The 111,991-nt window shown below is 53.8% G+C and carries 119 protein-coding genes and 3 pseudogenes (1 of these 122 cut by a window edge); 65 read left to right on the forward strand and 57 right to left on the reverse strand.

The window, feature by feature from the left end; all coding sequences use genetic code 11:
* The 4 genes from AC2FC2_RS19335 to paaA form a co-directional block, all read right to left on the reverse strand.
* Positions 1–283: iron-sulfur cluster assembly protein (locus AC2FC2_RS19335; protein WP_490659736.1), on the reverse strand; the 283-nt coding region annotated here is incomplete at its 3' end.
* A gap of 9 nt (positions 284–292) precedes the next feature.
* The gene (paaC, locus tag AC2FC2_RS19340; protein ID WP_404759329.1) at positions 293–1,051 is read right to left on the reverse strand and encodes a 1,2-phenylacetyl-CoA epoxidase subunit PaaC; all 759 of its coding nucleotides are present in this window, start codon (positions 1,049–1,051) and stop codon (positions 293–295) included.
* Between the two features lie 8 nt (positions 1,052–1,059).
* Positions 1,060–1,347: a 1,2-phenylacetyl-CoA epoxidase subunit PaaB gene (gene paaB, locus AC2FC2_RS19345; RefSeq protein ID WP_017893307.1), complete on the reverse strand. Its 288-nt coding sequence runs from the start codon at positions 1,345–1,347 to the stop codon at positions 1,060–1,062.
* 12 nt (positions 1,348–1,359) lie between these two features.
* Entirely contained in the window at positions 1,360–2,298 is a 939-nt protein-coding gene (paaA, locus tag AC2FC2_RS19350) for a 1,2-phenylacetyl-CoA epoxidase subunit PaaA (protein WP_490659737.1), read from the reverse strand.
* Positions 2,299–2,616: 318 nt separating this feature from the next.
* Between paaA and paaZ the strand changes: the two genes are divergently transcribed.
* The gene (gene paaZ / locus AC2FC2_RS19355; protein WP_490659738.1) at positions 2,617–4,689 is read left to right on the forward strand and encodes a phenylacetic acid degradation bifunctional protein PaaZ; all 2,073 of its coding nucleotides are present in this window, start codon (positions 2,617–2,619) and stop codon (positions 4,687–4,689) included.
* A gap of 194 nt (positions 4,690–4,883) precedes the next feature.
* Here the strand turns inward: paaZ and kdoO are convergent, their stop codons facing one another.
* Positions 4,884–5,786, reverse strand: a complete 903-nt coding sequence (gene kdoO / locus AC2FC2_RS19360) for a Kdo hydroxylase KdoO (protein WP_490659739.1) — start codon at positions 5,784–5,786, stop codon at positions 4,884–4,886.
* A 342-nt stretch (positions 5,787–6,128) separates the two neighbouring features.
* Entirely contained in the window at positions 6,129–7,679 is a 1,551-nt protein-coding gene (locus AC2FC2_RS19365) for a sensor domain-containing diguanylate cyclase (RefSeq protein WP_404759333.1), read from the reverse strand.
* 257 nt (positions 7,680–7,936) lie between these two features.
* On the opposite strand from AC2FC2_RS19365, the gene AC2FC2_RS19370 reads away from it, so the two are divergent.
* Entirely contained in the window at positions 7,937–8,131 is a 195-nt protein-coding gene (locus AC2FC2_RS19370; RefSeq protein ID WP_209635700.1) for a hypothetical protein, read from the forward strand.
* Between the two features lie 55 nt (positions 8,132–8,186).
* Here AC2FC2_RS19370 and AC2FC2_RS19375 read toward each other — a convergent pair whose 3' ends face one another.
* Positions 8,187–8,603 (reverse strand): VOC family protein, encoded by a 417-nt coding sequence (locus AC2FC2_RS19375; RefSeq protein WP_490659740.1) that lies wholly within the window; start codon positions 8,601–8,603, stop codon positions 8,187–8,189.
* 268 nt (positions 8,604–8,871) lie between these two features.
* On the opposite strand from AC2FC2_RS19375, the gene AC2FC2_RS19380 reads away from it, so the two are divergent.
* From AC2FC2_RS19380 to AC2FC2_RS19395, 4 genes are all read left to right on the forward strand, one after another.
* Positions 8,872–9,645, forward strand: coding sequence for an SDR family oxidoreductase (locus tag AC2FC2_RS19380; protein ID WP_490659741.1), 774 nt, complete (start codon positions 8,872–8,874; stop codon positions 9,643–9,645).
* Positions 9,646–9,698: 53 nt separating this feature from the next.
* Entirely contained in the window at positions 9,699–10,601 is a 903-nt protein-coding gene (locus tag AC2FC2_RS19385; protein WP_209635694.1) for a LysR substrate-binding domain-containing protein, read from the forward strand.
* A 518-nt stretch (positions 10,602–11,119) separates the two neighbouring features.
* A complete protein-coding gene (locus tag AC2FC2_RS19390; protein WP_135317107.1) occupies positions 11,120–11,368 on the forward strand; it encodes a GlsB/YeaQ/YmgE family stress response membrane protein in 249 nt (82 codons plus the stop codon).
* Between the two features lie 92 nt (positions 11,369–11,460).
* Positions 11,461–11,847, forward strand: coding sequence for a YidB family protein (locus AC2FC2_RS19395; RefSeq protein WP_265553989.1), 387 nt, complete (start codon positions 11,461–11,463; stop codon positions 11,845–11,847).
* Between the two features lie 3 nt (positions 11,848–11,850).
* Here the strand turns inward: AC2FC2_RS19395 and AC2FC2_RS19400 are convergent, their stop codons facing one another.
* Positions 11,851–12,783 (reverse strand): LysR family transcriptional regulator, encoded by a 933-nt coding sequence (locus AC2FC2_RS19400; RefSeq protein ID WP_490659742.1) that lies wholly within the window; start codon positions 12,781–12,783, stop codon positions 11,851–11,853.
* Between the two features lie 112 nt (positions 12,784–12,895).
* On the opposite strand from AC2FC2_RS19400, the gene AC2FC2_RS19405 reads away from it, so the two are divergent.
* Entirely contained in the window at positions 12,896–13,948 is a 1,053-nt protein-coding gene (locus AC2FC2_RS19405) for an SDR family oxidoreductase (protein ID WP_490659743.1), read from the forward strand.
* Between the two features lie 108 nt (positions 13,949–14,056).
* On the forward strand, positions 14,057–15,136 hold the full coding sequence (locus AC2FC2_RS19410) for an endonuclease/exonuclease/phosphatase family protein (RefSeq protein ID WP_490659744.1): 1,080 nt from the start codon (positions 14,057–14,059) through the stop codon (positions 15,134–15,136).
* A 44-nt stretch (positions 15,137–15,180) separates the two neighbouring features.
* Here AC2FC2_RS19410 and AC2FC2_RS19415 read toward each other — a convergent pair whose 3' ends face one another.
* The 4 genes from AC2FC2_RS19415 to AC2FC2_RS19430 all read right to left on the reverse strand — a co-directional run bounded on the left by AC2FC2_RS19415 (position 15,181) and on the right by AC2FC2_RS19430 (position 17,436).
* Complete coding sequence (locus AC2FC2_RS19415; protein ID WP_265553980.1) at positions 15,181–16,188, reverse strand: NAD(P)H-quinone oxidoreductase; 1,008 nt, start codon at positions 16,186–16,188, stop codon at positions 15,181–15,183.
* Between the two features lie 159 nt (positions 16,189–16,347).
* Positions 16,348–16,557, reverse strand: a complete 210-nt coding sequence (locus AC2FC2_RS19420; protein WP_061806577.1) for a hypothetical protein — start codon at positions 16,555–16,557, stop codon at positions 16,348–16,350.
* 145 nt (positions 16,558–16,702) lie between these two features.
* Entirely contained in the window at positions 16,703–16,819 is a 117-nt protein-coding gene (locus AC2FC2_RS19425) for a FeoB-associated Cys-rich membrane protein (RefSeq protein ID WP_209635680.1), read from the reverse strand.
* 248 nt (positions 16,820–17,067) lie between these two features.
* Positions 17,068–17,436: a hypothetical protein gene (locus AC2FC2_RS19430; RefSeq protein WP_265553976.1), complete on the reverse strand. Its 369-nt coding sequence runs from the start codon at positions 17,434–17,436 to the stop codon at positions 17,068–17,070.
* A gap of 151 nt (positions 17,437–17,587) precedes the next feature.
* Between AC2FC2_RS19430 and AC2FC2_RS19435 the strand changes: the two genes are divergently transcribed.
* From AC2FC2_RS19435 to dsrB, 3 genes are all read left to right on the forward strand, one after another.
* The gene (locus AC2FC2_RS19435; RefSeq protein ID WP_209635676.1) at positions 17,588–18,454 is read left to right on the forward strand and encodes an ion transporter; all 867 of its coding nucleotides are present in this window, start codon (positions 17,588–17,590) and stop codon (positions 18,452–18,454) included.
* 284 nt (positions 18,455–18,738) lie between these two features.
* Positions 18,739–18,951: a transcription antiterminator/RNA stability regulator CspE gene (gene cspE / locus AC2FC2_RS19440; RefSeq protein ID WP_004946278.1), complete on the forward strand. Its 213-nt coding sequence runs from the start codon at positions 18,739–18,741 to the stop codon at positions 18,949–18,951.
* 345 nt (positions 18,952–19,296) lie between these two features.
* The gene (gene dsrB, locus AC2FC2_RS19445; RefSeq protein ID WP_209635674.1) at positions 19,297–19,497 is read left to right on the forward strand and encodes a protein DsrB; all 201 of its coding nucleotides are present in this window, start codon (positions 19,297–19,299) and stop codon (positions 19,495–19,497) included.
* A 234-nt stretch (positions 19,498–19,731) separates the two neighbouring features.
* Here dsrB and rcsA read toward each other — a convergent pair whose 3' ends face one another.
* Positions 19,732–20,361, reverse strand: a complete 630-nt coding sequence (gene rcsA, locus AC2FC2_RS19450; RefSeq protein ID WP_209635671.1) for a transcriptional regulator RcsA — start codon at positions 20,359–20,361, stop codon at positions 19,732–19,734.
* A 735-nt stretch (positions 20,362–21,096) separates the two neighbouring features.
* Positions 21,097–22,512, reverse strand: coding sequence for a pyridoxal phosphate-dependent decarboxylase family protein (locus tag AC2FC2_RS19455; protein ID WP_490309031.1), 1,416 nt, complete (start codon positions 22,510–22,512; stop codon positions 21,097–21,099).
* A 101-nt stretch (positions 22,513–22,613) separates the two neighbouring features.
* On the opposite strand from AC2FC2_RS19455, the gene AC2FC2_RS19460 reads away from it, so the two are divergent.
* Complete coding sequence (locus AC2FC2_RS19460; RefSeq protein WP_490659745.1) at positions 22,614–23,492, forward strand: LysR substrate-binding domain-containing protein; 879 nt, start codon at positions 22,614–22,616, stop codon at positions 23,490–23,492.
* On the opposite strand, the gene AC2FC2_RS19465 is transcribed toward AC2FC2_RS19460, so the two are convergent.
* The gene (locus AC2FC2_RS19465) at positions 23,489–24,874 is read right to left on the reverse strand and encodes a CoA transferase (protein WP_490659746.1); all 1,386 of its coding nucleotides are present in this window, start codon (positions 24,872–24,874) and stop codon (positions 23,489–23,491) included. The genes AC2FC2_RS19460 and AC2FC2_RS19465 overlap by 4 nt on opposite strands.
* 105 nt (positions 24,875–24,979) lie before the next feature.
* Positions 24,980–27,163 (reverse strand): glycoside hydrolase, encoded by a 2,184-nt coding sequence (locus AC2FC2_RS19470; RefSeq protein WP_490659747.1) that lies wholly within the window; start codon positions 27,161–27,163, stop codon positions 24,980–24,982.
* 515 nt (positions 27,164–27,678) lie between these two features.
* Between AC2FC2_RS19470 and AC2FC2_RS19475 the strand changes: the two genes are divergently transcribed.
* Positions 27,679–28,377, forward strand: a complete 699-nt coding sequence (locus AC2FC2_RS19475) for an MgtC family protein (protein WP_037417310.1) — start codon at positions 27,679–27,681, stop codon at positions 28,375–28,377.
* A 198-nt stretch (positions 28,378–28,575) separates the two neighbouring features.
* Complete coding sequence (gene mgtA / locus AC2FC2_RS19480; protein WP_490659748.1) at positions 28,576–31,275, forward strand: magnesium-translocating P-type ATPase; 2,700 nt, start codon at positions 28,576–28,578, stop codon at positions 31,273–31,275.
* Between the two features lie 70 nt (positions 31,276–31,345).
* Here mgtA and AC2FC2_RS19485 read toward each other — a convergent pair whose 3' ends face one another.
* The 4 genes from AC2FC2_RS19485 to AC2FC2_RS19500 form a co-directional block, all read right to left on the reverse strand.
* The gene (locus tag AC2FC2_RS19485; RefSeq protein ID WP_209635658.1) at positions 31,346–32,119 is read right to left on the reverse strand and encodes a DUF3307 domain-containing protein; all 774 of its coding nucleotides are present in this window, start codon (positions 32,117–32,119) and stop codon (positions 31,346–31,348) included.
* A gap of 2 nt (positions 32,120–32,121) precedes the next feature.
* Entirely contained in the window at positions 32,122–32,718 is a 597-nt protein-coding gene (locus AC2FC2_RS19490) for a SatD family protein (RefSeq protein ID WP_209635656.1), read from the reverse strand.
* Between the two features lie 100 nt (positions 32,719–32,818).
* Positions 32,819–33,295 carry a DMT family transporter gene (locus AC2FC2_RS19495; RefSeq protein WP_265553945.1) on the reverse strand — a complete coding sequence of 159 codons (477 nt, stop codon included), beginning with the start codon at positions 33,293–33,295 and terminating at the stop codon, positions 32,819–32,821.
* 5 nt (positions 33,296–33,300) lie between these two features.
* Positions 33,301–33,765, reverse strand: coding sequence for a DMT family transporter (locus AC2FC2_RS19500; protein ID WP_265553943.1), 465 nt, complete (start codon positions 33,763–33,765; stop codon positions 33,301–33,303).
* A 103-nt stretch (positions 33,766–33,868) separates the two neighbouring features.
* Between AC2FC2_RS19500 and AC2FC2_RS19505 the strand changes: the two genes are divergently transcribed.
* Positions 33,869–34,786 carry a LysR family transcriptional regulator gene (locus tag AC2FC2_RS19505; protein ID WP_404759344.1) on the forward strand — a complete coding sequence of 306 codons (918 nt, stop codon included), beginning with the start codon at positions 33,869–33,871 and terminating at the stop codon, positions 34,784–34,786.
* Between the two features lie 87 nt (positions 34,787–34,873).
* Here AC2FC2_RS19505 and AC2FC2_RS19510 read toward each other — a convergent pair whose 3' ends face one another.
* From AC2FC2_RS19510 to AC2FC2_RS19520, 3 genes are all read right to left on the reverse strand, one after another.
* Positions 34,874–35,053: a hypothetical protein gene (locus AC2FC2_RS19510; protein WP_209635647.1), complete on the reverse strand. Its 180-nt coding sequence runs from the start codon at positions 35,051–35,053 to the stop codon at positions 34,874–34,876.
* Positions 35,054–35,255: 202 nt separating this feature from the next.
* Positions 35,256–36,224, reverse strand: a complete 969-nt coding sequence (locus AC2FC2_RS19515) for a Dyp-type peroxidase (protein WP_490659749.1) — start codon at positions 36,222–36,224, stop codon at positions 35,256–35,258.
* 205 nt (positions 36,225–36,429) lie between these two features.
* The gene (locus AC2FC2_RS19520) at positions 36,430–37,656 is read right to left on the reverse strand and encodes a M24 family metallopeptidase (RefSeq protein WP_209635636.1); all 1,227 of its coding nucleotides are present in this window, start codon (positions 37,654–37,656) and stop codon (positions 36,430–36,432) included.
* Between the two features lie 737 nt (positions 37,657–38,393).
* Here AC2FC2_RS19520 and AC2FC2_RS19525 point away from each other — a divergent pair.
* The 10 genes from AC2FC2_RS19525 (at position 38,394) to sbmC (ending at position 47,370) form a co-directional block, all read left to right on the forward strand.
* Positions 38,394–39,482 carry an MFS transporter gene (locus AC2FC2_RS19525; protein ID WP_490659750.1) on the forward strand — a complete coding sequence of 363 codons (1,089 nt, stop codon included), beginning with the start codon at positions 38,394–38,396 and terminating at the stop codon, positions 39,480–39,482.
* A 42-nt stretch (positions 39,483–39,524) separates the two neighbouring features.
* Positions 39,525–40,382: a cupin-like domain-containing protein gene (locus AC2FC2_RS19530; RefSeq protein WP_265553928.1), complete on the forward strand. Its 858-nt coding sequence runs from the start codon at positions 39,525–39,527 to the stop codon at positions 40,380–40,382.
* Positions 40,379–41,602, forward strand: a complete 1,224-nt coding sequence (locus tag AC2FC2_RS19535) for an 8-amino-7-oxononanoate synthase family protein (protein WP_209635631.1) — start codon at positions 40,379–40,381, stop codon at positions 41,600–41,602. The genes AC2FC2_RS19530 and AC2FC2_RS19535 overlap by 4 nt, the downstream gene beginning before the upstream one ends.
* Positions 41,599–42,462: an HpcH/HpaI aldolase/citrate lyase family protein gene (locus tag AC2FC2_RS19540; protein ID WP_209635629.1), complete on the forward strand. Its 864-nt coding sequence runs from the start codon at positions 41,599–41,601 to the stop codon at positions 42,460–42,462. Before AC2FC2_RS19535 ends, AC2FC2_RS19540 begins: the two co-directional genes overlap by 4 nt.
* Positions 42,459–43,346: an acetylating acetaldehyde dehydrogenase gene (locus tag AC2FC2_RS19545; RefSeq protein ID WP_490659751.1), complete on the forward strand. Its 888-nt coding sequence runs from the start codon at positions 42,459–42,461 to the stop codon at positions 43,344–43,346. The genes AC2FC2_RS19540 and AC2FC2_RS19545 overlap by 4 nt, the downstream gene beginning before the upstream one ends.
* The gene (dmpG, locus tag AC2FC2_RS19550) at positions 43,330–44,331 is read left to right on the forward strand and encodes a 4-hydroxy-2-oxovalerate aldolase (protein WP_490659752.1); all 1,002 of its coding nucleotides are present in this window, start codon (positions 43,330–43,332) and stop codon (positions 44,329–44,331) included. The genes AC2FC2_RS19545 and dmpG overlap by 17 nt, the downstream gene beginning before the upstream one ends.
* A 2-nt stretch (positions 44,332–44,333) precedes the next feature.
* Positions 44,334–45,284, forward strand: coding sequence for an ornithine cyclodeaminase family protein (locus tag AC2FC2_RS19555; RefSeq protein ID WP_404760267.1), 951 nt, complete (start codon positions 44,334–44,336; stop codon positions 45,282–45,284).
* Positions 45,278–45,787: a MaoC family dehydratase gene (locus tag AC2FC2_RS19560; RefSeq protein WP_209635621.1), complete on the forward strand. Its 510-nt coding sequence runs from the start codon at positions 45,278–45,280 to the stop codon at positions 45,785–45,787. Before AC2FC2_RS19555 ends, AC2FC2_RS19560 begins: the two co-directional genes overlap by 7 nt.
* Before the next feature lie 238 nt (positions 45,788–46,025).
* Positions 46,026–46,868: a tryptophan 2,3-dioxygenase gene (kynA, locus tag AC2FC2_RS19565; RefSeq protein WP_209635619.1), complete on the forward strand. Its 843-nt coding sequence runs from the start codon at positions 46,026–46,028 to the stop codon at positions 46,866–46,868.
* Positions 46,869–46,899: 31 nt separating this feature from the next.
* Positions 46,900–47,370, forward strand: coding sequence for a DNA gyrase inhibitor SbmC (gene sbmC, locus AC2FC2_RS19570; protein ID WP_209635617.1), 471 nt, complete (start codon positions 46,900–46,902; stop codon positions 47,368–47,370).
* Positions 47,371–47,393: 23 nt separating this feature from the next.
* Here sbmC and AC2FC2_RS19575 read toward each other — a convergent pair whose 3' ends face one another.
* Complete coding sequence (locus AC2FC2_RS19575; protein ID WP_209635615.1) at positions 47,394–48,326, reverse strand: LysR family transcriptional regulator; 933 nt, start codon at positions 48,324–48,326, stop codon at positions 47,394–47,396.
* Positions 48,327–48,424: 98 nt separating this feature from the next.
* Between AC2FC2_RS19575 and pcp the strand changes: the two genes are divergently transcribed.
* Positions 48,425–49,072, forward strand: a complete 648-nt coding sequence (gene pcp, locus AC2FC2_RS19580) for a pyroglutamyl-peptidase I (RefSeq protein ID WP_209635613.1) — start codon at positions 48,425–48,427, stop codon at positions 49,070–49,072.
* A 42-nt stretch (positions 49,073–49,114) separates the two neighbouring features.
* Here the strand turns inward: pcp and AC2FC2_RS19585 are convergent, their stop codons facing one another.
* The 3 genes from AC2FC2_RS19585 to ydgT all read right to left on the reverse strand — a co-directional run bounded on the left by AC2FC2_RS19585 (position 49,115) and on the right by ydgT (position 51,012).
* Complete coding sequence (locus AC2FC2_RS19585; RefSeq protein WP_209635611.1) at positions 49,115–50,149, reverse strand: NADPH-dependent curcumin/dihydrocurcumin reductase; 1,035 nt, start codon at positions 50,147–50,149, stop codon at positions 49,115–49,117.
* Between the two features lie 77 nt (positions 50,150–50,226).
* Entirely contained in the window at positions 50,227–50,646 is a 420-nt protein-coding gene (gene uspC, locus AC2FC2_RS19590; RefSeq protein WP_209635609.1) for a universal stress protein UspC, read from the reverse strand.
* A gap of 150 nt (positions 50,647–50,796) precedes the next feature.
* Complete coding sequence (ydgT, locus tag AC2FC2_RS19595) at positions 50,797–51,012, reverse strand: transcription modulator YdgT (protein WP_012145712.1); 216 nt, start codon at positions 51,010–51,012, stop codon at positions 50,797–50,799.
* 1,462 nt (positions 51,013–52,474) lie between these two features.
* Between ydgT and flhD the strand changes: the two genes are divergently transcribed.
* The 15 genes from flhD to AC2FC2_RS19670 all read left to right on the forward strand — a co-directional run bounded on the left by flhD (position 52,475) and on the right by AC2FC2_RS19670 (position 68,472).
* A complete protein-coding gene (flhD, locus tag AC2FC2_RS19600) occupies positions 52,475–52,825 on the forward strand; it encodes a flagellar transcriptional regulator FlhD (protein ID WP_209635607.1) in 351 nt (116 codons plus the stop codon).
* Positions 52,825–53,409 carry a flagellar transcriptional regulator FlhC gene (gene flhC, locus AC2FC2_RS19605; protein ID WP_209635605.1) on the forward strand — a complete coding sequence of 195 codons (585 nt, stop codon included), beginning with the start codon at positions 52,825–52,827 and terminating at the stop codon, positions 53,407–53,409. Before flhD ends, flhC begins: the two co-directional genes overlap by 1 nt.
* 216 nt (positions 53,410–53,625) lie before the next feature.
* Entirely contained in the window at positions 53,626–54,516 is an 891-nt protein-coding gene (gene motA, locus AC2FC2_RS19610) for a flagellar motor stator protein MotA (protein WP_037418923.1), read from the forward strand.
* Positions 54,513–55,478 carry a flagellar motor protein MotB gene (gene motB / locus AC2FC2_RS19615; protein ID WP_209635603.1) on the forward strand — a complete coding sequence of 322 codons (966 nt, stop codon included), beginning with the start codon at positions 54,513–54,515 and terminating at the stop codon, positions 55,476–55,478. Before motA ends, motB begins: the two co-directional genes overlap by 4 nt.
* A 4-nt stretch (positions 55,479–55,482) precedes the next feature.
* Entirely contained in the window at positions 55,483–57,465 is a 1,983-nt protein-coding gene (gene cheA / locus AC2FC2_RS19620; protein ID WP_490308134.1) for a chemotaxis protein CheA, read from the forward strand.
* Between the two features lie 31 nt (positions 57,466–57,496).
* Positions 57,497–57,997: a chemotaxis protein CheW gene (gene cheW, locus AC2FC2_RS19625; protein WP_012145706.1), complete on the forward strand. Its 501-nt coding sequence runs from the start codon at positions 57,497–57,499 to the stop codon at positions 57,995–57,997.
* A gap of 211 nt (positions 57,998–58,208) precedes the next feature.
* Positions 58,209–59,879 carry a methyl-accepting chemotaxis protein gene (locus AC2FC2_RS19630; RefSeq protein ID WP_209635599.1) on the forward strand — a complete coding sequence of 557 codons (1,671 nt, stop codon included), beginning with the start codon at positions 58,209–58,211 and terminating at the stop codon, positions 59,877–59,879.
* Positions 59,880–59,964: 85 nt separating this feature from the next.
* On the forward strand, positions 59,965–61,590 hold the full coding sequence (locus AC2FC2_RS19635; protein ID WP_209635597.1) for a methyl-accepting chemotaxis protein: 1,626 nt from the start codon (positions 59,965–59,967) through the stop codon (positions 61,588–61,590).
* 28 nt (positions 61,591–61,618) lie between these two features.
* Positions 61,619–62,491, forward strand: coding sequence for a protein-glutamate O-methyltransferase CheR (gene cheR, locus AC2FC2_RS19640; RefSeq protein WP_037418939.1), 873 nt, complete (start codon positions 61,619–61,621; stop codon positions 62,489–62,491).
* Positions 62,491–63,540, forward strand: coding sequence for a protein-glutamate methylesterase/protein-glutamine glutaminase (locus AC2FC2_RS19645; RefSeq protein WP_209635595.1), 1,050 nt, complete (start codon positions 62,491–62,493; stop codon positions 63,538–63,540). Before cheR ends, AC2FC2_RS19645 begins: the two co-directional genes overlap by 1 nt.
* A gap of 86 nt (positions 63,541–63,626) precedes the next feature.
* Positions 63,627–64,016: a chemotaxis response regulator CheY gene (cheY, locus tag AC2FC2_RS19650; RefSeq protein ID WP_012145701.1), complete on the forward strand. Its 390-nt coding sequence runs from the start codon at positions 63,627–63,629 to the stop codon at positions 64,014–64,016.
* 10 nt (positions 64,017–64,026) lie between these two features.
* Positions 64,027–64,671, forward strand: a complete 645-nt coding sequence (gene cheZ / locus AC2FC2_RS19655) for a protein phosphatase CheZ (protein WP_037418947.1) — start codon at positions 64,027–64,029, stop codon at positions 64,669–64,671.
* A gap of 174 nt (positions 64,672–64,845) precedes the next feature.
* Positions 64,846–65,997: a flagellar biosynthesis protein FlhB gene (gene flhB, locus AC2FC2_RS19660; RefSeq protein ID WP_209635593.1), complete on the forward strand. Its 1,152-nt coding sequence runs from the start codon at positions 64,846–64,848 to the stop codon at positions 65,995–65,997.
* On the forward strand, positions 65,990–68,068 hold the full coding sequence (gene flhA, locus AC2FC2_RS19665; RefSeq protein WP_265553892.1) for a flagellar biosynthesis protein FlhA: 2,079 nt from the start codon (positions 65,990–65,992) through the stop codon (positions 68,066–68,068). Before flhB ends, flhA begins: the two co-directional genes overlap by 8 nt.
* Entirely contained in the window at positions 68,068–68,472 is a 405-nt protein-coding gene (locus tag AC2FC2_RS19670; protein WP_209635589.1) for a flagellar protein FlhE, read from the forward strand. The genes flhA and AC2FC2_RS19670 overlap by 1 nt, the downstream gene beginning before the upstream one ends.
* A gap of 4 nt (positions 68,473–68,476) precedes the next feature.
* Here the strand turns inward: AC2FC2_RS19670 and AC2FC2_RS19675 are convergent, their stop codons facing one another.
* The 5 genes from AC2FC2_RS19675 to flgA all read right to left on the reverse strand — a co-directional run bounded on the left by AC2FC2_RS19675 (position 68,477) and on the right by flgA (position 71,035).
* Complete coding sequence (locus AC2FC2_RS19675; RefSeq protein ID WP_209635587.1) at positions 68,477–68,779, reverse strand: helix-turn-helix domain-containing protein; 303 nt, start codon at positions 68,777–68,779, stop codon at positions 68,477–68,479.
* Positions 68,760–69,254, reverse strand: a complete 495-nt coding sequence (locus tag AC2FC2_RS19680) for a type II toxin-antitoxin system RelE/ParE family toxin (protein ID WP_490659753.1) — start codon at positions 69,252–69,254, stop codon at positions 68,760–68,762. Before AC2FC2_RS19680 ends, AC2FC2_RS19675 begins: the two co-directional genes overlap by 20 nt.
* 119 nt (positions 69,255–69,373) lie before the next feature.
* A complete protein-coding gene (locus AC2FC2_RS19685; RefSeq protein ID WP_490659754.1) occupies positions 69,374–69,808 on the reverse strand; it encodes a flagella synthesis protein FlgN in 435 nt (144 codons plus the stop codon).
* Between the two features lie 56 nt (positions 69,809–69,864).
* A complete protein-coding gene (gene flgM / locus AC2FC2_RS19690; protein ID WP_209635583.1) occupies positions 69,865–70,191 on the reverse strand; it encodes a flagellar biosynthesis anti-sigma factor FlgM in 327 nt (108 codons plus the stop codon).
* 190 nt (positions 70,192–70,381) lie between these two features.
* Entirely contained in the window at positions 70,382–71,035 is a 654-nt protein-coding gene (flgA, locus tag AC2FC2_RS19695; protein WP_490659755.1) for a flagellar basal body P-ring formation chaperone FlgA, read from the reverse strand.
* Positions 71,036–71,195: 160 nt separating this feature from the next.
* Between flgA and flgB the strand changes: the two genes are divergently transcribed.
* The 11 genes from flgB (at position 71,196) to flgL (ending at position 81,593) form a co-directional block, all read left to right on the forward strand.
* The gene (gene flgB, locus AC2FC2_RS19700) at positions 71,196–71,603 is read left to right on the forward strand and encodes a flagellar basal body rod protein FlgB (protein ID WP_209635578.1); all 408 of its coding nucleotides are present in this window, start codon (positions 71,196–71,198) and stop codon (positions 71,601–71,603) included.
* An 11-nt stretch (positions 71,604–71,614) separates the two neighbouring features.
* Positions 71,615–72,019 (forward strand): flagellar basal body rod protein FlgC, encoded by a 405-nt coding sequence (flgC, locus tag AC2FC2_RS19705; RefSeq protein WP_037418983.1) that lies wholly within the window; start codon positions 71,615–71,617, stop codon positions 72,017–72,019.
* A 12-nt stretch (positions 72,020–72,031) separates the two neighbouring features.
* The gene (gene flgD / locus AC2FC2_RS19710; protein WP_490659756.1) at positions 72,032–72,709 is read left to right on the forward strand and encodes a flagellar hook assembly protein FlgD; all 678 of its coding nucleotides are present in this window, start codon (positions 72,032–72,034) and stop codon (positions 72,707–72,709) included.
* Between the two features lie 176 nt (positions 72,710–72,885).
* Positions 72,886–74,109: a flagellar hook protein FlgE gene (flgE, locus tag AC2FC2_RS19715; protein ID WP_209635574.1), complete on the forward strand. Its 1,224-nt coding sequence runs from the start codon at positions 72,886–72,888 to the stop codon at positions 74,107–74,109.
* Between the two features lie 12 nt (positions 74,110–74,121).
* Positions 74,122–74,877: a flagellar basal body rod protein FlgF gene (locus AC2FC2_RS19720; RefSeq protein ID WP_490659757.1), complete on the forward strand. Its 756-nt coding sequence runs from the start codon at positions 74,122–74,124 to the stop codon at positions 74,875–74,877.
* 18 nt (positions 74,878–74,895) lie between these two features.
* On the forward strand, positions 74,896–75,678 hold the full coding sequence (gene flgG, locus AC2FC2_RS19725) for a flagellar basal-body rod protein FlgG (protein ID WP_020827517.1): 783 nt from the start codon (positions 74,896–74,898) through the stop codon (positions 75,676–75,678).
* 72 nt (positions 75,679–75,750) lie between these two features.
* A complete protein-coding gene (gene flgH, locus AC2FC2_RS19730; protein WP_209636127.1) occupies positions 75,751–76,449 on the forward strand; it encodes a flagellar basal body L-ring protein FlgH in 699 nt (232 codons plus the stop codon).
* A gap of 145 nt (positions 76,450–76,594) precedes the next feature.
* Positions 76,595–77,695, forward strand: coding sequence for a flagellar basal body P-ring protein FlgI (locus AC2FC2_RS19735; RefSeq protein WP_209635570.1), 1,101 nt, complete (start codon positions 76,595–76,597; stop codon positions 77,693–77,695).
* Positions 77,695–78,636: a flagellar assembly peptidoglycan hydrolase FlgJ gene (flgJ, locus tag AC2FC2_RS19740; protein ID WP_490659758.1), complete on the forward strand. Its 942-nt coding sequence runs from the start codon at positions 77,695–77,697 to the stop codon at positions 78,634–78,636. Before AC2FC2_RS19735 ends, flgJ begins: the two co-directional genes overlap by 1 nt.
* 294 nt (positions 78,637–78,930) lie before the next feature.
* Positions 78,931–80,577: a flagellar hook-associated protein FlgK gene (flgK, locus tag AC2FC2_RS19745; protein ID WP_209635566.1), complete on the forward strand. Its 1,647-nt coding sequence runs from the start codon at positions 78,931–78,933 to the stop codon at positions 80,575–80,577.
* 56 nt (positions 80,578–80,633) lie between these two features.
* Positions 80,634–81,593 (forward strand): flagellar hook-associated protein FlgL, encoded by a 960-nt coding sequence (flgL, locus tag AC2FC2_RS19750; protein WP_209635564.1) that lies wholly within the window; start codon positions 80,634–80,636, stop codon positions 81,591–81,593.
* 431 nt (positions 81,594–82,024) lie between these two features.
* Here the strand turns inward: flgL and sra are convergent, their stop codons facing one another.
* The 14 genes from sra to fliF all read right to left on the reverse strand — a co-directional run bounded on the left by sra (position 82,025) and on the right by fliF (position 93,423).
* Positions 82,025–82,156 carry a stationary-phase-induced ribosome-associated protein gene (sra, locus tag AC2FC2_RS19755; RefSeq protein ID WP_490659759.1) on the reverse strand — a complete coding sequence of 44 codons (132 nt, stop codon included), beginning with the start codon at positions 82,154–82,156 and terminating at the stop codon, positions 82,025–82,027.
* 380 nt (positions 82,157–82,536) lie between these two features.
* Positions 82,537–83,319, reverse strand: a complete 783-nt coding sequence (gene fliR, locus AC2FC2_RS19760; RefSeq protein ID WP_209635560.1) for a flagellar biosynthetic protein FliR — start codon at positions 83,317–83,319, stop codon at positions 82,537–82,539.
* Positions 83,320–83,321: 2 nt separating this feature from the next.
* Positions 83,322–83,591 carry a flagellar biosynthesis protein FliQ gene (fliQ, locus tag AC2FC2_RS19765; protein WP_037419012.1) on the reverse strand — a complete coding sequence of 90 codons (270 nt, stop codon included), beginning with the start codon at positions 83,589–83,591 and terminating at the stop codon, positions 83,322–83,324.
* 33 nt (positions 83,592–83,624) lie between these two features.
* On the reverse strand, positions 83,625–84,401 hold the full coding sequence (gene fliP / locus AC2FC2_RS19770) for a flagellar type III secretion system pore protein FliP (RefSeq protein ID WP_245209862.1): 777 nt from the start codon (positions 84,399–84,401) through the stop codon (positions 83,625–83,627).
* Positions 84,398–84,802: a flagellar biosynthetic protein FliO gene (fliO, locus tag AC2FC2_RS19775; RefSeq protein ID WP_490308141.1), complete on the reverse strand. Its 405-nt coding sequence runs from the start codon at positions 84,800–84,802 to the stop codon at positions 84,398–84,400. Before fliO ends, fliP begins: the two co-directional genes overlap by 4 nt.
* Positions 84,802–85,215, reverse strand: a complete 414-nt coding sequence (fliN, locus tag AC2FC2_RS19780) for a flagellar motor switch protein FliN (protein WP_037419017.1) — start codon at positions 85,213–85,215, stop codon at positions 84,802–84,804. Before fliN ends, fliO begins: the two co-directional genes overlap by 1 nt.
* Positions 85,212–86,213 carry a flagellar motor switch protein FliM gene (gene fliM, locus AC2FC2_RS19785; RefSeq protein WP_037419020.1) on the reverse strand — a complete coding sequence of 334 codons (1,002 nt, stop codon included), beginning with the start codon at positions 86,211–86,213 and terminating at the stop codon, positions 85,212–85,214. Before fliM ends, fliN begins: the two co-directional genes overlap by 4 nt.
* A 5-nt stretch (positions 86,214–86,218) precedes the next feature.
* Positions 86,219–86,701: a flagellar basal body-associated protein FliL gene (fliL, locus tag AC2FC2_RS19790; protein WP_209635555.1), complete on the reverse strand. Its 483-nt coding sequence runs from the start codon at positions 86,699–86,701 to the stop codon at positions 86,219–86,221.
* A 306-nt stretch (positions 86,702–87,007) separates the two neighbouring features.
* Positions 87,008–88,225, reverse strand: coding sequence for a flagellar hook-length control protein FliK (locus tag AC2FC2_RS19795; RefSeq protein WP_490659760.1), 1,218 nt, complete (start codon positions 88,223–88,225; stop codon positions 87,008–87,010).
* The gene (gene fliJ, locus AC2FC2_RS19800) at positions 88,222–88,668 is read right to left on the reverse strand and encodes a flagellar export protein FliJ (RefSeq protein ID WP_209635552.1); all 447 of its coding nucleotides are present in this window, start codon (positions 88,666–88,668) and stop codon (positions 88,222–88,224) included. The genes AC2FC2_RS19795 and fliJ overlap by 4 nt, the downstream gene beginning before the upstream one ends.
* Before the next feature lie 22 nt (positions 88,669–88,690).
* The gene (fliI, locus tag AC2FC2_RS19805; RefSeq protein ID WP_209635550.1) at positions 88,691–90,052 is read right to left on the reverse strand and encodes a flagellar protein export ATPase FliI; all 1,362 of its coding nucleotides are present in this window, start codon (positions 90,050–90,052) and stop codon (positions 88,691–88,693) included.
* Positions 90,052–90,750 (reverse strand): flagellar assembly protein FliH, encoded by a 699-nt coding sequence (gene fliH / locus AC2FC2_RS19810; RefSeq protein WP_490659761.1) that lies wholly within the window; start codon positions 90,748–90,750, stop codon positions 90,052–90,054. The genes fliI and fliH overlap by 1 nt, the downstream gene beginning before the upstream one ends.
* A complete protein-coding gene (gene fliG, locus AC2FC2_RS19815; protein ID WP_037419039.1) occupies positions 90,743–91,735 on the reverse strand; it encodes a flagellar motor switch protein FliG in 993 nt (330 codons plus the stop codon). Before fliG ends, fliH begins: the two co-directional genes overlap by 8 nt.
* Positions 91,732–93,423 carry a flagellar basal-body MS-ring/collar protein FliF gene (gene fliF, locus AC2FC2_RS19820; protein ID WP_490659762.1) on the reverse strand — a complete coding sequence of 564 codons (1,692 nt, stop codon included), beginning with the start codon at positions 93,421–93,423 and terminating at the stop codon, positions 91,732–91,734. The genes fliG and fliF overlap by 4 nt, the downstream gene beginning before the upstream one ends.
* Positions 93,424–93,906: 483 nt before the next feature.
* Here fliF and fliE point away from each other — a divergent pair, with 483 nt between their 5' ends.
* The gene (fliE, locus tag AC2FC2_RS19825) at positions 93,907–94,221 is read left to right on the forward strand and encodes a flagellar hook-basal body complex protein FliE (protein ID WP_209635544.1); all 315 of its coding nucleotides are present in this window, start codon (positions 93,907–93,909) and stop codon (positions 94,219–94,221) included.
* 32 nt (positions 94,222–94,253) lie between these two features.
* Here fliE and AC2FC2_RS19830 read toward each other — a convergent pair.
* The 5 genes and pseudogenes from AC2FC2_RS19830 to AC2FC2_RS19850 form a co-directional block, all read right to left on the reverse strand.
* A pseudogene (locus tag AC2FC2_RS19830) lies at positions 94,254–94,664 on the reverse strand (tyrosine-type recombinase/integrase); the annotation flags it as partial.
* A gap of 6 nt (positions 94,665–94,670) precedes the next feature.
* A pseudogene (locus AC2FC2_RS19835) lies at positions 94,671–94,796 on the reverse strand (ANR family transcriptional regulator); the annotation flags it as partial.
* Between the two features lie 149 nt (positions 94,797–94,945).
* On the reverse strand, positions 94,946–95,200 hold the full coding sequence (locus AC2FC2_RS19840) for a bacteriocin immunity protein (RefSeq protein WP_490659763.1): 255 nt from the start codon (positions 95,198–95,200) through the stop codon (positions 94,946–94,948).
* Between the two features lies 1 nt (position 95,201).
* Positions 95,202–97,322 (reverse strand): S-type pyocin domain-containing protein, encoded by a 2,121-nt coding sequence (locus AC2FC2_RS19845; RefSeq protein WP_490659764.1) that lies wholly within the window; start codon positions 97,320–97,322, stop codon positions 95,202–95,204.
* Between the two features lie 235 nt (positions 97,323–97,557).
* The gene (locus AC2FC2_RS19850) at positions 97,558–97,896 is read right to left on the reverse strand and encodes a DNA cytosine methyltransferase (RefSeq protein WP_490659765.1); all 339 of its coding nucleotides are present in this window, start codon (positions 97,894–97,896) and stop codon (positions 97,558–97,560) included.
* 206 nt (positions 97,897–98,102) lie between these two features.
* Between AC2FC2_RS19850 and AC2FC2_RS19855 the strand changes: the two genes are divergently transcribed.
* The 4 genes and pseudogenes from AC2FC2_RS19855 (at position 98,103) to AC2FC2_RS19870 (ending at position 99,200) form a co-directional block, all read left to right on the forward strand.
* On the forward strand, positions 98,103–98,285 hold the full coding sequence (locus AC2FC2_RS19855) for a DUF4222 domain-containing protein (protein ID WP_490659766.1): 183 nt from the start codon (positions 98,103–98,105) through the stop codon (positions 98,283–98,285).
* Positions 98,282–98,368: pseudogene (locus tag AC2FC2_RS19860) on the forward strand (helix-turn-helix domain-containing protein); the annotation flags it as partial. The gene AC2FC2_RS19855 and the pseudogene AC2FC2_RS19860, both read left to right, overlap by 4 nt.
* A 158-nt stretch (positions 98,369–98,526) precedes the next feature.
* Complete coding sequence (locus AC2FC2_RS19865) at positions 98,527–98,799, forward strand: hypothetical protein (protein ID WP_490659767.1); 273 nt, start codon at positions 98,527–98,529, stop codon at positions 98,797–98,799.
* A 104-nt stretch (positions 98,800–98,903) separates the two neighbouring features.
* On the forward strand, positions 98,904–99,200 hold the full coding sequence (locus AC2FC2_RS19870) for a hypothetical protein (protein ID WP_490659768.1): 297 nt from the start codon (positions 98,904–98,906) through the stop codon (positions 99,198–99,200).
* A gap of 116 nt (positions 99,201–99,316) precedes the next feature.
* Here AC2FC2_RS19870 and AC2FC2_RS19875 read toward each other — a convergent pair whose 3' ends face one another.
* A complete protein-coding gene (locus AC2FC2_RS19875; RefSeq protein ID WP_490659769.1) occupies positions 99,317–99,769 on the reverse strand; it encodes a transposase in 453 nt (150 codons plus the stop codon).
* A gap of 318 nt (positions 99,770–100,087) precedes the next feature.
* Positions 100,088–100,687, reverse strand: coding sequence for an NAD(P)H-dependent oxidoreductase (locus tag AC2FC2_RS19880; protein WP_490659770.1), 600 nt, complete (start codon positions 100,685–100,687; stop codon positions 100,088–100,090).
* 145 nt (positions 100,688–100,832) lie between these two features.
* Here AC2FC2_RS19880 and AC2FC2_RS19885 point away from each other — a divergent pair, with 145 nt between their 5' ends.
* On the forward strand, positions 100,833–101,747 hold the full coding sequence (locus tag AC2FC2_RS19885) for a LysR family transcriptional regulator (protein ID WP_490659771.1): 915 nt from the start codon (positions 100,833–100,835) through the stop codon (positions 101,745–101,747).
* 551 nt (positions 101,748–102,298) lie between these two features.
* On the opposite strand, the gene AC2FC2_RS19890 is transcribed toward AC2FC2_RS19885, so the two are convergent.
* From AC2FC2_RS19890 to fliD, 4 genes are all read right to left on the reverse strand, one after another.
* Positions 102,299–103,165 carry a helix-turn-helix transcriptional regulator gene (locus AC2FC2_RS19890; RefSeq protein ID WP_490659772.1) on the reverse strand — a complete coding sequence of 289 codons (867 nt, stop codon included), beginning with the start codon at positions 103,163–103,165 and terminating at the stop codon, positions 102,299–102,301.
* Positions 103,166–103,476: 311 nt separating this feature from the next.
* A complete protein-coding gene (fliT, locus tag AC2FC2_RS19895) occupies positions 103,477–103,845 on the reverse strand; it encodes a flagella biosynthesis regulatory protein FliT (protein ID WP_209635536.1) in 369 nt (122 codons plus the stop codon).
* A complete protein-coding gene (gene fliS, locus AC2FC2_RS19900) occupies positions 103,845–104,255 on the reverse strand; it encodes a flagellar export chaperone FliS (RefSeq protein WP_490659773.1) in 411 nt (136 codons plus the stop codon). The genes fliT and fliS overlap by 1 nt, the downstream gene beginning before the upstream one ends.
* 27 nt (positions 104,256–104,282) lie before the next feature.
* Entirely contained in the window at positions 104,283–105,680 is a 1,398-nt protein-coding gene (fliD, locus tag AC2FC2_RS19905) for a flagellar filament capping protein FliD (protein WP_490659774.1), read from the reverse strand.
* A gap of 280 nt (positions 105,681–105,960) precedes the next feature.
* Between fliD and AC2FC2_RS19910 the strand changes: the two genes are divergently transcribed.
* From AC2FC2_RS19910 to tcyN, 7 genes are all read left to right on the forward strand, one after another.
* Positions 105,961–107,235, forward strand: a complete 1,275-nt coding sequence (locus AC2FC2_RS19910) for a FliC/FljB family flagellin (RefSeq protein WP_490659775.1) — start codon at positions 105,961–105,963, stop codon at positions 107,233–107,235.
* Positions 107,236–107,418: 183 nt separating this feature from the next.
* Positions 107,419–108,141 carry an RNA polymerase sigma factor FliA gene (locus AC2FC2_RS19915; RefSeq protein WP_209635520.1) on the forward strand — a complete coding sequence of 241 codons (723 nt, stop codon included), beginning with the start codon at positions 107,419–107,421 and terminating at the stop codon, positions 108,139–108,141.
* A 58-nt stretch (positions 108,142–108,199) separates the two neighbouring features.
* On the forward strand, positions 108,200–108,709 hold the full coding sequence (gene fliZ, locus AC2FC2_RS19920) for a flagella biosynthesis regulatory protein FliZ (protein ID WP_037419066.1): 510 nt from the start codon (positions 108,200–108,202) through the stop codon (positions 108,707–108,709).
* 127 nt (positions 108,710–108,836) lie between these two features.
* Positions 108,837–109,829: a D-cysteine desulfhydrase gene (locus AC2FC2_RS19925; RefSeq protein ID WP_265553841.1), complete on the forward strand. Its 993-nt coding sequence runs from the start codon at positions 108,837–108,839 to the stop codon at positions 109,827–109,829.
* Positions 109,830–109,943: 114 nt separating this feature from the next.
* Positions 109,944–110,744, forward strand: coding sequence for a cystine ABC transporter substrate-binding protein (tcyJ, locus tag AC2FC2_RS19930; RefSeq protein WP_209635516.1), 801 nt, complete (start codon positions 109,944–109,946; stop codon positions 110,742–110,744).
* Positions 110,744–111,406 (forward strand): cystine ABC transporter permease, encoded by a 663-nt coding sequence (tcyL, locus tag AC2FC2_RS19935; RefSeq protein ID WP_209635513.1) that lies wholly within the window; start codon positions 110,744–110,746, stop codon positions 111,404–111,406. The genes tcyJ and tcyL overlap by 1 nt, the downstream gene beginning before the upstream one ends.
* Before the next feature lie 3 nt (positions 111,407–111,409).
* A protein-coding gene (gene tcyN, locus AC2FC2_RS19940) for an L-cystine ABC transporter ATP-binding protein TcyN (RefSeq protein WP_265553832.1) crosses the window boundary here: on the forward strand, positions 111,410–111,991 show its 5' portion. It continues 171 nt past the right edge of the window; the window shows 582 of its 753 coding nt (coding positions 1–582); its start codon is at positions 111,410–111,412; its stop codon lies beyond the right edge, outside the window.

The raw sequence follows: 111,991 nt of genomic DNA on the forward strand, positions 1-111,991 counted from the left end.
TCCAGTCGGTGGTCCAGGCTGGGCTGAGTTGGATCGTCACTTTCACTGGGCTGAATCCTGCCTCTGCAAGGCGCTGTTCTATTGCCTCAAGCAGGAACTCGGTGGCGGGGCAACCGGAGTAGGTCGGCGTAAAGGTAATGCGCCAGCCGGTACCTTCAGCCTCAACGTCGCGCACCATGCCCAGATCGGTAATCGACAGCACCGGCAATTCCGGATCGCTGATCTGTTGCAGGCAGTGCCAAATTTGCGGGATCTCAGGGGCCTGTAGCCGGGTTATGTTCATAACGGCCTCCTACCAGTTCGCGTTCGGATAGGCGCGTTGCAGAAATTGCATCTCTGCCAGCAGTGGACCGAGGTGCTCGCTATGCTGCCCTTGTTTGCCGCCATGGCGGAACGCCTGCTCTGCGGGCAACGTCAGGGTGGCTTCTTGTAACGTGTCATTGACTAGCGCGAGCCACGGTGCTTCAAGCTGACGTGGATCGGCGGCGATACCCTGTTCTGCTAATTGCTGCTCCAGGTCATCGGCGTGGAACAGTTCGGCGGTAAATCGCCACAGGTTGTCCAGCGACTGCTGGATTTTTTGATGGCTGAGTGGGCTACCGTCACCCAAGCGGATCATCCAGCCGCGGCTGAAACGTAGGTGGTAATGCGCTTCTTTTAGCGACTTGGCGGCGATAGCGGCTATTTGAGCATCGCGGCTGTTGCTCAGGGCCTGATGCAGTTGTACGTGATAGGCATCGATCAGGAACTGGCGTACCAGAGTGTCGTTGAAACCGCCGTTGGGTTGCTCTGCCAGCAGCAGGTTGTGAAACTCGCGTTCGTCACGACCGAAAGCCAAACGGTCTTCGCTGTATTGCGGCCCCGCCAGCTCGGCGGCATAGCCGAGAAAGTTGCGCGCCTGGCCAAGCAGGTCCAGGCCAATGTTCGCCAGCGCCAGGTCGATTTCCAGCTCCGGTGCGTGTCCACACCAGGCGCACAACCGTTGGGCGAGGATCAGTGGCGTGTCGCCCTGACGCAGGATATAAGTGATTCGCGGATCGTTAAGGGTCATAACCGCCTCTACATGTTCTTGATGCCGTCGGGAATGGTATAGAACGTCGGATGACGGTAAATTTTGTCATCGGACGGATCGAAGAAAGCTTCGCGATCCTCAGGCTGTGAGGCGATCAGGTGACTGGACTGCACCACCCAGATTGAGCAGCCTTCATTACGGCGGGTATAGGCATCGCGTGCATTTTCCAGCGCCATTTGATCATCAGCGGCATGCAGGCTGCCGACATGGCGGTGTGCCAACCCTTGTTTGCTGCGGATAAACACTTCATACAGCGGCCATTCAACGTGTGTCATCATCGATTCCTTTTATGCAGCGGTTGAGGTGTTTTTCGACGTGTGGGTCAGGGCGCCTTCACGCACCCAGGCACCGTCTTCCCAGGCGCGACGTTTGGCCTGCAGTCGTTCGTGATTGCATTGCCCACGCCCTTTGATCACCTCGTGCAGTTCACGCCAGTCAATGTTGCCGAAACGGTAGTGGCCGGCAGCGGCGTCCCACGCCAGGTCAGCGTCCGGTGCGCTCATCCCCAGTGCTTCCAATTGCGGCACGGTGTTGTCGACAAATTTCTGCCGCAGTTCATCGTTGCTGTGGCGTTTGATCTTCCAGGCCATGCTTTGTGCGCTGTGGGGCGAGTCGGTATCACTGGGACCGAACATCATCAGTACGGGCCACCAGAAACGATTAATCGCGTCTTGCAGCATCGCTTTCTGCTGTTCGTTACCGTTAGCCATTGCCATTACTGCTTCGTACCCCTGACGCTGGTGGAAGCTTTCTTCTTTGCAGATTTTCACCATTGCGCGTGCGTAAGGACCGTAAGACGCGCGGCACAGGGCTACCTGATTGACGATAGCTGCGCCGTCCACCAGCCAGCCAATCACCCCGATGTCCGCCCAGTTAAGCGTCGGGTAATTGAAGATGGAGGAGTATTTCATTTTGCCGTCGAGCATCTTTTGGTAGATGTCCTGGCGCGAGCAACCCAGGGTTTCGGCTGCGCTGTAGAGGTACAGGCCGTGACCGGCTTCGTCCTGGACTTTTGCCAGCAATACCGCTTTGCGACGCAGGGTAGGCGCCCGGGTTAACCAGTTGGCTTCAGGCAGCATGCCGACCACTTCGGAATGGGCATGCTGGCCAATCTGGCGGATCAGGTTTTGGCGGTAGGCATCCGGCATCCAATCTTTGGCTTCAATGGCGGTATCCGCCGCAATTTTGTCGTCGAAGTGCTGCTGTTGTTGCGCGTCAGTTGTCATGCTTGCCTCTTGGTGATTCGTATTTTTCACATTAAATATAAAAATGTGAATCACGTTAACTAACCATAAGGCTACAAACTGATAACAAAAAGATCAAATGAGATTTGTGTGGTTTTGCGATGGTACTCACAAGTGCTTTAATTATCTTATTGTTATTTTTACTTATTTAAAATCACCTCAGTGCTGAAAACCGTCTTTTTTGCGATACTGACAGGCTTGGTGTTTTAATTTTGTTAAATTTTACCTTGGTGTGAACTGGACAATATGTGATACGTCATTAATCCTTGTTGTGTAAAATTATGAATTCTGGAGGATCAAATGCAGCAGTTACACAGTTACCTTTCTGGCGGCTGGGTGTTCGGTCAGGGCGCCGCCCGCGAAATCCATCATGCCGTCACCGGCGAACCCTTGTATCAGGTTTGTTCCGACGGGTTGCCACTGGCTGCCAGCCTGGAGTACGCACGCAATAAAGGTGGCAAGGCGCTGGCACAAATGACCTTCCAGCAGCGTGCACAAATGATGAAAGCGGTGGCGAAACACCTGTTGGCGCATAAAGAGGCGCTGTATGAAATTTCATACCAGACCGGCGCGACGCGCAGTGACGGTTGGGTGGATATCGAGGGGGGAATTGCCACGTTGTTCGCCTATGCCGGGTTGGCGGGGCGTGAACTGCCGGACGATACCCTGTGGCCGGAGGATGAACTGATTCCACTGTCCAAACAGTCGCAGTTTGCCGCTCGCCACGTACTGACATCGCGGCCAGGTGTCGCGCTGCATATTAATGCCTTTAACTTCCCTTGTTGGGGGATGCTGGAAAAACTGGCACCCACCTGGCTGGCTGGCATGCCGGCTGTCATTAAGCCGGCAACGGCGACGGCCCAATTAACGCAGGCGATGGTCAGGCTGATTATCGACAGTGGCTTGGTACCTGAAGGCGCATTGCAATTGGTCTGTGGCGGCGTAGGTGACATGTTTGAACATCTGGATTACCAGGACGCGGTGACCTTCACGGGGTCGGCGCAGACCGGCCAGCAACTGCGTGCTCATCCGCGCCTGCTGGAGAAATCTATCGCCTTCACCATGGAAGCGGATTCACTCAACTGCTGCGTGTTGGGGGAAGACGTCACGCCACAGATGCCCGAGTTTGCGCTGTTTATCAAAGAGGTGTGCCGTGAGATGACCGCCAAAGCCGGGCAAAAATGTACGGCTATTCGGCGGATTATCGTACCGGCGAAGCGGGTGGCGGACGTGCAGCAGGCACTGTTACAGCGGTTAGCGGGCGTGACAATCGGCGATCCAAAATTGGAGCAGGTGCGCATGGGCGCGTTGGTCAGCCATGAGCAGCGCGATGATGTGCAGCAGAAGGTCGACTACTTGCTGCACAATGGGTGCGAGCCGTTGTGCGGTGCGGTGGCAGATAAACTGGACATCATGGGGGACGGCGCGAAAAACGGGGCATTTTACCCGGTCACCCTACTTTATTGCGCCGATCCCTTTGCTCATCAGGCCGTGCACGGCACTGAGGCATTTGGCCCAGTGGCAACGCTGATGCCCTATCAACACACCGAACAGGCGATAGAACTGGCCTTGATGGGCCAAGGGAGCCTGGCAGGATCGTTGGTCACTGCCGATGAAGCGTTGGCGACACAGTTTATTCGCGCCACTGCCTGCGCGCATGGCCGCATGCTGATCCTGGATCGGCATGCGGCGACGGAATCCACCGGCCACGGTTCGCCACTGCCGATGCTGGTACACGGTGGGCCAGGGCGCGCCGGCGGCGGCGAAGAGTTGGGCGGATTGCGGGCGGTGAAACACTATATGCAACGCACCGCGATCCAAGGTAGCCCGGCGATGCTGGCGGCAATCGGCCGTGAGTGGGTGCGCGGGGCCACGGTGATTGAGGATCAGGTTCATCCATTCCGTAAATACTTTGAACAACTGCGACTGGGCGAAAGCCTGCTGACGGCACGCCGTACCCTAACCGAGGCCGATATTGTTAATTTTGCCTGTCTGAGCGGTGACCATTTCTATGCGCATATGGACAAGATCGGCGCTGCCGAGTCCCTGTTTGGCGAGCGAGTCGCACACGGCTATTTTGTGGTTTCCGCCGCGGCCGGGCTGTTTGTTGACCCTGGCGTAGGGCCGGTGATTGCCAACTATGGCATGGAAAACTTGCGCTTTATCGAACCGGTGAAGATTGGCGATACCATTCAGGTGCGACTGACCTGCAAGAAAAAAATCCGTAAGCCGCAGAAAACGGCAGAAGATCGCCCGCATGGCGTGGTGGTGTGGGATGTCCAGGTACTCAATCAGCACCAGCAAGCGGTGGCGCTATACAGTATTCTCACGCTGGTAGCGCGTCAGGAAGGGGATATTGCGCCGGCAAGCTGATGGCGGCGGGGGTAGGGCGCCTGGGCTAAGAAGCGCCTTACTCTGGTCAACATGGTTGGGTCTACGCAATGGCCTGCATTTGCAATTGCTGCCGGCATTGGCGCCCCCCCGGTGGCTGAAGCCAGTCGCTACAGCCAGGCCTGGAGCACCAGCCACTGATGCCACGGCAGGGAAGCCCTGCTGATGGAACCGGGCTAAAGCAATGGCTGGTGCAGCAGTGTTTCCAATACTTTTAGCGGCGATTGTTGCGGGTTTTTCATGGCGTTGACCGGCAGCAGGAAGGTCTGTTCCAACATAAATTGGCCTGCCATTGCTGCGTGCGGCGTCTGATCGGAAAAACAGATCCAACTGCTACCCGCTGGCAAATCCAGCGCCAGTTGCGGGCCCTGCTGCTGATAGTGTTGGTCGGCTTTCATGGCGTCATGCAGTTGCAGCATCAGGTGGTCGTAATGGCTACGTCGGCGCTTGGTAATACCGACTTTATGCTGCAACCAACTGCTCAACGGTGAATAGCGGGACAGGCGCGGGATAAAACGTTGCGCTAATTCGGGAAAAGGCTCACCAATACGCCATTGGCGATGCTCTCCGTTCGGGTTGATGTTGGTAAAGATTCGCAGGATGCGTTCCCCGTGATTTGGACGAGAAGGGAAGGCATCAACGTGCAGCCGGCTGTCGTCTTTACGCCATGAACTGGTTGCACGCCAGGCCGAAACCGGATGCAGACGCAAGCTGTTGGTGGGCGAATGCAGCGTTTGCTGGTAGTGCGGCAATAACCCGGAGATCAACTGACGGCAGGACTGATAATAGCGTGCCAACAGTGCCTGGACTTGTGGCTGTTGTCCCGCGACCGCCACGCCGGATAATTTATCCCTTTCTGGCCAATAACTGATGTTTTTACGTTTGGCATCGACCAGTGTAGGGTCAAGTAACGTTATTTCCTCTGGCGATAATGAAAAAGCCAGCTCCGGTAAAAAGAGGATCTTACCTTGCTCCAGTGCCTCTACGGCGGAGAAGGAAAGGGATGAGGGAGCCATATCCCACTGCCGTTGTGGCAAGTTCATCACTGCCTGTTCAGGCGTAAGGCTATCCGCACGCATAATATCTCCTTGCGAAGGGTTGATGCTTTAATTGTTTTTACTTTGAAAGGAATTTATAACCAAGGGGGATTATTTCATTGGGTTTTATTAATTATTATTAATAGGAACGCGTTTTTAAGCGTAGCACTATTAAAATGCGGTAAATAGTAAACAGACATTAAACGAACATGCCAAGCGCACGAATAGGTAAAAAAAGAGTGGCTGAGCGTTAATTCTTCCCATATAAAAACAAATCAAAAGGTTAATTATATTTTTTGTTTTTAATCAGTGGATTGTGTTTTTTTGGTGTGTTGGGCGGTTATTTTATCGCTGGGCCACCTCCTGCGGAAGCGGCCCAGAATGTTAAGCGGAATAAATGCAGTTTTTACCCTGTTCTTTGGCTTGGTACAGCGCACTGTCTGCCTGGTTGATAAAACCAATAGGTGTGTCGTTATACATATGCGGAACCTTGGCATAGATACCAATACTGATGGTGACGATGCCATGCGGGTTGCCCCGATGCGGTATTTTCAAATCACGCATTGCTTCGATAACGCGTTCAGCGAAGATAAACGCGCCTTGAGCATCGGTATCCGGCAGAATGATGCCCATTTCTTCACCACCGTAACGGGCCATAATGTCGTTACTGCGGCTGGCTAACCCTTTAAGCATTTGCCCGATCTGCTGCAGGCACTGATCGCCGGCGACGTGGCCGTAGATGTCGTTATACTGCTTGAAATAGTCGATATCCAGCATCAACAACGCCACGCTGCGATAATTGCGTGAAGCGCGCATCAGCTCATTTTTTAACGCGATATCAAACTGACGGCGGTTGGCCAGGCCAGTCAGGCCATCCAGCAGTGCCAGCTCTTCCAGCGTGCGGTTGATGCTGGTGAGCTGATCTCGGGTGCGCATGAGTTCAGCTTCGGTTCGTACACTGTGATTGATTTGGCGCATCAGCACGAGGCCCAACGCCAGCAGAATAGCCAGTAGGGTGACCCCCCCCAGGGCAAATACGCCAGAGTCATTGCGCCAATCGGCCAGTGCATCTTCTTTCGACAAGCCCGCCGCAATCACCAATGGGTAACGGTTCACTCGCGAATAACCATAAATCCGTTCCACCTTGTCGTAGCGCGAGATAATGGTGGCATTACCGAATTCGGAGTGCGGCAGAATTTCGCGAAACAGTACGCCATCAGAGATGTTCTTGCCGATGGAGGCAACGGAATAAGGGCGACGGTAGAGAATGGTGCCGTCCGCCAATAACAGGTTGAGTGATGCATCGCTGTTTAACGCAAAGGTATCGTAAAACTGGCGGAAATAATCGACGTACAGTGTGGCCAGGATTACCCCGGCAAAACTGCCGTCCGGGTTATTAAAACGGCGCGATACCGGGATGATTAAATCGCCGGTAGAACGGCTACGCACGACTTTACCGATATAGATCGTGTTGCTGTTGTGATCGAGGTGATATTTAAAATACTCGCGATCGGCATTGTTGGCGTTTTGTACGAATCTTCCCGATGAAGTGACGATCCAATTTCCTTTAGCATCGTAGACAAACAGACCGTGCAGTTGAGGTAGGTTACCGACCTGGGATTGCATGACTCTTTGCAGCCGCAATTGTTGCAGTTGGCCTAACCCATCGTGTTGAATCCGTTCGGTAAGATCAGCCAGCGTGCTGTCTGTCTGCATAAAGGTATCATCAGCATGCTGCGCCAAAGAGCGTGCCAGATTAGCAGATTCATGGTTGGCGCTTTGCAGGTCACGCTGGTGCGCATTCCAAATCTGCCAGGCGTTAAACAGGATCAACGTGGCGGCAACGATGACGACAAATACGCCGGCCTGGAATAATAACGGGGAATTTTTACCGTTGTGCGGCTGCTCGGCATTCTGAGGTTGCTGCTGTGTCATGTCACCCTTGCTATACAATCTTCAAATCGTGTTAAGAACAATCCTACATCTTATTCGTTAATCCGGCAGACCACTACTCCCTTACGCAAAATGAGCAAACTGCCATGCGAACATATTCGTTCCCGATTGCGTAGGTGTCGTATGCGAGTCCCATTCAAACATGGCGATGAGCGGGGTGTTCCTCTAGAGACAAGGTGAAATTCATCGGTATACAATTCGCCATAAAACCGGATTAGAGAATAATAAGGGATCCCGGCATGTCTGATTACATCATTATTAGTTTATTGACGTTGGTTGTTTATTATCCAGTAACCTTGGGGGTGCTGGCGTTATTGATTGGGTTTGCCTGGCGGCGGCGTAAATCGCCTTACTGGCGTTTAGGGCTGGTGCTGTTGGCTGCCATGTTTGTGTTGTTCGCCATGGCGGCGTACGACTGGTATCACTACAACTGAGCGTTGGCGGTACGATGGCCGCTATCGGCGGCGGACACCGCACCGAGATGACGCGTTATTCAACGTTAACCATCCAACTAACACCAAACCTGTCGGTTAGCATGCCGAAACCCTTGGCCCAGAAGGTGGGCTGGAAAGGCATGGTCACTTGACCGCCCTGTGAAAGCTTTTCAAACAGCTCACGCCCTTGTTCGACGTTGCTCGGATTGAGTGACAGCGCAAATCCTTTGTGCGATGCGTCGGCGCCATCTTGTGGGCAGCCGTCGGAGGCCATCAACGCGGTTTCACCAATCAATAACCGCGCATGCATGATGGCCTCTGGATCGACATCTTGCGGGTTTCCTTGCTTGGCCTCTTCCGGCATCTCTTTGTAACGCATCATCATTTCAAGTTTAGCGCCCAACTGCGCCACGTAGAAGTTAACCGCCTGCTCACAGTTACCGCTAAAAAATAAATAGGGTTGAATCAACATGACATTGACCTCTGTTATGGCCCGTCAGAACCTTTGAGTGCCCACGGGCGGGAAGCAATAGTTTCTGTTTGCGACTATTGCCGTTGGCAACTTACAAGTGTAGTGCGATTAGCGCTGAATGCCTTGTGGGCGATCACGCTGTAAGAATTTCTTGCATTGCGGGGGCTATTGGCCAAAAAACCGGGACAGTTCATCCCAGTTTGGACAGATTATCTGAGCGGTCACAGTTTCTATACTCGTTACACCCTTCACTAACGGAGTGACTGTAATGAGCAAGCAATCTTTAAATGGAAAAGTCGTTTTGATCGCGGGCGGCGCGAAGAACTTGGGTGGCCTGGTAGCACGCGATCTGGCTGCTAACGGTGCGGCGGCCGTGGTGGTGCATTACAACAGTGATGCGACTCGAACGGCAGCGGAAGACACGCTGAAGGCAGTGAAAGCAGCAGGTGCACAGGCGATAGCGGTACAGGGCGATCTGACGCAGCCTGGTAACGTGGCACGGCTGTTCGAAGAGGCGGTCACGGCGTTCGGCAAAGTGGATATTGCGATCAATACAGCGGGTCTGGTGATCAAAAAACCGATTGCCGACGTCACCGAAGCAGATTACGACAGCAGTTTTGACATCAACGCCAAGGCGGCGTTTTTCTTTATCCAACTGGCGGGTAAACATCTGGCCGACAACGGGCGCATTGTGACGATTGTCAGTTCATTGCTGGCTGCCTACACGCCATTTTATGCGGTCTATCCTGGCAGCAAGGCGCCGGTAGAGCACTTCACCCGCGCTGCATCCAAAGAATTTGGCGAACGCGGGATCAGCGTGAATGCAATCGGCCCAGGGCCAATGGATACCCCGTTCTTCTACGGCCAGGAAAGCAAGGAAGCGGTGGACTATCACAGCAGTGCTGCTGCACTGAGCAAGTTTTCGAAAACGGGTCTGACCGACATCGAAGACATCGCGCCAATCGTTAAATTTTTGGTCACTGACGGCTGGTGGATCACCGGTCAGACGCTGTTTGCCAACGGTGGCTATACTACTCGTTAATCTCAATTCTGCTGCGGCCTGTGCCGCAGCCTGTTTATCAGGATGCACAATCGGTGGATAAAATAGGGAGATTACGGGTTTTTATCCAGGTTGCCGAGGTAGGCAGTTTCATCCGAGCCTCGCAAATCTTGATGATGCCGAAAACCACGGTGTCGGCGGCAATACAGCAACTGGAACATGAAATGGGCGCTCGTCTGTTTCATCGCACCACCCGGCGGGTACAACTGACCAGCGACGGTGAACTGTTACTTGAGAAAGCACGCAACCTGCTGGGTGACGTGGAAGAATTGGAAAACCTTTTTCACCGCCAAAACGGCCCCATTGATGGTCGTCTGACCGTTGATGTCCCCAGCCGCATAGCCCGGCGGATGCTGGTACCCGCATTGCCCGATTTCTTTTCTCAGTACCCCGATATTCAGTTATTTCTCAGTGCCAGCGACCGCTCAATCGATTTGATTCAGGAAGGGGTCGACTGCGTGGTACGCGTGGGTAGCCTCAGCGACAGCAGCCTGGTCAGCCAGCCACTGGGCCGACTCAGCATGATTAACTGCGCCAGCCCGGACTACCTGCAGCGTTACGGTATCCCGCATACGCCTGCTCAATTGGACGATCATTGGGTGGTGGGCTATGCGCAACCTACGCTGGCAGGGGCCGATACCTGGTCGTGGCAACAGGGGGAGCACTATGGTGAAAAAACGCTACGCAGCCGGGTGACGGTTAACAATGCAGAAAGCTATATCGGGTGTTGTTTGGCAGGGCTGGGGTTGATGCAGATACCTCGGTTTGATGTTCAACATCATCTGGATAACGGCAGTCTGTGTGAAATCTTGCCACAGGCTCGTCCGCCAGCGATGGGCATTGCGTTGCTTTACCCGCACCGCCGCCAGCGTTCGGCACGTTTCATCGCGTTTGCCGAGTGGTTTAGCCACTTAATCAAGCCGTTTTGTGAACCCTAAAGCCTGATGGCCTATGGGATTTTTATCTAAACGCGGCGGAATTTATTATTGGTTTTCAGCCAATTAAATTTGCTGAAAAAACAAGACACAATTAAAGCCAACAATAAAGTGACAAAGGATGTGTAACATTACATAAGCAGGAGGGTGGCAGAGCCATCCCAGACGGCAGCCAGGGCGTATAACGCGGCCAGTATCAGTAAAAAGGGTGTGTTGGTCATGGTCTGTCTCCCGCAGGGAAATTCCTCCTTGTTATAGCGCGCAGAAATGACAGTTAGATGAAGGTGGTCGTTTTATGTACAGACAAATTCAGACAGACGGAAATGTGTAAACTGCTGATATTTGTCTATAGTAACAGTGTGAAGATGCGTGTTTAGCGCGATTCACCCTGTATCGCGCTGCCGGTCACGGCAAGCACAGGGAAATACCAGTGCGAAAATATCGATCAGGGTTGGAGCAGGCGCCGTCGTGGGTCTGGTGATAGAGTTTCTTTTAGGCAAAAGGTAATAGGGAGAGTAAAAATGGGCATCATTTCCTGGATCATTTTTGGTTTAATCGCCGGTATCTTGGCTAAATGGATCATGCCGGGCAAGGACGGTGGCGGATTTATCATGACCGTCATCCTGGGGGTCATCGGTGCTGTTGTCGGCGGCTATATCAGTACCTTCTTCGGTATGGGCCGTGTTGACGGCTTCAACCTGGGCAGTTTTGTTGTCGCGGTAATTGGTGCTCTGGTAGTACTTTTTGTCTACAGAAAGATCAGAAACTGATTCGGTGCTGATCAATAGGGTCGCTACGGCGGCCCTTTTTCGTTAAGTCACAGGGGCGTGCGGCTTATGCCGACGGCCTGAAGGAGATTACCATGGGTTTGTTTGATAGCGTATTGGGCAACATTCTGGGCGGCAGTAACGGTAAAGGCCTGGATTACGTTGCTATCATGCAATGGGTTGAGCAACAGGGTGGTCTGCAGGCGATTCTGGACAAGTTCCGTCAGGGGCAATTCGGCGATGTGGTCGGCTCATGGCTGGGCAACGGTGAAAACCAGCAGATTAGCGGCGATCACGTGCAGCAGGCGCTGGGTAGCGATGCGATTAACCAGTTGGCAGAAAAGCTGGGGATCGACCCGGCTCAGGCATCAGCGACGATTGCGCAGTTCCTGCCAACGGTCGCTGACGCGGCGTCACCCAATGGGGAAGTGCAGCAAGACAGCAACGAACTGGGCGACATGGTCGGTAAACTGTTCAAATAATACTTATGCCCTCGGCGCATTGCCGGGGGCATGATTCACGCTTATTCCCTCAATGTCTCCCAACGCTTCCTGCAGATAATCCACCCAGGCCCGTACTTTGCGAGGAATGAACCGCGCGCCGGGATAAACCGCATGCAATGCCATTGCTGGGTAGTGCCAGTCAGGCAAAACCGGCACGAGCGCACCGGTAGACAGTTGCCGACCAATCAGCGGCCGCTGCGCACCACCAATCCCCAGCCCTGCCTCGATAGCGGCCAGCAGTGAAAAGGTATTGTTCGCGCGAAAAACCGGACGCAAATTTACCATCTCGGCACCCTGAGGGCCGATTAACGTCAACGAGTCACCGTCGGTGAGACCGCTGTAGCGTACATGCGAATGTGCTGCCAGCTCTGCCAGCGTTTGCGGTGTGCCATGTCGTGCCAGGTAAGCCGGTGACGCAACCAGCATCCGTTGCAATCCCCCCAATCGTCTCGAGACGATACCTGGGGCATTGAGTTCACCAAAGCGAATCGCTACGTCAACGCCTTCCCCTATCACGTCGGCGCGGCGGTCATCCAACAGCAGCTCGACATTCAGTGCCGGGTGGTGTTGCTGAAAGGCAATGACCAGCGGTGTCAGGTGCTGCTGGCCGAAACCCGTTGGCGCGTGAATACGCAACGGGCCATACAGTTTCTGGTTCAATCCCTGCAACGCTTCTTCAGCGTCGTTCACCGCCGCAAGAATCGGTTTGATGTGTTGGTAATAACCGGCACCGGCGTCGGTCAAGGTTACGGCTCGGGTACTGCGAAACAGCAACTGCGCCCCCAACTGCTGTTCCAAACCGGCGATTTGCTGGCTGACAGCCGGCTGAGTCAGGCCGAGGTCGCGGGCAGCGGCAGAAAGATTGCCGAGTTCGGCCACGCGGACGAAGGTTTTCATTGCGCTCAGTTTGTCCATTGCTGTTCCACCTATAGAATTTACTTATAAGTGTTAGTAAGAAAGGCCTTCTACCGCAAGCGTTGCTTATCACTCACAGTGAATACATCAATTCATACTGAGTGGGGCATATATGCAAAACGATAAAGTGGCATTGGTGGTAGGCGCTAACGGCGTTATTGGCAGCAAGCTGATTGATGAGCTGGAGCAACAAGGCTGGCAGGTGATTGGCCTGTCCAGGCGCGGGGGCGTCGATCGGCCGCGAGTGCGTTATCTGGCCGTCGATCTGTTGGATGCGCAGGCAACGGATAACGCTTTGCGTTCGTTGACCCGGGTCAGCCACATTTTCTACGCGGCTTATCAGGATGCGTCGGACTGGGCGGGGTTGGTTGCGCCGAATGTGGCGATGCTAACGCATGTTGTGGAGGCATTGGAGCAGTTTGCACCGGGACTGGAACACATCAGCCTGATGCAGGGCTATAAAGTCTACGGTGCCCATCTGGGACCTTTTAAAACGCCAGCGCGGGAGAGTGATGCCGGACACATGCCGCCGGAGTTTAATCTTGCGCAACAGCGTTATCTGGAAGGGCGTCAGCAAGGGAAGAGTTGGCACTGGAGTGCAATCCGTCCAAGCGTTGTTGGCGGTTTCTCACTGGGCAATCCGATGAACCTGGCACTGACCATCGCCGTTTATGCCTCTATCAGCAAGGCATTGGGGATACCGTTGCGTTTTCCCGGTAAACCGGGTGCTTATCACAGCCTGTTGGAAATGACCGATGCCGGGCTACTGGCGCGCGCTACGCTTTGGGCGGCGACAGAACCGGCGGCGGCCAATCAGGCGTTTAACGTCAATAATGGTGATTTGTTCCGCTGGAGCGAGATGTGGCCAAAAATTGCCGCCTATTTTGACATGGAGATAGCACCGCCGTTACCCCTGGTGCTGGACTCGGTGATGGCGGATAAAAGCGAGTTGTGGCAACGCCTTGTGCAACAGCATGACTTGGTCGAGACTGACTATGGCGCGGTGGCGAGCTGGCGCTTTGCCGACTTTGTTTTTTCGTGGAATTACGACATGTTCGCGGATGGCAGTAAGGCACGCCGCTTTGGCTTCCACGCATTTATCGAGACGGAAGCGATGCTGTTTGCGCTGTTTGATGAGTTCCGCCGTCGTAAGATTATTCCTTAAGCTGGCTGGCGGGGCAGGCGTTTTTTATGGCAATCTTTGGCTGCCGCTTGATGTGGCAGTCAGAAGGCCGTCATTTCGACAGGCCACGCCGATGATGAGGAATTAAACGTGACAGGGATTACCGCCATACTGACGCTTTTGCTGGCGCTGGTGACCATTGCGCCACTGTCGAAGCAGGCAGCCTGGTGGATTCGGGTGTGGGATTTCCCCCGCCTGCAAATACTGGTGCTTTCCCTATTGGTGTCGTTGCTTAATTTGCTGTTTGTGCCCTTGTCACCTTGGGTGTGGGGCATGATGACGGTAAACCTGGCCTGTGCCCTGTATCAGGCCGCATGGATTTACCCTTATACCCCGTTGAGCAAACCCCAGGTGCTGGACTTTACCGGTTATCAGAAGAAGCCACGTATCCGTATTTTGGTATCAAATGTGTTAACCCCTAATCGCCAGGCGGAAAAACTGTTGGCGTTGGTGGCTACCGAGCGACCGGATGTGCTGGTCGCTGTAGAAACCGACAACTGGTGGGAGCAACAACTGTCGGTGCTGGAACAAGACTACCCGTACACGCTGAAATGCCCGCTGGATAATCTGTACGGTATGCATGTCTATTCACGGCTGAAACTTAGCGACGCCCAAATTCAGTACCTGGTGGATGAGCAGATCCCGTCGATGCACATGATGGTGCATTTGCCGCAGGGGCCGCAGGTACGCTTGCACTGTGTGCATCCGATGCCACCAAGCCCGACAGAAAATGAAGAGTCAGAAGATCGCGATGCCGAGTTGGTGATGGTGGGCAAAAGTGTGGACAAATCGACGTATCCGGTCATTGTGACCGGCGATCTCAATGATGTGGCGTGGTCGACTACCACTCGGCTGTTCCTCAAAGTCAGCGGTTTGTTGGACCCGCGCCGTGGCCGAGGTATGTTCAGCACCTTCCATGCAGGCTATCCGTTCCTGCGTTGGCCGTTGGATCACGTGTTCCACAGTGATGATTTTGTGCTGGGTGCGCTGCGTCGTTTACCCCATGTAGGATCGGATCATTTCCCGATTTTGGTAGAACTGGTGTATTCGCCAAAACAGGGGGAGCAGCAGGAAAGCCTGGAGAAAGACAGCGAAGATGAAGCGTTGGCACAAGAGAAGTTGGCCAATACCGGCTCTACGCCTGACGATGTGCATACGCCCGGCGCTTGACGTTTCAGGTTTACCCCGCAGCGCGAACTGCGGGGCGTTGTACTCTAGAGCGTCAGCATAATTTTCCCAATATGCTGGCTGGATTCCATCAGCGCATGGGCTTGTGCCGCTTGTTCCAATGGGAAGGTTTTAAATATCTGCGGTTTCAACGCACCGCGCTCCAGCAGTGGCCAAACTTTTTGCTGTAAATCGGCGGCAATCTGCGCTTTGTCCTCTACGCTACGTGCGCGCAGGGTCGAGCCCGTGTGGGTCAGACGCTTAATCAGCAACGGCATCAGGTTCAGTTCCTTAACCACGCCATTCTGGGTGCCGATTTGCACAATGCGGCCATCCATCGCTGCCGCCTGGTAGTTTTTCGCCACATAGTCCCCGGCGATCAGATCGACAATGACGTCTGCACCCTTGCCGTCTGTGGCGAGTCTTGTTTGTTCAACAAAATCTTCGCTGCGGTAGTTGATCGACACATCTGCGCCCAATGCCAGACTCGCCTGGCGTTTTTCTTCCGAGCCGACGGTGGTGATCACTCGGGCGCAGAAAGCTTTCGCCAGCAAGGTGGCGACAGTGCCAATGCCCGACGTACCGCCATGAATCAAGACGGTCTCACCGGCCTTCAGGTGACCACGTTGGAACACATTGACCCAAACGGTAAAGAACGTTTCTGGGATGGCTGCGGCCTCTATCAAACTGAAGCCCTGCGGTACCGGCAGCGCGTTGGTTTCATGTACCTTGCAATATTCTGCATACCCACCGCCGGCAATCAGGGCACAAACGTTATCGCCAATGGCGTAATTTTGTACTCCAACGCCGGTGGCGACCACAGTACCTGCGATCTCCAGACCAGGAATATCGGAGGCGCCAGGCGGTGGCGCGTATTGGCCGCGGCGTTGCAGGACGTCAGGACGGTTAACCCCGGCGGCGGCGACCTTCACCAGGATCTCCCCCTGTTGCAGGACCGGGAGTGGCCGTTGGACGACAGCTAAAACCTCGGGTTCACCTGGCTGGCTGATTTCGATGGCTTTCATGGTGCTGGGCAGCTGTGGGTTGGCTGACATGGTGGTTCTCCTCAGTTGGCGTTCAGGTGCAGTAACTAGTGTAGGTAACCGCCTGCTGTAATTCATGTTTATCTTACAGAAATGCCGAAGAGGGGATGTAGCGCATTGAGCGGTTTAACACGGGGGAAAAGGGGCGCCGCCGCAGGGGCGGCAGGGGGATTAATCGTTCGGAGGGATACGGAAACCTTTCAACGACACGATAAAATGCTCTTTCCCTTTGGAGATTTTTGCGCCTCTATCGCACCACAGGCTGGCGAGCTGGAAAAAATCATCACTGTCGATGTCATAAGCCAGTTCAATTTTTTTGGCTGTGCCGTAACGGATCAGCTTTTCTGCTTCCTGGTGGTTTGTTGCTTTGATGGTGGTCATAACGAAATCCTTGGTGTTAAGCCAGTGCGGATAATCGCAACCATCATATGGCCATATTGTGACAATTTTGTGATAAAAAAATGACAGGGTGCAATTCTGTGGCCTGAGGCAGGGTAGGGAGACCCTGCCTTCAGGAGCGCGTCCGTCAACGATCGTGCGGACGCAGCAGGGTGTTTTTCTTCTGTGATTTAAAGTGCTTATACAGTGCGAACCCTGCGATGCCGGCTAACACCGCCAGCAAAGATAGATATTCAGTCGCCATCTGGCCAACCTCCAATATAGCGTGGCTAAGGAGCGGCTATTTGTGACAGTAATCACGTTATGGCGCAATGAGACCATTCTGTAAGGCTACAGGTGACTGATATATAGGCATAAAAAAAGCGCCTATAGGGAGGCGCATAAAAAATTGCAACACAGCTTGTTGTGCTCAGCACCAGGAGAAGTGGTGAACACAAGCGCATTGTATGAACCCTGTGCTGCCGCAGATATAGGGTAACTCTTAAAGCGCAGTTACCACTGATAACCCATGTTCACGCTGTAATCGGGATCCTGATTGGTGGAGTAGGGATCTGACTGACGGCGGCGATCGGTTTTTTTCACCGGCCCGTTAATGCCTGAATACACCTTGGGGCGTTGGCGACTGCAGCCAGGGTGGTCACACTCCATATCAAGGCGAAAACCGGTTTTGTCTTCTGACTCTGACCAGACCACAGGCGGTTTACCTGTTTTTTTTGCCGGGCCAAGTGCAGTTTGCGGAGCAGGTGCCGGTGTGATGCTAGGCTCCGGAGCGGTATAAGACAGGTCCAGCGCCAGGGCTGGGGCGCTCAGTATCAACAGAGCGGTGCAGCAAGAGGCTGCAAGCGTAGGCCATCTCAGCATGGTCGATCTCCCTTTATAGTTACGCAGCGCAACTATAAAACAGCGAGACGAGAATTACTATCATTTGTAACACCTGTTGGCGTTGGGGATTTGGCTGTGCTCAGGTTCGGGTCTAGTATATGAGCAACTTCTCTTTATAAGACATTGGGCTATGACCATTGACACCCCGGCGCTCGGCTGGCGCCAACGCAGCTATCGGCTGCTTTTCGACAATCATTTCCGTTCTGGCCGAAGAATGGAAACGTTTTGGGTCTGCACCGCATTACTCAGCGTTGTTCTGTTGTTTCTTGAACCGGGTGGCAGTGCCTTGTATTTTCCTGGCCAGGAAGCCATTTATCTTTTCTTCTGGGCTGAGGTGGTTTTTACCTTCATTTTTACGCTCGAGTATCTGTTACGGCTGTGGTGCACACCGCGCGAGCAACACTATGCCTTCAGCTTTTTTGGCGCAGTTGACTTACTGACGGTACTGCCGTTGTACATCATTTGGCTGTTCCCACATATGACGGTCGAGTTTGTGATGCTGTTGCGCGTTATGCGTATACTGCGTGTGCTGCGGGTCCTGAAGCTTCTGCGTTACATGAGCGAGATGGGGATGATTTGGCGCAGCATTAAGCTGGCGCGTCATAAGTTAGCGATGTTTTTTGGTTTTGTCGCCGTGGTGCTGTGTGTGTTTGGTGGCCTCATGTATGCCGTTGAGGGCGGCACCGGTGGTTTTACCAGCCTGGCGGCCGCCGTGTATTGGGCTGTCGTCACGCTGACCACGGTAGGGTACGGTGATATCGTCCCCCATACGCCGGTGGGGCGCTTATTGACCTCGGTGCTTATCCTGTTGGGGTATTCGATTATCGCGGTACCGACAGGCATTCTGACGGCCTACATGTCACAGGAGCTGCAACGCAACCGTGAAAGGCGGAATTGTGAACAATGTCAACGGGGTGGCCATGAGAAAGAGGCCTCATTTTGCAAGTTTTGCGGCTTTGCATTGCCGCCGTTATTCGGAAAACACCGTCAGAAATGACGATAAATTAAGCAAAATGGACTGAATCCTGTGCGTTTAGCCCCGTTTCCACAAAGGGGCTAACAAAAAGAGTTGCTATTAAAGTCCCATCATGAGTTAATGCTTCTCGGCCTGTGGTACAGACCTATTTATGCACGACATTTTGAGTAAAGTAGTTCAAATTTAAAGCGTTATCCTAGATAGCTCTTCTCTGACGAATTTCCTTTCTAGTGCCTCCATAAGTAACTGATGACCGGCTATATCTTGCCCATGGTGGCGTAAATTTAATATTGAAGGAATTAGACATGTCTAACATGATCAAAGGTCAAGTGAAGTGGTTCAACGAGTCTAAAGGTTTTGGTTTCATCACTCCAGCAGACGGCAGCAAAGACGTGTTCGTACACTTCTCTGCTATCCAGGATCAAGGCTTCAAGACCCTGGCTGAAGGCCAGAACGTACAGTTCTCTATCGAGAACGGTGCTAAAGGTCCGTCAGCGGCTAACGTTACCGCTATCTAATCGGCCTCTTGCTGATTAATAAAAACCCGCCAAGGCGGGTTTTTTTGTGTCTGTAATTTGTCGCAGGCAAAAAAATGCCCGCAAGTCTGCGGGCAAAAGTTCCTTGTTACTTCTTCATTTGCTGGTACTTCTCTGGGGGGAAGCACCGAGGAACAGACTACCGGTTGCGGGCTTAAGATTCTGCGGGCAAAACGTTAAGAAAGTGAAAAGCCGCTCGCACGCTCGCCTGCTACGCTTTAGGAAGACACTACGCAGATGAACAGCAGATTAACTGACGGTGTACGGGTATTCTTCCCACCTCATTCTGTAATACACTGACATCAATGATAAATGATGGGGTAAGGCATGAAAGTTAACGATCTGGTCTCGGTAAAGACTGACGGTAAACAGCGGCGTGAAGGCGTGATCCTGGCGGTAGAAGAGTTTAATGAAGGTGTCATGTATCTGGTCTCTTTGGAGGATTACCCCGCGGGTGTGTGGTTCTTTAACGAGATTGATAGCCGAGATGGCACCTTCGTTGAATTGCGTCAGGCCGAATCCAATTGATTGTTTCGCAAAACGCGATACTTCTTAGTGAATTAATTTAATTTGTAAGGTTTTCGGAGGGTGATGATTCCGGGGAGGCATTAATAAACGGATTTTTACTGCGGGAATACCCGTCGCGGCCGAGCATGTCGTCGCGAGCAGGTATTTAGGTTATTTAAATGCGAGATTTTCAGTACAATTGCCTGAACAACATTTAAAACCAACGTTTGGCAGAGTATACGACAAGCTTTATACCTAGCGGCTATTGACAAATATTCCGCTGGTCAGTGTGTCGGTCAAACGAACAACATGGTAGATAATCTGCTTGTTGTGCGTTTTAATTTTTCTCTTGATATTTCCCTTGTGGGAAGAGACGGTCTTGGCTTTAATTTGCATCTGGTCGGATATCTGGATAGTTCCCTGACCTGACATCCACATGCGTAACATATTTGACTCAGTCTGGCTCAGCGTCACGGGTGTTTGGTCGAATGAGCTTTTTTCCGAGCGAGGGGCTTTTCTCTCCAGATAGTGACTAAGTAGTTGATTCATAGTCTCTGGTTTGATTGATTTTGACGAGATGATGACATTTTTACGAACATATAAATAATCGTCAAAATGTACGTTGGTGATAGCCATGAAGATGAAGAATAAAGTATCAGGGTGCAGTGAAATCACCCCTTTTATACGTTCGGTAGCATTGGCTTCATGTATGAAGCAGTCTTCGTTAATAAAGACCAGACTGGGTTTCAACTTGCTGCATTTTTCATGCAGGTCGTCAATATTGCTAATCGCATTAATTTGGCGTTTTTTTACTCCGTGTGTTGTCAGGTAGTCTGTTAAACCTAATCTGGTATAGCTGCATGAATCCATAATGATCGTTGGCATATCGCACCCCCACTTAAATCCGTTTTACCGCGGTAACAAAAAGAAAAAGCCTGAAGCCTAAATGGCAAAAAAAAAGGAACAAAAAAATCACGTATATGCAGTGTTCTATCAATAAATTCGACGGTACTCAACGATATTTTCTTTCTAAACTAATTAACACTGTGAACCTATAAGTTTAGCTTAAGTCAGAATAATCTGCTGGTATCGGCGCGACGAGGGTGTGACGTCAATTGGTGCTTGAGCCGCGTGCCTGCTGGTATCTTTATCATTGAATCTGCCCATCATGTCACGAAACGAAATTTTAGATTGCTAGGAAAATTCTTAAAAAAAATTCATGTGTTGTTTTTTTAACATTTTCTCGCTTACTTCCTGGGCGAATTACATTTCGTCGACTACGTGTGTTTTTATTTTTAATAATATTATCATAATGTTATCATTTATTCTTTTGTTTTTGATAATGATAATTCTTTCATTTCTTATCACTTGCGATATCCAATAATCACATTGAGTTAACATTAATCCGTTTTTTTGTTACAGAAACTGACGATATAACAAAGGGTTGATGTGACTATTCGTGCTATTTCGGCAAATGTGAAAAATGTCAGTGAGTGATTAATTTGTTTTGCTGAACTATTTTCGTGTTACCGACTGGGAGCCGCTTATCAAGGGCAGGAAAGGGCAGATTCTGGCGGTAATAATAGCGCGGTGCACATCGGCACACCGCGAGTTTCAATTTCAGACCAATGCTTGCCGACAGTGTTCCATGGACTCCAGTGCAAGATGAATATCGGCCTCTTGCGTCATCCAATTGACCAGTGCTGCGCGGATCCCCGGTTGACCGTTATAGTGGGTGGGGGTACAGCGTACGATACCGTGGCGGTCGAGTAGGGCGATAAAACGATCGCGTGCGGCAGTCGCATCCCCCTCCACGTTCTTGAGTGCAAAACACACGACGTTCAGATTAACCGGTGCCAGCAGCTGGAAGCCCATGCTGGCGTCCAGCTCTGCACCCAATCGCTGCGCCAGTTGCACATTACGCTCAACCATATCTTGCATACCACTGCGGCCATAGGCTTTTAGCGCCATCCACAGCGGCAATGCGCGGAAACGTCGCGAGTTTTCTGGCGTCAGGTGCAGATAGTTGTCCGGCCGCAGCGTCGGTGCTTCCAGGTAGGCAGAATGGTTTTGAAAGACCTGCATCTGTAACGCTAAATGACGGCTGAATTGAATCGCACTGTCGTAGGGGACATTTAACCATTTATGTGCATCGACGGTGATGGAGTCTGCTTGTTCCCAGCCTGCAAGCCGAGGAGCATATTGCGGTGAGCAGGCCGCGACACCGCCAAATGCAGCATCAACATGCAGCCAGAATGGATAGCGTTCACGCAGTGCCAACAAGCGGGGTAGATCGTCGAAGGTCACGGTATTGACGGTTCCGGCGCTGGCCAGCACGATGGTTGGCACACCACGGTTGGCAACCAGATGGCGCTCCAACGCTTCTGGGTCGATGGCCTCAGAATGGGGCTGGCTGCCGATAATATTAAGCGCGTCGCGACCGATACCGAGCATGCTGAGTGCCTTCACGCTGCTTGAGTGCGCATTTGCCGATAACACCTGAATGGACCCTAATGCTGCCAGCCCTTGTTCGGCGACATCAATCCCACGTTGTTGTCCCAACCACTGGCGGCCGATGGCCATTCCGACAAAGTTCGCCATGGTCGCGCCGCTAACAAAACTGCCGTTAAATGCCTCGGGCAGGCCAAGCAACGTTTTGAGCTGCACAATGGTTGCCAACTCAATCGCTGCAGCCACGGTGTCGTGGCTCAATTGGCTATTCTGGTCGATAGCGCTAACCAGCCAATCCGCGGCCAATGCGGCCGGGGTCGCGCCACCGGTGACAAAGCCAAAGTAACGTGGCCCGGCACTGCCCGAAAGCCCATCTGCGTAACGTAGCCAGAAGTCGTTCAACGCCGCCAGCGCGCCGTCGCCACTTTCTGCCAGCCGATCGTCCCCTTGCTGCAATTGTTGTGCAGCCAACGGAGGGCAAACCGGGCGTTGTTTAATCCCCGCCAGGAAGCTGTCAGCCAACTGGCGGGTGTGCTCGAGTATTTGTGGAAACTGGTCAAGATCTTGCTGTAAACGTGGGTGCATGGGGAGATCCGGATATAAAGAGGTTAAAAAGCTACCCTAGACCATTTGCGTTGTGGCGAAAATCGATGAAAAATAGCCTTTTTGGATAGCAGGGCTAACCAATGTTGAGTGAACGTATTCCGCTGCATCTCCTGCCAACCTTTGTGATTGCCGCCCGGTTAGAAAATCTGCGCGCAACGGCCCAGCAGGTGCATCTTACCCATGGCGCCATTAGCCAGCAGATTCAACAGCTTGAGCAAGCGATCGGCTGCCCGTTGTTTGAACGCCAAGGCAGGGGGCTGCGTTTGAATGCTGCCGGCCGTGAATTGCTGGCGGTCGCCGAACCGGCGTTGCTGGCATTGCAACAGGGGATAGGGCGGGTCAGACGCCTTGCGCAAAGCCAGTCACTTCGTATCAGCGTGCTGCCTTCTTTTGCGCATTACTGGTTAATGCCGCGTCTACCGTCTTTTCATGCGGCTTATGCCGATATTGCATTGGATATCGATGCATCCTTGGCAGTGCAGGATCTGTCGCGAAAAGGGTTCGATGCGGCGATTCGGCTGGGTAATGGCCAATGGGCAGATATGCAAGCGCAGCGCATTGCCTCGGGCGAAGTGATACCGGTTGGCACTCCCGCTCTGGCGCATCAGTGGCAGATAGCTTTCGACAGTGGAGCGCAAGGTATGCCGCTGCTGGAGCATGACGTCACTCCGTGGCGCAGTTGGTTTGTCGCGCATCAGCAAATGGCAAGTGAGCGCCCGTTGGCGCTGTTCAATGATGCGGGGTTATTGATCCGTGCAGCTGAACAAGGCTTTGGTATCGCACTGGTAAAAAAACGGCTGGTGAGTGATGCGCTGGCAGAAGGCCGATTAGTGGCTCTGGCACCTGCGCAGCGTCTGGATCAGACGGACTTCTATTTGGTGTGGCCGCAGACCGCTGGCTTGACGCCAGCGGTTGAGGCCTTGTTGCACTGGTTGCAGCATCAGCTAGCCGGGCATTAGCGCCGTAGCCATTCCGGCTGTGAACTGCCCAAGGTGGTGGCGGGCAGTGCCCAGCGCAGCGCTGTGCCGTTCAGCCGCAGCGGAGCGATGAGGCGTTGCGCTGGGCCCCAGTGAGTGAGTTCAGTTTCAGGGTTTTCATCCGAGGTATCGACGGGCGCCAAAGGTTCCAGCGGGTGTGGCTGTGGGTAAGGATAATCGAGCAGCAGTTGCGCTGTCCGCGCCAGAGACAGCCGAGCACTATAGCCGGTGCCCTGTTGTAGACGTTGACGCATGCCGTGCAGTACCGCTGCGGCCATCAGGTAACCCGTTGCGTGATCCAGCGCCTGCACCGGCAGCGGGACAGGCGTGGCGGCAGGCTTCCAGATCATGCCTGATTCCGCCAGGCCACAACTCATTTGTACCAAGCTGTCGAACCCGCGTCTTCCACGCCATGGGCCCGTCCAGCCATAGGCGTTCAGACACACGTCAATCAACCCAGGCGACAGAGCACGCCGTTGTTCAGCGCCATAACCCAGTTTTTCCAGCGCCCCGGCGCGGTAGCCGTGTACGATGACGTCAGCGTTTTTCAGTAGATGCTCGAAGGTGTGGCGATCGTGGGCATTGGTCAGGTTCAGCCTCGCACAGCGCTTGCCGAGGATCACGTCATGTTCCACGCCGGGTTCATCCCACCCGTAAGGATCGATACGCAATACGTCTGCACCCAACCCGGCGAGAAAGCGGGTGGCAACGGGCCCGGCGATAATCCGTGTCAGGTCCAAAACCCGTACGCCGTGCAGTGGCCTGGCAGTAGGGAGGCCCCAGTTCGGCGGCGGGGCCTCCGCTTGTTGTGCTTGATGGATCAGTGGCTCCAGCGCAACGCTCTTGCCCTGTACGTGTTGCCGCCAGGCCTTAGCCGAACGCATTTCTGCCGCGCAGCCGCCTGCTTCGATGACGGCCTGTTCCAGGTCACCTTTTTTCCACGTAAGCACCTTTTGCGCCAGTGCATTTTTATCCTGATGTGGACCGAGCACGTGCTCTACCGCGCGGCGGTGATGCGGTGCATTGGTATGCAGACGGATCCAACCGTCGCAGGTGGCATAGTCACCGGCCAGAGCATCCCAGGCTGCGGGCAATGCCCACCCCAGCGGCCGTAATGTCCAGCCGAACCATAATGACGCCAACCGACGATCGACAAAGACGTGTGGTGTATCGGCCTGATTGTGTTGCCGCAGTTCAGCACAGGCTAACCCCGCGGCACTCCAGCAGGCAGTTGCCAGTTCGCTGACGGGGAATGCGCTGTTCAGTGCGCCTTTACCACTGACTGTCAACGGGCTCGCCGGGGGAGTGTGTCCCCCCAGATGTTGTCTGATCTCAGAGAGCAGCGTTTGCGTAAAGGTATCCATCATCAACTCCAGGTTGCTGGCCGGGACTGCGTCACACGTCGAACACCCCGTTCAATGTGAGAACGGGACAGTTCGTCATGTCTCGCGAGTGCCCCTGGCATTCAATTACGGGGTATAGTCCAGGATACGGCCGTCCGCCAGTTTGGCTCGCAGGCTTTGGGCGGCGATGCCGTTGAACGGCTGCTTGCCAAAGTTGGCGGTCAGCGTTGAGCCATCGCTGAAAGTGGTTTGCTGCACCCAACCCGCTTTATCCAACCAGCGGAAGTCGGTCAATGCCTTATCCCACAACGCTTGGTGCAGCGGACGGAAAGCGGCATCGGCTTGTTTGATTTGCGGCAAGCGCGTCTGCAGCGTCGCGCGGCTGAGATGGAACATCGGGGCCGTGTTGTACAGCTGGCTAAGCAGGCTACGCGTGGTTTTAACATCGCTGAATTTCAGATTGTCATAATTCCAGTGGTGGCTGCTGACCACCGCGTCGTGAAAAACGGCCTGGTACATTGGCAGGCGATAACGTGGATCGAACTCCACGGTGCGGTAGGGTTCTTTCACCTTGGCCGGGCTGAAGAAGAAGGCCGGTTGGGCATTGGGCCACCACGCACCGAGATAATAAGGAGAGGATTTGTCCTGGTTCATTTGCTTATCGCCCCAGCCAAAGCCCCAGGTTTCCATGCCGTGGGCAAACATAATGTGGCGTGCGGTTACCGCATTACCGTCTTCGGAACCGAGCGGCAACCGAAGGGTATTGCTGAACCAGGCAAGCCGCGCATTGCGGGCCTGCGCCATTTGTTCTGCGCCCGTGGGATGATTGGGCTGATAGTCGTCGGACACCATTCCGGTGCCGTCAACGTCCAGAAACAGGCTGTTCAGACCAGCCAGTTGCACCAGGTCACGCATGCGCTGTTGTGAGTAGGGCAGCACACAGCCTGGATTCAGGTAATAGCCCTGTTTGCCGAAACCGGGTTTTTTGCTTCCGTCAGCGCGCACGATGGCGCACTCTTCACGCAGTGCTGCCGGCAGCTGAGCTGTCAGCCAACTGTCGTTGACTCCGCGGGGAATGGCGGTGTCGTAAGAGTCATAACTGGCAATCAGGTACCCCGATTTTTTTGCGCTTTCGACCGCCTGCGGATGCAGGAATTCAGCAGTCCAGTTATCCGTCCCCAGCCACAGTCGAGGAAGGCCGGCCTGGTGCAGTGTGTCGATCAGCGGTTTCGCCAGCCCCTGGCCCCAACTGTCCGCCGGTGCGAGATAGGCCCCGAGCTGACGTTGCGCCAACGCCCTGACGTCAGCGGCTTGTTGGTATTGTGCTTGCAGGAACCCCGTTTCGTCTGGCGTAGCGTTTAGCGGTTTCAGCGCCAGCAGCGCTTGGTTTAGAGCATCAACCAAGGTTTGCTGTTGCCAGCCTTCCGGTGTTTTTCCTGCCAGTTCTCGCACGGTTTTCTGGCTATCGGCATCGATTTTTTTCCACAGCGTTTCCCCTGCTGGAGAGACCAGCCAGGACAAAATGCCCGGCCAGTTTTTCACGTCAGCCGGCGCCAACAGTTTGTCGCCCCATAAATAAATGTGTGTCGCGCCAATCAACTTTTCGCCTTCCGGCGCGGTGCGAATTTTATCGCGCAAGGTGCTGAACTGATCGCTTTGCTGCAAATACTCGCGGTAGCGATGCGCACCTGATAACAGGGTGTCTCCCACGTGCAGTAATACGTCAAAAGCTTGTTGTTGATTAAACCGATTGAACTGATGACTGGCGTGCATAGTGAGGGTGTCTTTCGTACTGGCGAAGGTGACCTGATTGCTGAAGGGGGTAAGCAATAGCCAACTATAAACCTTACCCTGCTGCTGTTGGCTCCACAGTGGCAGCTTAAGATCCCAGTTGGTATCCAGCGGTGTCATCTCTTTGACCAGATAATGTTGCCAAACGGGATTGTCCAACGGTATGCGGCTGCCTTCGCCAATGGGCAACAGCAAGGTGCTCGCCTGCGGTGGCAGGGTGAACCACGTCATTGTCTGTGCTCGGTTGCTGCTGAAGCTCAGCCGCAGATCGCTGCCGTCCAACCGGGCGCTGATGCTTATCGCGCTGTTTGGCCACTGCCAGCTTGCCTGTGTGGCGGTGCTTTGCAGATCAGCCACGGTTTGCACGGCCTGAGCCTGGTTGACCAGGGTTTTGTCTGCTGTGATCTTTAACGTGGCCGGATCGATATCGAACCGGACTGCCCCCTGCTCCAAAAGGAGTGCCTTAACGGGAAAAGCGGTAAGCAGGGCGAGGCTAATGGAAAGTCGAAGTATGCTCATCGAGCGGGATGTCCTTAGGGTTGATTGTCCTGTTAGGGGATGAGTTTATCGGTAATCACCGGCTTGCCCAATGCGAATCCGTTATAATTGTGTGACGCATCAAATATGCAGAATTATTGAGTTTAATTTTCGTTTAATAAATTCGTCTTTACATCATCACTCCGCGTCACTATACTCAGCCAAAATTTCAATGAGGAAACACAATTGGACAGTTTTAGTTGCAGTGATATAAACAAGGCAAGCTGACCAATCCTCTTTTGATTTGTTGCTTGCCGAAAACGGCGGGCAGCACCCCTCTCACGTTATTCCGAGCTGTGCAAACCCGAATCTTATAGTTGTTCCTGCTGCCTATTGGCATCGGGCGAATTGATTTGGACGTTATTATGGCAACTTTCAGCCACAGCCTTTTCCCTCCAGGCACTGATACGCTCAATCGCTGATTTAATATCGGCGCAATTTTGCGTGTGCTAAAAAGCACATGATTTTATCTCCTGCAGTTATTTAAGGGGAAAGTCATGGCTATGACTCCTTTTGTTTTAAATTTATTACTGGCGATGAGCCTGGGCGCGATTATTGGCGCTGAACGGCAATGGCGCCAGCGTATGGCTGGCCTGCGTACCAATGCGTTGGTCGCGACCGGTGCCGCCGTATTTATTCTTAGCTCCATGTCCACCGATCCGTCCAGTGCCGGGCGGGTTGCTGCACAGATTGTCTCGGGTATCGGTTTCCTGGGTGCGGGCGTGATCATGCGTGAAGGGCTGAATATCCGCGGCTTGAATACTGCTGCGACGCTGTGGTGTTCAGCGGCGATTGGTGTGCTGTGCGGCCTGGGGCAATATTGGAATGCCGTGTTGGCGACACTGGTGATCCTGTGCGCGAACATCTTATTACGTGAGGCAGCCCAGCGCATTAATCTGCAGCCTCAGCAGCAGGCGACCGATCTCGAGGTGTGCTACCGCATTCAGGTTACCTGCGGCGAGCAAGATGAAATATTGGTGCGCACCTTGATATTGCAGGCGCTGAATGGCGTGGCATTAAGGCTGCAATCATTGCGCAGTGCCGATATTTCCATTCCTGGCCAACTCGAGGTGTGTGCAGAAATAACGGCAAATCCTTCCGTGCAAAAAGAAATTGAAGGCATTGTCTGTCGAGTCAGTCTCGAGAAAAGTGTTAGCGCCGTGCGCTGGCGTATCGCGTCTGAATTACCTGTCTAATTATTGATAAATATTCACTGCATACAGTGATAAGGAGGCGTCATGGACGGTGACCCCGAAACGTTAATTGCTCAGCGTTTATGGCGCGGTAATAAACCGCGTTAATTACGCTAACTAAATAAATTCCACTCTGCGTTTATTCACCTGTTAATCGGGCGGGGTATTCCTGTGCGCAGAGTAAAATAAGAGAATAGCGTTATGACCTATATTAATGAAACAGCTCGCCGTCGCGATAAAATAAAGGCGCCTTACGCCATCGCACACGAGGCGAAAAACAGCGTTGAGCAGACGCTGGCTAATTTAAAATGCAACCGCAACGGCTTAACCCAGGATGATGCGGTTGAACGTCTCGAGCAGTTCGGTGTTAACCAGGTTGCTCACGAGAAAGCGCCGCACGCGTTGGTACAGCTCATCGCTGCGTTCAATAACCCATTTATCTTTGTACTGATGGTGCTGGCTGCGATCAGTTTCTTTACCGACTACTGGCTGCCTGCCCGGCGCGGTGAAGAAACCGATCTCACTGGCGTGATCATCATATTGGTGATGGTTTCACTTAGCGGACTGCTACGTTTTTGGCAGGAATATCGCACCAACAAGGCGGCGGAAACGTTGAAGTCGATGGTGCGTACCACCGCAACGGTATTGCGCCGCAGCAGTTACAGCGCGCAGCCATTGACGCTAGAACTCCCCATCCGTGAACTGGTACCGGGCGATATTATTACGCTTTCCGCCGGGGATATGATACCGGCTGATGTGCGCCTGTTGGCCTCGCGCGATCTGTTTATCAGCCAGGCGATCCTGACCGGGGAGGCAATCCCGATCGAGAAATACGATGCGATGGGCAACGTCAGCCAAAAATCGAGTGAGAATGACGTTTCCAGTGAGCATGCCTTGTTGGAACTGTCGAATATCTGCTTGATGGGCACTAACGTCGCCAGCGGCACGGCCACGGCGGTTGTGGTGGCGACGGGCGGCCGCACCTATTTTGGCTCACTGGCTAAATCGATTGTCGGTTCCCGTTCGCAAACGGCGTTTGACCGTGGTGTGAACAGCGTCAGTTGGTTGCTGATCCGCTTTATGCTGGTGATGGTACCGATTGTGCTGTTGATCAATGGTTTCACCAAAGGCGACTGGAGCGAAGCGGCGCTGTTTGCCCTGGCGGTGGCCGTTGGGCTGACGCCTGAGATGCTGCCGATGATCGTCAGTTCAAACCTGGCGAAAGGTGCCATTGCGATGTCACGGCGCAAAGTGGTGGTCAAACGCCTGAACGCCATTCAGAACTTTGGCGCGATGGATGTACTCTGCACCGACAAAACCGGCACGTTGACTCAGGACCGCATCATCCTCGAACATCATCTGGATGTGAGCGGGGCCAGAGACAATGAGGTGTTGCATCTGGCGTGGCTGAACAGCTTTCACCAGAGTGGAATGAAAAACCTGATGGATCAAGCGGTGATCCGTTTTGGCCGCGGCAAGCCGGGCATTGAGGCTCTGGGGCGTTTTAGCAAGGTTGACGAGCTGCCGTTTGACTTCGTGCGTCGCCGTTTGTCGATTGTAGTCGAGGATGAAAACCACCAACAGCGCCTGATTTGCAAAGGGGCAGTGGAAGAGATGCTCGAAATCGCTACCCATGTGCGTGAAGGGCAGCAGATTTTACCCTTGGATCAGGCACGACGTGACGCATTGCAGGCGCTTGCCGCTCAATATAACGAGGATGGGTTCCGCGTGCTGGTCTTGGCAACGCGGGAACTGGGTGAGCAGAAAAACGCCTTGCCGCTGAGCGTGGCCGATGAACGCGATATGGTTATCCAGGGGCTGTTAACCTTCCTCGATCCGCCAAAAGAAAGTGCGCAGGAAGCGATAGCTGCACTACAGGAAAACGGCGTGGCCGTGAAGGTACTGACCGGCGATAACCCGGTGATCACCTGCAAAATCTGTCGCGATGTCGGGCTGGAACCGGGTGAGCCGCTTTCCGGTCCGCAAATTGCCGAAATGGATGACGCGACCTTAGCGCGAGAGGTCGAGCAGCGTACTGTCTTTACCAGACTGACGCCGCTGCAGAAGTCGCGGGTGCTGAAGATGCTGCAGGCGAATGGCCACACCGTCGGCTTTCTTGGTGACGGCATTAATGATGCACCAGCATTGCGTGATGCCGACGTGGGCATTTCGGTAGATACCGGTACTGATATTGCCAAAGAGTCGGCGGACATCATTTTGCTGGAAAAAAACCTGATGGTGTTGGAAGAGGGGGTGATCAAGGGGCGTGAAACCTTCGGGAATATCATCAAGTACTTGAACATGACCGCCAGCTCCAACTTCGGCAACGTGTTTTCCGTGTTGGTGGCCAGCGCATTTATCCCGTTCCTGCCGATGCTGGCGATCCATCTGTTAATCCAGAACCTGATGTACGATATTTCTCAATTGTCTCTGCCGTGGGACAAGATGGACAAAGAGTTCCTGCGTAAACCACGCAAGTGGGATGCTAAAAACATTGGCCGCTTTATGCTGTGGATTGGACCAACGTCGTCAATATTTGACATCACCACTTATGCATTGATGTGGTTTGTCTTCGCTGCCAACAGTGTTGAACACCAGGCGCTGTTCCAGTCCGGCTGGTTTATTGAAGGGTTGTTATCACAAACGCTGGTGGTGCATATGCTGCGTACCCAGAAGATACCCTTTATTCAAAGCACCGCAGCATTGCCCGTTCTGTTGACCACGATTTTGGTGATGGCGCTGGGTATCTATCTGCCATTCTCACCACTGGGTGCATTGGTCGGGTTGCAGCCACTCCCTTGGGAATACTTCCCGTGGTTGGCGGGGACCTTGATCAGCTACTGTGTGGTGGCGCAGATGATGAAGCGTTTCTATATTCGCCGCTTTGGTGAGTGGTTGTAATTCCTCAGGGGCGTTTCTGTCGCGGCGATGTTTTTCGCCGCGATGCATTCGGGCGCAAAACATTGCGCCCCTACAACAACTTTTTCACCAGCAGGCCAAGCATAATGGTCAGCGTAAAGGAAAACAGCGTACCGAGTAGCACATACTCAGTGCGCATTTTGTCATCACTCTGCCGCAAATCGCCAAAGCGAAAAATGGATTTGGCCGCTAACAAAAAGCCGATTGCCGGAATCTGCCCAATCAAAACAAAAGTCAGGATCAGCGTTCTTTCCAGATAACCGATTTGTTTGCCCGCACGTAACAGGGAGTCATTATCGGCTTTGGCAGAAGGCGGCATTTGTGGTGTCCAGTGCGCCAGCAATTGGCCAATCAAAATACCCAGTGGCATATAAATTAAGAGATACGCCAATACAACCAGGCCAGACTGCCAACTGATGAGGGTCGCGCCGAGCGCGGTGAACAAACTGGAGGCGTTGGGGGTCAAGAACAGCCACAGCAAAACAATCACTGCCAGATGCAGACATTGGTCGAGGAGAAACCCACCTGCCTGGCTGAGAGGCGTCAACAGCGTGACTTTTAGCAAATCAATGAGCCAGTGACTGATGGCGATAACCAATAACGTGGTGAGGATCTGGAGGGAGGACAGCCCACCGTGCAGCAGCGCAAACCCGGCCACGACCCAAGCGGCAAGGACACCGTGCAGTAAGGCGTGTAGCAGCAGGAATCGGGAACGCCCGCGATGAACAATTTTATCCTCAACCCAACTTCGTGGTTGCAGCGAAAAGTCTGCAAGCACGTGGGCGATCAGCAACCAGGTCAGCAAAGGTACGTAACTCAAATCCATATTCAGGTGATCCTGTTAATCGCGTGAATAAACCGCATGATTTCCTCGTAGGCCGCGCGTTTAAGCGTTGCGGAGACCGTCGAGGCGGCCTTTTGCAGCTTTTCTGCCACTTCCTGATTGGTTGTAGCCAATATACGCGCCCGGACTATCCGCGCTTCGGTCTGGGAAAGGCGGCTAACCACATGATCTAGCATTGGTAACAGATCGCTGACAATGGCATTTGTTTGGTCATTATCATTTTTCAGAGCTAACCGGCAATTTTTCGTCAGGCCATCCAGCGCCTGGCCCGAATTCACAAAAGCGCTGCCATAGCCGGCGTTTTTTGCCTCCCCCGCGCCCAGACCCACGGCGATGCGAGCGTCCCAGTGTCGGGTATCCATTGCTTTGAGTGCGATGCGGATATAAACCGCCAGCAGTAAACCGGATTGCGGTTCCGCCACGGCTTGAAATGCATCCCCGCGGAAAACCTCAAACGTTTGAATAAGCTTAGCCTGTTGCAGCTGGGTCAGCAGGGCATGTAACTCGGTTATGTAGTGAGTGGTATCTAACTGCCGGGAGTTGACCAGATCGCCAGTGATCACGCTGATTTGTGCGGGCATGTTATTGGCTCGTAAGCGGTAGGGTGTCACTAAACTTCGCACCTAAATACGAATATGTCAATAATTCGTACTTAGATGCGAATTTTTAGGGTATTCGCATCTAGATGCGAAATTTACTGGATAACGACATACGTTCATAGAGCCACGTAGTCAGGGGTTTTTTCATTCGTGCCAGATAAATACCCAGTATGATCAGGCTAATGGCAAGGAGTTGTACACTGGCTGAACCCTCGTTGTCGCGCAGACGATCTATTACCACCCCCGTCAGCATTTGACCGCTGATAATCAGTAATGCAGCGCGAAGGGTCCCCAGACGGGGTAGCACGTAGCTGTTCAATGCGACAAACAACGCCCCAATGACCCCGCCCAGATAAGCTCCCCAAGGCGCCTGACCGAAGGGGCTGGCAGTGAATCCGCCGATGACTGCCAGCAGCAGGCTGAGGAACACAAAGCCGACAATGTGATTGCAGAGTGAGGCGTGGAAAGCTCCACGACTTAGCGACAGACGGCCATTAATTGCACGGCTGATGCTGATGCAAATGCCGTTAAAGAGCGCGAGGAGTACCAAGGTTAGCATGACAATTATCTCAGGAAGATGAGGAGGGCGCAGCCGGAAAGGATCAGCAGCGTGGCAATAACGTCGTTGACGCTGAGACGGCGTTTAATTACGCCAAACCAGCCGCAGCTGTCGGACACCATGCCAAATAAAACCTGGCCGGTAAGCATGAGCGCAAGGCTGCCGGAAAGTGCCAGAGGGCTATTGACGGTAATGGCAGCTAACACCACTGTCAGGGCACCGGGAATCCCCCCCAGATAGGCCCAATGGGGAACACTGGCAGGCGGCAATGAGGATGCCGACCTCGGGGTACGCCAGCGCAACAGGAGCAAGAGCAACCAGGCCGTGATCGCCCCAACGCCGTGCGCGACCCATGAAGCAAATAGTGGGGAGTTAAAGCTGGCCAACAGGCTATTGATGCCTATCATCAGCGCCAATAATGCGCCAGCGGCTAGCGCTAGCAGAGGGTTGGAGAAACGCTCGCGTATCATCGTGTCAGATCCTATTTTGGGCTGACAGATAGGCTATATTGTTTTTGTTTTCGGCATAATCCATTAAAATGGAAACTCATTGTTGAGTAAAAGTTGACGAAGAATGCAAGATAACTTTGCGGCGATCCCGGTATTTGTGGCAGTAGTAGAATGCGAGAGTTTTTCAGCGGCTGCCCGGAGGCTGGGTATCACCAAATCAGCGGTAAGCAAGCGAATCGCCCAGTTGGAAAACTCGCTTGGCGTACAATTGCTACAACGCACTACGCGTAGCCTGAGCCTTACTGAAGCGGGAGAGCAGTATTTTGGCTATGCCCGTAATGCCTGTGCCGTGGCACGCGAGGGAGAGGATGCGGTCACCCGGTTACAAGGGCAACCGCAGGGTTGCTTGCGGATCAGTGTGCCTATGGTTTTTGGCCGTTTGCATGTTGCGCCGCTGATCCCCCGTTTTCTGGCGGCTTGCCCGGACGTGGAGATCACTATGATGATGGATGATCAGGTGGTTGATCTGGTCGATGGGGGTTTTGATCTGGCTATTCGCATTGGCCAACTGGCTGATTCGAGCTTGATTGCCCGGCGTATTGCTCCTTGTCACAGCCTATTATGTGCCGCCCCTGCTTATCTGGCCTGCTACGGCACACCGACAGATCTGGAGCAGCTGTCACGGCATAATTGCCTGTTTTACAGCTATTTCCGGGGTGGCAGCGAATGGCAATTTGAGGGGCCAACGGGAAGGGTGCGCTTTCAACCACGCGGTAATTACCAGGTAAATAACAGTGAAGCTTTGCGCGAGGCGTTACTCGCCGGCATGGGGATTTGTCAGATGCCGACCTTTATCGTCGGGGATGATATTGCTCAGGGGCGGCTGATTGAGCTAATGCCTGCTTATCGGCTACCAGCACATGCCATCTATGCCGTATATCCACAGCGTAAATACCTGCCAGCCAAAGTATCTGCTTTTGTCGACTTCTTACTTGCACAACTGGGCGGAGATCAGCCCTATTGGGATGTTCCACGGCAGTGATAACCCATTCACTGCTCAGCCGGGAATACGCGGGCCTGATGGCTCGCCACCGGCGTGGAGCGGGTTGTTAGGGTTACGGCCTGGCATTCAGAAGCTTTTTACCAGCACTTCACGCGGCTGCTCACTGCCGTGCTTCAGCAGATAATCAAATGATTTTTCGCTGGTCTTCAGTTGCTGCAGGAATTCCTGCGGCGATAAGTCGTGTTTTTTGCCGCTCATATACGCCAGCGCCAGTTCTTTTGCCTGATAACGAGAGAAGTTGTACATCGTGCCTCCGTTGAGAATGAAGTGTTTTCGTTACAGGCTGATTGTAGGGGAATAGCACATAATGAACAGTCGCTTTGGCGTATAGAATCGATAGCCAAAACTTAACCTGGCTTTGTAGACGGTGGGATTCTTTGGCCTGGAACCGCAAGGTGTGGCGGTCAGCGTGGTGACCGCCATTGGTCGCACATTAATACTATGGCATTTACTGGGCCGCGTTTTCGGTGGTGTTGCGGTCGGCCAAATCTTCTAACAAGGTCGCCGAGGGGACAAAGAACAGGCTGCCGGTAACCGCGTGGCTGAAATCGAGCAGGCGATCATAGTTGCCAGCCGGGCGGCCAACGAACATGTTTTCCAACATTTGTTCGATGGGCTGAGGGGAACGTGTGTAACCAATAAAGTAAGTGCCAAACTCGCCCATGCCGGGTTTACCGAAGGGCATATTGTCACGCAATATTTTGACTTCATCGCCATTTTCATCCACCAGCGTCGTCAACGAACTGTGCGATGACGAGGGTTTGACGTCCTCGTCCAGTTCTATATTGGATTGCTTGTGACGACCAATAATGTTCTCTTGCGTTTCAACGGTCAGTGAATTCCAGCCTTTCATATCATGCAGATACTTTTGCACCAACACGTAACTGCCGCCGCAAAACGCGGCGTCTTCATTGCCAATCACCGTGTAGTCGAAAGCGTCATGACCCTCAGGGTTTTCGGTGCCATCGACAAAGCCAATCATCGCCCGTTGATCGAAGTAGCGGAATCCGTGTACTTCTTCAATGACTGTCACGGCACCACCGAGTTTGTTCATCAGCTGTGTTGCGAGCTCAAAGCACAGATCCATCTCATCGGCACGGATATGCAACAGAATATCGCCGGGTGTGGAGACGGCAATACGGTCACCGGAGCCTATTGCGCGAAAAGGATGAAGTTGTGACGGACGAGGCTGACCGAATAGCCTGTCCCAGGCCGTGGAACCAAAACCGCAGACGCAGGTTAAGTTTCCTGCCGGAGATCTTTTGCCGACGGAACGGATCACGCCGCTGATATCGGCGCACCAGCCACGCACTGTCGCGAGGTGTGCAGGTTCGGTCGACAGCGTGGCGACCAGGAAGATCGCATGGCGTGTAACAGGGCTGAAAACAGCCTGAGGTTGTTGCGTATGGGTAGTCATAGCATCCGGTGCATAAAAAAGTCGGAACTTAAAACTAATCTATTTTCGCGCCAACGCCAACCGATTAACCGCAGTTTGTCAGTGGGCATCTGTGGTGGCGCAATGAGGCCATTGGTGCAAGAGGGGCTTCTGAACCACGTCCGGTGTTTACCGGTTATTTGCCGCGATGTGTAAATCCGAGCGGTATAACCGCCCGGGTGGGGTTTCAACGTGCGATATCGAAAGGATCGTCAATGGATTTTGCCGGCGTTGTAAACCAGCGCGCCCCGTCCTCAGTGACGTAAAAATGGTCCTCAAGGCGAATTCCGAACTCGCCTGGCAGGCATAACATGGGTTCGATACTGGCGCACATGCCGACATCGAGCGGCTGCGTCTGTTTACGGATCAGATAGGGGGCCTCATGAATGTCCAGCCCAATACCGTGCCCGGTACGGTGTGGCAAGCCCGGCAACTGATAATCTGGCCCGAAGCCATGAGAGACCAGCACGTCGCGCGCGGCATCGTCCACTTTATGGCAGGGCACGCCCGGTGCAATAACCGCAAATGCCGCGGCCTGGGCTTCATGTTCGGCCTGCCAGGCGAAACGTTGTCGTGCGCTGGCGTCACCGTACACATAGGTGCGTGTAATGTCAGACAGATAATCCTTGTAGCGGCAACCGGTATCCAGCAGTACGACATCGTTGTGTTGTAATGGCTTTGGCTCTTTCACACCGTGCGGGAATGCACTGTCCGAGCCAAATAGCGCAATACAAAAGTAAGACCCTGATGTGCCCATTTTGCGATGGGCTTTGTCCACGAAATCGACCAGCTCTCTGGCGGTGATACCCGGACGCAATATACTTGCCGCGGCCTGCTGGACACGCAACGTAATGTTATTGGCCGTCTGCATCAGTGCGATTTCCGTTGCTGATTTACGGCTACGGCAGTGCCCGGTGACAGGCTGTGCGCTGATCAACGTCATGTCGCCCGCATGCTGCTGCAAACCGAGGAACAACGTCACTGGCGCCGTTTCGCAAATGGCTATTTTGTGCCCGCGCCCGGTACCCGCCAACCCACGAGAGGCCAGAAGGGTGAAGAACAGCCGATAGGGATCTTCCTCTTCATGCCAGCTGAATATCTCGGCCTCAATAACCTGCGCGTCTTTGAACGTGCCTATTTCAAACCAGGGCACAATATAGGCGATATCCCCTTCGGCCGGGATCACTGCGCCGACCATGCGTTCACTGGGCGACCAATGGGTACCGGTAAAATAGAGCAAATTGCTGCCAGCATTGATGTAGCAGGCGTCGATACCGTTTTGACGCATCAGGTGCTGTGCTTGCTGAATGCGCTGTCGATACTCACTGGCGGCAATGTCAGGCGGATTATCCGTTAACGGTTGCAGCTGTTCCAGGGCGTCTTGAGGCGTGCAACCGCCAATGCCTGTAGCCATGCGTTTCTCCTTGCGAAATGTGAAATATCTGGGGGCAATGTTCCGGCGCTAAACCTTCATCATAAGTAAAGCGCAGCGCGAATACTTGGTTCAAATAGATAAGAAAACTGTCGAATACAGCACAGTTTTCCCCGGGAGGCCGATATGCCTCAACGTTGTCCAACAGATTTTGTTGTAAACGGCGTTATAAGCTAACCAGAAATTATATTTCCGCATGAATGTTGAGTTAACTCATTGTATTTTAAATTGAATGCATAATTGCATTCATATGATGCAAAAACGCTCTTGATAATATTGATTAGCGTTGCTAATTCTTAATGCCCATCCTATTAAATGTTCTTCTTTGATTGTTATAATTTTACACGATGGTGTGTTAGTAATTACTAATCACAACGATGTTGATATTAAAAATACTACGTTGCCTGTGCTGTAGGCAATGTGGGGGTGTTTTGGGTTTTATTATACGCCAGCGGCTATGTGAAAACGTATCAATTAAAGACTGGCCGCATTGTGCACATCTTCTTATAAGCGGATGGATATATCTCAATAGATATATTTATTTGCCTGGGTATGCGTGATTTTATTAACGAGAGTCCTTTATGGAAACAAATGACATTGAGTCTAAATTCAGTTTTGCTTCCTATACCCGATTACTGTCCGGGCCTGGGCATGCTACGCTTTCATTATTTGGGCTACTCGTTCGCTTTCCTGTGGCGATGCGGTCTATTAGCTGCATCATGTTAATATCTGCAACCACTAACTCACTGTGGATGGCGGGTACCGTTGCTGGGGCGTTAATGATTACACAGGCCTTGGCCAGTCCTGTGCTGGGTCGATTTGCTGACCGAATGAGTCAGCGAAAGGTACTTATTACCACCAGCTGCTGTCATGTCATGGCAATAACGCTGCTTATCGTCTTGGTGTTATTTAATGCACATTTATGGGCGATTATGGCTGCGGCTATTGCTATTGGTTGTTCATCGGTACCGGTTGACGGTTTTATTCGGACGCGCTGGGCGTCAATGGTTACCGATGAGGCACTGCGAACGGCGTATGCATTAGAGACGGTTCTCGATGAGATTATTTTCTTATTGGGGCCGTTAATCGCCATTGTTTTAGCCACTGTATTGCACCCTGCCGCAGGTTTGGTGTTGTGCGCCATGCTCACGTTCAGTGGTTCTATGGCTCTGGTGCTGCATCGACGTTCGGAGCCCGTGATTGTGCAGCGGGCCGATAAAGATACCCGCAAAGCCATTAGCATGGCATGGGTTCGTCGGCTGATGATCTCCTATGCCGCAGTGGGCATCTTTCTCGGTGCTATCGACGTCATGATGATCGCCTTTGCAAAAGAGGCGGGCAATCCGACTCTGGCTGGCGTGCTATTGTCGCTTTGTGCGGCGGGCAGCCTGGTTGGCGGTATCTGTTATGGTGCGATGAACTGGTCTGTACCGCAGCCACGGTTGCTGCTGATCACGTCCGCAACGCTGTGTGCGGGGACGCTGCCTCTGGTGTTCACCAATGCCCCCATCATTATGGGGATCTCTGCATTTGTTGCAGGTATATCGGTGGCTCCCTTATTAATCACCTGCAGTAACCTATTGGAATCCTTAACCCCGAAAGGCTGCCTGTCCGAGGGGTTTTCCTGGTTGTCCAGCGCCGGATGGTTGGGGTTTTCCTTAGGGGTATCGCTAGGCGGGCAGCTTTCCGATCAGGCAGGCGCCGCTCACGTTGCCTGGATCGCCGTTGCTGCCGGTGTACTCGCCTTGTTAGCCAGTCTGTTCAGCCAGTCATTACTCAGTGAGAAGTCAACGCCAAGCCCAGTTTAACGGGCTATCTCAATATTATTACGAGACAGGAAAACGGCAATCGTGAACCAGTTAACAACGGGTATTCCCGTTCCCCGTATTACCTTTAATGAATTCGTTGCTATGGGTGTTGAGGCTATATTTAGAGCCGATGTTCCGGTGATTATCACGGATTTACCGCTGGATGTCAGCCATAGCGCAAATGACCTTATTGCACAGCGGTTAGGTGATGATAATGTCACCTTATTCCGGGAGGCCAGCAATAAGGAAAATACCGAGCGTTGGAAAACCATGAAAATACAGCTGCGTGGTTTTTTGGGGAATGAGGAATATCAGAAAGACCATAATACGTGGTATCGCGTGGTTTCCAATATTATGCACCGACCGGAAGATATTAATGCCATCCTCGGATTCGACGCATTTTCGTTGTTGGCTTCTCGGCGCGGTTTGAATGCGGCTAATTTGTGGATCAGTTATCATGGCGTTTTCACACAGAGCCACTTTGATGAGCTGGAGAATTTCAATATTTCTCTACAGGGAAGAAAAAGATTCGTTCTTTTTCCGCCTGGTCGCCGCGATTATTACCCGCGCTCAATTCTCAAGGGGTTTGGCGATAAGTCCCAGGTTTTTGACTTCAATAATATTGACCCTCAACGTTTTCCCCGTTTGGCGGCGAAAAGCTCACAAAAGCGTGATTTCATTTTAGAACCCGGCGAGATGCTTTATTTGCCGCTGGGATGGTGGCACCAGGCCGAATCGTTAGACGATCTAAACATCAACGTGAATTTTTGGCTGTGGGATCTAAAAATCCTGCGCCGGCCCTATGTCTTGTATTCCGCACTCTACACCGCCGCCTATCGCAAGTTCAAAGGCATCTACAACTATCAACCCGAACCTACCAAGAAGGAAGGTACTCGATGACCAGCCGTAAGAGAATTGTCCCAACTAACCAGTTTCGCAACAATGACAAAGCTATCGGTATTGGTAACCCTTTCTGGGATATGTCAGAGAACAATGGGCTCGCGGGGATCATCGCCGGGCTCGACAATGACCTTCTGTCGACCCAAAGTGGCCATCAGTTTATTAACTTTAGCTGTTGTTCTTACCTGAATCTGGACTCCCACCCGAAGGTCATCGAGGGGGCTATCGATGCTATTCGTCGTTATGGCGTGCTGGATCACTGTATCGCGCGTAGCCGAGTCCAGCTTCCTGTCTTGAAGGCGTTGGAAGAATCCCTGGGTGAGTTGTTCAAAGCCGATGTTCTCAGCGGTGTTTCAGCGAGCAGCATCAGCGGTGGTTTACTCCCTTTGATTGCGTCAGGGCATTTGGGTAACGGTGTGCGGCCTTTAATGATCTTCGATAAGCATGCTCATGTGTCGTTAGCGGCGGCTAAACCTGCCTGTGCCGATGAAACCGAGGTTGTCACCTGCAATTACCATGATCTCGACTTTATCAAAGACTGCTGCAAGAAATACGAACGGGTCTGCTACGTGGTTGACGGCAGCGATAGCCTGGGGGGATATGCGCCGGTCAAAGCGCTGGCCGAGCTGCAAGATAAATATGGCCTGATGGTGTTTTACGATGATTCCCACTCTATCTCGGCCTATGGTGAGCGCGGGATTGGCTATGTTCGTTCGCACAGCCCGGCGCTGAATGAGAACACCATTATGGTGGTCACGCTCAACAAAGCTTTTGGCACCAGCGGTGCGGCCATACTGCTCAACGGTTATTCCCAGAAGATGCTACGCCTGGTTGAACGTTTTGGCGGTGGGCTCAACTATTCACAAAATCTCAATACGGCAGCGATCGGTGCCAGCCTGGCCTCGGCAGACATTCACCGAACGGCTGAATTACCGATGTTGCAGAAGAAACTGTACGACAACATTGCGCTTTTCGACTCACTGATACCGACAGAGCAAAGCGGTAATACTTACCCGATCCGTTTGGTGCCGATGAGTGATGAGACGGTGATCAGCGAAGGGCGTCGCGTAATAGAGGCCGGTTTTTACGTCTCCCCGGTATTTTTCCCTATTGTCGCTAAAGGCACCGCGGGTTTGCGGGTCATGATGCGTGCCGGGCAAACAGAAGATCAAATTCGCCGTTTGTGCAAGATTCTGGCTGATGTGAGGGCACCTCAATGACGGATACCGCACGCGCTATTCCCCGCAGCATTCTGTACACGCCGGCCTTATCACTTAACCGTGTCGTTAAGGCGCTGTCTTATGATGCCGATGTTCATTTGATCGATTTGGAGGATTCCGTTCCCGGCCCAGCCAAAGCCGAAGGACGGGTGATCTGCCGTACCGCCCTCGATAATGCCCCCGCATCTGCAAATATTGCCGTGCGCATCAACGCACTGGGTACGATTGATGCGTTGCATGACATGGTCATGCTTTGCAGCGGCAGCACGACACCGGGTTTTATCGTCATGTCCATGGTCAGGTCGCCTGCCGAAGTCATTTTTCTACGTGAGACGTTCGCTTCCGCGGGCAAGTACCCAGAAATTTATCTGACCATAGAGACCGTAGAAGCCATTACCGATCTTGATAACGTGGCCTCGGTGGCTGACGGATTGATTTTTGGTTCAGCAGATTTGGCCGCCACCCTTGGCGTTCAGATTACCTGGTCCGGGATGTTGGCGGCTCGCCAGGCGATGGTGTTGGCGAGCGCCAGACATGGCATTGGTTGTATTGATACCGCCAATTATCGTCTTTCTGAACCCCAGGTATTGGCTCAGGAAATTCAAAGCGCCAAAGATCTGGGTTTCCACGGCAAAGCCACCGTGCATCCCAGCGAACTTGAGTTGATCAATACTGCGCTGCGGCCTAATGAAGAAGCGTTATTGATCGCACGTCGTATCACCGATGCCGTCCAGGCAGCCGAAGGGGGAATTGCCCTGCTGGATGGACACATGGTGGGGCCACCTTTTGCCCGTATGGCCCGGACAACGCTGGGATTAGGCAAGGCGTGGGCTGCGCGTTTCGACAGGAGCAACCCATGACGCTTTCCGTTGCCGTTATCGGGACCGGCGCCATCGGCATGGATCTGGTCAATAAGATTCACCGTTCACCCTTGCTTACTTGCCAACTGCTCGCAGGGCGTAACAAGGATTCAGCCGGTCTTGACATTGCGGCCCGCTTGGGCTGCCCGACCAGCGCTGGCGGCATTGACGCCATTTTGGCAGCGCCAAAACCCTTCGATGTGGTGTTCGACGCGACTAACGCGATGTCACATGTAAAACATTGGGAACTGTTACGCCCGCTAGGCACGTTATTGATCGACTTAACACCCAGCCATGTAGGGAAAATGATCGTACCGACAGTGACGGGAACTGACGCACTGACCGATCGCAATGTCAGCTTAATCAGCTGTGGTGGGCAGGCATCGATACCTATCTTGCATGCGCTGAGCCAGCACTTCGTCATGAACGATATTGAAGTGGTTGCGACGGTTGCCAGTGACATTCTCGGGCGAGCAACCCGAATCAACATCGATGAATATGTGGAAACAACGCAGATTGCACTCAGCGCCTTCACCGGCGTGGCAAACACCAAGGCAATCCTCAACATCAGCCCAGCGGCACCGCCTGCCATGTTCAGAGTCACGATTTTTGCCGATATCCCGGGCGCGACAACGGAACAGATCACGCCTGTCGTCACCGCTGCGGCTGCGGCGGTGCGTGAATTCTCCGTGGGCTATACGTTGACAGCGTGTAAGGTCACCGAAGGGCGCGTGTCGATTTCTCTGGAGGTGGTCGCCAGTAGCTGTGTGATGCCCGAATACGCAGGGAATCTGGATCTGATCAATTCAGCCGCCATTTTGGTTGCAGAACAGTACGCCGCTTATCGAAACAAAACGGAGGGTGCAAATGACTATCCTAATTAACGATTCAACCCTGCGCGATGGACAACATGCGGTCAAGCACCAACTCACGGCGGATCAGCTGCGAGACTACGCGACCGCGGTCAATAAAACGGGTGTTTCGATTGTCGAGGTTGGCCACGGTAATGGGCTTGGCGCTTCTTCCTATCAGGTGGGGCGTGCCGCATTGAGTGATGATGCGATGCTGGCTATCGTGCGTGAGTCATTGACGAACACCAGGATGGGGGTGTTTATGCTGCCCGGTTGGGGAACCATCGCTGACTTGTCAAAAGCCCTTACCCTTGGCACAGACGTGGTCCGCATCGGCACCCATTGTACGGAAGCGACTCTTGCCGAACGCCATGTGGGATGGTTGCGTGAGCAAGGGGCGGAGGCACACGCAGTGTTGATGATGAGTCACATGGCAACGCCTGAGGAACTGGCTGCGCAGGCCGAGCAGTTAGTGAGGTACGGCGCTCAGGCTGTCGGCATCATGGATTCGGCTGGCAGTCTTTTGCCACAGGATGTGACTGCGCGCATCACGGCGATGCGAATGCAGGTCGATGTGCCGCTGATTTTCCACGGGCACAACAATTTGGGGATGGCGGTGGCTAACTCGGTGGCTGCTGCACAAGCTGGCGCCACCCTTATTGATGGTTGCGCACGGGGATTCGGCGCTGGAGCGGGGAATACCCAACTTGAAGTTTTGGTGCCGGTGTTAGAGCGTCTGGCGTTTAAAACAGGCATAGATCTTTATCGCTTCCTTGATGCTGCCGAACTGGCTGCCCGCGAGTTAATGGTGACCCCGCCGATGATCGACTCCCTGGGCATCGTCAGCGGCCTGGCGGGCGTGTTCTCGGGGTTCAAAAACCCGGTCATCAACCATGCAGGTAGCGCAGGGGTCGATCCGCGAGATGTTTTCTTCGAACTGGGGAAACGCCAAGCCGTTGCCGGACAAGAAGACCTTATCGTTGAGGTGGTGGCCGAATTGAAGCGGGTGGCCATGTGACGATGCAAATCATCAACGAAGACGACATGTCTGGAAATACCCCACTTCGGCATGTGATGGCCAACCTGAGCGAGGTCTTCCAGGATTTACGCGGCGGGAAAGCGCAATCGCCGTCGCGAACGTTATTGAACCATGGCCCCTCCGAAATGTTAATCAGCCCCGCGGGCTGGATTAAACGCGGTGTTGCCAGTGTCAAGATAACCACGCTGACGCCCGGCAATTCCATGCAGGGGCTTCCGCTCATTCACGGCGTGGTGGTGCTGACGGACATCAATACCGGTCAGATGCTGGCGTTACTCGACGGCGCCGCCTTAACCGCCGTGAGAACCAGCGCGGTTGCAGGTTTGGCAACCCAGTTGTGTGCGCCTGCGCGGGCCGCTGATCTGGCCATTTTGGGGGCAGGTGTGCAGGCTCGGGCAACCCTGCTGGCGATGCTTGCCGTGCGTCCGATTACCCGAGTGCGGATTTATTCCCGCACAAAGGCCAGAACCGAGGCGTTCGCACAGTGGGCCAGAACGGTAACGACGGCGGAGGTTGTCATCTGTCAGACCTTGTTCGACACAGTGCAGGGCGCCGAGATTATCTGCACGACCACGTCCACGTCTTCTTGCGAGCCGTTGATTGCCGCCGATTGGGTCGCGCCAGGCGCTCATCTGAATATTATCGGTGGTACCCACGAAGAGGCGATGGAAGTGGATCCCGCGTTGCTGAAAACGGCGTTGGTGGTGGTGGAAACCGCCTCTGCCGCGCAGGAGGACGCGGGGGAAGTGCGCACAGCGCTCACGCAAAGGTATATCCAACCGGAGCAGCTTCATGAACTTGGCGCGCTGATTCTTGGCGAGGTTGCGGCTAATAAAGGGCAGACCACGCTATTTCGCAGTGTGGGGCTGGCTATTGAAGACACGGCGGCGGCGATCGCGCTTTACGAATCCAGGGAGAAAACGGCATGTTAAAACGAATTGGCGACAATGAATATGTGGAAGAACAGGGTGGCGATTACGAGGATTTCGATCCTGGCATGACGATCAAACATTGGCCTGGCCGTACTCTCAGCGAGGCTGATAACACCTGGTTGACCCTACTGACGATGAACCAGCACCCCTTGCATTTCGATCAGGTTTACAGCGCCCAGGCCGAATATGGCCGCGTTCTGGTGAACAGCAGCATTACGTTGGCTCTGGTCAGCGGTATGACGGTACAGGCATTGTCTGCCCGGGCAGTCGCCAACCTCGGGTGGGATAAAGTACGGTTAAAAGATCCGCTTTTTGTCGGCGACACACTCTATGCAACCAGCAAAATCCTGGCGAAACGTCCCTCAAAGTCTCAGCCCAATAACGGCATCATCACGGTGGAAACGCGGGGGATCAAATCCACAGGTGAAACGGTGATCACCTTCGAAAGGTCTTTCATGGTACGGCGTCGGGAGGCTATTCAACCGTCACCGGGACGGGACTAAAAAAGGATTTTCATGTGCATGATTCACTGATGAAACCCCGCCGATAAGCCGTGCGGGGGCAATTTGCTCAGCGGATAAACAGAAAGCCCTCGCAGGGATGAAAGCCGTCTCCCCAAGGTTAAAAACTGCGAGGCAACTCTCGTTTATAGTCATTCGGAGCGAGGGGGGATGTACTATTGTTTTCTGGTTGCAGCACGCTACACACCGCTTCCGGTCGTGGGCGCAGCGGAGAGAACAGATGAACAAACGGGAATTAGAAAGCGCGATTGTCACCGACTTTTCCAAACGCATGAGTTACGGCGACTACCTGTGCCTGGACCAACTGCTGGACTGTCAGCACCCGCTGTCCAACCCGCAGCATCATGATGAGATGCTCTTTGTGGTGCAGCACCAGACCTCTGAACTGTGGATGAAATTGATGCTGCACGAGCTGCAAGCGGCACGAACTTTGGTGCAACAGGACAAGCTCAGCCATTGCTTCAAGATCCTGGCGCGGGTTAAGCAGATCCAGCGTCTGTTGTTTGAGCAGTGGGCGGTGTTGGAAACCCTGACGCCGTCGGAATACGTTGAGTTCCGCGATGTGCTGGGCAACTCTTCCGGTTTCCAGTCTCACCAATACCGGTCCATCGAGTTTTTACTGGGCAATAAGAATGCGGCAATGCTGGCAGTGTTCAGTAACGACGCGGAAAAACACGCTGCGCTGAAGGCGATCCTCGAGGCGCCAAGCCTGTACGATGAATATTTGCTCTATCTGTCACGTCATGGCCTGCCTATTCCGCAAGCGTGTATCGAACGTGACTGGACACAACCTTATCAACGCAATCCAAATCTGCTGCCTGCGTTTAAAGAGATCTATGACAATCCGCAAAAGTATTGGGAAGCCTATGAAATGGCGGAGAAGCTGGTAGATATAGAAGAAAGCTTCCACCTGTGGCGTTTCCGACATATGAAGACGGTGGAACGTATCATCGGTTTCAAAATGGGCACCGGCGGCTCAAGCGGCGTCAGCTTCCTGAAAAAGGCGTTGGAATTGACTTTCTTCCCTGAGTTACTGGATGTGCGCACCGAAATTGGCGCGTAGGTTGAGCTCAACAGGGTGTCAGGAGCGGGTAATGACGTTAAGAATTGAAGATAAACGGGCAGAAAAAGTGGCTGGTGTGCGGGTCGTTGGGCCTTACCCGGAAACTGTTCCCCAGGGCGTCAAACAGCTGGTGGCCTGGCAACGGCAACATGGGGTCCCGATAGGCAAATGGCTGGTGTTGTATTGGGACGATCCGTCGGTGGTCGCGCCTGAACAACTGCGGGCCGACGTGGTGTTTACCGTGCCGGATGACTTTGTGCTACCAACGCCGATTCATGACGGATTCGCACTGCAAACGCTGCCTGCCGGGTTATACGGGATCTATCACGTGCAGATCACCGATGGCGATTTTGGCAAAGCCTGGGCAGATTTCTATCAGCGAGAACTGCCGGCCAGTGGCTACAAGCCCACCGCAGGCGTGTGTTACGAGCATTACCTCAACGACTGTGAGGCCGATGGCTATTTTGACCTTGATATTTATCAGACGGTGCAGAAAATGTAGGGCCTAACCCCGGTGTACTGGGGTTAAATCAGGATGTCACCCACGTTTAACTGGGCGATGGTATTACAGAGCCAGGCCAGCGCAGGATCTCGCTTGGCCTGTCGGCCCGCGATCAAATCGATAGAAAATTCAGCCACTGCCAGTTCCGAGGGCAGTGGCAAGAAACAGACCTTTTCAGGATCGGAAAAGCGTCTGGCGACGCTGCACGCAAGGGTGGCGATCAGATCGCTGCCGGCGACGACCGCAGGCAACGCAATAATGTGAGAGAACGTCGCTGCAACCCGCCGCTCCAACCCCATGTCAGCCAACCGCCGGTCTATGATCCCACGTGCAGATCCGTCATCCGACGGCGCGTAAAGTGCGTGGGGTAAGGTGAGGTACTCTCGCAAGCCCCAGTGTCCGGCGGCCAACTGCGGGTGCTGTTGGTTGGCAATACAGACGAAGCTCTCGTTAAACAACGGTTGCACCAGCATGCCTTCCTCCGCGTTGAGATGCCCACCCAGGGCTACGTCTATTTCTCCGCGCTCAAGTTGCTGCACTATCGTGCGGCGATCCAGCCGCGAAACGCGAATATCAATGCCGGGGGCGTCCTGGCGCAGTCGGCTTATGATGAGCGGCAACAGCGTGATATCGGCATAGTCGCCGGCGGCTAACCTAAAGCGGCGCTGGTTTGCCGTGGCGGGATCGAAGTGGGTCGGCGGCGTCAACGCATGACGGATTTGTTCCAGTACGGGGCGTATTTGCGGCATCAACTGGTGGGCACGTGCGGTTGGCATCATGCTGCCGCCACTGCGGACGAATAGCGGGTCGCCAAACAGGGTCCGCAGCCGGGTCAGGGCATTGCTGACGGAAGGCTGGGCGCGGTTCAGCGTGCGGCCTGCCGCGGTGACATTACGCGTTTGGTACAACGCTTCAAACACCACCAGAAGATTGAGATCGACGCTTGATAAATTCATTTTATGAATACTCTATATACCAATAATCCATTTCCAGAATCATACCGCGTTGTTTAGGCTGAGAGCACGCTGATTCAATAACAACATAAGGTGTGATGATGGAGAGGGTATTGGTGACCGGCATTGAGCCGTTTGATGGGGATCTGATTAATCCGTCATGGCAGGTTGCACAGGCTTTGGCGGGGGAACGGATCGCCGGTGCTGAGGTGGTCGTCTGCCAATTGGCGTGCGTGTTGGGGCTGTCCAATCAGCAGTTGATGTCGGCTATCGACAGGGTGCGCCCAAAGGCGGTGATCTGTCTTGGGCTGGCCGGCGGACGAGCCGAAATATCCGTTGAACGGGTAGCCGTCAACCTGATCGACGCCCGTATTCCTGATAATGCCGGCAACCAACCCATAGATATACCCATAGTGGACGGCGGGCCGGTGGGCTATTTCTCCACGTTGCCGGTAAAAGCGATCGTGCATCATCTGCGCCAACGGGGGATTCCGGCTGGGGTGTCACAGACAGCGGGTACCTATAACTGTAATCAGCTCTTTTATGGTTTGAGTCACCACATCGCTCAGCAGAATCTGGCAATAAAAGGAGGGTTTATCCACATCCCTTATAGCCATGAGCTGGCGGTGAATCACCCCGGCAAACCGAGTATGGCATTAGCGACCATGATCGAGGCGGTGCGCAGTATTGTGCATACCACATTGACTGTCGGAGAGGACTTATCGATGACTGGCGGTGCAGTGCATTAAGGCAATATGAGGGCGCAGCCTAAGACTGCGCCCTGTCTGAGGTTAGTCCTCGCCTACGCGGATCACTAACTTGCCGAAGTTCTTGCCTTGTAACAGACCGATAAATGCCTGTGGTGCATTCTCAAGTCCGTCAACCAGGTCTTCGCGGAATTTGATTTTCCCTTGCTCAATCCACTCGCTCATTTGCCGCAGGAATTCGTCAAAACCTTCTGCAAAGTCATCAAAAATAATAAAACCTTGCATGCGGATGCGCTTACGCAAAATCAGCCCTTGCAACATCGGCAGGCGATCGGGCCCGGCAGGCAAGTTGGTTGCGTTATAGTGGGCGATAATGCCGCAGACAGGAATACGTGCCTGGGTGTTCAGCAGCGGAATCACGGCATCGAACACGGCGCCACCGACGTTCTCGTAATAAATATCGATGCCCTGTGGGCAAGCGGCGGCCAACTGTGCCGCAAAGTCAGGTGCCCGGTGATCGATACAGGCATCGAAGCCCAGCTCCTCCACGACATACCGACATTTCTCTTTACCGCCAGCGACGCCGACGACGCGGCACCCTTTCAGTTTTGCGACTTGCCCGACCACCGATCCTACGGCGCCGCTGGCCGCTGCGACCACCAGGGTTTCACCGGGTTTCGGTTGGCCAATCTCTGTCAACCCCATATAAGCCGTAAAGCCAGGCATGCCCAATACGCCTAGCAGACGTGTCGGGTGAGCTAGGTGGGGGCCAAGGTTGCGCAAGTCGCTGCCGTCGGACAGCGCGTAATCCTGCCAACCGTCATAGCCTAATACCCAGTCGCCGGGTTTGAAGTCGGGATGTTGTGACGTGACAACACGTGATACCGTGCCGCCGACCATGGCTTCACCGATCTGCACGGGGGGAGCATAAGAGGGGGCATCGCTCATGCGACCGCGCATATAGGGATCAAGTGACAGATAAACGGTGCGTAACAGTACCTGGCCCGCAGCGGGCTGCGGCGTGGGGACGGTTTCCAGACGGAAATTGTCAGCGGTAGGTTCACCGTGTGGGCGTGAGGCCAGCAAAAAACGGCGGTTTTGGTGCATAGACTGAGACATCAGAAGCTCCTTATGCGGACAGGGAACCTAAGTCTAGCCAATCATCATGAAGGGCGAATAGCCTAATGTGCTCAGCGTTAAAGAGGGATGATCAGTACGTCTATGTGGCTGGTATTGATAAAGCGCGCCGCAGAACAAGAGACTTTGTTCATCATGCTGTCACTGTGATTGCCGCATACCACCAGATCAAACGTCTGTTGTCGACTGGCGTAGCTCAGGCTGTCACCCAACTCGCCGTGTACGATTAACGTATCGGCAATCGGATAATCGGCCCGCAGGCGCAATTCCTCCATAAACAGCAGCGTTTCTTCCTCCATCAATGCACGCAAATCCCCCAGCATCGGCCCTGCGAAGTTATTGTAGATTTCTGGATTGGCGATCATGCTAAGCAGGGTGATTTTACCGTTGTAGGGCCGCACGATAGAGACGGCTTTTTCAACCAGGCGGTGGCTGTCTGCCGCCACCGCGACGGTAACCAAAACGTTTTGATATCCCATCTTCCACTCCTGTTTCCTGTTCTTAGGGCAAAGGGTAGAGCCTGGTGACGTTAATAAATGTGTTTTGTATCACGCGCGTCAATAAATCCCGGGTTATTGCCGTTATTTAGCAATAAAAGATAAAGGGCACGCGTGAGTAATTAAGGGCAATTATAGCACTTGCGCCCACAGCGTTTTTGGCACCTTACCCAAATCGAACAGTTTACCCGCAACCAACTCGGCGCGACGGTGATCCGCAGCACGATACATATTGCTGATTTCAATATCATTATCAATAGAATAGTTAAGCTTATCGTACACTTTTTCTACGCTGTCCAAGCTGGTGCATTTACGGAATGTCATCAGGTAATCCAGGGTATCAGTCATGATTAAAATATAGCCTGTTAATAGTTGTAGCCGGACGAAGAAACATCACCCTGTCATCATGACAGCAGCAAAAATGTGATGTGCGACCTGAAAAATTAATTTCAAATAAATAAATTGCAATACGGTAATAATTGGCTGTGCGCAGGCGATCCTGCCTCAGAATAATAATATGCCTGTGCGCTATCGGCAATGCCATCCTGCTGATCAAACTGCTAAATAAGGAAAGTCTCAGGCACATGAATCCGGATCGCAGGGCTGGATGGCGCTGCCAGCACCTACCGGCAACGGCGTTGGCTAAGGTTTTGAGGGCGACGACGCTGGTTTATGTGGGCACCGGAGCCTTGTCTTGCTCCGCTGGGTACATTCGGCTTGTCGGAAGATCCGCTCTTTCAGCAATGGCAGGTGACGAATAAATTTCCACAATGAATATGATACTCAACCCTACCTGGGGATGAGCGTATGCTCTGCTGTCCGTGATGTAAAATCCGTGAGGTATAATGAAACCAGTACATAAAATAAAACGAAACTATGTTTTATTTTATAAGGGCGGTGAATCAAGCAGGGCGGTTTTAATTGGAATGTCGGTATTTGATGAGATTTAACTATTTTTAAGCAGTAACGATAAATTATTAAAGTTTTAATTAACCCTGCCGATAAATCGTTTTGGGATACTTCAGTCAAAAATCTTCAAGAACCTGCCATTTTTACTCAGTTTGTCCAGAAACATATCGTTACGTCTGTTTTCTTGTTCGCAACGTAGGTGAGACCTTGTTAACCGAACGTGAGCATTCGTTGAAAATTAAAACAGCGAATACGGCAAAGTTTAAGTCAAATCCGAAACCTAATAACCTTATAGTTTACATGCGTTATTTTTCAATGCGGATAGTTTATTGTTTATTAAACGGTTATTTATACTGTCTTTATCGCCTACGAACAGATTTTTGTTCTGTTATTTTAGTTTGGTAATGCTTTTGTTCGAATTGATCTAAAAAAGATATTTTTTTGGCTTATATACATTGTTTTTAAGACGTTTTTTTACTTATGGTTGTTTTTTGAGCAAAAACAAGGTTAAAAAACGTACTGACTACGTGATATTTGGCTTAAATATTTTTTATTTTTGTGATCTAGATCACATTGTATTTAAAATTGCCGCTTACTTACATTGTGTGTGCTAATGGTTCGGGGGTAGAGTTGCGCTGCATTAGGAATAATCTTATTAATTTTGTAAAAATAGTTTCACGGTGGCTAAACACTGCTGAAGCAAAATGCTGTACATCCATACACGTTGGTTTACGCACGTATCAAATACTGAATGATGGTCCGAATTTAGTGATGTGGAAAAATTTATAACGACTGTTATTCAGAGATTCATTTGCCAACTTCGGGAACAAACCCAGGTCACGGGCGATAAAAATTATCACCCAGCGTATGTTTTTAAACATAGTCTGTCGGGATGGGGAATATGGGTACGTCTGAATTACTTAAGCATATTTATGACATCAACCTGTCATATTTACTTTTAGCACAGCGTCTGATTAATGATGAAAAAGCCTCGGCGATGTTCCGTCTGGGTATTGATGAAACTATGGCTGACGCGCTTGCTCAACTCACGTTACCGCAAATGGTCAAACTGGCTGAGACTAACCAGTTGGTCTGTCACTTCCGTTTTAACGATCACAATACGATTGAACGCCTGACGAAAGAGTCACGCGTGGACGATCTGCAGCAAATCCATACGGGCATTTTGCTATCAAGCCATTTACTGCAAGAACTATCGAGTAAAGACGGTAGTGTAACGAAGAAAAGAGCTTGATGATGGCAGAGAAAAGTATCGTTCAGGAAGCCAAGGACATTCAGCTTGCTATGGAGCTGATTACGCTGGGCGCCCGCTTGCAGATGCTGGAAAGTGAAACACAGCTCAGCCGCGGGCGTTTGATCAAGCTCTATAAAGAATTGCGCGGCAGCCCGCCGCCAAAAGGTATGTTGCCGTTCTCGACTGACTGGTTTATGACCTGGGAACAGAACATCCATTCATCGATGTTTTATAACGCTTATAGCTTCTTGATGAAGAGTGGGCACTGTACTGGCGTCGAGGCTGTGATTAAAGCCTACCGTCTTTACCTGGAACAGTGTCCTTATCAACCGGGTGAGGCGCCGTTGTTGGCACTGACCCGTGCCTGGACATTGGTACGTTTCGTCGACAGTGGCATGCTGCAGCTTTCCGCATGTAACTGCTGTGGCGGTACTTTTATTACTCACGCACACCAGCCGTTGAACAGTTTTGTTTGCAGTTTATGCCAACCCCCATCCCGCGCAGTAAAAAGACGTAAACTTTCGCCGCAACTGGCCGATATTATTCCTCAACTGCTGGACGAGCAGGTTAAACGCGCGATTTGAGCCGGCGACAGCGCCGGTTTATCCAGACCTATACCCTCAATGGTTCAGGTTGCAGTCAACACCACTGCAACCTGAAGATGACGGGCATAAACAGAGTTGTTAAACACCGGGTTCGGCAGAACGAACCCATAGGCGCAGCCCAGCCGGCTGCGCCGATACGGCTCAACAGCGCGCTTATCCCACCTTCCATCCACATTGTTAATTTAAGGAATGCGTGTGTTAGTTATTTTGGGTTATCTCGTGGTATTGGGTGCGGTCTTTGGGGGCTACCTGATTGTGGGGGGCCATCTGGGTGCACTTTATCAGCCGGCAGAGTTCTTGATCATCGGCGGTGCGGGCATCGGCGCTTTTATCGTGGGCAACAACGGTAAGGCGATAAAGTCTACCCTGCGCGCCATTCCCAAACTGATGCGTCGTTCGAAATACAGCAAAGATTTGTACATGGATCTGATGGCGCTGCTGTACCGGCTATTGGCCAAATCCCGCCAGCAGGGCATGTTGTCCCTCGAGTTTGATATTGATAATCCGCAGGAAAGTGAAATTTTCTCTAATTATCCGCGCATTCTTGCCGATAACACCCTCGTAGAGTTTATTACCGATTACTTACGGCTGATGGTGAGCGGCAACATGAATGCGTTTGAAATCGAAGCGTTGATGGACGAAGAGATCGAAACCTTTGAGCAGGAAAGCGAGGTGCCGGCAGGCAGCCTGGCGATGGTCGGCGACTCATTGCCGGCCTTTGGTATTGTCGCGGCGGTCATGGGGGTGGTGCACGCACTCGCTTCGGCCGATCGTCCGGCAGCGGAACTGGGCGCGTTGATCGCCAACGCGATGGTCGGGACCTTCCTCGGTATTTTGCTGGCTTACGGCTTCATCTCTCCGTTGGCGACGTTGCTGCGACAAAAAAGTGCCGAAAACGTGAAAATGATGCAATGCATCAAGGTCACGTTGTTGTCTAGCCTGAATGGTTACGCCCCGCAGATCGCGGTCGAATTCGGACGTAAAACGTTGTACACCACTGAACGCCCGTCCTTCGTTGAACTGGAAGAACATGTGCGTCGGGTGAAAGCGCCGGCACAGCAGGCGACGGAAGAAGAACAGGCATGAAGCAGAATCACCCGGTTGTTTTGGTCAGAAAGCGCAAGTCGCATCATGCCAGCCATCACGGCGGCTCATGGAAAATTGCCTATGCCGACTTTATGACGGCGATGATGGCATTTTTCCTGGTGATGTGGCTGCTGGCAATTGCCAGCCCGCAAGAGCTGACACAAATCGCCGAATACTTCCGCACACCGCTGAAAGTGGCGTTGACCGCGGGCGATAAGAGCAGTTCGGAAAGCAGCCCGATCCCTGGCGGTGGGGATGACCCTACCCAACAGGACGGGTTGGTGAAAAAGCAAATTGACACCTTGGAAAAGCGTGACGAAGAACTGCGACTGAACAAACTGCGTGAAAAGCTTGATGAGCTGATTGAATCCGATCCGCGCTTGAAGGCGCTGCGCCCGCATCTACTGATCAACATGATGGATGAAGGGCTACGCATTCAGATCATTGATAGCCAGAACCGCCCGATGTTCAAAACCGGCAGTGCGCAAGTGGAAAGCTACATGCGCGATATTCTGCGTGCCATTGCGCCTATCCTGAACGATTTGCCGAATAAAATCAGTTTGTCTGGCCATACCGATGACATTCCGTATGCCACGGGTGAACGGGGTTACAGCAACTGGGAATTGTCAGCCGATCGGGCCAATGCGTCACGGCGTGAGCTGATCGCCGGTGGGCTTTCGGAAGGCAAGGTGCTGCGCGTCGTGGGTATGGCCGCCACCATGAGCCTCAAGCAACACGGCGCAGACGATGCGATTAACCGCCGAATCACCGTGTTGGTGTTGAACAAGCAAACTCAGCAAGGCATCGAACACGAAAATGGCGAAAGCACGGCGATGGACATTGCCCAACCGGTCGAGCTGAAATCATTGGCGCCGTCGGCAACGGCCCCGGCAACCCTCATTGTTCCGGAAGCACCGGCGGCTCTCCCTTCACCAACTAACAGCGACTCACAGCAGAGGTGACCCCGTGAGCATGGATATTAGTGCGTTTTATCAGACTTTTTTTGATGAAGCAGACGAGTTGCTGGCCGACATGGAGCAACATCTGCTGGAGCTCGATCCCTTGGCTCCGGACATTGAGCCGCTGAATGCCATTTTCCGTGCGGCACATTCGATCAAGGGCGGCGCAGCCACCTTTGGTTTCTCGGTGCTGCAGGAAACGACTCACCTGTTGGAGAACTTGCTGGACGGTGCGCGGCGTCAGGAAATGAGCCTGAGTACCGAAATTATCAACCTGTTTCTGGAAACCAAAGACATTATGCAGGAGCAACTGGACGCCTACAAAACGTCGCAAAAGCCGGATGCCGACAGCTTTGAATATATTTGCCAGGCACTGCGGCAGCTTGCATTAGACGCACAGCAGCAGGATGCTCCCGCTGCACAACCTGTCACAGAACATGCCGTTGTTGCGCCTGAGGCGATCGAAGGCGGGATGCGCGTTTGCTTGTGCGGCCTGAAGCCGAATGAAGTCCCGCTGATGCTCGAAGAGCTGGGGAATCTGGGCGAGGTGAAGAACCCGCACCAAACAGACAACAGCCTGGAAGTCACGTTACTGACTTCCGCCAGTGAAGACGACATCAGTGCGGTGCTGTGTTTTGTGCTGGAACCGGAGCAAATCAGCTTCTCCACGCCGCCGCAGGCCGAACCGTCGCCCGTTGTCTCGCCGCAGCCGGAGCCTGTCGTCGCAGCAGCCCCGCCAGTGCCTGCCGCCAAACCGGCACCGGCGATGGCTGATGCGCCTAAATCGCGCGCCAAGGCCAGCGAATCGACCAGTATCCGCGTCGCGGTAGAAAAAGTGGATCAGTTGATCAACCTGGTGGGCGAACTGGTGATCACCCAGTCCATGCTGGCGCAGCGTTCTGGCAGCCTGGACCCGGTGAATCACGGCGATCTGCTGAACAGCATGAGCCAGTTGGAGCGCAATGCGCGCGATCTGCAAGAGTCGGTGATGTCGATCCGCATGATGCCGATGGAGTACGTGTTTAGCCGTTTCCCTCGCTTGGTTCGCGATCTGGCCAGCAAGCTGAACAAGCAGGTAGAGCTGCAATTGCAGGGCAGTTCTACCGAACTGGACAAAAGCCTGATCGAACGCATTATCGATCCGTTAACGCACCTGGTTCGCAACAGTTTGGATCACGGTATTGAAGACCCGGAAACGCGTGTTGCGGCGGGTAAGTCGGCAGTGGGTAATCTGATCCTGTCGGCAGAACATCAGGGCGGCAATATCTGCATTGAAGTCACTGATGACGGCGCGGGCCTGAATCGTGAGAAAATTCTCGCCAAAGCGGCATCGCAAGGTATTGCGGTCAGCGACAGCATGAGCGATGAAGACGTCGGTATGCTGATCTTCGCGCCAGGCTTCTCCACCGCCGAACAAGTGACTGACGTGTCCGGTCGTGGTGTCGGCATGGACGTGGTTAAGCGAAATATTCAGGAAATGGGTGGCCATGTAGAAATCCACTCTCAGGCAGGCAAGGGCACGGCTATCCGTATTTTGCTGCCGCTGACGCTGGCTATCCTCGATGGGATGTCGGTCAAGGTAAACAATGAAGTGTTCATTCTGCCTCTCAATGCCGTGATGGAATCACTGCAGCCACAGGCCGAAGATCTGCATCCGTTGGCCGGCGGAGAGCGGGTGTTGCAGGTACGTGGCGAATATCTGCCGTTGGTAGAACTCTTCCGGGTGTTTGAGGTTGAGGGCGCCAAAACCGACGCGACCCAAGGCATTGTCGTTATCCTGCAAAGCGCTGGCCGTCGCTATGCGCTGTTGGTGGATCAACTGATCGGCCAGCACCAGGTCGTGGTCAAGAATCTGGAAAGCAACTATCGCAAAGTGCCGGGGATTTCCGCCGCCACTATTCTCGGTGACGGCAGTGTGGCGTTGATCGTCGATGTCTCGGCGTTGCAAACGCTGAACCGCGAACAGCGTCAGACGGACGCAGCTGCATAATAATTAATCTATTGATTTAAAGGTGAATGACATGGCAGGACTGGCAACCGTCAGCAAACTGGCTGGCGAAACGGTAGGGCAAGAGTTCCTGATTTTTACCTTGGGCAATGAGGAATATGGCATTGATATCCTCAAGGTGCAGGAAATCCGCGGTTACGATCAGGTTACGCGTATTGCCAATACGCCGGCGTTTATCAAAGGCGTGACCAATTTGCGTGGCGTGATTGTGCCGATTATCGATCTGCGCGTGAAGTTTGCTCAGCAGGACGTGTCCTATGATGAAAACACCGTCGTGATCGTACTGAACTTTGGTCAGCGCGTGGTGGGTATTGTGGTTGACGGTGTGTCTGACGTGCTGTCGTTAACGACCGAACAGATCCGCCCAGCTCCTGAGTTCGCCGTTACGCTGGCTACCGAATACCTGACTGGCCTGGGCTCATTGGGCGATCGTATGCTGATTCTGGTGGATATCGAAAAGCTGCTGAGCAGCGAAGAGATGTCCTTGGTCGACAGCGTAGCGAAAAGCGCCTGACTCGCGGATGATTATACCCGTAGGGGCGCCGCATGCTGCGCCCTGAATTTCGACGCTCGATAATGGTTCCACATACAAACGTTGCATACCACGCTCTGAACCCTACCAAAAATAGTTACCTCCCCGCATAAAGTTATTCCCCGTCGCGCCGATAACTCTGTCAATCAACGTAATCAGGGCCTGTCCGCGCGGGCGTTCAACAAGGGAAAACATGTTTAATCGTATGAAGGTGGTCACCAGCCTGTTACTGGTGCTGGTGTTATTTGGCGCCTTGCAGCTGGTTTCAGGCGGGCTATTTTTCTCCTCACTGAAGAATGATAAAGAAAACTTCACCGTATTGCAGACCATTCGTCAGCAACAGTCAGAGCTGAACGAAAGTTGGGTCAACCTGCTGCAGGCCCGTAACACCCTGAACCGTGCCGGTATCCGCCACATGATGGATACCAATAACATTGGCAGCGGTGCCACCGTTGCCGAGTTACTGGCACGGGCCAAGAGTAACCTGGTCGTCGCGGAGCAACACTATGCCGCCTATGACAAAATTCCTCTCAATGCCCGCCAGGACGCGCAAGCAGCCGAAAAACTCAAGCAGCAATACGGCATTTTGCACGGCGCACTCACCGAACTGACCGTATTGCTGGGTGAGGGCAAGATCAACGCCTTCTTTGACCAGCCGACGCAAAGCTATCAGGACGCCTTTGAGGACATCTACAACACCTATCTGGCTCAGAACGACAAGCTTTACCAGAGCGCAGTGGAAGACAGCAATAACTCCTTCAGTTTCGCCATCTGGACATTGGTGGTTGTGCTGGCGGTCGTGTTGGCAGTCATTGTGCTGGTGTGGAGCGGTATTCACCACATTCTGGTACGCCCGCTGAACCGCATGATCGAACACATCAAGATGATCGCCGCCGGCGATTTGACCCAGCAGATCGCCGTGACCAGCCGCAATGAAATGGGCGTGTTGGCCGCCAGCCTCAAGCACATGCAAAGCGAACTGATCGAGACCGTCAGCGGTGTACGCCAGGGGGCCGACGCTATTTATAGTGGCGCATCCGAAATTGCCGCCGGCAACAACGATCTCTCTTCACGCACCGAACAGCAGGCCGCCTCACTGGAAGAAACCGCTGCCAGCATGGAGCAGTTGACCGCAACGGTGAAACAGAACGCCGAGAACGCCCGTCAGGCCAGCCAACTGGCATTGAGCGCGTCCGAAACCGCGCAGAAAGGTGGAAAAGTGGTCGCCAATGTGGTGCAGACCATGCATGACATCGCCGGTAGTTCGCAGAAAATCGCTGATATTACAGGCGTGATCGACGGCATTGCCTTCCAAACCAACATTCTGGCATTGAACGCCGCGGTAGAAGCGGCACGTGCCGGTGAGCAGGGCCGTGGTTTTGCGGTCGTGGCTGGCGAAGTGCGCAATCTGGCGCAGCGCAGCGCACAGGCGGCGAAGGAAATCAAAGGCCTGATTGAAGACTCTGTCAACCGTGTTGATATGGGATCGGTACTGGTGGAAAGCGCCGGTGAAACCATGGGCGACATCGTGAATGCGGTCACTCGTGTTACCGACATCATGGGTGAGATTGCATCGGCATCCGATGAACAAAGCCGTGGTATCGATCAGGTGGGCCAGGCCGTGGCTGAAATGGATCGCGTCACACAACAGAACGCCTCGTTGGTGGAAGAGTCCGCCTCGGCAGCCGCGGCACTGGAAGAACAGGCCAGCATGTTGACGCAGTCAGTGGCGGTATTCCGCCTTAAAGCGGCAGGCCAGGACGAGTTCAAAATGCCCGTCACGAGCAAGGCAGCAGTAGCACCGGTACTCAATCATAAAAAAATGAACGCCAGCGATCCGCAGGATAACTGGGAAACGTTCTAACCGGCATTTGGGCCTCCTTCCGTCTCTGGGGGAGGCCTATTCCCCGTCGTAAGCTGGCCATCGGCCGGCTGCAAGGAGGTTCACAGTGTTTAACCGAATCCGCGTCTCTACCAGTCTGTTTCTGTTGTTGATGACTTTTTGTGTTATGCAGTTGGCCACCAGCGGCTTGTCGTATACCGCTTTCCGTTCCGATAACCATAATCTGAACCTGATCACCCTCGGTAGCCAGCAGCGCGACGCCCTTAGCTTAAGCTGGGTGTCGTTACTGCAGGCACGCAACACGCTGAACCGCGCCGGTACCCGTTCAGCGCTCAAGTTGCCGCAAGATCAGGTGAATTCACTGATGGGCAATGCGCGCAGTTCGTTGCAGAAAGCAGACCTCTATTTTAACCAGTTCCTGGCGGTGCCGCGTAATAGCGAACAGGAACAACAACTGACAGAAACCACCAAGGCAAGCTATGACCGGCTGCGCAGCGCGCTGCGGGAGCTGATCACCTTCCTGGAGAACGATAATCTGCAGGCGTTTATGGATCAGCCGACGCAGAAAACCCAGGATCTGTTTGAAGCCGATTTTGTTCAGTATCTGCAGCTGGTGAACGCGAATGTCAGCGAAGCCAATGCGTCGAATCAACGCTCGTTCACCCTGTCCGGCTGGTTTGTGGCGGGTGCCGTGCTGATGTTGGTCGTGGTTACCGGCAGCGCCATGTGGTGGTTACGTAACATGCTGGTGCAGCCGCTGAATATTATGCGCAGCCATTTTGATCGCATTGCCGCCGGTGACTTGGCCACGCCGATCCAGGTGTATGGGCGTAATGAGATCAGCCAATTATTCGCCAGCCTGCAACGGATGCAACAATCGCTGATTGGCACTGTGGGTGCGGTGCGCGACGGTGCCGAGTCGATCCTGATTGGCTTGCAGGAAATCTCTGAGGGGAACAACGATCTTTCTTCACGCACTGAACAGCAAGCCGCTTCGCTGGAAGAAACCGCTGCCAGCATGGAGCAGCTGACCGCCACGGTGAAACAAAACGCCGATAACGCACGTCAGGCCTCACAGTTGGCACGGGATGCGTCAACGACCGCAGCCAAGGGCGGTGAACTGGCGGGCGATGTGGTGACCACGATGCATGACATTGCCAACAGTTCTCAGAAGATTGGCGCCATTACCAGCGTTATCGACGGCATTGCCTTCCAGACCAATATTCTGGCGTTGAATGCAGCGGTAGAGGCAGCACGTGCCGGTGAGCAGGGCCGTGGTTTTGCCGTGGTCGCCGGAGAAGTGCGCAACCTGGCGCAGCGTAGTGCACAGGCGGCGAAAGAAATTAAAGGCCTGATCGACGAGTCAGTCAGCCGTGTTAAGCAAGGCTCAGTACTGGTGGAAAATTCCGGTGCCACCATGCAGGACATCGTGCGTTCGGTCACCCGGGTTACCGACATCATGGGCGAGATCGCTTCCGCGTCAGACGAACAAAGCCGCGGCATCGAACAGGTGACTCAGGCGGTAACCCAGATGGATCAGGTAACTCAACAGAACGCCGCATTGGTGGAGGAAGCGGCTTCGGCGGCGACTGCACTGGAAGATCAGGCAATTACTCTGGCTGACGCAGTATCGGTGTTCCGCTTGGCGGACGATAACTTCGCTGCCCCTGTTAACGCGAAAGACGCCGTTTCACCCGTGGTAAAGGAAGCCTCAGATTGTCAAACCGCATAAGCAGCCCGTTTTTTCTAAGTGAGATGGTATGAAACCGGCACCGTCGATTCCTCATCGTGACCCTGCGACATTACTGACGCAGATGGTGCAACGTTTGCCGTTGCTGGACGTGCATTTTCGGCGTATCAGCCAGCTGATTTATCAGCGTGCCGGCATTGTGTTGGCGGAGCACAAACGAGAGATGGTTTACAACCGTTTGGTGCGTCGCCTGCGTTTATTGGGCCTGAATGACTTTGGCGACTATCTGGCATTGCTGGAAAGCGACCCAAACAGTGCCGAATGGCAGGCATTTATCAATGCGTTGACCACCAACCTGACGGCCTTTTTCCGCGAAGCGCACCACTTCCCCATTCTGGCGGAGCATGCGCGTCAGCGGCCAAACGGCTATAGCGTGTGGAGTACTGCGGCATCGACGGGGGAAGAGCCCTATTCGATTGCGATCACCCTGAGTGATGTGCTGGGGCAACGTGCCACTGGCTGCCAGGTATGGGCCAGTGACATTGATACCCAGGTATTGGAAAAGGCCGAAGCGGGGGTATATCGACAGGAAGATTTGCGCACCCTGACGCCGACGCAGATGCAGCGTTACTTTTTGCGCGGCACCGGCCCGCATCAGGGACTGGTACGGGTACGACCTGAACTGGCGGGGCGCGTGAACTTCCAGTCACTTAACCTGTTGGCTCCCGAGTGGGCGCTGCCGGGCCAGTTTGACGCTATTTTCTGCCGCAACGTGATGATCTATTTCGATAAGGCGACACAAGAGCGCATTCTGCGCCGCTTTGTACCCTTGCTTAAACCGGGGGGCCTGATGTTTGCCGGTCACTCCGAGAACTTTAGCCAGATCAGCCGGGATTTCTACTTGCGTGGGCAGACCGTGTATGGCCTGACCAAGGAGAGGTAATGAATAAAATCAGAGTATTGTGCGTAGACGATTCGGCACTTATGCGGCAGTTGATGACCGAGATTGTCAACGGTCATTCCGACATGGAGATGGTAGCCAGTGCTCCCGATCCACTGGTTGCTCGCGATCTGATCAAAAAGTTTAATCCACAGGTGCTGACGTTGGACGTCGAAATGCCGCGTATGGATGGGCTCGATTTCCTTGAAAAACTGATGCGGCTGCGCCCGATGCCGGTGGTGATGGTGTCTTCGTTGACCGGTAAAGGTTCGGAAATTACCTTGCGGGCGCTGGAGCTGGGGGCGGTTGATTTCGTGACGAAACCGCAGCTGGGTATTCGCGAAGGCATGCTGGCTTACAGCGAACTGATTGCCGAAAAAATCCGCACGGCGGCCAAGGCGCGGTTACCACAGCGCTCTAACAGCCCGGCACCGGCGATCCTCAGTCATGCTCCCTTGCTCAGCAGCGAAAAGTTAATCGCCATTGGGGCTTCTACCGGGGGAACGGAAGCCATCCGTCAGGTACTGCAACCGCTGCCGGCGACCAGCCCTGCGTTGCTGATCACTCAGCATATGCCACCGGGCTTTACCCGTTCATTTGCCGAACGGTTGAACAAGCTTTGTCAGATCACGGTGAAAGAAGCCGAAGACGGCGAACGCGTGCTGCCGGGTCATGCTTATATCGCGCCGGGTGACCGGCATATGGAGCTATCGCGCAGCGGGGCCAACTACCAGGTGAAGCTGCACGACGGCCCGGCGGTGAATCGCCATCGGCCATCGGTGGACGTGCTATTCCGCTCGGTGGCGCAGTATGCAGGGCGCAATGCGGTGGGGGTGATCCTGACCGGTATGGGTAATGACGGTGCGGCAGGGATGCTGGAAATGCACCGTGCCGGTGCCTATACGCTGGCACAGAACGAAGCCAGTTGCGTGGTCTTCGGAATGCCGCGTGAGGCAATTGCCTCGGGCGGGGTTAATGAAGTGGTGGAACTGGATCGCATGAGTCAGCGCATGCTGGCGCAAATTGCCGGTGGCCAAGCGCTGCGTATTTGATTTTATGCCCTTATTGATAGGGCTATCGCTAATGGCTGCCGTGAGGTGGCTATTGTTTGGAATAATTTAAAAGGTTAGGAATAAAAATGGCAGACAAGAGCCTCAAGTTTCTGGTGGTGGATGACTTTTCCACTATGCGTCGTATCGTCAGAAACTTGTTGAAAGAGTTAGGATTCAACAATGTAGAAGAAGCCGAAGACGGTGCGGATGCGCTGAACAAACTGCGTGCCGGCGATTTCGATTTTGTGGTTTCCGACTGGAACATGCCCAACATGGACGGTCTGGAATTACTGCAAACTATTCGTGCTGACGGTGCGTTGGCGAGTATGCCGGTGCTGATGGTGACGGCAGAAGCCAAAAAAGAAAACATTATCGCGGCGGCTCAGGCTGGCGCCAGCGGTTACGTGGTGAAACCTTTTACGGCGGCAACGCTGGAAGAAAAGCTCAATAAGATCTTTGAAAAACTGGGCATGTAAGGAGAGGGCGATGAGAGACATTCCAATGCCTGCCAGCGATGCGGCAACCGCGGGGGAGATAATCTCCCGCATTGGCCAACTGACACGCATGTTGCGTGACAGCATGCGCGAACTGGGGCTCGATCAGGCGATCGCCCAGGCGGCAGAGGCAATCCCGGATGCACGCGATCGTCTTGATTACGTGGTCACCATGACGGCGCAGGCGGCGGAACGGGCGTTGAACTGCGTTGAGGCGGCTCAGCCGCGTCAGGCGGAGCTGGAGTCAGAGGCTAAAGCCTTAAAGGGCCGCTGGGACGACTGGTTTGCCGATCCCATTGAGTTGGACGACGCACGCGAGTTGGTGACCGACACCCGTCAGTACCTGGAACAGGTGCCAGAGCATACGGCGTTCACTAACGCCCAGTTGCTGGAAATCATGATGGCGCAGGATTTCCAGGATCTGACCGGTCAGGTGATCAAACGCATGATGGACGTGGTGCAGGAGATTGAAAAGCAGCTGTTGATGGTGCTGATGGAAAATATTCCAGAACAGCCGGCGAAAGAGAAAAAGCCGAACGACAGCCTGCTCAATGGCCCGCAGCTCGACCAAAACGGTGCCGGCGTCATTGCCAACCAGGCGCAAGTCGACGATCTGCTCGATAGCCTCGGTTTCTAACGCGCTCAGGGACGCGGCCTGGCTGCGTCCCTGATGTTTTCAGCGACAGGATATGGCCCACTTACCTTCATCCCTCAAATAACCCGTCTTTTTCCCCGCTGTTCCGCCAATGAAATCGGCATTTTTTTGGCATGCTGACCGCAATTTTATTCCCCCCGCACAGGAAGCGCGCCCGTGGCCGAAGACAGCGATCTGGAAAAGAGCGAGGCCCCCACGCCCCACAGGGTGGAGAAGGCGCGCGAAGATGGCCAGATCCCACGCTCACGTGAACTGACATCCGTTCTGATGCTGGTGGCAGGGCTGTCGATCATCTGGGTCTCCGGCGGCAACATGGCGCAACAGCTGGCGGCAATGTTGACGCAGGGCCTGAATTTCGATCACGGCATGGTCAGCAACGACAGGCAGATGTTGCACCAATTGGGCATGCTATTGCGGCAGGCGGTGTGGGCGCTATTACCGATCATGGCGGGGCTGACGCTGGTGGCGCTCACGGCTCCTATGCTGCTGGGCGGCGTGCTGCTAAGCGGTAAATCACTCAAATTTGATTTAAAGCGCATGAACCCGCTGTCGGGGTTGAAACGGATCTTTTCCAGCCAGGTGCTGGCGGAGCTGCTGAAGGGCATCCTGAAGGCGACGTTGGTCGGGTGGATCACCGGTTTATTCTTGTGGCACAACTGGGCAGCGATGCTGCATCTGGTGACGCAACAACCGCTCGATGCATTGGGTAACGCGCTGCACATGATCATCTTTTGCGGCCTGTTGGTTGTGCTTGGGCTGACGCCAATGGTGGCGTTCGATGTGTTTTATCAGCTGTGGAGCCACTTCAAAAAGCTGAAGATGACCAAGCAGGACATCCGTGACGAGTTCAAGGAACAAGAGGGTGATCCGCACGTCAAAGGGCGCATCCGTCAGCAGCAGCGTGCCATCGCTCGCCGACGCATGATGGCGGACGTGCCCAAGGCTGACGTCATCGTCACCAACCCGACGCATTACGCTGTCGCATTGCAGTACAACGACAAAAAGATGAGCGCGCCGAAAGTGCTGGCCAAGGGGGCCGGCGAGATTGCACTGCGCATCCGCGAACTGGGTGCGGAGCACCGCATCCCTATGCTGGAAGCGCCGCCGTTAGCGCGTGCATTGTATCGGCACAGCGAGATTGGACAACACATTCCCGCTACCTTGTATGCCGCCGTGGCCGAAGTTCTGGCCTGGGTTTACCAGCTAAGACGCTGGCGGCGTGAAGGGGGATTGATCCCGAAAAAACCTGAACGTTTACCGGTGCCGGAAGCACTGGATTTTGCTGGAGAAAGTAACTCTGATGGCTAATTTAGCCGCCTTGCTTCGTTTGCCGGGCAGTTTTAAAGATACGCAGTGGCAGGTGCTGGCTGGCCCGATACTGATTCTGATGATCCTGTCGATGATGGTGTTGCCGTTGCCGGCATTTATCCTCGATCTGCTGTTCACCTTCAATATTGCCTTGTCGATCATGGTGCTGCTGGTGGCGATGTTCACCCAGCGTACGCTGGAATTCGCTGCATTCCCCACCATATTGCTGTTCTCGACCTTATTGCGCCTGTCGCTGAACGTCGCCTCGACACGAATCATCCTGATGGAAGGGCACACCGGCTCAGCCGCTGCCGGTCGCGTGGTGGAGGCCTTTGGTCACTTCCTGGTCGGCGGTAACTTCGCCATCGGTATTGTGGTGTTTATCATTTTGGTGTTAATCAACTTTATGGTTATCACCAAGGGTGCCGGGCGTATTGCCGAAGTGGGCGCCCGCTTTGTGCTGGACGGCATGCCGGGTAAGCAAATGGCGATCGACGCCGATCTCAACGCGGGGTTGATCGGTGAAGAGGATGCGAAAAAACGGCGTTCTGAAGTCACACAGGAAGCTGATTTCTACGGCTCGATGGACGGTGCCAGTAAATTTGTGCGTGGCGACGCGGTAGCCGGTTTAATGATCATGGTGTTGAACGTGGTCGGTGGCCTGTTGGTCGGCGTACTTCAGCACGGGATGGAACTGGGCACTGCAGCAGAAACTTACACCTTGCTGACTATCGGTGACGGCCTGGTTGCGCAGATCCCCGCATTGGTTATCTCCACTGCCGCGGGTGTTATCGTCACCCGTGTGGCCACCGATCAGGACGTTGGCGAGCAGATGGTTGGCCAACTGTTCAACAATCCACGCGTCATGTTACTCAGTGCGGCTGTGCTGGGTTTGCTGGGGCTGGTCCCGGGAATGCCGAACCTGGTCTTCCTGCTGTTCACCGCAGGCCTGTTAGGGCTAGCCTGGTGGCTGCGCGGGCGCGATCAGCAAGCGCCGAAGGTGCAAGAAGTGCCGGTAGCGCAGGACAATCCGCAGGCGGTGGAAGCCAGTTGGTCAGACGTACAGCTGGAAGATCCTTTGGGTATGGAGGTCGGTTACCGCCTGATCCCGATGGTGGATTTCCAGCAGAACGGCGAGCTGCTCGGCCGTATCCGCGGTATCCGTAAAAAGTTTGCCCAGGAAATGGGGTACCTGCCGCCGGTCGTGCATATACGCGATAACCTGGAATTGCCCCCTGCGAGCTACCGTATCCTGATGAAAGGGGTCGAAATAGGCAGTGGTGAAGCGCAGCCGGGACGTTGGTTGGCCATCAACCCGGGCAACGCCGTGGGTGAGCTGGCCGGAGACAAAACCACCGATCCTGCCTTTGGCCTGGAAGCCGTATGGATTGACAGTGCGCTGCGCGAACAGGCGCAGATCCAGGGCTTTACCGTGGTTGAGGCCAGTACCGTGGTAGCCACCCACCTTAATCATTTGATTGGTCAGTTCGCCAGCGAGCTGTTTGGTCGACAGGAAACGCAGCAACTGTTGGATCGTGTCGCCCAGGATATCCCTAAACTGACCGAAGATTTTGTGCCCGGTGTGGTGTCGCTGACTACGTTGCATAAGGTGTTGCAGAACCTGCTGGCTGAACGGGTTTCGATCCGCGATATGCGTACCATTATTGAAACCCTGGCGGAGCATGCGCCGTCGCAAACCGATCCTTATGAGTTGACGACCGTGGTGCGCGTTGCATTGGGACGGGCGATAACCCAGCAGTGGTTCCCGGGCAACGGTGAAATTCAGGTTATTGGTTTGGATACTCAACTTGAGCGCTTGTTATTGCAGGCGCTGCAGGGCGGTGGAGGGCTCGAGCCGGGGCTGGCAGATCGTTTACTGGAACAGGCCAGGCAGGCGCTCCAGCGACAGGAAATGCTCAGTGCCCCGCCGGTACTGTTGGTGAACCACGCACTGCGGGCGCTGCTGGCACGCTTCCTGCGCCGCAGTCTGCCGCAGATTGTGGTGCTGTCAAATCTGGAAATTAATGACGATCGACAAATCCGTATGACGTCCACGATAGGGGCAGCTTAATGAAACGGCTTTTGGCGCTGATTTGCCTGCTGGCGCCGATGAGCGTACAGGCGATATCCGGTTCCTGGGTGGCCGACAGTGTCGGCGCCACGCTGGAATACGGGGGTGAGCGGGGGGAATCGCCAGGGCTACGTGCGCCTAATGCGTTACCGGACGGGAATGCGCGTATCACCAGCGTCAGTTGGCGCTACCAACTGCTGGCTGGCGAACCGGCGGGCATGCAAGCACAGCTCTGCACCTTAACCCGCTGTATTGTGCTGGGCGGCGGCAGCGGTAGCAGCAGCGGGTTACAGGGCGAACCGGCCAACGCCGAGCTGCGCTTTGTTTATTACGTGCAGGCGCGCGGTAGCCTAAACCCGCCACTGCGCGTGATAAGCAATCAGGTGATTGTTAATTACGAATGACGGATTAGGCAAGGATTGCCAGCCCGTTGTGTTCGACCAGCGAAAGTAGCTTCATTGCGGCGGAATTTGGAACAGCTTCACCGCGCTCCCATTTTTGCACCGCTTTTTTGCTGACGTTCAGGTGCAAGGCAAACACCGGTTGACTGACGTTTTCGCGCTCGCGCAGGGCGCGGATGTCGGCAGCGGTGTACTGTTTTACCGGGCGTAAACACAGCATGTTGAAGGTTCGCATAGTGACATCGTCGACAAAACCCGACTGATGCAGTTCCTGAACCTCTTGATGGATCTCAGCAAGGATTTTGCTCATAGGTCAGTCTCCTCAACTTCTTGTCATTAACCAACGGATAAAGCCTGAAGGGCGAGAAATCCAGATAGAGTGCAGCCAGACACTGCAACCCGGCGAGCTCATCATTAGCGATATTGTTCTTTTCATTTTTGGCAAACCCCCGCATGAAAAACAGGCGTTCTTCATCCCGAAAAGCGATAAGCACTCGGTAACCGCCGCGTTTTCCACCCCCGGCTCTGGCAACGCGTTTTTTATACACGCAACTGCCCAAATTGGCATCGTACAGTTTGTTTTGTATTTCACGAGCGGCCTTAATCACCGTAGCGTCGCTGATACGTTCATGAGCGGCGAATGCCTGAAACGTTTTGGTGAGATAAATATCGGCTATCCATCCTCCCTGTGAAATTATACCCTTTAAGGGTATAGATAAAGTAATTTGAAAACCAACACAGGGTGAGGGAAGGCGTTGGGAAGGTAAAAGTCCAAATGCCGGCATTGCGCAGCACTCTGCAAATAAAAAGCGGCTAATAAGATAGGGTGAGAATAAGAGTGCGAGTGCGATCGCAATAGAAGCAGAGCACCCGGTTGAAGGGCAACCGGGTGGCATCTCGTAGGTCAAACGCCGATTTTTCGGCCTAGCAGGCTGGTGTTGCGTGACTGGCCATCCGGGCCGTAAAGCGATTTATTTTGCTTGCCGAGGATCGCCAACGCCTGGGTGTTGTGGTCGATCTGCTGATTGAGCAACATACCGTTATGCTGGTTTTTATCGCGCAGCTGTTGGCTGAGCCTCTGTACGTGTTGCCATGCCTCTGCCAGGGACGGATGTGCAGAATAAGGGGCCTGCTGCCCTTGTGCACTTTCCTGGCGTAGCCGTTGCTGTTCCAAATAGTTTACCGTGGCCAATAACTGGCTCTTCGCATCGGTCGCGCGTTGCAACGCCACACCCGGTAATTGGCCTGAGCAGAGCAAATCATGTTCTTCCGTCAGCACTGTATCCAGCGCATTCAGGGTTTCCAGCAGCTTATTGATCAATTGCGCCAGATTATCCATTGCAAATAGTCACCTTTCAAAGAGTCCCTGAGTCTTAATCTGGCGGCAATGCCCGATTAAGCCTCTGGCGTTGGGCTGCCGTTTGACATCCACTGCGCGTCGTTTTGCACGTCTTGCAGCAGCGCATCGGCAATTTTGCCCGCATCCATTTTCAGCTCGCCGTTACGGATCGCCTGTTTAATGGCATCCACTCGGTTCATATCAATATCTTGCGTGCCCGGTTGCATTAATCGCGCTTGCGCGTCGCTCAATTTAACCTGGGTGCCGCTGACGGTGCTTTCTGTCTGTGCGGCCTTGCGCGGCTGAAGTGGATTTTCAGCTGGCGTTTCACGCGGTTGCACCGTCGGAACGGGGTGCAGCCGTTGGGTGCGATCGATACTCATGGTCAATCTCCATCGTTGCCGTCGCCGCGCAGGCAATGGCTGATATTTTTTTGCGGCCCTGGCGGCCAATAAAATACTGCTTATGTTTTTCTTATCGGCAGGTTTTAAGAAACCTTTATACCCGTCATGCTTGAAGTTGCATCTTTGTTGACTGCATTGAGACAACGCCCATGATCTTGGGGAGACATTTTTATAATGTGATGCGGATAGTGCCGTCGTCACCGGCAATACCACTGACAATTTGCCCGGAAGCCATGCGAACGCGGATGCTGTCTTCAGCGGCAGCATTGTTCATCGCCTTGCCCGAACCCGTGATATTAAATCCGCTTCCTTGTGCCGTCACCTGAACTGACTGACCGGCCTTGATCACCCAGGCCCGGCGTAACATCGCGAAGGTCAGCGGTTGGCCAGGGCTGATATTACGCAGGCTGATGGCCCCGAGGGCCTTGCCGGGTTCGCTCAATGTCCGTGGGGGCAGTGTGTCGAGCCGCCCACTTTTCAGCGTGATGTCCGCCGCCGTAAGCTGGCGACCTGCACTGATGCCGCGCGCCGACACCAGGTATTTCCCGATCACCTGAACCTGCGTCTGGATAAAACGCCGTTCCTGCCCACAGCGCGCCGAGACGCTGATATTACCCCATCTGCGCGCACTCTGCGGCAGAGAAAGCTGCGGAAATTCGCACTGTGGCCACTGGGATGGTGGCGTGCGCACCAACACCTTGACCTGCACCGGACTGCCACTGAACTGGCTGCTGATGAAGCGATCGATCTGCATCGCCAGATCGTCGGCGTGCGCGTTCATGCTGAACATCAGCAGGGCAAACAGCCGCATTTTACCTTTCATCATCGCTTCCTCAATAGCCATCAGGGTGCGCGTAAGTGTACCCGGACTGCGCGCAGGCTAAGCAGATAAATAGCGACGCATTTTGCTCTTATTCCCACGATAGGCTGGCGGAAGGGACGTTTATGCTGTCGGCTCCAAATTCTAACCTCGCGGAGGGAGCATGATCGACAAACTGGACGCTGCTCTGCGCTTTGGTCAAGAGGCGCTGAACCTGCGCGCCCAGCGGCAGGAAATTCTGGCCGCCAACATCGCCAACGCAGACACACCGGGCTATCAGGCGCGGGATATCGATTTCGCCAGCCAACTGAATAAGGTGCTGGAACAGGGCCGCGTCAGCGGCAGTGGTATTGCGCTGAATATGACGTCCGCACGCCACATCCCGGCGCAGAACATGCAGCCACCGCAACTCGATCTGCTGTTCCGCGTACCGGATCAACCGTCGATGGACGGCAATACGGTGGACATGGATCGTGAGCGCACCAATTTCGCCGATAACAGCCTGAAATATCAGACCGATCTGACGTTAATTAACGGTCAGATCAAAGGGATGATGTCGGTGCTGCAATAAGGATAAGGTTCATGTCATTACTGAATATATTTGATATCTCAGGCTCTGCGCTGTCCGCACAGTCGCAGCGCATGAACGTCAGTGCCAGCAACATGGCCAACGCCGACAGTGTGACCGGCCCGGACGGTCAACCCTACCGTGCCAAACAGGTTGTGTTCGAAGTGGCGGCCGCACCTGGGCAGCCAACGGGCGGTGTGCGAGTGGCACAAGTGGTGGATGACCCCGCACCGGAGCGCATGGTGTATCAGCCCGGTAATCCGCTGGCCGATGCCAAGGGTTACGTACGTATGCCGAACGTCGACGTGGTAGGCGAGATGGTCAACACCATTTCTGCCTCCCGGAGTTATCAGGCCAACGTCGAGGTGCTTAACACCACCAAGTCGATGATGATGAAAACCCTGACGTTGGGTCAATAACCGGAGATCACCATGGCTATTGCCGCAACGACGAATGAAACGCTGGATAACACCGTTATCGGGGCTAACAGCAAAACCACCAACAGCCAGGATCTGAACAACAGCTTCTTGACACTGCTGGTGGCGCAGCTGAAGAACCAGGATCCCACCAACCCGATGCAGAACAATGAACTGACCAGCCAGTTGGCACAGATCAATACCGTTCAGGGCATCGAGAAACTCAACACCACACTGGGGTCGATCTCCGGGCAGATCAACAGCAACCAGTCTCTGCAGGCCACTGCGTTGATCGGCCATGGCGTGATGGTCCCCGGCAGCAACATTCTGGCCGGCAGCAAAGAGGGCAAGGTCAGCACCACGCCATTTGGCGTTGAGTTGGAACGTGCCGCAGACCAGGTCACCGCGACCATCACCAATGCTAACGGACAAGTGGTACGTACCATTGAGATCGGCGGTCTGACCGCCGGCGTGCATTCGTTCACATGGAATGGCTCGTTGGATGACGGCAGTGCCGCGCCCGACGGTGCCTACAAAGTGGCGATCAACGCCAAGGGCAATGGCGAACAGCTGGTGGCCCGCAGCCTGCATTTTGGCATGGTCAAGGGCGTAATCCGCGATGGCAACGGTGCCAAGCTGGATCTTGGTCTGGCGGGTAGCGCCACACTGGAAGATGTTCGACAGATCTTATAGCACAACAATGTATTTCACTCGGTTATACCCAAAATAATTCGGGTCGCAGGGGCGGCCACTGAACGATTCCCGATGCGCTTCCTCAGGTAGCCGATTCGGGTGAGTCAAGGCGGTCTGCACACCTGCAGCTTGAAGTATGACGGGTATGGATGCCTAAACACTATTCGGAGAATGACATGGCCTTTTCTCAGGCAGTAAGCGGCTTAAACGCGGCAGCAACCAACCTGGACGTGATTGGTAACAACATCGCCAACTCTGCCACTTCCGGCTTTAAATCTGGCAGCGTTTCTTTTGCCGACATGTTTGCTGGGTCGCAGGTTGGGCTGGGCGTTAAGGTGTCCGGTATCACCCAGAACTTTAAGGGCGGCACCACCACCGGTACGAGCCGTGCGCTGGACGTGGCCATCACCGGCAACGGTTTCTTCCGCATGCAGGACAAGGATGGCGGTATCTTCTACACCCGCAACGGCCAGTTCAAACTGGATGAAAACCGTAACCTGACCAACATGCAAGGTCTGCAACTGACGGGCTACCCGGCAGCCGGTACGCCACCGACCATTCAGCAGGGCGCTAACCCGGTGCCGCTGAGCATTCCTGAAGGCATGATGAACGCCAAGGCTTCTTCCTCTGGTTCTATGGTGGCTAACCTGAAGTCCACGCATAAAGTGCCGGAAAACAAAACGTTCGATCCGACCAAGCAGGACTCCTACAACTACGTCAACACCATCACCGCTTATGATTCACTCGGCAATGCACACAACATCAATGCTTACTTTGTGAAGACCGACGATAACAAGTGGCAGGTCTATACCCAGGACGGCAGCGAGAAACCGGTGGATGCAGGGACGATGCAGTTCAGCACCAGCGGTAATCTGGTCAGCACCACCAGTACCCAGGGTGCAGTGGGTGATTTCAGCATGTTGATCCCGATGGGCAGCAAAGACGGTGCCCCGGCGCAGAACTTCACGCTGAGTTTTGCCGGCAGTATGCAACAGAACGTTAGCAGCGACTCGGTGAGCAAAGTCTCGCAGGACGGCTACGCGGCAGGTGAATACACCAACTTCCAGATTAACAACGACGGTACGGTCGTGGGGATCTACTCCAACCAGCAGACGCAGGTACTGGGGCAGATCGTGATGGCTAACTTCTCCAACCCGGAAGGCCTGGCTTCTCAGGGCGATAACGTGTGGCAAGAAACCGGCGCGTCAGGTCAACCGCGCGTGGGTCTGGCAGGCGGCGGCGGGCTTGGCAAATTGGCCAGCGGTGCGCTGGAGTCGTCCAACGTCGATCTTAGCCAGGAGCTGGTGAATATGATTGTTGCCCAGCGCAACTATCAGTCGAATGCTCAGACCATCAAGACGCAGGACTCCATCCTGCAAACGCTGGTTAGCCTGCGCTAATAGGATTGAGTTATGGATCACGCGATTTATACCGCGATGGGTGCGGCACGGCAGACGCTGGACCAGCAGGCGGTCACCGCCAATAACTTGGCCAACGCCTCGACGCCGGGTTTTCGTGCCCAGTTGTCGGCGCTGCGCGCGGTGCCGGTAGACGGCCCGAGCCTGGCGACGCGTACATTGGTAACGGCTTCCACACCGGGTGCTGACATGAGCCAAGGGGCGCTGAACTACACCGCGCGTCCGCTGGACGTTGCGCTGCAGCAGGACGGTTTTTTGGCCGTAAGCCTGCCGGACGGCAGTGAAGCCTACACCCGTAACGGCAATATTCAGATCTCCCCCACCGGGCAACTGACGGTGCAGGGCGTGCCCCTGATGGGCGACGGCGGGCCGATCGAGGTACCGCCTTCGTCGGAGATCACTATCGCCGCAGACGGCACTATCTCGGCGCTGAACGCGGGCGACCCGCCGAACAGCATCGCTCAGATCGGCCGACTGAAACTGGTGAAGGCCGATGCGCGTGAAGTGATGCGCGGCGATGACGGCCTGTTTCGTTTGACGCCGGAAACCCAGCAGCAGCGTGGCAATCAGTTGCCGAACGACCCGCTGGTGCAGGTGATGCCGGGCGTGCTGGAAGGCAGTAACGTCAAACCGATGGAAACCATGGTCGATATGATCGCCAACGCCCGTCGTTTTGAGATGCAGATGAAGGTCATCCACAGCGTGGATGAAAATGAACAGCGCGCCAACTCGTTGTTATCAATGAGTTAATAAGCAAGGAAATAACCCATGATCCCATCTTTATGGATTGCCAAAACCGGTCTGGATGCGCAGCAGACCAATATGGACGTGATTGCCAACAACCTGGCTAACGTCAGTACCAACGGCTTTAAGCGTCAGCGCGCGGTGTTCGAAGATCTGCTGTACCAGACCATGCGTCAACCGGGGGCACAGTCCTCCGAGCAGACGACGTTACCGTCCGGGTTGCAGATCGGTACCGGCGTTCGTCCGGTGGCGACCGAACGTCTGCACAGCCAGGGCAACCTGTCGCAGACCAACAACAGCAAGGACATCGCCATCAAGGGGCAGGGTTTTTTCCAGGTGATGATGCCGGACGGCACCCTGGCTTATACCCGTGATGGTTCGTTCCAGAGAGATCAGAACGGACAATTGGTGACGGCCAGTGGCTTCCAGGTGCAACCGGCGATCACCATTCCGGCCAATGCCTTGAGTATTACCGTAGGCCGTGACGGTATCGTCAGCGCCACCCTGCAGGGGCAAACCGCCGCCCAGCAGGTAGGCCAACTGACACTGACCACCTTTATCAATGACAGCGGCCTGGAAAGCATGGGTGAGAACCTGTATCAGGAAACCGAAAGTTCCGGTGCGCCGAACGAGAGCACGCCCGGATTAAACGGTGCCGGTCTGCTGTATCAGGGGTACGTGGAAACCTCTAACGTCAACGTGGCGGAAGAGTTGGTCAATATGATCCAGACCCAGCGTGCCTATGAGATCAACAGCAAAGCGGTATCGACTTCCGATCAGATGCTGCAAAAACTGACGCAACTGTAATTGACGGGCGCTGTTGCGCCCGTAACCCTATTTTGTGAAACAAAGGCGATACCCGTGGTAACCACATATCTGATGGAAAAGCAGCCGCAAGGAAAACGCTGGCTGGCGGCAATGGCGATGCTGACGCTGAGCGGCTGCGCTTACATTCCACATAAACCCCTGGTGGACGGTGCTACCACGGCGCAGCCAGCACCGGCGGGTGCGCCCGTGCCGAACGGCTCTATTTTCCAGACGGTGCAGCCGATGAACTACGGTTATCAGCCACTGTTTGAAGACCGTCGTCCGCGCAACATCGGCGATACCTTGACCATCGTGCTGCAAGAAAACGTCAGTGCCAGCAAAAGCTCCTCCGCCAACGCCAGTCGCAACGGCGCCAGCAAATTCGGCGTTGCCACATCACCGCGTTACCTGGACGGCCTGCTGGGCAACGCGCGTGCCGATATGGATATTTCCGGCGACAGCACCTTTGGTGGCAAGGGCGGGGCCAACGCCAATAATACCTTCAGCGGTACCATTACCGTGACGGTCAACCAGGTCTTGGTCAACGGCAATCTGCACGTGGTAGGGGAAAAACAGATCGCCATCAATCAGGGCACCGAGTTCATTCGTTTTTCCGGGGTGGTCAACCCGCGCACGATCAGCGGCAGTAACTCGGTTACCTCCACCCAGGTGGCGGACGCACGTATTGAATACGTCGGCAACGGCTATATCAACGAGGCGCAGACCATGGGCTGGTTGCAGCGCTTCTTCTTAAATGTCTCTCCGTTTTGAGTACAGGCTATTTTACGTGCCATTTTGAGGTTGGGCAGTGCTCGGGGCCGTCACGTACCGCGTGTATGCTCCGCTCCCTGCGCGCTGTCAGCCCTCAAACTGCCTGCGACAATAACGCCTTGTGGCTAAGGTGAATGAGGTTCCAATGTTAAAGAAATTTCTAATGGTGCTGGTGATGGGCGCGCTGAGCCTGCCGGCCGCGGCGGAGCGCATTCGCGATCTGGTTACGGTGCAGGGGGTTCGTGATAACGCCCTGATTGGTTACGGGTTGGTGGTCGGGCTGGACGGATCTGGCGACCAGACCATGCAGACACCGTTCACGACCCAGAGCCTGAGCAACATGCTGTCGCAACTGGGTATCACCGTGCCGCCGGGCACCAATATGCAGTTGAAAAATGTGGCGGCCGTTATGGTCACCGCCAAGCTGCCGCCGTTTTCACGTACGGGTCAGAATATTGACGTGGTGGTGTCCTCAATGGGCAACGCTAAAAGCCTGCGTGGCGGCACCTTGCTGATGACGCCGCTGAAAGGGGTAGATAATCAGGTCTACGCATTGGCGCAGGGCAACGTGCTGGTCGGGGGGGCTGGCGCGTCGGCCGGTGGGAGCAGCGTGCAAGTCAACCAACTGGCGGGTGGCCGCATCAGCAATGGCGCGACCATTGAACGAGAGCTGCCGACCACCTTCGGTGCCGGTGGCGTGATTAACCTGCAACTGAATGATGAAGACTTTACGCTGGCGCAGCAAATCAGCGACGCCATCAACCGCCAGCGTGGGGGCGGAACGGCTTCACCGCTGGATGCCCGTACGATCCAGGTGCTGGTGCCGCAGGGCAACAGCTCACAAGTCCGCTTCCTGGCCGAAATCCAGAACATTAGCGTCAGCGTGGGGGCGATTGACGCCAAGGTGATTATCAACTCACGAACCGGTTCTGTCGTAATGAACCGCGACGTAATCCTGGATTCTTGTGCCGTCGCGCAGGGCAACTTGTCAGTGGTGGTCGATCGACAAAATACCGTCAGCCAGCCAACGACGCCGTTTGGCGGCGGGCAGACGGTAGTGACGCCAAATACCCAGATCTCTGTGCAACAGCAGGGGGGCTCGCTGCAAAAGGTGAATGCCAGCGCTAATTTGAACAACGTGATCCGTGCGCTGAATGCGCTGGGTGCGACACCGAACGATTTGATGTCGATCCTGCAGGCGATGCAAAGTGCCGGTTGTTTACGCGCCAAGCTGGAAATCATCTGATGGCTGGGGATTTGATGGCGATATCGGGCGCGGCCTATGACGCCCAGACGCTAAACGGCTTGAAGCGTGATGCGGCGGCGGATCCGCAAGGCAACCTGAAACAGGTAGCGCAGCAGGTTGAAGGCATGTTCGTGCAGATGATGCTAAAGAGCATGCGCGCCGCGCTCCCGCAGGATGGCGCGCTAAGCAGCGATCAAACGCGGCTGTACACCTCAATGTACGACCAGCAGATTGCCCAGCAGATGTCGCAGAAAGGCCTGGGGCTGGCCGACATGATGGTCAAGCAGATGGGCAATGCCAATGCTGTGCCGAGTGAAACCGCAGGCCTGTCGCCGATGGCGTTGGACAACGAGGTGCTGCAAGCGCTGCCAAATCAGGCGCTGGAGCAGATGATCCGCCGTGCGGTGCCGAAGGCCCCCTCGGCGGCACCAATGACGCTCAATAACGGCAACTTTGTTGCTCGACTGTCTATCCCGGCACGGGTCGCCAGTCAGCAGAGCGGTATTCCGCATCAGCTGATTGTCGCGCAGGCCGCGCTGGAATCAGGTTGGGGGCAACGCGAGATCCCGACCGCCGAAGGGGCACCGAGTTATAACCTGTTCGGCATCAAGGCAGGCGGGAGTTGGGACGGTCCGGTGACCGAAATCACCACGACCGAGTTTGAACAGGGGGCAGCGAAGAAGATCAAGGCGAAATTCCGCGTTTACGGGTCTTACGTCGAGGCGATGGCCGACTACGTCAAACTGCTGACGAATAATCCGCGCTACGCCGACGTGGCCAATGCCCGCAGTCCTGAACAGGCGGCGCATGCATTGCAACGGGCCGGGTATGCCACCGATCCTCAATACGCCAACAAGTTGGTCAGTGTGATTCAGCAAATGAAAAACACGGGTGAGCAGGTGATAAAAGCCTATACCCATGACTTGAAGGACCTGTTCTAAATCCCCCTTCATTCCTGACGCGATAACGGTGTGGGGTGAAGGTGCTATTCGGCCCATTCGTGGGCCTTACTCCTGACGGACCAGTGCAGGCCGGTGGGTTACCCCGCTTGAGGCCGCCTTGTTGCCACGCGCATTATTGGGGGATTTGCGAAAGTTATGAATCATGAATAAAGGCCAGCAATTCCCTATCAAGTTTCCCCGTTTTTTGCCGATAACCGAGACAGGCTGAGTGAACAAACTCAGCAGCTTAATAAAACCCTGTGGGCCACCGGCACCGCAGCAAAAGGAATTCTTATGTCCAATAGCTTAATCAATACCGCGATGAGCGGACTGAATGCGGCTCAGGTGGCGCTCAGTACCGTCAGCAACAACATTTCCAACTACAACGTGGCCGGCTATAACCGCCAGACCGCCATTCTGGCGCAGAACGGCGGCTTAAGTACCATGAGCGGTTTTATCGGTAATGGCGTAACCGTTACCAGCGTCAATCGCGAATACAACCAGTTCATTACCAACCAACTGCGTAGCGCACAGGGCAATGCCGAAGCGCAGGGTGCCTACTACGAGAAAATCTCTCAGATAGATAACCTGCTGGCGAGCAAAACCAACTCGTTGTCGACCAACATGCAGGATTTCTTCACTAACCTGCAAAACCTGGTGAGCAATTCTGGCGATGACTCTGCGCGTCAGACCGTGCTGGGCAAAGCCAACGGTTTGGTTAACCAGTTCAATAACACCGACAAATACCTGCGTGATATGGACAGCGGCGTCAACCAGCAGATCAGCGACAACGCACAACAGATCAACAGTTACAGCCAGCAGATTGCCCGCCTGAACGACGAGATCACTCGCCTGCGCGGCAGCGGCGGCGAGCCGAATGCGTTGTTGGATCAGCGCGATCAACTGGTGACGGATCTGAATAAAGTGGTTGGTGTCCAGGTGACCCAACAGGATGGTGATGCCTATACGGTTTCATTCGCTAACGGCCTGACGCTGGTGCAAGGCAGCACCACTTACCAGGTGTCGGCAGTCCCTTCCAGCAGCGATCCTGCACGATTGACCCTGGGCTATGACCGCGGCCACGGTGCCAGCGAAGTGCCTGAGGGCCAGATCAATAGTGGCAGTCTGAGCGGCGTGTTCAAGTTCCGCAGCGAAACGCTGGACGGCGCGCGTAACCAATTGGGGCAGATTGCACTGGCGTTGGCAGATAACTTTAATCAGCAGCACCGCGCAGGTTTCGATCTGAACGGCGACGCTGGTACCGACTTCTTCAGCTTTGGTGGAGGCCGTGTGGTGGATAACACCCGCAATACGGGTGACGCCTCACTGTCGGTTTCTTATACCGATACCAGTAAAGTGAAAGCCAACGACTACCGCGTTGAGTTCGACGGCAGCAACTGGCAGGTGAGCCGCCTGCCGGACAACGTTAAGGTGAACGCTACAGCGGGCACGGGTGCCGACGGTAAGCCTACCTTGAGCTTTGATGGCCTGCAGGTCAGCATCGACGGTAGCGCCAAGGCCAAAGACAGCTTTACCGTGAAGCCGGTCAGCGACGTGGCGGGTAGCCTGAAAGTCGCCATCAGCGACACGTCGAAAATTGCTGCTGCCGGCAAGGATGACAGCGGCCGCGGCGACAATGAAAACGCCAAAAAACTGATCGATCTGCAAACCCAAAAGCTGGTGGACGGCAAAGCCACGTTTAGCGGTGCCTACGCCAGCATGGTCAGCAGCATCGGCAACCAGACCGCCGCCGCCAAGGTGGCGACGACCTCGCAGGGCAACATTGTCACGCAGCTGGCCAAGCAACAGCAGTCGATCTCCGGCGTTAATCTGGATGAAGAGTACGGTGAGCTGTTGCGTTTCCAGCAATATTACATGGCTAATGCGAAGGTGGTTGAAACTGCCAGCTCGCTGTTTGACACCCTGTTGAGTATCCGTTGATTTAATTGCCGACCGGCCTTGATGGTGCCGGTCGCTCACAGTGAGGAACCTACAGCATGCGCATGAGCACCAGCATGATGTACCAACAAAACATGTCCGGTATCACCGGCAACCAGTCGTTGTTTATGAAGGCTGCCGAGCAGCTGGCGACGGGCAAACGGGTGATCAACCCCTCTGACGATCCGCTGGCGGCATCGCAGGCGGTGATGTTGTCGCAGTCACAGGCCGAGAACAACCAGTATACGCTCGCGCGCACCTTTGCCCGGCAGAGCGTTTCGATGGAAGAAAACGTGTTGGCCGGTGCAACGTCCACCATCGCCGACATCAAAACGTTGATCGTCAACGCGGGTGGCACCAAAAGTGATAACGACCGCGACTCGTTGGCAACGCAGTTACAGGGGTTGAAAGATCAACTGCTCAATCTGGCTAACAGCACCGACGGCAATGGCCGCTACATGTTTGGCGGTTACGTGAACGATAAGCCACCCTTTGTCGATGAAGGTGGAACCGTAAGCTATAAAGGCGGTGACAAGGCGGTCGAACAGAAGGTGGACGCCAACCGTACTATGACCATCGGCCATACCGGTGATGGGGTGTTTATGGCGCTGACCAGCAACCCGAAACCTGAGCCGGACGGCAGTGCCCCGGTTGCCAACGTGTTTGAGAGCATCGACATTGCCCTGAAGGCGCTGAAAACGCCGCAGCAGGATGCGGACGACGCCACCAAGCAGCAGGTGACTGATGCCTTGGCCAAGGCGAGTCGCGGCATGGATAACTCCTACAACAAGGTGCTCAGCGTGCGCGCCGAATTGGGGAGCCAACTGCAGGAAATGGATCAGTTGGACAGCATTGGCAAAGAGCGCGACATGACCAACCAGGTGCAAATGAGTGCGCTGACGGATGCGGATCTGGCCGAATCGATCTCTGCTTACTTTATGCAACAGGCCGCGTTGCAGGCGTCATACAAGACCTTCGGCGATATGCAGGGTATGTCGCTGTTCCAGATGAACCGCTAATTCCCGTCGTCTTTCAAGCCGCAGCGTGGTTGCCTGCACGACAAGGCCCATTCACGGGCCTTGTTTCTGGCTGCAGCCTGAAATCGATAGGCATAGCGATGATAAATCGCCTTTAGTGAGGGCGCAGCAGGCAGCGCGCGCTCAGAATGAACGGCAATAATAAACACCCGTTGTGAAGCCATAGCGGGTAACCCTTTGGGTGTGCTTAGAAAACTCTATCTCTGTAGAGAATTCTTGAAACCGGGCGCACTTGTTTGGCACGTCACTCTTTCCCCCACTAAGGTTTGAGTGACGTGCCTTTTTTTCGACAGACACAAAAAATAGATGTGTCATATCCGCCTTATTTAACGCCGTGAAACGCCGAGGTATTTATTGCGGACTGAGGAATAATTATAGATGTTATATATCTATATTTAATGATAACGGCAGCGTTATTTTTTCTTTTTAATCATTTTCCATTTCCCGTCTTTTTCCGACGGGCAGAGGGCAATCTGAATCCGGTTGGTTGCCCAGTGCGTCAGGCCCAAGGTTCTTCGTGCTCTTCGGTTGGTTTTTGCTTTCATGTCTATGCTCCTGAGAATAGAGGTAAAAACACCGCAGATAATAAATATGCCTGACCCGCCGGCTGACCCCGGTGAGTGGCTGTTTTATCCTTGCGGAGATGGAATGTGTTTTATATTTCTACTTCCCTATGCGTTCTTTTTTAATCGCGCTCCTGTATTTTATCCTGTGAAAATTAATGGATGGCAGGGTGGTTTTCTACTGATGGCTTTATATTTAACAAGGCCATTCTAAGGGGGGTATTTTATTATTCAAGGCAATAAGATTAATTGAAGCCAAATAGTGTTTATCTGTTTTTTTCAACTTTTTATAGCGAGAAAGGGGGTTTACTGCCAGTTTGTTCGGAGAGGGGCGGCCGTTAAGCCGCACGGGTTGGCTAACATTAAGGCGTCATGTTGCCGATGACGCTGGCCAGACGATCGAAGAATTCGCCGAAAAGGTGCTCACAGAACGGTGCCAGCATCGGCATCATCATACCTATGGTCATGATACCTATCGTCATGGTGACCGGGAAACCGATAACAAACACCGACAGCTGAGGGGTCATGCGATTGAGCAGGCCCAGCGCCAGGTTCAGCGTGAGCAACAGGCATATCAGCGGTAACGCCAACATCATGCCGTTGATAAAGATCAGCGAGCCTGCTTGGGTGAGCGCCAGAAAACCATTGCCATTCAAGGGTTCCGCCTGGATAGGCAGGGTATGGAAACTGTCCACCAACAGTGAAATCAGCCACAGGTGGCCGTTGAAGCTGAGGAACAGCAGCATGGCCAGCAAATTGAGTAGCCGTGCCAATACCGGCGTATTCGGCCCGCCACTGGGGTCAAAGAAGGTGGCGAATGACAAGCCCATCTGCATGCCGATCACTTCGCCAGCCAAGCGTATCGCCGCAAAGGCAAATTGCATCGTCAGGCCCAGCGCCACACCGATCAGTATTTGCTGAGCCGCCAGCCACAACCCGGCTGCGGAAAAAATGGGGACAGTACTGATTGGCAATCCGGGCGCAATCAGTATCACGATCAGCCCGCCGAGGCCAATTTTCACCTTCTTGCTGATTTGCTTTTCGCTGAAGACCGGAGCAGTACTGATGAGCGCCAGAATGCGTAGCAATGGCCAGAAGTATTGACTCAGCCAGACGCCGAACTGCGCGCTATCAAATGTGAGCATGATTAACCAATCAGATTTGGCAGATTAGTGAACAGCGTACGCATGTAATCCAGCAGCAGGTTCAACATCCATGGCCCGGCGATCACGATGGTGGCGACCACCGCCAGAATTTTTGGAATGAACGACAGCGTCATTTCGTTGATCTGGGTGGCGGCCTGCAGCAGGCTGACCACCAGGCCGCTGACCAGCGCGGCGAGCAGCATGGGGGCTGCCAGCGCCAGCGCCACTTTCATCGCTTCGGTGCCCAGTGCCATGACCGATTCGGGTGTCATTATGCTTCCTTCAGAGGTGGCGTGAGCGCCGGGTTACGAGTAAAAACTCTGCGCCAGTGAGCCGAGCAGTAACTGCCAACCATCTACCAGTACGAACAACATCAGTTTGAACGGTAGCGAGATGGTCGCCGGCGGTACCATCATCATCCCCAACGCCATCAAAACGCTGGCGACCACCAGGTCGATAATCAGGAAAGGAATAAACACGGTGAAACCAATCTGGAACGCCGTTTTTAGCTCGCTGGTGACGTAGGCAGGCAACAGAATGCGCATAGGCACCGCTTCCGGCCCCGCCAGCGGGGGTTGGTTAGCGAGTTTGGCGTACAGCGCCAGATCGGTTTCACGCGTTTGGCGCAGCATAAACTCGCGTAGTGGCTGCGCGCCTTTATCCAACGCCACATCCAGGCTGATTTTATCCTGGCTAAACGGCAGATAAGCGTCCTGATAAACCTTGTCGAACACCGGTGACATGATGAAAAAGGTCAGGAAAAGTGCCAGTCCAAGCATCACCTGGTTCGGCGGCGCTGACGGGGTACCCAGCGCATTGCGTAACAGCCCAAGGACAATGATGATGCGGGTGAAACTGGTCATCATCAGCAACATGGCGGGCAGGAAACTGAGCGACGTCAGCAACACCAGTGTTTGCACTGGCAATGACCAACTTTGGCCGCCGTTAGCCAGCGGTTGGCTGATCAGCCCAGGCAGCTGTGCGAAAGCCGCCGGGCTGACTAACAGCAAGGCCGCGGTGATACCGCAAAGGCATTGCTTGCCCCGCGCAAATGAGGCGATATAAGGAACGAGGAATTTCATGCCGATTTTTCCGGGCGTTTCAGAACTTTTTGCATCAGTTGGCGAAAATCCGCCGGCGGCACCGTGTCGGCTACCGTGCTGTCTTTCGGTGGTGCGGGCAGGGTATGTAACGGCGTGATTTGCTGTGCAGTGACGCCGAGCACCAATAAGGTGTTATCCACCTCGATCACCACCACGCGCTCACGTTGTCCCACCTGACAACTGGCACGCAGGTTAAGCAGTTTGCTGTTGCGTGCCTGTGGGGCAAATCCCAGACGACGGAAAAGCCAACCTGCCAGCAGGATCAAGAGCAGGATACCGCCAAGCGCGGTGCTGACTTGCGTCAGCACCGAACCGGCCGGCAGCGCCGGCGCGGAGGATTGCAAAGTGCCTGCGTTAGGCGTGGTCGTGCTTGGATTCATCAGCGGCTCAGGCGGCGCATGCGCTCGGAAGGGGTGATGATGTCGGTAATGCGCACGCCAAACTTGTCGGCCACCACCACGACTTCGCCTTGGGCGATCAGATAACCGTTGATCATGATGTCCAGCGGTTCACCCGCCAGCCCGTCCAACGCCACGACAGATCCCTGCGACAGACGCAGCAGCTCCTTGATGGTCATTTTGGTACGGCCCAGTTCGACGGTTAATTTGACCGGGATGTCCAGGATCAGATCGATATCTTGCAGGCTGCCGCTTGCATCTTGCGGTTCCAGCGATTTGAACACGGCGTCACTTGCAGACGTTTTTTCAGTAGCTTGCTGTTCGTTAAACGCATCAGCCCACAGATCGTCCACGGATTCCTTTCCTTCGCCAGACGGTTGCTTAGGATCACTCATTTGGGCTGTTCCTCACTCAGAGCATTCAAAATAGGGTTAATCAAATGTTCAACACGCAGGGCATATTGCCCGTTTAACGTGCCGTATTGGCTGGTCAGAACGGGTACGCCGTCCACGTGGGCAATCAGGCGATCCGGCTTATCAATCGGTAATACGTCCCCTGGCTGCAACTTCAGGATCTTTGACAGCCGCATTGGGATATCGACGAAGTTGGCAATCAGTTCCAGCTCGGAATGTTGCACCTGCTTCACTAAGGTTTCACGCCAATGGCTGTCTTCCTGCCGTGAGTTTTCCAACGGCGGGTTGGTCAGCAGCTCGCGTAACGGCTCAATCATCGCAAACGGAATACAGATATTGAATTCACCGCTCAGCGCACCGATCTCCACCTGGAACGGCGTAGTCACCACAATGTCGTTCGGTGAGGTGGTGATATTGGTGAATTTCACCTGCATTTCTGCGCGCACGTATTCCACATTGATCTTGTAAATCGCGCTCCAGGCATCGCCGTAGGCGTCCAGCGCCAGGCGTAACATGCGTTTAATCACCCGCTGCTCAGTGGGGGTAAACTCACGGCCTTCCACTTTCGTTGGAAAGCGGCCGTCGCCGCCGAACAGGTTATCGACGGCGATAAATACCAGGCTCGGTGCGAACACGAATAACGCGGTGCCACGCAGCGGATTCAGGTGCACCAGGTTGAGGTTGGTTGGCACCGGCAGATTACGGGCAAATTCGTGATACGGCTGGATCTTGATCGGGCCGACGGTAATGTCCGGGCTACGACGCAGCAGGTTGAACAATCCCATGCGGAACTGCCGGGCAAAACGTTCATTGATGATTTCCAGCGCGTGCAGACGCTCGCGTACCACGCGGCGCTGGGTGGTCGGATCGTACGGCTTGACCTCGCTCTCGTTGCTGGTGACGGCTTCGGGTTCATCACCCGCGCTGTCTCCATTGAGCAAGGCGTCGATCTCTGCCTGTGAAAGAATGCTGTCGCCCATAGTGATTACCGCAATATGAAGGCAGTGAACAGCACATCGCTGACCACCTGCTTCGGTTGTCCCTTAACCAGCGGTGGGCTAAGCACGTCCTTAATTTGCGCCACCAGTTGCTGCTTCCCTTGTTCGCTACTCAGTTGACCCGCTTCCTGACGTGACAGCAGCATCAGCAGACGGCTGCGCACTTCCGGCAGGAAATCGTTCAATTGGCGGCGGGTGTTTTCGTCCGGCAAGCGTAATGTCAGGCCGATATACAACACGCGATCCGGGTTGTTATCGGGCGTCATCAGATTGACGGTGAAGGTGTCCAGCGGCATGAATACCGGTGCGGCCGGCGGTTGTGGTTTGGCGGCAGGTTGCGCGCCGCTCTGATGTTGCTTGAGCTGCCACCAGCTGTAACCGGCCGCGCCGCTGGCGATGACGGCGATCAACACCAGCAGAATGACCAGAAGGGAGCGTTTAGGGGCTGCCGGTAGGGTATTTTGAGACATAGCTAAATCAAATTCCTGTTGTTATACCCGTCGTCTTTCAAGCTGCAACCTAAGATCTCGCGGGTATATAGCGCGTGTAAAAGCCGCACGCATGACATAATTTATCCAAAATAATTGGAGTTGCGTCGCGACGGCCTGGTTGTCAGTCCCCAAGCGCATAGATAACTATGTGACCGGGGTGCGCAAACGCAGCCAACAATGATGCAGCTTCAACTATGACGGGTAGCGGTATTATCGCGTCTATTCCGGCGTGCAATAGCCAGAATAGACAGAGAAAAGCGTGCCAGCTTGGACGTTTGCGGTGGCTCAGGCGAAAATATCAACGCCGCTGACGGCGCGGGCCATCGCCTGCAATTCCAGCGGCGCGCTGAGAGCCTCACCGGTCAGATTGCTGTCACCGTGGCGATCGCGGTAATCCGGTCGGCCCTGCTGCTCAGCGTTTTGTTGCTGTGCCTGTTGCCACTGGGGTGTGGATTCCCCCCCGACGCTGCTTTGCCCCAGATTGATGCCGCTCTCTGCCAATGCATGACGCAGTTGCGGCATGGCGGCTTCGACGGCGGCACGTACCTGACCTTGTGCGGAGGCAATGTGCAGGTGGGCCTGATTGTCATCCAGCTTGAGGGTGATTTGCAGCGCCCCCAGTTCTTGCGGATGCAACCGCAGCTCGGCACTTTGCTGGCCGTTGCGATGGAACATCAGGACCTGTTGGTTCAATGCCTGCTGCCATTCTGGGCTGCCAAGTTGGGCGTTCAACTGGGGGGTTGGCGGCGCAGTGACCAGCGAGGTCGCGGGTGCCGATGCGGCTATCGGGCTGGACACCGGTGGAGCCATGTGAGGATTAACCGCTGCCTGAGGTTGCGCGTCCGCGCTGAATTTCAACGCGGCGGTATCCATCTTGTCGTGCGTTGCGGCTGTCTGTTGCGGGCTGTCCGCGCGGCTTTCAACGTTGAGCGGATCTTTGGCCAGCGTTGCCGGGGTTTTCTGTACGTCGGCTATCGGGCTGCCCTTGGCGTCTGGTTGTTTACCCAGTGCGGCGGTCAGCAGGGCGGCAGGTTGAGTGGCATCCTGATCACCTTCAACGGTAAGTTTGGCGGTGCCTGGTACAGAAGGGGGAGTGGCGATGGGCAGCATCGCGAACAGGGCTTGCAGTGTGGCTGCGTCGATCTCACCGGCAGGCCGCAGAGCAACGTCTTGAGGCTGCTGATCTGAGGGCAGCTCTTCGTCGGCGTCGCTGGCTAACGGCTGATTACCACGTAATAACGAGGGCGTAATAAGCCCATCGCGCTCGCCGAAGGCGGCCAGAAGCTGCGTCAGTTGGTTGTGGCTGAGCGGGCTTGATTCACCTTCTGCGTCCAGTGCCGTCGGTGACAGTTTTCCTGCGGACTTGTCGGCAGGTAGCACGCGTGCACCGAGCAACTGGGCAAAGGCGGAGGAGAGCGCTGACGCGTCCAGCGGCGCCTGTGCGTCCGGCAGTAAGCCGGTCTCGCTCTGAGCCGATATGCCTGGCAAAGCGTTGAGATTCATTGTTGTAGATTCCTTTGTGCACTGCGTTGAGCGAACTCATCCATCAGTTTTTGATCCCGTTTGTTCTCCAACTGCTGCTCCGCGCTCTGGGCACGGGAGTGCAGGGTTTCGAAGGCATTCAGCCGCTGCTGCTTGTCTTGCCAGTGCTTCATGGCGTGGTCGACCTTCTGCCCCCACTGCGTCAGCTGTTGGCGATGTTGGGTAATGGCCTGTTCCAGCGTGCCGATAAACTGCTGGTAGTTCTGCCAGTTTGACGACTCCATGCCGCCACTCAGTTGGTTATTCAGCTTCTGGCGGTACTCATCCTGATAATTGAGCAACATGGAAAGCTGCTGCTCAGCGGCTTGTTGTGCCTTGCGTACCTGACCCAATTGCTGCGTTGCCTGTTCCACCGCATCCTGCGCCAGATCGCGCAGGGTAATGAGGGGTGACTGTGGTTTCATCGGATTTGCGCCTTTAGTGACGTTAAACGATCAACTGTTGTAGCTGTTGGCAGGCGTCGTCGTAACCGCTGCGCTCGAAAATACCCTGTTGCAGGTAGGCCTCCATCTGCGGATACAGCGTCATGGCTTTGTCCAGCAGTGGATCGCTGCCGGCGACGTAGGCACCGACGCTGATCAGGTCACGGTTACGTTGATAGCTGGCCAGCATCTGTTTGAAGTTGCGTACCCGGCGGTAATGCTCGTCGTCAATCAGTGACGTCATGGCGCGGCTGATCGACGCTTCGATGTCGATAGCCGGGTAGTGACCGGCTTCGGCAAGCCGTCGCGATAGCACGACGTGACCGTCGAGAATGGCGCGCGCCGAGTCGGCAATCGGATCCTGCTGGTCATCGCCCTCCGTCAGGACGGTATAAAAGGCGGTAATGGAACCACCGCCGCTGATGCCATTACCGGCACGTTCTACCAGCGCCGGCAGTTTGGCAAAGACGGAAGGTGGGTAGCCTTTGGTTGCCGGGGGTTCGCCAATAGCCAGGGCGATCTCACGCTGCGCCATGGCATAACGGGTTAGCGAATCCATAATCAGCAGCACGTGTTGACCACGATCGCGGAAGTCCTCGGCGATACGGGTGGCGTAGGCGGCCCCTTGCATACGTAGTAAGGGGGAAACGTCTGCCGGTGCGGCAATGACCACCGAACGTGCCCGGCCTTCAGGGCCAAGGATGTTCTCGATAAAGTCTTTGACCTCGCGGCCGCGTTCACCGATGAGGCCGACGACAATCACATCGGCCTGGGTATAACGCGCCATCATGCCCAGCAGGACGCTTTTCCCCACGCCAGAACCGGCAAACAGGCCCATACGCTGCCCGCGCCCGACGGTCAGCAGGCCATTGATGGTGCGTACGCCGACGTCCAGCACCTGTTCGATCGGCGTGCGTTGCAGTGGGTTGAACGGGGCTGTGATCAAAGGTGCACGGTAGCCGGTTTCCGGTGCAGGCAGGCCGTCGAGCGGTTTGGCACTGCCGTCGAGCACGCGTCCCAGCAATGCCGGGCCAAGTGGCAATTGTTTGCCGGCACTTTGCCCTTCGGGCGAGATGCGGGCGTAAACCCGGGCGCCGGGGACAATGCCTTCCACTTCTTCCAGAGGCATCAGAAACAGCCGCTGACCGTTAAAACCGACCACTTCGCTTTCCACTTCCTGCACTTCACTGGCGTCGTGACGTTCGATCAGGCAGGTGGCGCCAATCGGCAATTGTAGCCCGGTGGCTTCGAGCACCAGCCCGGTAGCGCGTGTCAGACGGCCATAGCGGCGTACCGTCGGGGTGTGGGCAATGCGTTTTTCCAGCTGGTCCAGGGACGTCAGCCAGCGACCGAGGCGCAGGGTCATTACACGTCCCCCGGCGCGGCAAGGCGGCAGAGTTCGTGCCAGCGTGTTGCCAGGCTGGCGTCGAGATCGCCTTCATCGGCACTGACCTTGCAGCCTCCCGGGTGCAATTGGCCATCCGCCAGCAACCGCCAGCCGTGCAGGCTGAGGGTCGCACCTAATTGCTGCTCTATCCGCTGATAGTCATCCGGATGAACGCGCAGCTGCGGTTTGCCGCTGAACATAGGCTCTTGTTGGATCAACTGCTGGATTTGGGCCAGCAGAGCGGTTCCGTCACACACCGGGGGCTGACCGAGCACTTGCTTGGCGGCGGTTAAGGCGAGTTGCATAAGGCGCGAGGCTATTACGCTGTCGAGCGCATCCAGCGTGTGCTGGAATTCGGTCACCAACTGTTGCCAGTGGGCAGTCAGAGGCTGTTGCTGCTGTTGCGCCTCCAGCAAGCCCTGCTGGCGACCGTCCTCCATGCCGGCCTGAAATCCTGCGTCGTAGCCCTTTTGCTGACCGTCCGCATAGCCCAGCTGCTGGCCCTGTTGCTCGGCCTGCAGGCGCAACTGGGCCAATTGCTGCTCCTGGGCGACAGTGTCGTCCACCGGGATGCCGTAAGTCTCTGCCACCGGCAGAGGGGCAATCTCTGGCTTGGGTTCGGTCAGATCGTTAAGCGACCATGGCTGCCAGGGCAGGGTGTTGATGCGATCAGACATAGGTGTCCTCGCCACCGCCGATAATCATTTCGCCGGTTTCTGCCAAACGACGGACCACCAACAGGATGGCTTTCTGTTCGTTCTCTACCTGCGACATACGTACCGGGCCACGGTTGGCCAGGTCGTCGCGCAGAATGTCGGCGGCGCGTTGCGACATGTTCTTGAGGAACTTCTCGCGCAGCGGCTGTTCCGCACCTTTGAGCGCGACCAGTAAGGATTCGCCTTCCACTTCCTGCAACAGGCGTTGGATGCTGCGATCGTCGACTTCCACCAGATTTTCGAACAGGAACATCTCGTCGATGATTTTCTGCGCCAGTTCGCCATCGTACTCGCGCATGGCGTCGATAACGGCTTCTTCCTGCTGCGTTTTCATCAGGTTGATGATCTCGGCTGCGGTGCGCACCCCACCCATTTTGCTGCGCTTGAGGTTTTGGCCATCGAGCAGGTTGTTCAGAACTTCGGTCAGTTCTGCCAGCGCGGCCGGTTGCACGCCGCCGAAGGTCGCGATACGCAACATCACGTCGTTGCGCAGGCGCTCGTCGAACAGCGCCAGAATATCTGCCGCCTGACCCCGTTTCAGGTGGACCAAAATGGTCGCGATGATTTGTGGATGCTCGTCGCGGATCAGATCGGCGGCGCTCATCGGCTCCATAAAGTTCAGTGTTTCCATGCCGGTGGTGGTTTCGCGCGATTCGAGAATATCCTCCAACAGGCTAGAGGCACGTTCTTCGCCCAATGCCTTGACCAACACAGAACGCAGATAGTCGCTCGCATTGACGCTCAGCGCTGCATATTGTTCGGCGTCGTCTTCAAACTCGCGCAGTATTTCGTGCAGCTGTTTGTGGGACACCTGGCTCATGCTGGCCATGGTGCCACTCAACTGCTGGACTTCGCGCGAGGAGAGGTGTTTAAACACCTCGGCAGCGCGATCTTCACCTAGCGTCATCAGCAGGATGGCGCTTTTTTCGGTTCCGGTCAGACTCATAGTTCGTTACTCATCCATTGGCGGATTACCAGAGCGACCACACGCGGGTCTTTATCAGCCAGATCGCGGATCCGCTGGCTCTGGACTTCTGCACTGACGCGCTGCTGCGATTTACGGTGCTGCGCCAGCTCCTCATTACTCGGTTTAGTGCTGTCGGCCGGTTTAGCCATTGGCGTATTGGCAGCGGCGAGCGCGGCTTTTTGCACGGCCTGACGGTTTTGCAGTTGCGGGCGTACCAGCTTGCGCCAGAGTAGCCAAGCGACCAGCAGGACCAGCAGATAACGACCTGCGTCGAACAGACGATCGATAAAGGCCTGGCTTTGCCAGAACGGCAACTCGGCACCCGTGACGTCGTTATCAGTAAACGGCGCGTTGACCACATTAAGGGTATCGCCACGGGCACTGGAGAAGCCCATGGATTCACGTACCAGGGATTCAATCTGTGCCAACTGCTCTTTGCTCATCGGCAATGGCTTGCCGCTTTTATCCGTGCCGCTGTAGTTGACCACCACCGCAACCGACAGCCGCTGCACTGTCCCGGCTTTTTGCTGGGTATGGCGAATGGTGCGATCGACCTCGTAGTTGGTGGTTTCATCGTGACGGCTGTTCTGCGGCCCAGTACTGCGCGGCGCGGTAGAGGCGGCGGCCGTATTGGCCGTGTTGGTGTTATTGCCTGCGGCAGCCGGTTTGGCGGTTTCGATCGGCGCGGTAGCAGGGGTGCTAGGCTGATTTGACAACGCACCCGGTACACCGCCGACCTGTGGCCCACCAATTTGATCGCTTTGGCTCATTTGCTTTGAGCGCACGGCAGCTTTGTTCGGCTGCTGGTTGGGTTGATATTCTTCGTCGGTTTGCTCGCGGGTCGCAAAATCGATCTGTGCAGTGACCTGAGCACGCACGTTGGCGCTGCCGACCATCGGTGCCAAAATGGCTTCTATCCGGCGTTGGTAGCGGCTTTCCACTTCGTTGGCGTATTTCAGCTGTGCTGCGTTCAGATCGCGACCTGCGCCGTCAGACTGGGTAAGCAGCCGACCTGATTGATCGACCACCGTAACGTTGCCTGGCGGCAAACCGGCAACGCTGCTTGAGATCATATAAACGATGGCGTTGATCTGGCCGTCATCCAATGCGCGACCGGGTTGGAGCGTCAGTGTCACCGAGGCAGATGGGGATTTTTGCTCGCGAACGAACAGGGAAGGTTTTGGCAGTGCCAGATGCACCCGGGCGTTTTGTACTGGCCCCAGTGATTCGATGGTGCGTGACAGTTCACCTTCCAGCGCACGCTGGTAGTTGATTTGCTCACTGAATTGACTGATGCCGAATTTTTCCTGATCCAGCAGTTCGAAGCCGACGGCTCCCCCTTTAGGCAGGCCCAATTGCGCCAAGCGTAAACGGGTTTCATGCACTTTCTCTGCGGGGATCAGCAGCGCCGCACCGTTCTCGGCGAAGCGGTAAGGGATATTCATCTGCGTGAGTTGAGTCACGATGGCCCCGCCGTCGCGATCGTTAATGTTGCTGTACAGAACGCGGTAGTCTGGGCTTTTCACCCATAACAGCAGCGCAACCACAATGGCGATGGCAGCGGAAGCGGCGATCAGCAGTGGGATTTTTGGGTTGGCGCGCAGACGATTCCACATGGCTTGCAGGCCATTATCGCGGCTTTCGGTGGCGGTAATTGAAGCACTCATTTTAGCCAGTGTCCTTCAATGACGCTCAGGATCCGGTGCAGGCCACGGCGTAGCTCCCTGCCAGGCTGATGAACGATGTGGTTAGCGTTGTGTGACAAAACAGACTCCCTGATACACATATAAATATACCCTATGCCTTTCAAGTTACAGCTAGGCTGCCGGCTCGCTCATTCCCTGGTGTTGTAGGGGCGCAGCATGCTGCACCTGAGTTAATCGGGGCGAATTCATTTGCCCCCTACAGCAGCCATTGAGGTGAGCGCGTGCAGATAAAACGCTGCAACTTGAAAGACGACGGATATAGCGGCGCTCCCATTTCTGGGCATGCCATTATTTCCTCTTGAGGGGAATTTCGATGGCCCGATAAGCCGGGTTTTTTGCAGTTAATTAACGGCTTTAGGATAAAAACGCTGTGATAGGGTGTGGATCATCAAAGTAGTGCCTGATGCAACAACGTCCGGCAACAACGTTTTTATTGAGGTCAGAATGGCAATTCAGGGCATTGAAGGGGTATTGCAGCAACTGCAGGCCACGGCGATTCAGGCGGGAACAATGGGGCAAAGTGCGCCGGCACAGGGCGTCAACTTTGCCAGCGAACTGAAAGCCGCGATCGGCAAGATCAGTGATACCCAGCAGGCCGCACGCAAACAGGCGCAGGATTTTGAAGTGGGTGTGCCGGGCATAAGCTTAAATGACGTCATGGTTGATTTGCAAAAATCCTCAGTCTCACTGCAGATGGGCGTACAGGTGCGTAATAAGCTGGTTTCCGCCTACCAGGAAGTGATGAATATGGCGGTGTGATTGACTAAGGTATTTGAAATTATTGATAAATATTAACGTTCATCTAATGCTTGGGGCATCAGTGGGGCAAAAATAGATAATTTCTGGTTTAGAAGGGATACTTGGTCATGGTTGTTTTCAGCCATCCACGCGCCATAAACCGGGTAAACCATTTGGGCGGATGAGTGGCCCATTTGCTGGGCAATAAAGTTTGTGTTTGCTCCTGCCGAAAGTGACCAGCAAGCATAGGTATGCCGTGATTGATAAGCCTTTCTATGGCGTACTCCTGCTCGTTTAAGCGCACTGTCCCAACTCTGGCTAATTGAGCCTTCTGAGTAGTGCGCGTTTTCCTTCCCATTCCTTGCCGTCATAGATGGATTGAATACGAACGTGCATTTGTGGATTACGGACTTTCCGAATTCACGAAGCGATACACCGATGTCATAAGTTAGGCCAAGCCTTGTTTTTACCCACGCAACATCGACCGCCCGAGCCACTACGAATGCTTTAAGCCAAATACTGGCAGCGTCGGAATAATGGGCGCGACGTTCTGCCTCAGCGGCTTGGTGCGCTAAGTTTTTATATCCAAATGTCATGATGCTCCGGTGTTAGTAGGTGCGCTGGGGGGGACTGGGGCTAATAGTTGGTTGAATTGCTGAAAGTGTCTCATTACACCTTCCTGCTGGAGTAGGTTCAAAAAGAAACCCGGCGTTTAACCGGGCTGAAAGGGTGATAAATTATGGGGTCATACTTTCCTGAAACTTGGCTTGCCGTTTTTGGATCGCCATTCTTTGATGACTTTAACTACAGCCTCAGGGCCTTGATTGCCTTGTTCAGGGTAATATAACAAGTCCGATCCTGACGGATGCTCAGACAACCTCTCAAACTCCATAACAGCATCAATATGCGCTTCTTCTGATGGATAGGTGTCGTTATAAATACCCTTTACGAATTCGAGGAATTCTTTTTCCGTATAATCAGATATCGTCTTATTAGCCATGTTACTTCCCTCCCTTTCTTGAATGAATTTCAATATGTCGTTTCGGGGTTACGACGCCAAGATTATCAACATCATAGACACGCCCGCCATCTTTTATCATTTCTAGATGATGTAATTCAGCTTTAACCCTTTTCCCTACTCGCTCGGTCTTTCGAACATACGGGGCTCGCCCCTTTTTCATGGTGGCTAAACTACCTGGATCAAATTGCTTGCTTAATGCAGGATCTTTACTTACTTCCTGCCAGAATGCATTACGAAACGTATCAAAGTTCGCAAACTCCCGACCACGCAGCTTGTTCGCAATCTGAATGGGGATTGGCGCGCCGAGTTCCTTGCCCGCTTTGTTTAGCCAGCCTTCACCTACTTTCTGTCCCTTGCCGCTCACTTTACCTGGCATATCTCGTGGGCTACTGAACACCACATAAATCGGCTCGACGCCGGTACCTTTGGCGTCAGGCTGCCAATAGATAAAATCTTGTGACTCATCGTTGTTTGCGGCCGGTGACGTAGTCACCACAATGTTTTCCACCGGCTTTACATCGGTGCCAGTATGCACCGGTGTTGCCGGTACCCGCGGAGCCTGATTACCAGTATTCGATGGCGCAGACGGTGCTGCCGCCGGATTAATCAAAACTGTCCGAGAGGGGGAACCGGCTACTGCAGGCACAGTGATGCGATCCAGACCGGTTTTTTCGTCACGTACCGCTGTTAATACTTGGACGGTTTTCGGCACACCATCACCGGTTTTCAGCAGTTTCAGTGCCAATTGGCCGTTTGACATGACTAATTGGCCACGCGCGGGCAAGTCGACCGAGCTACTTCCCGGTTTCAGCCCGAGCTCTTTGGGCAGCATAATGCTGGCCGGATAGCTGAACAAGGCAGGAACATCACGGCCTGGCACTTTGTCACTCCCCAAACCCACCTTCGAGGAATGGAAGATAGCGGCCAGCGTAAAGCCACCGGCGACACCGGTGGCCAGCGACAGCCCACGACCAATAGATCCCGCTAGTGACTCCGGCAACGTCCCGCCTAGCATCACTGTTCCGCTGCCTGCCACGGCAAATTGAACTGAACCCGGAGCGCGACTCAAGGCCAATGAGCCAGTTTCCCTCATAGAGGCATTGGCCACCTTTACCATGTCAGGCGTATAGGTCGGGGCAGGATGCACTCCAGCCTTAGCCAGTTCAGCTATAATTTTGGCTTTTGTTTCCGCCGCCGCTTTCGCCTCTGCCTCTGCGCGTGCTTTGGCCTCCGCTTCCGCTTTGGCTTTTGCCTCGGCTTCTGTCCGGGCTGCCGCTTCGGCTGCTGCCTTCATTTTGGCTTCTGCTTCAGCCCTGGCTCGTGCCTCATCTGCCGCCTGGGCGCGAGCATTTGCTTCGGCTTTTCGCGCAGCATCCAGGGTTATATCCGCAAGTCCCTTGTCGATGTTAGCCTGATTGAGCGCCTGCTGTGCTGCAGTTAATTCAGCCGTGACGACATCAACCTGATGCTGGAGATTATTCAGTTTTCCTTCCTCCTTATCCAACTGCCCCAAATAAGTCGGGTCAAGCTGATACATTTCCGTGAGCATCGAAACCAGCGTTTTTTTCTCGTCACGTGGAGGAATGGCTGAGGCCAACTGTTGATTCTTTTGGCGTATCTGTTCTGCGGCCTGATTAATGCGCCCTTGAGCTTCACGCACTTTATTTTCAGCCGCAGATACGCCTATTTTTGAACCCTCTGCGGTCGCTTTCGCTTTTGCTTCAGCTTCTGCTCTGGCTTTAAATTCGGCTTCGGCCTGGGCGCGTGCTCTATTTTCGGCTTCTTTTCTCGCCGTCTCTTCCGCTTTTTGTTTGGCTTCTGCTGCTTCTCTTTCCCGTTTCAGCCGTTCCTGCTCTTCATGCCAGAGTTTTTGCAGATAGTCGCCGACTTCCCAAGAATCATATCCACTAATCGCATTACCTAAATCCAGGCTAACTGAACCGAATGGGTTAGCAGAACTAAACGGATTACTTCCCTGTCCATTCCCGGCAGGACTGACAGATAAATTATTTCCATCCCACGCACCTGCTGTCGGCCATCCCCATTGCGCGCCATCCCACACCATACCGGGCTGAGGCAATGTACCGTTATTGTCACTCATAATAACTCCTGTTATGTGAAAATAAATCAATAACTGTATTTATATACAGTAAGCAGAGCTTCACATAACGGTCCCTTGCTCGTCAATGTAATGATAATCATTAGCATTTGTATCATCAATGATACAACACCTGCCTGGAAGAATAAGATGTCAATATGGGGCGTTTTCTTAGGGGATTTCTGATTCAATTTATTGATCGAACTTTAAAGTCTTCGGATCACTGTTGTTCTAACACTTAGCGATGCTGGGCCTGTCCCATGTAGCGAATCATTTCCGCGCCAATCCAAGCGCCTACCGGAATGATTACCCCGTTGCCGATCTGCTTGTATGCTGCGGTATCTGAAACGGGGAAGCTGAACCAGCCAGGTACTCCCTGCAGGCGAGCATATTCACGCACTGAATATGGGCGAACTCCGTTAGGGAAGCGTTTATCAACAACCAGCCGAGTGCTCTTATCCTTCGCGTAATGGGCCACACACGTTGGGGCGATAGAGGAAATCTCAACCGGTGCTATTCCACCAGGCTGGCAGACGGTTCGCAACTTGGTGGCCTTGTCTGGTTTATCTGATGGCAAGGTTCGGGCGCTGATCTGCTCGTTTCATGTTCCCAGTAAGAAAATCCCCTTTAACGCTCCTGGCGGCATCCTGACGAATGCGACGGTAGCCAAAGAGGATGACTTTCTTTCTGCACTCAGCGAGATGCGTAAGATGTTCACTCGGGCATGCCGATGCAAATACTGGTACCACCCGCGTCTCGGTCGTTTCGAGATGAAAGAACTCCATGACTAATAATCACTCTGCGCCATTAAACCGACCATATCTTGATGGTCGCGGTAGACGTGTGACTGTCATTCGCTGGGATCGGACTGTGCAACAGGTGATTTTTATGCGAGAGGGCTACCCGTATGAATGCATGCAGTCACTTGAGCGATTTAGAGAGAAATTTAAGCGAGTCGAAGTATGAGCACGAACCTGATGGCGCAGGCTATGAGCACCAAGGTGGGTAATCCACTGCGCAAGCTGGTGCTGATCAAGATAGCCGACAGCTACACATTGGCACTACAAACCACTTTATCAATCTGCGCAGGTCACGTGAACATACTAAATGAGTGGCGAACTAACATAATGAGGCGGTAAGATAAAGGCATTCTAGTATTTAGTATGATAATTTAATCATAAGACTAGCTTTCTAAAATGAGCGGCTTGTGAAAATAGATAATGTTGAAAAATTTAAAATCATGCTTCGAGATGAGTCAATTGATGATTTATTGACAGTTTTAGCACCTAAAATGCCATTGCATAGGCTCGACCCTTTGATGATTCGAAGTCGCGTAGAGGACATAACAAATACAGAGTTAATCGAGTCCTTCGACAGGTTATATGATGCTGGTATATTAATGACAGGTGAATCTGGTGGAATAGTCAAGGGCCCAAACTGGAAGGAGCCTGAGTTTGTTACGAGCAAGAAATACGAGTAATGACATTACAGATGGCACTCATTGAGTGTCATTGATAATGTCAGTTCGAGGTCCAATACCTACCGTGATAATGTTAGTTTTTAATAAGGATAGGGAGCTGACTAATGGATTATGATGACGCATGGATGTATAAGCTACATGCCGCAAAAGCGGTACAGGGAATCGAGAGAAATGGGTGTTACTGGTTCAATGCCATGAGGCCTTCTTATGGGATAGTCCCAGAACTTCTTAGAGAGGTTGGCTATGCGGTAATTACTTTCAATCCTCCTCCCGTTTTTGAGTTTGCCGTGTATCTGTCTGACAACCACCCTCCTATTGAGGATATTGAAGAAATTGCCAGGATGAGGCAAGAGATGCGCGATGAGGGGGTGGATGAAGATAAGCTCCCTACCTCATTATAAGAACATGCCGCCTACGGGCGGTTTTTTGTTGCCCATCATAGAGCATTTATCCAGGTGCTGCGTAATGCGCAAGCAAAGTCACTGATAAGCCGAAAGGTAGTGTAAGTATCCCTGCTTTAGTTCCACTTACTTTTTGAGATTTCCATTTTCTCAGCCATCAGCCGATATTCTTCCGGCGTCAGGTTATTCAGGGATTCATGAGGCAGCTCACTGTTGTATTCATTCAGCCAGCGTTCCGTTATTTCCCGTGCTTCATTCAGTGTTCTGACTAGGTAAAAATCCAGGATTTCTGTCCGGTATGTCCGGTTGAATCGTTCGATAACGTCTTTCAGTGCTCGGCATTCCAAGCTCAGGTCGGCAAACATCTGCTTCAGGCAACGATTCTCGTCTTCAAGGTCTTTTATCTTTTTGATATCAGCGGCGTCCATCCCGCCATATTTCGCCTTCCAGTTGTAGTAGCTGGCTTCGGATATCGCGGCCTCACGGCAGACATCTTTGACGGTTTGCCCGGCTTCGACGGACTTCAGAACGGCGATGATCTGGTGCTCGGTGAATCGGATCTTGCGCATAGCGATCTCCTCAGGGGACATAGTCAGTATGTCGCAAGATCTCTAAAGTGAATGGGTCGTTTTGCAGGGATACTTACAATATCACCTCTGTTCAGGTGGCCAAATTCAGTATGCCACTACACATGAATGGGGCAAAAAATTACCGCAAAGCAACTCAAAGTACCCTAATGCTGTGAATCGTCTTGCGGTAATGCATTGCTTAGTACTTAGTTATTGCTTACTTCAACTAACTCATTGAATTAACGCCATCACATGATGAATATGGCGGTGTGATGAACATGGCCTCGTGTTTGAGGCCATGCTTGTTGGAGATGACGATCAGGAAAGTAACGCAGCAAGTTGATGGTGGGCACTTTCCATACCCCGATCTCGTCCATGTGGTTTCATATCCAGGCCTTCCGCATAAACGAATTCCACTTCACTGATGCCCATCAAGCCTAAAACGGAACGCAGGTAGGGTGTGATCGCATCGGTTTCGTTACCCACATGTATGCCGCCGCGCGAACTGATCACCAGGGCACGCACCCCTTCAACCAGACCGACCGGATAAGTCGCCGTGTAGTTGAACGTGACGCGGGCACGTGCCACCAAATCAAACCAGTTCTTTAAATGTGTCGGTACGTTAAGGTTGTACATCGGCGCACCAATCACCACCAGATCGCTGGCTTTAAGCTCGGCAATTAATTGATCCGAGAGTGCCACCACCTCTTTGGCCCGCGGGCTGGGGGACTCGCTGCCACGTAATGCGCCAAACAATTCGGCGTCCAGCACGGGTAAGTCGAGCGAAACCAAGTCGCGTATTACGACGTTATCCTGAAGCCCCTTGGTGTTGCGTTCGGTCAAAAAGGCGTCGATCAATGTATTCGTGTGGGATTGATCGCCCATGATGCTGGATTTGAGTACCAAGATATTGTTCATGATCTTTTCCTGATGAGTGTCTGCATAAGCCCCAATGCGTCAGTTGGCCCCTTGGGGTGTTCGAGATAACGCATGTTAACATTGCTGAATATTCACCAGTGGTGATAGTGTTTCACATCATTGATTCCAAGAAGGAAGCAATACGGTGAGAACAGAACTAAACGGCATCCCGGTATTTGTCGCCGTAGCGGAGGCGGGCAGTTTCGCCAACGCGGCTGAAAAATTGCATCTGACACGCTCTGCCATCAGTAAAATTATCTCTCGGTTGGAGGCGCGTCTGGGGGTCATGCTTTTCCTGCGCACGACGCGCAGCCAAAGTCTGACGGATGAGGGGGTGTTGTTCTATGAGCATTGTCGACAGGCACTGGCGACGATCAACAATGCCGAGGCTTTGCTCGATAGCGGCAAAGTGCAAGCCAGCGGCAGATTACGTGTGTCAATGCCCGTGCTGTTCGGCCATTTGTGCATTGCGCCGATACTGACGGAGCTGGCGATACAGCATCCGCAATTGACGCTGGAACTCTCCTTTAGCGATCGCACAGTGGACTTGATCGACGAAGGGTTTGATCTGGCTATTCGTATTGGCGCCTTGCCTGACAGCAGTCGCCTGATAGGTCGGCAGTTAGGCCACCACGGCATGACATTTTGTGCGTCACCGGCCTATTTACAGCGCTGTGGCGAACCGCAGTCGTTACAAGCTCTGAGCCAACATCAGGCGGTAGGCTATTTACGTGCCGGCAGTGTCCAGAAATGGCAACTCAGGGACGGCAACAACAGCCTGCAAGAAATCAGGCCGCAGGCAAGAATCGTGATGGACGATATGCAAGCTATTGCCAATGCTGCGGTAAGCGGTGCCGGCGTGGTTTGGCTACCGTATTGGCTTGCTCGTGAGCACCTTGCTGAAGGTCGCCTGGTGGCGATAATGCGCCGCTTTAGCAGCGTAGATTTCCCCGTTAGTGCCGTTTGGCCCCATGCCGCTTACCAACCGTTAAAAGTCAGGTTGGCGGTGGACCAATTAGTTGCGCAACTTCCTGCCCGATTGGCCCTTGTTGCGCCTTGATCACCGAATGACTGTGCTGTAGTGATGTCATTGTGAATAATCAGTGGCTTGATCATGGCGATAACGGCAACGCAACGAACATCAATCGCCGGAGTAGAAGGGGAGAAAGTACGATGTAACGCAAATTGCCATGTTTATCGCTGCATTATAATTCCAGGGTGTAAAGACCTTTCAATTACCAGGTAATATAATGAGCGGTAAAAGTGAACGCAGATGGCGGTTGTTAAGTATTTTAATACTTATCGTTTTAACTGTATTAATAAGCATTTTAATTAAACAAAGTTAAAACAATTCGGGCCACGTTTGTGGCCTTACTGTTTTATTTTCCCGCCAACATTCGCATGGCTTCTTCTTCATACAGTAAGCCAAACAACCACATGCCGAGCAGTAATACAACCAGGGAAAACAGCAGCTTTTCGTTGAGCATGGTTTATTCACTTCTGACCGTTTTAATGCTGCGTTGATGCTATCCCACCTGGTCGTTTTGTGCCAATCCTGTTTACAAAAACAACGACTTCATTGTCCAATGATTTAATTTACGCGTGTGGCCATCACTCCTGCGCTTGCATCATGCTGAAGTGATCGGGGCGAGGCGTGCTGGGTTCCATTGCGCGCTGGTGCCCGCGGATTGCCGTGGGAGCAAAACCGAAACGCTTGCGAAAACGCTCTGCGAACCGTGACGAGCTTTCATAACCCACATGCTGTGCAATGACGGATATCGGCCAATCTGTAGATTGCAGAAGCGCCAATGCACTACTCATACGCACGTCGATCATCAGATTGCGCAACGACGTATTCTCTGCCGACAACTTGCGACGCAACATCACTTCACTCATCGACAATGTTTCCGCTACCTCGGCCGCCGTCCAGATATTATGGGGATCGGTCGCCAGGCAACGACGCACGCGCTGGGTTAAATTCCTAATCTCGTTATGCATAAAGTGGACATTGAATTGTTTTAACCAGAGCAGGATTTCTAACATTTTGTGGCGAATGATAACCGTTGGGAAACGATGCTTAAGAGCCAGTGCAAGGCTGGTGGTCTCGAAACTGTGCATCAAGGCACAGGGCAGGTTGCGTAACGCCAGCACCGCATCGAACGGGGTAGAGGGGGCGGTTTCGACGGTGGCTGTTGGTGTGGTGAACAACAGGGGATCGCAGGTCAGCAACTGGCAACTGAAAACCCCATCTTTTGAGGGGCCGTTAATTATATCTACGGTTTGGCCTCCGTCGATGATCAACAATTCGCCCGCATGAGCGATGATTTCTCGCTGTTGCCAACGTATACGCTTGTGGCCTTGTTGTACCAGATACAGATGTGGTTGCTCAAAATAAACTGAAGGGAATAATAATTCAGTATGCTGAATGATGTGTGCCGATGCACCAATTCCAGGACAAATATTAATTGTACGTTCCATCGATATTCATTTCGCAGCCATTATCTGTGAATATCTTTACGCTTTGATGGGCGTTGGAGCAACTTTTTTCCATACGTTGTGAAGCACAACGACGTGTTTTATCTATCAAAAATAAATTTCCTGCTGAACAGAAAACGTCCGTGTTGGAGTGATGCTTATCCGTGAAAGTGAGAGCAAGGCTCAAATTGTGCATTTTTACTAATTACCCATTATCTGAATAATTCAAATGCCATGGATTAATATCCTGACTTAACCGGGGAATAATAGTACATGCTGCTCCTTATCCCAACGTCGCCGTTATTGTTACGACTTCACCTGATTTGTGGCTCTCCTAGCAGCAGAGCGCGATCGTGAAACTGACCGTAGGTGTTGTTGACCACGTTTTGGCGCGTTGATTGGCCGATTAATTCTTTCAATTGGTCCATGCGTTGCTGCAGCAAACGTTTCAACTCGGTTTCGTTGTCCAGGATTTGCTGCAGTTTATGATGCAGCAACTCCTGCAGTGCCATCGACGGGCCAGCCTGACCGGTAAAGGCGGCGGTTTTTTCTACCGCCGTCACATAGGCCAGTTCCTGCTCAACCAGTTCTTCCCACCGGCCGGTTTGTGCCAGCACAATCATATGGCTACTCAGGGTAAAAATTTGCTGATAGGCGGCTAACAACTGCTGTTGACGTTCCATTACACGGCGTCCTGAGAAGGGTGATAATTAGGGCCAATCTGGCGCCAGGCGTCAGCAATATTTTCCAACAATTTGACCACTTCGGTGATCGCCGCTTCGTCGTTGTGCAGGTTGGCCTGCATCAAGCTCCGCTTCATATAGTCATACAGTGCCGCCAGATTATCGGCCATTTCACCGCCTTGCTGGTGGTCAAGCCCGCCTTTCAGGCCGTTATCAATAATATTGATGGCCTTTGACAGTGCCTGACCCTTGCCGGCGATATCCCCCTGGTTCATCAGTATCCGTGCGCGTAATAGGGCGCTAAGCGCCCCATCGAAAAGCATCACGATTAACTGATGCGGGCTGGCGCTTATCACGCCGCTTTCCAAACTGACCTGCGCATAGGCCTGAGTGCCGCTACGGTTATACATGCTTTTTTTTACCTGGTTAAAAAGTTCTTACTTGAACTGTTGTTTTAAATAATCACCGGTACCACTGAGTTTGGACATCATGGTATCTAGCTGTACGAATTGTTGCTTGTAACGATCTATGGTGTTTTGAATGCTGGCGGTGACCGTGGTTATTTGGATATTCAGACGATCGAGGTTGGTATTGATGCTTTTGGTCGAGTTCTCGATGATGCCGCCGGACTTGATGTAGCTTTGGATCTCATTATGGATCTCGGTAGCCATGCCGGTATCTTTGCCGTTGCCGGAGAAGAAGTTGGCAACCTGTTCCGGTTTTTCATCGATGGCTTTGTTGAGTTTGGTGCTGTCGATTTCCAGTTTACCGGTTTTGGTATTGGTCGAGATACCCAGGTTGCCCAGGCCTTTCAGTTCTGGGTTATCCTGTGCGGCGCTGAGGGCGCTTTTAATCGATGACTGAATACCGCGCAGGGTATTATCGCCCAGCAGCGCACCGTTTTTGGCATTCTGCGCCTCGCCGGTTTTGACCGGGGTATATTTGGTCAGCGAGTTAAAGGTATCCAGCAGCGAGTTATAATTGTCGACCCAGTCTTTGATCTTGTCGGCGGTGCCGGTTTTATCGGTGCTGATCACCAGATTCTGCGGTTCACCTGTTTTGGTGGTGGTTTTCAGGTCGATGGTTACGCCCTGCAATGCATCGGCAATCGAGTTGGTGCTGCGTTTGATCTTCGTGCCGTTGACCAACACTTCAGCATCCTGACCTGCCACGGTTTGCTTCATTGCGTTGCTTTTGACAGAGGAGTCGTAGTTGAGGATAGCGCCCAGTTTGTCGTCATTATTGACCTGCACAGAAATGGTGTTTTTCTCGCCGGTGGTGGTGGAGCTGAGCGCCAGTTGGTAGTCGTTGTCACCCACCCGCATGATGCTGGCATTCACGCCGGCTTTGGCGTTATTGATTGCGTCACGCATTTCCACCAGCGAGGTTTGGTCGTCGGTCAGTGGAATATCCACGTTTTTAGGCGGATTGCCGGCGGTGATGCTGATTGAGCGATCGCTGCTGCCTGGCGTGCCCAGTTTTTCTGTTTGGTCGGTAACTGGGGCCTGGGTGGTCAACGTTTGCGGCTGTGCCAGTTTCAACACTTCAACGCTGTAGTTACCGGCCACGGCTTTATCGGTGGTGGTGATGGCAAACTGATCGTGTTTACTGGCGGTGGTATTGTTGAAGAATGTGGGTTTCGCCAGATCCTTACTTAAGTTATCGAACTTTTCCAGCGAGCCTTTTAACGTACCGTAGGCAGTCAATTGGGCATTATAGCTGGTTTGCTGGGTAGTGTAGGGCGTCAGACGTTGTTGTTCCGCTTTGCTTAGTTTGTCCAGCAAGCTGTTGAGGTCGAGTCCTGAGCCGATGCCTAATGAACTGATCGATGCCATTGGTTATTCTCCTTGATAATGACTTTATTCGCTTTACGCGTTATCGGCCCAGTGGAGAAAAAGTTTACCGAAAAAATAAAAAACCGATGGCGCAATAGAAGAGGGAAAAACCGCGTTAATTACCCTATTGCTGAATATGCAAAAAAAAATAAAAAATATCTAAAGGTTGTAAGGGGAGGGCCGATACCTGATGAGACGGTGGTTGACGCCGTGGGCAAAGCAGCCCGAACCTTTTAACTACGTTGCGAAGATCGCAACTGACTCGTAAGGAAAGCATATAATGGCACAAGTAATTAACACCAACAGCCTGTCTCTGATGGCGCAGAACAACCTGAACAAATCACAGTCTTCTTTGGGTACTGCGATTGAGCGTCTGTCTTCTGGCCTGCGTATCAACAGTGCTAAAGACGACGCCGCGGGTCAGGCAATCTCTAACCGTTTCACTGCTAACATCAAAGGTCTGACCCAGGCTTCTCGTAACGCCAACGACGGTATCTCTCTGGCGCAGACTACTGAAGGCGCTCTGAACGAAGTTAACGACAACCTGCAGAACATCCGTCGTCTGACCGTACAGTCCCAGAACGGCTCTAACTCTGATAGCGACCTGAAATCTATCCAGGACGAAATCACCCAGCGTTTGTCTGAAATTGACCGTATCTCCCAGCAGACCGACTTTAACGGCGTGAAAGTACTGAGCAAAGATCAGTCTCTGACCATTCAGGTTGGCGCTAATGACGGTGAAACTATCAGCATCGATCTGAAAAACATCAACAAAGACACTCTGAACCTGACTACTTTCGATGTTTCTGATAAGAATAACAAAGTTGGCGCAGTAGTTAACAGTGTAGCTGAGACTAAATCTGTTACTGCAACCGTAGGTAAAGACGCATCTGGTGCTGATATCGCAGACAAAACAAAAGCTTCGGTAGTTAGCTACACCGAGGCTGGTGAAACTAAATATGCAATTAAAGATACAACGGGTACTGCCAAGTACTATGCGGCTACAAAACAAGATGATGGTTCATTCAACTATGATACAGCTAAGGATGTAACAGCTGCCGCTGGTACTAATACAGCTGTAACCGATGTTGACGTTAAAACTGGCAAAAACGTAAATGTCAAAGGTCTGTCTTCAGGTGATGAGTTGCACTCTTTCACTGACAGCACTGGCGCATCAAAATATGTTGTTAAAACCACCGGTACTGATGGTAAAACAATGTACAAAGATGCAACTGTAGCTGCTGACGGCACTGTGACTGCAACAACTGAAAATAAAAACGTGATCAACCCACTGAAACAGCTTGATGATGCACTGTCTCAGGTTGACGGCCTGCGTTCTTCCCTGGGTGCGGTACAGAACCGTTTCGATTCTGTTATCAACAACCTGAACAGCACCGTGAACAACCTGTCTGCTTCCCAGTCTCGTATTCAAGATGCTGACTACGCGACCGAAGTGTCTAACATGAGCCGTGCAAACATCCTGCAACAGGCTGGCACCTCTGTTCTGGCACAGGCTAACCAGTCTACTCAGAACGTGTTGTCCCTGCTGCGTTAATCGACTCTCCTCGATTAACCTGTCGCAAAGAACCCCGCTCCGGCGGGGTTTTTTTATGGTCGCGCGCTGCGTGGATGTTGCATGGCGCAAATAAGGCCTGTTTTGTACGACTGTTCAGCCGATTGGCATTTTGCCCCCTACGGATAATAGCGCTGACTCTCTTATCCGCAGGTTTTAGACATAGTGAGCGATCTGTATACCGCCGAAGGCGTGATGGACAAAAATTCTCTCTGGTTGCGCTACGTACCGTTAGTGCGCCACGAGGCGTTGCGCCTGCAAGTCAGGTTGCCCGCCAGCGTGGAGCTTGACGATCTGCTGCAGGCAGGCGGAATCGGGTTGTTGAACGCCGTTGAGCGTTATGACGCCCTGCAAGGAACAGCCTTTACCACCTACGCGGTGCAACGCATCCGCGGTGCCATGCTCGATGAGCTTCGCAGCCGTGACTGGGTGCCGCGCAGCGTGCGTCGCCATGCGCGTGAAGTCGCGCAGGTGATGCGACAACTGGAACAGCGGCTAGGCCGGCCGGCCAGTGAAGTAGAGGTCGCACAGACGCTGGATATATCACTGGATGAGTACCGTCAAATTCTGTTGGACACCAATAACAGCCAGCTTTTTTCCTACGACGAATGGCGGGAAGAGCATGGCGAAAGCGCGGAACCGCTGCTGGAAGGGCACGAAGAGGCCAATCCGTTACATCATCTGTTGGAGGGGAACCTGCGCCAACGGGTGATCGACGCCATCGAGGCGTTGCCGGATCGCGAGAAAATGGTGCTGACGTTGTATTACCAGGAAGAGTTGAATCTGAAAGAGATCGGCGCCGTGCTGGACGTGGGGGAATCGCGTGTCAGCCAATTGCATAGCCAGGCGATTAAACGCCTGCGTGCGCGTCTGGCGAGCGAAAACTGACATGTCTTCAACCGTTACCCTTCAACCTGATCACCATTGCGATAATCGGACTGTCCCTATGCCAGGAATATTATTGAAAAAACGGCCGCTGAGCCGTTATTTGAAAGATTACAAACACAGCCAGACCCACTGTTCCCAGTGTGGCAAGCTGTTGGATCGTATGGCCTTAGTGTTTCGCGGCAAGATCATTAACAAAGACGCGATTGCGCGCATGGACCAGCCAATTGATGACCATGTTTGGCTGAATGTGCAAAATGAACTGACCGCGTTGTGCCGTTTCTGCAGCGAGATTTCCTGTAATAGCCATCCGAGCTATTTCGACATTATGGCGTTTAAACAGTACCTGTTTGAGCAGACCGAAATGAGCCACAGCACCATCCGCGAATACGTCGTGCGCTTGCGCCGGTTGGATGAGATGTTGGTGGAGCGCAACTACCCGGCAGACAAGTTCGCCAACAATGCCAGCCATCAGCGCATTATCGAAGAGCTGCCTTCTGCGGCACATAACAATTACCGTATTGCCCTGCGTAAATACGACCAGTATCTCGCCTGGCAAAAAAGCTATTGATCTGCTCTCCCCGGCGCACCAGCCGGGGTTTTCGTCTATCCCCCATCACGAATAAAGAGTGATTATTAAGTCCACATCTGCTAAATCTATCTTTTAGATGTTGATACTTTATTCCCTGGGGGAAGTTGTGAATCTGCAACAACAACTGGCGCAGTTCCCGCGCCTCGATTTTGTCGGCTCTGCGACACCGCTCGAAAAACTGTCTCGCCTTTCAGATTATCTCGGCCGTGAAATTTACATCAAACGTGACGATGTCACGCCGATGGCGATGGGCGGTAACAAGCTGAGAAAACTGGAGTATCTGGCTGCTGATGCTTTGCGTCAGGGCGCAGATACGCTGGTGACTGCCGGTGCTATTCAATCTAACCACGTGCGCCAAACGGCAGCGGTAGCGGCCAAGCTGGGCTTGCACTGCGTGGCGTTGCTGGAAAATCCGATCGACACCAAAGAAGAAAACTACCTGACCAATGGCAATCGCCTATTGCTTGGGCTGTTCAATGCGGAAGTGGTGATGTGTGATGCGCTGCACGATCCCCAGCAACAGCTCGCCGATTTGGCGATTCGTCTTGAAGTGCAAGGTTTCCGGCCTTACGTGGTGCCTGTGGGGGGATCTAATGCATTGGGTGCGCTAGGTTACGTCCAGTGTGCACTGGAAATTGCCGAGCAGAGCCGCCGCAGCAACGTCGAATTTAGTTCTATCGTGGTAGCTTCCGGCAGTGCCGGTACACATGCCGGACTGGCGGTTGGCCTGCAGCAACTGTTGCCGGAGGCTGAGCTGATTGGTGTGACCGTATCACGCAAGGTGATTGATCAACTGCCCAAGGTTGAGCTGATCCAAAAAGCGCTGGCCTGTTCGTTAGACATCGACGAACTGAGCCCCATCCAACTGTGGGACGATTACTTTGCGCCGCAGTATGGAATGCCAAATGAAGAAGGCTTGGCGGCGATACAGCTGTTAGCACAGCAGGAAGGGGTGTTATTGGATCCGGTATACACCGGCAAAGCGATGGCTGGCTTGATTGACGGCATTGCCCAACAGCGTTTCCGCGATGACGGCCCGATTCTGTTTATTCATACCGGCGGTGCGCCAGCGTTGTTTGCCTACCACCCGCAGGTGTGAACGCAATCTGTTATTCCATTTTGAACTATATTTATAAGGTTATATTCCTTCATGCAGGCGGTCACACTGTTAAAGTGCTGATATCAAAAAAGATAAACAACAGATGGGGTGTTTATGGTCTTTTCTAAAGTTCGTCGTCAATTGCTAATGGGCGTGATGACCGTGGCACTGACAGCTGGGTTGAGCACGCAAACCTATGCCGCCGATAACCTGCTGGAGCAGGTAAAGCATCACGGGACGCTGGTGGTTGGGCTGGAAGGCACCTATCCGCCGTTCAGCTTCCAGGGGGAAGATGGCAAGCTGACGGGCTTCGAAGTGGATTTCGCCAATGCACTGGCACAGCATCTTGGTGTTAAAGCCAAACTAAATCCGACCAAGTGGGACGGTATGCTGGCCTCGTTGGATTCCAAACGTATCGATGTGGTGATCAATCAGGTGACCATTTCTCCAGAACGCCAGAAGAAATACGATTTCTCCACGCCTTACACCGTCTCCGGTATTCAGGCGCTGGTGAAGAAGGGCAATGAAGGCACCATCACCAAGCCGGAAGATCTTAAGGGCAAGAAAGTCGGTGTCGGTCTGGGCACTAACTACGAACAATGGCTGCGCGACAACGTGCAGGGTGTTGACGTGCGTACTTATGATGATGACCCAACCAAGTACCAGGACCTGCGCGTAGGCCGTATCAACGCTATTTTGGTTGATCGTCTGGCCGCATTGGATCTGGTGAAGAAAACCGGTGATACCCTGGCCGTCGCCGGTCCGGCGTTCTCTCGTCAGGAATCAGGCGTTGCGGTTCGCAAAAACAACCCGGAACTGCTGGCCGCGATTAACCAGGCCATTGCCGAGATGCAAAAAGACGGCACGATGGCGAAGATTTCTGAGAAATGGTTTGGCGCGGACGTAACTAAATAATGCACGAAAGTATCCAACTGGCGCTGGATTCAGCGCCATTTTTATTGCGGGGCGCGATACTCACTCTCCAGCTCAGCCTGGGGGGCATGGCGCTTGGCTTACTGCTCGGTTTTGTGCTGGCGCTGATGCGTCTTTCGCCGTTATGGCCGCTGTCCTGGCTGTCGCGCATTTATGTGTCGCTGTTCCGCGGCACGCCGTTGATCGCGCAGCTATTCATGATTTACTACGGTTTGCCGCAGTTCGGTATCGAGTTTGATCCCTTCCCGGCGGCGTTGATTGGCCTGTCGCTCAATACGGCAGCCTATACCTCAGAAACCCTGCGAGCGGCAATTTCGTCGATCGAAAAAGGGCAGTGGGAAGCCGCGGCCAGTATCGGTATGACCCGCTGGCAAACGCTGCGCCGGGTGATCTTGCCGCAGGCGGCGCGTACCGCATTACCGCCATTGGGCAACAGCTTTATCGGCCTGGTGAAAGACACCTCGCTGGCGGCGACCATTCAGGTGCCGGAGCTGTTCCGTCAGGCGCAGCTGATTACCTCGCGCACGCTGGAAGTCTTTACCATGTATTTGGCGGCGTCGTTGATTTATTGGGTGATGGCGACGTTGCTCTCAGCGCTGCAAAACCGTCTGGAAGCCCACGTAAACCGCCAGGATCAGGAGTAATGCATGAGTGCCATTGAAGTAAAACAATTGACCAAGAAATTTAAAGGTCAAACGGTGCTACATGGGATTGATCTGGAGGTCGGTACGGGTGAGGTGGTCGCGATTATCGGGCCCAGCGGCTCGGGTAAAACCACGTTGCTGCGTTGTATCAACCTGCTGGAAGTGCCGGATTCGGGCACTATTCAGGTTGGTGATATTAAAATCGACAGTTCAAAACCGCTGAGCAAACAGAAAACCTTGGTGCGTGCTTTACGCCAACAGGTGGGCTTTGTGTTCCAGAACTTCAATTTATTCCCGCATCGTTCGGTGCTGGAGAACATTATTGAAGGCCCGGTCATCGTTAAAGGTGAATCAAAGACTACGGCTGAACAACGTGCACGGGCACTGTTGGCCAAAGTGGGTTTGAACGGCAAAGAGTCGGCCTATCCGCGTCGTCTCTCTGGTGGGCAGCAACAGCGGGTGGCGATTGCCCGTGCGCTGGCGATGCAACCGGAAGTGATCCTGTTTGATGAACCGACCTCCGCGCTCGATCCCGAGCTGGTGGGCGAGGTGCTCAACACCATTCGTTCGCTGGCGGAAGAAAAG

This window comes from Serratia sp. CoH_122_TC_1 (genome assembly GCF_058191755.1).

What these genes read in the sequence shown, in the direction of transcription:
- AC2FC2_RS19670 (WP_209635589.1), top strand. Translation starts at nt 68,068, where the DNA reads ATGAAACGGCTTTTGGCGCTGATTTGCCTGCTGGCGCCGATGAGCGTA.
- AC2FC2_RS19525 (WP_490659750.1), top strand. Translation starts at nt 38,394, where the DNA reads ATGTTAATATCTGCAACCACTAACTCACTGTGGATGGCGGGTACCGTT.
- AC2FC2_RS19495 (WP_265553945.1), bottom strand. Translation starts at nt 33,295, where the DNA reads ATGCTAACCTTGGTACTCCTCGCGCTCTTTAACGGCATTTGCATCAGC.
- paaZ (WP_490659738.1), top strand. Translation starts at nt 2,617, where the DNA reads ATGCAGCAGTTACACAGTTACCTTTCTGGCGGCTGGGTGTTCGGTCAG.
- flhD (WP_209635607.1), top strand. Translation starts at nt 52,475, where the DNA reads ATGGGTACGTCTGAATTACTTAAGCATATTTATGACATCAACCTGTCA.
- flgC (WP_037418983.1), top strand. Translation starts at nt 71,615, where the DNA reads ATGTCATTACTGAATATATTTGATATCTCAGGCTCTGCGCTGTCCGCA.
- kynA (WP_209635619.1), top strand. Translation starts at nt 46,026, where the DNA reads ATGAACAAACGGGAATTAGAAAGCGCGATTGTCACCGACTTTTCCAAA.
- AC2FC2_RS19455 (WP_490309031.1), bottom strand. Translation starts at nt 22,512, where the DNA reads ATGCACCCACGTTTACAGCAAGATCTTGACCAGTTTCCACAAATACTC.
- tcyL (WP_209635513.1), top strand. Translation starts at nt 110,744, where the DNA reads ATGCACGAAAGTATCCAACTGGCGCTGGATTCAGCGCCATTTTTATTG.
- AC2FC2_RS19845 (WP_490659764.1), bottom strand. Translation starts at nt 97,322, where the DNA reads ATGAGTGACAATAACGGTACATTGCCTCAGCCCGGTATGGTGTGGGAT.
- flgH (WP_209636127.1), top strand. Translation starts at nt 75,751, where the DNA reads ATGGAAAAGCAGCCGCAAGGAAAACGCTGGCTGGCGGCAATGGCGATG.
- sra (WP_490659759.1), bottom strand. Translation starts at nt 82,156, where the DNA reads ATGAAAGCAAAAACCAACCGAAGAGCACGAAGAACCTTGGGCCTGACG.
- AC2FC2_RS19870 (WP_490659768.1), top strand. Translation starts at nt 98,904, where the DNA reads ATGGATTATGATGACGCATGGATGTATAAGCTACATGCCGCAAAAGCG.
- dmpG (WP_490659752.1), top strand. Translation starts at nt 43,330, where the DNA reads ATGACTATCCTAATTAACGATTCAACCCTGCGCGATGGACAACATGCG.
- mgtA (WP_490659748.1), top strand. Translation starts at nt 28,576, where the DNA reads ATGACCTATATTAATGAAACAGCTCGCCGTCGCGATAAAATAAAGGCG.
- fliO (WP_490308141.1), bottom strand. Translation starts at nt 84,802, where the DNA reads ATGAATCCAAGCACGACCACGCCTAACGCAGGCACTTTGCAATCCTCC.
- AC2FC2_RS19505 (WP_404759344.1), top strand. Translation starts at nt 33,869, where the DNA reads ATGCAAGATAACTTTGCGGCGATCCCGGTATTTGTGGCAGTAGTAGAA.
- AC2FC2_RS19365 (WP_404759333.1), bottom strand. Translation starts at nt 7,679, where the DNA reads ATGACACAGCAGCAACCTCAGAATGCCGAGCAGCCGCACAACGGTAAA.
- fliP (WP_245209862.1), bottom strand. Translation starts at nt 84,401, where the DNA reads ATGAAATTCCTCGTTCCTTATATCGCCTCATTTGCGCGGGGCAAGCAA.
- AC2FC2_RS19685 (WP_490659754.1), bottom strand. Translation starts at nt 69,808, where the DNA reads ATGGATAATCTGGCGCAATTGATCAATAAGCTGCTGGAAACCCTGAAT.
- fliJ (WP_209635552.1), bottom strand. Translation starts at nt 88,668, where the DNA reads ATGAAACCACAGTCACCCCTCATTACCCTGCGCGATCTGGCGCAGGAT.
- AC2FC2_RS19535 (WP_209635631.1), top strand. Translation starts at nt 40,379, where the DNA reads ATGACCAGCCGTAAGAGAATTGTCCCAACTAACCAGTTTCGCAACAAT.
- AC2FC2_RS19500 (WP_265553943.1), bottom strand. Translation starts at nt 33,765, where the DNA reads ATGATACGCGAGCGTTTCTCCAACCCTCTGCTAGCGCTAGCCGCTGGC.
- flgB (WP_209635578.1), top strand. Translation starts at nt 71,196, where the DNA reads ATGATCGACAAACTGGACGCTGCTCTGCGCTTTGGTCAAGAGGCGCTG.
- flgK (WP_209635566.1), top strand. Translation starts at nt 78,931, where the DNA reads ATGTCCAATAGCTTAATCAATACCGCGATGAGCGGACTGAATGCGGCT.
- AC2FC2_RS19370 (WP_209635700.1), top strand. Translation starts at nt 7,937, where the DNA reads ATGTCTGATTACATCATTATTAGTTTATTGACGTTGGTTGTTTATTAT.
- fliS (WP_490659773.1), bottom strand. Translation starts at nt 104,255, where the DNA reads ATGTATAACCGTAGCGGCACTCAGGCCTATGCGCAGGTCAGTTTGGAA.
- flgE (WP_209635574.1), top strand. Translation starts at nt 72,886, where the DNA reads ATGGCCTTTTCTCAGGCAGTAAGCGGCTTAAACGCGGCAGCAACCAAC.
- AC2FC2_RS19425 (WP_209635680.1), bottom strand. Translation starts at nt 16,819, where the DNA reads ATGGCGACTGAATATCTATCTTTGCTGGCGGTGTTAGCCGGCATCGCA.
- AC2FC2_RS19555 (WP_404760267.1), top strand. Translation starts at nt 44,334, where the DNA reads ATGCAAATCATCAACGAAGACGACATGTCTGGAAATACCCCACTTCGG.
- flgD (WP_490659756.1), top strand. Translation starts at nt 72,032, where the DNA reads ATGGCTATTGCCGCAACGACGAATGAAACGCTGGATAACACCGTTATC.
- AC2FC2_RS19680 (WP_490659753.1), bottom strand. Translation starts at nt 69,254, where the DNA reads ATGCCGGCATTTGGACTTTTACCTTCCCAACGCCTTCCCTCACCCTGT.
- AC2FC2_RS19720 (WP_490659757.1), top strand. Translation starts at nt 74,122, where the DNA reads ATGGATCACGCGATTTATACCGCGATGGGTGCGGCACGGCAGACGCTG.
- paaB (WP_017893307.1), bottom strand. Translation starts at nt 1,347, where the DNA reads ATGACACACGTTGAATGGCCGCTGTATGAAGTGTTTATCCGCAGCAAA.
- AC2FC2_RS19485 (WP_209635658.1), bottom strand. Translation starts at nt 32,119, where the DNA reads ATGGATTTGAGTTACGTACCTTTGCTGACCTGGTTGCTGATCGCCCAC.
- fliR (WP_209635560.1), bottom strand. Translation starts at nt 83,319, where the DNA reads ATGCTCACATTTGATAGCGCGCAGTTCGGCGTCTGGCTGAGTCAATAC.
- fliM (WP_037419020.1), bottom strand. Translation starts at nt 86,213, where the DNA reads ATGGGCGACAGCATTCTTTCACAGGCAGAGATCGACGCCTTGCTCAAT.
- fliD (WP_490659774.1), bottom strand. Translation starts at nt 105,680, where the DNA reads ATGGCATCGATCAGTTCATTAGGCATCGGCTCAGGACTCGACCTCAAC.
- AC2FC2_RS19585 (WP_209635611.1), bottom strand. Translation starts at nt 50,149, where the DNA reads ATGTCTCAGTCTATGCACCAAAACCGCCGTTTTTTGCTGGCCTCACGC.
- AC2FC2_RS19840 (WP_490659763.1), bottom strand. Translation starts at nt 95,200, where the DNA reads ATGGCTAATAAGACGATATCTGATTATACGGAAAAAGAATTCCTCGAA.
- AC2FC2_RS19545 (WP_490659751.1), top strand. Translation starts at nt 42,459, where the DNA reads ATGACGCTTTCCGTTGCCGTTATCGGGACCGGCGCCATCGGCATGGAT.
- fliZ (WP_037419066.1), top strand. Translation starts at nt 108,200, where the DNA reads ATGCCAGGAATATTATTGAAAAAACGGCCGCTGAGCCGTTATTTGAAA.
- uspC (WP_209635609.1), bottom strand. Translation starts at nt 50,646, where the DNA reads ATGGGATATCAAAACGTTTTGGTTACCGTCGCGGTGGCGGCAGACAGC.
- AC2FC2_RS19515 (WP_490659749.1), bottom strand. Translation starts at nt 36,224, where the DNA reads ATGACTACCCATACGCAACAACCTCAGGCTGTTTTCAGCCCTGTTACA.
- cheZ (WP_037418947.1), top strand. Translation starts at nt 64,027, where the DNA reads ATGAGAGACATTCCAATGCCTGCCAGCGATGCGGCAACCGCGGGGGAG.
- paaA (WP_490659737.1), bottom strand. Translation starts at nt 2,298, where the DNA reads ATGACAACTGACGCGCAACAACAGCAGCACTTCGACGACAAAATTGCG.
- AC2FC2_RS19405 (WP_490659743.1), top strand. Translation starts at nt 12,896, where the DNA reads ATGCAAAACGATAAAGTGGCATTGGTGGTAGGCGCTAACGGCGTTATT.
- flhC (WP_209635605.1), top strand. Translation starts at nt 52,825, where the DNA reads ATGATGGCAGAGAAAAGTATCGTTCAGGAAGCCAAGGACATTCAGCTT.
- motB (WP_209635603.1), top strand. Translation starts at nt 54,513, where the DNA reads ATGAAGCAGAATCACCCGGTTGTTTTGGTCAGAAAGCGCAAGTCGCAT.
- fliN (WP_037419017.1), bottom strand. Translation starts at nt 85,215, where the DNA reads ATGAGTGATCCTAAGCAACCGTCTGGCGAAGGAAAGGAATCCGTGGAC.
- flgM (WP_209635583.1), bottom strand. Translation starts at nt 70,191, where the DNA reads ATGAGTATCGATCGCACCCAACGGCTGCACCCCGTTCCGACGGTGCAA.
- sbmC (WP_209635617.1), top strand. Translation starts at nt 46,900, where the DNA reads ATGACGTTAAGAATTGAAGATAAACGGGCAGAAAAAGTGGCTGGTGTG.
- AC2FC2_RS19575 (WP_209635615.1), bottom strand. Translation starts at nt 48,326, where the DNA reads ATGAATTTATCAAGCGTCGATCTCAATCTTCTGGTGGTGTTTGAAGCG.
- AC2FC2_RS19380 (WP_490659741.1), top strand. Translation starts at nt 8,872, where the DNA reads ATGAGCAAGCAATCTTTAAATGGAAAAGTCGTTTTGATCGCGGGCGGC.
- fliT (WP_209635536.1), bottom strand. Translation starts at nt 103,845, where the DNA reads ATGGAACGTCAACAGCAGTTGTTAGCCGCCTATCAGCAAATTTTTACC.
- flgG (WP_020827517.1), top strand. Translation starts at nt 74,896, where the DNA reads ATGATCCCATCTTTATGGATTGCCAAAACCGGTCTGGATGCGCAGCAG.
- fliF (WP_490659762.1), bottom strand. Translation starts at nt 93,423, where the DNA reads ATGAGTGCTTCAATTACCGCCACCGAAAGCCGCGATAATGGCCTGCAA.
- flgJ (WP_490659758.1), top strand. Translation starts at nt 77,695, where the DNA reads ATGGCTGGGGATTTGATGGCGATATCGGGCGCGGCCTATGACGCCCAG.
- flgL (WP_209635564.1), top strand. Translation starts at nt 80,634, where the DNA reads ATGCGCATGAGCACCAGCATGATGTACCAACAAAACATGTCCGGTATC.
- AC2FC2_RS19645 (WP_209635595.1), top strand. Translation starts at nt 62,491, where the DNA reads ATGAATAAAATCAGAGTATTGTGCGTAGACGATTCGGCACTTATGCGG.
- AC2FC2_RS19510 (WP_209635647.1), bottom strand. Translation starts at nt 35,053, where the DNA reads ATGTACAACTTCTCTCGTTATCAGGCAAAAGAACTGGCGCTGGCGTAT.
- fliG (WP_037419039.1), bottom strand. Translation starts at nt 91,735, where the DNA reads ATGAGTCTGACCGGAACCGAAAAAAGCGCCATCCTGCTGATGACGCTA.
- fliL (WP_209635555.1), bottom strand. Translation starts at nt 86,701, where the DNA reads ATGTCTCAAAATACCCTACCGGCAGCCCCTAAACGCTCCCTTCTGGTC.
- cheR (WP_037418939.1), top strand. Translation starts at nt 61,619, where the DNA reads ATGAAACCGGCACCGTCGATTCCTCATCGTGACCCTGCGACATTACTG.
- fliQ (WP_037419012.1), bottom strand. Translation starts at nt 83,591, where the DNA reads ATGACACCCGAATCGGTCATGGCACTGGGCACCGAAGCGATGAAAGTG.
- AC2FC2_RS19430 (WP_265553976.1), bottom strand. Translation starts at nt 17,436, where the DNA reads ATGCTGAGATGGCCTACGCTTGCAGCCTCTTGCTGCACCGCTCTGTTG.
- AC2FC2_RS19400 (WP_490659742.1), bottom strand. Translation starts at nt 12,783, where the DNA reads ATGGACAAACTGAGCGCAATGAAAACCTTCGTCCGCGTGGCCGAACTC.
- flhA (WP_265553892.1), top strand. Translation starts at nt 65,990, where the DNA reads ATGGCTAATTTAGCCGCCTTGCTTCGTTTGCCGGGCAGTTTTAAAGAT.
- AC2FC2_RS19560 (WP_209635621.1), top strand. Translation starts at nt 45,278, where the DNA reads ATGTTAAAACGAATTGGCGACAATGAATATGTGGAAGAACAGGGTGGC.
- AC2FC2_RS19630 (WP_209635599.1), top strand. Translation starts at nt 58,209, where the DNA reads ATGTTTAATCGTATGAAGGTGGTCACCAGCCTGTTACTGGTGCTGGTG.
- cheW (WP_012145706.1), top strand. Translation starts at nt 57,497, where the DNA reads ATGGCAGGACTGGCAACCGTCAGCAAACTGGCTGGCGAAACGGTAGGG.
- AC2FC2_RS19390 (WP_135317107.1), top strand. Translation starts at nt 11,120, where the DNA reads ATGGGCATCATTTCCTGGATCATTTTTGGTTTAATCGCCGGTATCTTG.
- AC2FC2_RS19435 (WP_209635676.1), top strand. Translation starts at nt 17,588, where the DNA reads ATGACCATTGACACCCCGGCGCTCGGCTGGCGCCAACGCAGCTATCGG.
- cheY (WP_012145701.1), top strand. Translation starts at nt 63,627, where the DNA reads ATGGCAGACAAGAGCCTCAAGTTTCTGGTGGTGGATGACTTTTCCACT.
- AC2FC2_RS19475 (WP_037417310.1), top strand. Translation starts at nt 27,679, where the DNA reads ATGGCTATGACTCCTTTTGTTTTAAATTTATTACTGGCGATGAGCCTG.
- AC2FC2_RS19520 (WP_209635636.1), bottom strand. Translation starts at nt 37,656, where the DNA reads ATGGCTACAGGCATTGGCGGTTGCACGCCTCAAGACGCCCTGGAACAG.
- AC2FC2_RS19890 (WP_490659772.1), bottom strand. Translation starts at nt 103,165, where the DNA reads ATGGAACGTACAATTAATATTTGTCCTGGAATTGGTGCATCGGCACAC.
- cspE (WP_004946278.1), top strand. Translation starts at nt 18,739, where the DNA reads ATGTCTAACATGATCAAAGGTCAAGTGAAGTGGTTCAACGAGTCTAAA.
- AC2FC2_RS19875 (WP_490659769.1), bottom strand. Translation starts at nt 99,769, where the DNA reads ATGCGCAAGATCCGATTCACCGAGCACCAGATCATCGCCGTTCTGAAG.
- AC2FC2_RS19395 (WP_265553989.1), top strand. Translation starts at nt 11,461, where the DNA reads ATGGGTTTGTTTGATAGCGTATTGGGCAACATTCTGGGCGGCAGTAAC.
- AC2FC2_RS19910 (WP_490659775.1), top strand. Translation starts at nt 105,961, where the DNA reads ATGGCACAAGTAATTAACACCAACAGCCTGTCTCTGATGGCGCAGAAC.
- AC2FC2_RS19540 (WP_209635629.1), top strand. Translation starts at nt 41,599, where the DNA reads ATGACGGATACCGCACGCGCTATTCCCCGCAGCATTCTGTACACGCCG.
- AC2FC2_RS19855 (WP_490659766.1), top strand. Translation starts at nt 98,103, where the DNA reads ATGACTAATAATCACTCTGCGCCATTAAACCGACCATATCTTGATGGT.
- tcyJ (WP_209635516.1), top strand. Translation starts at nt 109,944, where the DNA reads ATGGTCTTTTCTAAAGTTCGTCGTCAATTGCTAATGGGCGTGATGACC.
- AC2FC2_RS19465 (WP_490659746.1), bottom strand. Translation starts at nt 24,874, where the DNA reads ATGGATACCTTTACGCAAACGCTGCTCTCTGAGATCAGACAACATCTG.
- pcp (WP_209635613.1), top strand. Translation starts at nt 48,425, where the DNA reads ATGGAGAGGGTATTGGTGACCGGCATTGAGCCGTTTGATGGGGATCTG.
- paaC (WP_404759329.1), bottom strand. Translation starts at nt 1,051, where the DNA reads ATGACCCTTAACGATCCGCGAATCACTTATATCCTGCGTCAGGGCGAC.
- AC2FC2_RS19490 (WP_209635656.1), bottom strand. Translation starts at nt 32,718, where the DNA reads ATGCCCGCACAAATCAGCGTGATCACTGGCGATCTGGTCAACTCCCGG.
- kdoO (WP_490659739.1), bottom strand. Translation starts at nt 5,786, where the DNA reads ATGCGTGCGGATAGCCTTACGCCTGAACAGGCAGTGATGAACTTGCCA.
- AC2FC2_RS19420 (WP_061806577.1), bottom strand. Translation starts at nt 16,557, where the DNA reads ATGACCACCATCAAAGCAACAAACCACCAGGAAGCAGAAAAGCTGATC.
- ydgT (WP_012145712.1), bottom strand. Translation starts at nt 51,012, where the DNA reads ATGACTGATACCCTGGATTACCTGATGACATTCCGTAAATGCACCAGC.
- rcsA (WP_209635671.1), bottom strand. Translation starts at nt 20,361, where the DNA reads ATGCCAACGATCATTATGGATTCATGCAGCTATACCAGATTAGGTTTA.
- AC2FC2_RS19675 (WP_209635587.1), bottom strand. Translation starts at nt 68,779, where the DNA reads ATGAGCAAAATCCTTGCTGAGATCCATCAAGAGGTTCAGGAACTGCAT.
- AC2FC2_RS19460 (WP_490659745.1), top strand. Translation starts at nt 22,614, where the DNA reads ATGTTGAGTGAACGTATTCCGCTGCATCTCCTGCCAACCTTTGTGATT.
- fliE (WP_209635544.1), top strand. Translation starts at nt 93,907, where the DNA reads ATGGCAATTCAGGGCATTGAAGGGGTATTGCAGCAACTGCAGGCCACG.
- flgA (WP_490659755.1), bottom strand. Translation starts at nt 71,035, where the DNA reads ATGAAAGGTAAAATGCGGCTGTTTGCCCTGCTGATGTTCAGCATGAAC.
- AC2FC2_RS19375 (WP_490659740.1), bottom strand. Translation starts at nt 8,603, where the DNA reads ATGTTGATTCAACCCTATTTATTTTTTAGCGGTAACTGTGAGCAGGCG.
- fliI (WP_209635550.1), bottom strand. Translation starts at nt 90,052, where the DNA reads ATGACCCTGCGCCTCGGTCGCTGGCTGACGTCCCTGGACCAGCTGGAA.
- AC2FC2_RS19415 (WP_265553980.1), bottom strand. Translation starts at nt 16,188, where the DNA reads ATGTCAGCCAACCCACAGCTGCCCAGCACCATGAAAGCCATCGAAATC.
- fliH (WP_490659761.1), bottom strand. Translation starts at nt 90,750, where the DNA reads ATGTCTGATCGCATCAACACCCTGCCCTGGCAGCCATGGTCGCTTAAC.
- AC2FC2_RS19795 (WP_490659760.1), bottom strand. Translation starts at nt 88,225, where the DNA reads ATGAATCTCAACGCTTTGCCAGGCATATCGGCTCAGAGCGAGACCGGC.
- AC2FC2_RS19880 (WP_490659770.1), bottom strand. Translation starts at nt 100,687, where the DNA reads ATGAACAATATCTTGGTACTCAAATCCAGCATCATGGGCGATCAATCC.
- AC2FC2_RS19470 (WP_490659747.1), bottom strand. Translation starts at nt 27,163, where the DNA reads ATGAGCATACTTCGACTTTCCATTAGCCTCGCCCTGCTTACCGCTTTT.
- AC2FC2_RS19735 (WP_209635570.1), top strand. Translation starts at nt 76,595, where the DNA reads ATGTTAAAGAAATTTCTAATGGTGCTGGTGATGGGCGCGCTGAGCCTG.
- dsrB (WP_209635674.1), top strand. Translation starts at nt 19,297, where the DNA reads ATGAAAGTTAACGATCTGGTCTCGGTAAAGACTGACGGTAAACAGCGG.